Here is an 87,568-nt window from a genome sequence, read left to right as displayed (position 1 = left end):
GCGCGGGTGGGGGCGCGCCCGGCGGGCGGCCTCACCCGGCGGTTTGGGGGGTCGGGCGGCCCCGCGCGCCGCCCGCCACTACTTGCGCAAGCGGCTATGGCGATACCCGTAGCTGAAGTAGATCGCGAAACCACCCAGCGTCCAGAAGCCCATCAGCATCCAGTTGTGCGCCGTCATCGCCGTCAGCAGCGCGATGCAACTGAGCACGCCCAGACTGCAGATCAGCCACGCCATCGGCATCCGGAACGGACGCGGCAGGTCCGGCTGGGTGCGGCGCAGGATCAGCACGCCCGCGCAGACCGCCGCGAACGCGATCAGCGTGCCCATCGAAGTCAGCTCACCGAGGACGTCGAGCGGGAACACCGCCGCCAGCAACGCGATGCCGATGCCCGTGATCACCGTGTTGATGTGCGGCGTGCGGTACTTGGGATGGATCTTGGTGAACAGCGGCGGCAGCAGCCCGTCGCGACCCATGATCATGAAAATGCGCGGCTGCGCGATCACCATCACCAGCACCACCGAGGACAGCCCGATCAGCGCGCCGATCTCCACGACCACGCGCAGCCAGCCCAGCTGCGGATGCGCCGCCACCGCGGTCACCACCGGCTCGTCCGTGCCCAGCAGCTGGTACGGCACCAGCCCGGTCATCACCGCCGCCATGGCGATGTACAGCACCGTGCAGATCACCAGCGAGAGCATCATGCCGATCGGCATGTCGCGCTGCGGCTTGTGCGATTCCTGCGCGGCCACCGAGACCGCCTCGAAACCGATGTAGGCGAAGAACACCATCGCCGCGCCGCGCAGCACGCCATCGAAGCCGTACTTGCCCGGGCCTTCGTTCTCCGGAATGAACGGCGTCCAGTTGGCCGGATCCACATACTTCCAGCCCACCACGATCACCAGCAGGATCAGCGCGGTCTTGAGCACCACCATCGCCATGTTCATGGCCGAGGATTTGCTGATGCCCACGTAGCACAGCCAGGTCAGCAGCAGCACCAGCACGGCGGCCGGGATGTTGGCGATGGCGCCGGTCGGGCGCAGCTGGCCATCCAGTGGCGCACTGACCAGCGCGGCCGGCAGATGGATGTCGAAATGACTGAGCAGGCTCAGGAAGTAGCCGGTCCAGCTGACCGCCACCGCCGAGGCGGAAACGCCGTATTCGAGCACCAGCATCCAGCCGATGAACCAGGCCGAGAGCTCGCCGAACGTGGCATAGGTATAGGTGTAGGCACTGCCGGAGACCGGCACCATCGCCGCGAACTCGGCATAGGCCATCGCGCAGAACGCGCAGCAGATCGCGGCCAGTACGAACGACAGCATGATCGCCGGGCCGGCATGGTTGGCCGCGGCCTGGCCGGTGATCACGAAGATGCCGCCGCCGATGACGGCGCCGATGCCCAGCGCGGTCAGGCCCCAGGGGCCGAGGGTACGGCGCAGGCTCAGGCCGTTGGCGTCTTCATGGGCGGCGTGCGGATGCTTGGTGGCCCACAGTTGCTTGAACATGGTTTGGAATTCTTCTCAGGCGCGACGTATCAAACGACCGGGCCGGCACTGGGCCGGCCCGGCAGCATTCAGGCGTTCTTCTTGTTCAGCTTGCTGTGGCGGATGCCGTAGCCGAAGTAGATCAGGGTCCCCAGCAAGGTCCAGCCAACAAACAGATGCCAATGCTCACGGAATGCCATGCCGAACAGTGTCAGGCATGCCAGCGCCCCCAGTGGGCAGATCAGCCACACCGCCGGCACGCGGAACGGCCGCTCCAGTTCCGGACGGGTGTAGCGCAGCACCAGCACGCCCACGCAGACGGTGGCGAACGCGAGCAGCGTACCCATCGACACGAGTTCGCCCAGCACATTGAGGGGCATCAGGCCGGCCAGGGCCGCCGCGACGACGCCAACAATGATGGTGGCCACGTACGGGGTCTTGAACCGTGCATGCACCTTGCCGAACAGCTTGGGCAGCAGGCCGTCGCGCGAGATCGTGTAGGCGATGCGGGTCTGGCCCATCATCATCACCAGCACCACCGAGGACAGACCGGCGATGGCACCGACTTCGACGAACGTCTTCAGCCACGACAGCTGGGGGTGGGCTTCCAGCGCGGTCACCACCGGCTTGGCAGTGCCGAGCTGGGTGTAGGGCACCAGACCGGTCAGCACCAGGCACACGATCACGTAGATGATGGTGCAGATGGCCAGCGAACCGAGCAGGCCGATCGGCATGTTGCGCTGTGGATCCTTGGTTTCACCCGCGGCAGTGGACACCGCATCGAACCCGATGAAGGCGAAGAACACGATGGAGCCCGCCCGAAGGACGCCGCTCCAGCCGAATTCGCCGAAGGTGCCCGTGTTTTCCGGAACAAATGGGGTCCAGTTGACGGGATCGATGTACGCCACACCGACGCCGATGAACAGGCAGATCACCGCGACCTTGATCGCAACGATGATTGCGTTGATGAACGTCGACTGGGTGATGCCGACGTACAGCAGGCCGGTGACGGCCGCCACGATCAGAACGGCGGGGAGGTTGAACAGCTTCCCCGAGGACACGAACTGTCCTGCTTCCCACGCCACCGGCGCCGATGCCAATGCGTCCGGGAAGGGCAGATGGAGGGTGGTGGTGATGAAGCTGATCAGATACGCCGACCAAGCCACCGCGACAGATGCCGAGGCGAACAGATACTCCAGTACCAGGCACCAGCCGATGAACCAGGCCATGCCTTCGCCCAAGGTGGCGTACGAGTAGGAGTACGCGCTGCCGGAGACGGGCATCATTGCCGCGAACTCCGCGTAGCACAGGCCGGCAAGGGCACAAGCGAGGCCAGCCGCAATGAATGACAGGGTGACGGCAGGGCCGGCGTGGAAGGCCGCGGCTTGGCCCGTCATGACGAAGATGCCCGCACCGATCACCGCACCGATGCCCAGCAGGATGAGGTGTTTCGCTGTGAGGGTCCGTTTCAGTGTGGGCTCGCCGTCCAGGCTGCCTTCGATGGGCTCGCCGGCATCGACGTGCGGTGCCGGTGCGACCGGTTTGACCCTCAACAGAGACTTCAGCATGCAGTGCTTCCCTAAATGAACAAAGGTGAGGCGCGCGGTACATTGCCGCACGCCCTGATGGCGACTGGGCGCCCCAGCGGTGCGGGGCCCGCTGTACCTTAGCCAAAGCTGAAGCCGCTGTACAAGCACAAATGCAGCATGGCCGAGCGATAATCGGCCAAATCCGCACGATGCCCGCGCCTGCCATGTCGTTGAACCCCGAATCCATTGCCATTCCTGACGCTGCCCTGCGCAGTCAGCTTGACGTCTACGCCCGCCGACACCCGGGGGACGCGGCGCTCGCTGACGAATTCAGCACATTGCTGGACGATCCGGAAAACCCGTTCCTGCGCGAGCGCCTGGCCGGGCACTTCACCGGCAGCGCGTGGCTGGTCAGCGCCGACGGGCAGCGCGTGCTGCTGACCCACCACCGCAAGCTGGACCGCTGGCTGCAGCTGGGCGGCCATGCCGACGGCGAGCGCGATCTGGCCCAGGTCGCGCTGAAGGAGGCCGAGGAAGAGTCCGGGCTGACCGCGCTGGTGCTGGAGGATGGCGAACTGTTCGACATCGACAAGCACTGGATCCCCGAACGCAGGGACGTGCCCGGGCATTGGCATTACGACGCCCGCTACGTGGTGCGGGCGCTGGGCAGCGAGCAGTTCGCGGTCAGCGAAGAGTCGCTGGCGCTGGCTTGGCGCGATATCCGTGACGTGGCCAACGCGGCGATCGAGACCCCGGATGGCGACGATTCCCTCCCGCGCATGGCCAAGCGATGGCTGGCGCGGTGATTTAACAGGGACGGGGGTAGTTATTAACTACCTCCGTCCCTGTTAATAAAGCACACGGGTGCGCAGCGTGCCCGGGATCGCCGCCAGCTCGTCGCGCACGGCGCCGGCCTGGGCTTCGCTGGCGGTGATGTCGATCACCACGTAGCCGACCTTCGGATCGGTGCGCAGGAACTGGCCGTCGATGTTGACGTTGTGGCGCGAGAAGATCTCGTTGACCCTGGACAGCACGCCCGGCACGTTCTGGTGGATGTGCAGCAGGCGCAAGCTCTCGGCGTGCTCGGGCAGGGTCACTTCCGGGAAGTTGACCGCCGAGAGCGTGCTGCCGTTGTCGCTGTAGCGCACCAGCTTGGCCGCCACTTCCACGCCGATGTTGTCCTGCGCTTCCAGCGTGCTGCCGCCCACGTGCGGGGTCAGGATCACGTTGTCGTGGGCGGTCAGCGGGGAGACGAAGGCATCGCCGTTGCCTTTGGGCTCGACCGGGAACACGTCCAGCGCCGCGCCGCCGAGATGGCCCGAGCGCAGTGCCGCATCCAGTGCATCGATGTCGACCACCGTGCCGCGTGCCGCGTTGATCAGGTGCGCGCCGGGGCGCATCCGCGCCAGTTCATCGGCGCCGATCATCCACTGCGTGGCCGGGGTCTCGGGCACGTGCACGGTCACGATGTCGGCGCGCGCCAGCAGGTCGTCCAGGCTGATCGCCGCCCGGGCATTGCCAAGCGAAAGCTTGGTTTCCACATCGTGGAAGATCACCTGCATGCCCATCGCCTCGGCCATCACGCCGACCTGGGTGCCGATATGGCCATAGCCGATGATGCCCAGCGTCTTGCCGCGCACCTCATGGCTGCCTGCCGCTGATTTGGACCAGCCACCGCGATGGCACTCGGCGTTCTTCTGCGGGATGCCGCGGGTGAGCATGATCGCCTCGGCGATCACCAGCTCGGCCACGCTGCGGGTGTTGGAGTAGGGCGCGTTGAACACCGGGATGCCGGCCAGTTCCGCCGCCTCCAGGTCGACCTGGTTGGTGCCGATGCAGAAACAGCCGACCGCCATCAGGCGCTTGGCATGCACCAGCACATCCGCGCTCAGCTGGGTGCGCGAGCGGATGCCGACGATGTGGGCCTCGGCGATCCGGGCCTTGAGTTCGTCTTCGGGCAGCGCCTTGCTGTGCAGTTCGATCTGCGAATAGCCGGCCGCGGTGAACACGTCGATCGCGGTCTGGCTGACCCCCTCGAGCAACAGTACGCGGATATCCTGCTTCGGGAACGAGGTCTTTTTCGGCGACATGGGCGGCGTGCGACGTGTGGCGGCGGGAGCCCCCAACTATGCCAGAAGCCGGCGCCGATGGTGCGGTGCGCCAATCGACGCCCAGACAGTTTCAGATGCACCTATTTAGGTACGGCTGGCGAGGACGATCAACGCCCGGCGACTGGACGCGGCCGGTAGCGGCTGGCAGGCTTGCGGGCTCCCCCGGCACTGCCAGACGCCCCATGACCGATCCGCGCCTTGATTCGCTGTTGCACGATTGCCCCGGGCTGCGCCTGAAGACCGATCCGGCCGATCTGGAGCACTACGGCCGCGACTGGACCCGCCGCTGGACGCCGGCGCCACTGGCGATCGCGCTGCCGGGTACGGTCGAGGAGGTGCAGGCAATCCTGCGCTGGGCCAGTGCGCGGAACGTGGCGGTAGTGCCTTCCGGCGGCCGGACCGGCCTGTCCGGTGGCGCGGTGGCAGCCCATGGGGAACTGGTGCTCAGCCTGGAACGGATGAACAAGCCGCTGGCCTTCGATGCCGTCGACCGCACCCTGACCGTGCAGGCCGGCATGCCGCTGGAGGCGGTGCACAACACAGCGCTCGAGCACGGCCTGATCTACCCGGTGGATTTCGCCGCGCGCGGGTCGTGCTCGATCGGCGGCAACATCGCCACCAACGCCGGCGGCATCCGCGTGATCCGTTACGGCAATACCCGTGAGTGGATCGCCGGCCTGACGGTGGTGACCATGGCCGGGGAGCGGGTCGAGCTCAACAAGGGCCTGATCAAGAATTCCAGCGGCTACGACTTCCGCCAGCTGCTGATCGGCTCGGAAGGCACGCTGGGCGTCATCGTGGAAGCGACGCTGAAGCTCACCGACCCGCCGCCGGCGAGCAACGTGATGCTGCTGGCACTGCCCTCGTTCGAGGTGCTGATGCAGGTGTTTGCCGCATTCCGCGAACGGCTGCAGCTGCAGGCGTTCGAATTCTTCACCGACCGCGCGCTTGAGCACGTGCTGGCGCACGGTGCGCAGGCGCCGTTCGATGAGGTGCATCCGTATTACGTGGTGACCGAGTTCGCTGCGGGCGATGAGGCCCAGGAAGCCGCCGCGATGGCCGCCTTCGAAGACTGCATGACGCACGGCTGGGTCAGCGATGGCGTGGTCAGCCAGAGCGATGCGCAGGCCGCGCAGCTGTGGCGGTTGCGCGAAGGCATCACCGAGGCGGTGGCGCGCTACAAACCCTACAAGAACGACGTTTCGGTGCGGATCTCCGCGATGCCGGCGTTTCTCGCCGAAACCCAGGCGCTGATCGGGCAGGCGTACCCGCAGTTCGACGTGGTCTGGTTCGGACACATCGGCGACGGCAACCTGCACATCAACGTGCTCAAGCCGGACGATACCGCGGATGCCGAGTTCCTGACCCAGTGCGAGCATGTCACCAAGCTCCTCGCCGGCGTGCTGAGCCGGTTCGACGGCAGCATTTCGGCCGAGCACGGGATCGGCCTGGTCAAGAAGGGCTATCTGGACAGCACCCGCAGCGCGGCGGAAATCGCCTTGATGAAGGCGGTCAAACGCGCGTTTGATCCCCAAGCGCTGCTGAATCCCGGCAAGGTCTTCGACCTCTGAGACAAGACAGGATTTCACGCAGCCTATACGCTCTGTGCTTTCCACCACGAACGACACCCTGATGATGCGTCCGATCCTGCTTCTTGCCGTGCTTGCCCTGCCGCTGTCTGCGATGGCGTCCAGTTTTGCCGGCAGCTCCGCCGGCTCCGCATCCGGCGCGTCCTCGGCCGGTTCGTCCAGCTCGGGCGATGACAAGATCGTGCTCGATGCGCGTGATGACGCCGCGGCCTTCGTGGCCAGCGACGGCGCCATCCGTGGCGCACGCCTGGAAGCGGCGCTGCTGCACCTGCGCGAGCAGGGTGCCGCTCAGCAGGCCAGTGACATGACGCTGGCCAGGACTCTGCTGGCACGCTGATGCAACCCGCCGGTCAGGTCCGCCGCTGGCGCTGGGCGGTCCTGATCGCGTGGCTAGCCGCGCCTTGGGCGCACGCCTCGCTGCAGCTGGAACTGCAGCCGCAGGGATTGAACGCGGCGCAGATCGTCGCCGCCGAGCGCGCCCTGCAGCAGGTGCGCACGCGCCTTCCTTCCGGGTGGCAGGCACGGTTCCAGCAGCCGGTCCTGATCCGCTGGTCGGACGCGCTGCCGGCCCATGTGCACGGCCGTGCCCGCAACGGCACGATCACCCTGCAGCGCGCGCTGCTCGACAGCGTGCAGGAGGATCAACCATTGCCGCGCCCGCTCGAGGCGGCACTGATCCATGAACTGACCCACGTGCTGGACCGTTCGTCGCAGGGTGGCTGGTCACGCGACGTGCGGCTGCGCGATCTGGCCGGCTGGCAACGACGCCCGTGGAAACTCGGCCGCACCGGCAACGCCTTCAGCGGGCGCAGCCCCGATGATTACGAGCGTGCCAGCCCGGCCGAGTTCCTGGCGGTCAACGCCGAGCATCTGCTGCTCGATCCCGAGTACGCCTGCCGTCGACCGGCCGTCGCCGCGTGGTTCGCCGAGCACCTGGGGCCGATCGCGCACGCGGTCGACTGCGACACCCGTCTGCCGTTGATGCAGGCCGAAGAGGAGGCAGGCGCTGCGACGCTGCTCGAGCTGGATCCAGCGCGGGTTTACGGCGTCGACTACCTGCTCGCCGAGGGCAATGACCAGCTGATGAGCCGCTGGGGCCACAGCATGCTGCGGCTGGTGATCTGCGCGCCGGGGCGGCCACGCGGGCCGGCCTGCCGGATGGACCTGTCCCATCACCGCGTGCTGTCCTACCGCGCCTTCGTCGGCGATGTGCAGATCTCCAGCTGGCGCGGGCTGACCGGCGCCTATCCCTCGCGTCTGTTCGTGCTGCCGCTCAACCAGGTCATCAACGAATACACCCAGCTCGAGCTGCGGGGGCTGTCCTCGGTGCCCTTGGCGATGGATGAGCAGGACATCGCCAGCCTGCTCGAGCGTGTCGCGCAGGTGCACTGGAGCTACGACGGGCGCTATCTGTTCGTCAGCAACAACTGCGCGGTGGAAACCGGCAAGCTGCTGCAGGAAGGCGTGCCGCGCCTGGCGTCGCCCGGTTTGAACCGGCTCACCCCGCGCGGCCTGCTGACCCGTCTGGAGCGGCTGGGCGTGGCGGATGCCAGCGTGCTGAACGATCGGGGGCAGGCGACCCGGCAGGGCTATTACTTCGCGTCGGCGGAAGCGCATTACCAGCAGCTGTTCGATGTCGCCCGCCGGCAGCTGCCGCTGGGCACGGCGAACGTCGGCGACTGGTTGCGGCAGCCGGCCAGTGAGCGGGCACGCTGGGTGGAGCAGGGCGATCTGCGCGCCACGGCGGCCCTGTTGTTGCTGGAACAGGCGGCACTGCGCCGCGAGGAACTGCGTGCGCGCGATGTCCTGAAGCGGCTGCTCGGCGATCCGGACGCGGGGGATGCCGCGGCGCGCGACACGCTGCGCGCGTTGCTCGAGGACACCGGCCAACTGGTCAGCCCGGCGGCCCTGGTGAAGGGTGGGGGCTACGGTCTGCCCTCCGCCGGTGAGCGCGCGATGGCCGCCGAGGCCGCCGTGCAGCTGAGTGCGCAGGGCGCGCCGGCCTGGAAGGCGCTGCAACGGCAGTTGAAGCAACGCCTGCCGGTGCGGCAGCAACGCGAGCTGGCCACGATCGACAGCTCGCTGGCCCGGCTCGGCGCGCGGATGCGCGAACTGGCCCGGGAAGACGGTGTTACTGCCGCGGCAGCTCGATGACGAAGCGCGCGCCGCCCAGCGTGCTGGCTGTGCAGGCGACGTGGCCGCCATGCGCATCGGCGATTGCCTTGACCACCGCCAGCCCCAGCCCGCTGCCACCGCGCTGACGCGAGCGCGAGCCATCGCCGCGCAGGAACGGATCGAAGATCTGCTCACGCAGCCCCGCGTCGATGCCGGGACCTTCGTCGTCGATGGCGATCTGTACGTGGGTGGCGGTGTCGTGCACGGCGACGCGGACCCTGCCGGGCGTGGCGTAGCGCCGCGCATTCTCCAGCAGCGCCATCAGCGCCTGGCGGACCCGGGTCGGGTCGCAATGCGCCGGATGCTCCTCGCGCGAGGTTTCCAGCTCCAGCACGAAGCCACTGCTGCGGAAGCCCGGGTCGACCAGGGTCATCACCGACTGCACTTCCTGCACCACATCGTTGCGGGCACGGCGGACATCCAGGCGGGCGCTGTCGGCCAGGCTCAGCACGCGCAGGTCCTCGATCAGCCGCGACAGCCCTTCGACCTGGGCCAGCAGGCTGCGGAACTGCCCTTCATCCGGGGCGAACACCCCTTCGGCCAGGCCCTGCAGGCGGCCGCGCAGGATGGTGACCGGCGTGCGCAACTCGTGCGCGATCGCCGCGTGCCACATCACCCGGTCCGCCTCGATGTTCTGCAGCCGGCGCGCCATCGCGTTGAAGTCGTCCACCAGCAGCGCCACTTCGCCGAGCGAGCGATCACTGATTGCGGCGCGCGCGCCCAGGTCGCCATCGGCAAGCCGGCCGATGCTGTCCACCACCGCATTGAGCGGGGTCAGGATGCGCTGGGACAAACGCACCGAGGCAGCGACGGCCAGGGTCAGCCCGATCAGGGTCACGCCCACCATCCAGACCAGCTCGGGGCCGCTGGGCACCCAGCTGACCGGCTCCGCGGCGCCACCGGGGTAGAACGCCACCAGCACGGCATACAGCAGGTAGGAGCTGAGGATCACCATCACGATGACCGCCAGCACCATCATCGACATCGACAGCACGATGTGCCGGCTCAGGCCCGAGCGGCGCATCAATGGTCCGCCGCCAGCCGGTAACCGACGCCGCGCACGCTGGCCGGCACGTTGGCCAGGCCGACATCATCGAGTTTGCGCCGCAGCTTGCTGACGTGGCTGTCCACGGTGCGCTCCAGCGCTTCGCTTTCCGGCAGGCACGCGTGCATGAGTTCGCTGCGGCTGAAGATGCGCATGGGTGCCAGCGCCATGCAGTGCAGCAGTTTGTATTCGGTCAGGGTGAGCAGCAGTTCGTGACTGTAGCCATCGCCTTCGACATGCACGGCGTGGTGCTCCGGATCGATCACCAGGCTGCCCACGCGCAGGATCTCCGGTGCGCTCGGGCGCGGCGCATTCAAGGTGCGGCGCAGCACCGCACGCACCCGCGCGGCGACTTCGGCCGGGTTGAAGGGCTTGACCACGTAATCGTCCGCGCCCATCCGCAGCGCGGTGAGCTTGTCCAGGTCCTGGTCCAGCGCGGTCAACATGATCACCGGCGTATCGCCGCGCTGGCGCAGCGTGTTGAGCACGGTCCAGCCGTCCATGCCCGGCATCTGCACGTCGAGCAGGACCAGGTCCGGCCGCGCGCTGCGATGCAGGGCGAGGGCGCCGAGGCCGTCCTGCGCGCGCAGCGTGCGCAGGCCTTCGCGGGCTAGGTAGGCCTCGACGATGTCGGCGATCTCGGGTTCGTCCTCGACGATCAGGACCAGGGCGTTGAGCGAATGATCCCAACGCGCGGTGGGGGCGCCGGGTGAATCGGAGGCGGGCATGCAGGGCAGGGCCGGAAGGTGCTTGTGCTCCATCGTATCTCCACACTTCCTCCATCGAAACCCCACCGAGCCCACGCAGACTGCCGCCATCGTGATTTCAGCCGGTGTTCCGGCCCTGTGCTGCGGATGAAGAACTCCAGATGGTTGCCCGCCCTTGGGGCGGCGAACGAGACACGGCGCGTGCGCGGTGGGCGCATGACGCTGCGACGATGGCGGGTGCACACATGAACGCGCTCCTGCAACCGGCACACGTCGAGGCAGCCGAGGCGCGGCTCTGGGATGCGCTGGTCCAGTGGCAGCCGCAGCAGGTGCGTGCGCTGCTGTCGCCGGCGCTGTTCCTGACCGACCACGCTGGCCAGCGCCAAGATGCGTCCCCGCTGCTGGCCGGCTGGAACGCGCGGCGCATCCGCATCGCCGCGATCGAGCGGCAGCAGACCGAGCAGCTCGCCTGCGGCGCGATGGTGCTGGTCACCGGCGAGCTGCGCATCCACCTCGATGGCGAGCACGGCAGGCGCCTGCACACACTGCGCCTGCTGCGGGTCTGGACGCGCAGCAGCACCGCGCCCGGCGTGCAGCTGCTGTCGATGTGCGTGCTCCCCGCATCGCCACCGGTGCGCTGAACCGCGCGTTCAGCAGGGCGGGTGGGGTCAGCGCCGCTTCACCTGTTCTCACGGCGCGGCAGGTACGATCAAGTGTTGTCGACGTTATCGCAAGGAGTTCCTCATGCGCGCATCTCCCTGGTTGTTGAGCCTGGCCGTTACCGGCGTACTCGCCGCCTGCCAACCGGCCACCGAGAGCAGCCCCGCCGCCGACGGCAGCGAAGCGCCGCCCCCCCTCGATGCCTCCACGGCCGATGAGCGCAGCTACGCCTTCCGCTGTGGCGAGCTGGAAGTGCATGCCACCTACCGCGGCCAGGATTCGGCGACGGTGGTGGTGGGTGACCGTACCTTCGCAATGTCGTCGCAGCCGGCCGCGTCCGGTGCCAAGTATGGCGATGGGCAGGGCAACGAATTCTGGACCAAGGGCACCACTGACGGGATCCTGATCCTCAAGGGCGAACCGGATCGCACCTGCACAGGCACCGGCGAGCAGGGCGGCGAAGCACCGCCGGCCAACGCCACGGCCACTGCGGATGCCGATGCGGCGGGCGGGTTCCGCGCGACCGGGAACGAGCCCGGCTGGCTGGCCCAGGTCGGTGCGGGTGCGACGCCGGCGCTGCACATCGAGATGGATTACGGCGAGCGCAAGCTCGAGATTCCCAGCCCCACGCAGGGCCGTGATGGCTGGTCCGGTACCGCCGCCGATGGCACCCCGGTCAAGCTGACTTTCCAACGCACGGTGTGCCAGGACGATATGAGCGGCCAGGCCTTCGGGGCCACCGCGATGCTGACGGTCGGTGCGCGCCAGTACCATGGGTGTGGCGATTTTGCCGGTGCGCCGTCGCTGGCAGCCAAGCCCTGATCGATCCGTCGTCACCGGATGCGCGCGTGCGCGTCCGGTGAGGCATCAGATGCCGCGCGGGCAGGGATTGGGCAGCGCGCGGCTGCGCGTATCCAGGACCAGTTCGTTGCGGGTGCCGAGCAGCATCAGCTCGGTGTGCACCAGGCAATTGTCCGCATGGCGCTGCAGAAGCTGGTTGAACAGCCTGGCGCGGTCGTCGCAGTACTCGTGGATCGCATACGCCAGTTCGCGGGCGCGGTCCTCGTCGTAGGCTTCTTCGCCGGCGAAGTGCTGGCACGCGCTTTCGCGGCCCAGGAACGCCTGCACGTCGCCCGGCATCGCGCAGTACATGCGGATGTCTTCGGCCACGAACAGCTCGGCAGGCACGTCGCAGCGTGCATTGCCGGTGGTATCGACCGCTGCTGCGGCCGCCGTGGCTTCGGGGTCCAGCGTCTCGCTCTCCACTGCCCGCGGCGAGCACGCCGCGAGCAGCAGGAGCAGGACGGTCGGTGCGGACCGCTTAGTCGGCACGGCCGGCGAATTCACCGGTGGTGGTGTTGACCAGCACGCGTTCGCCGTTGGCGATGTACTCCGGCACCATGATCTCGATGCCGGTGCTGAGCTTGGCCGGCTTCGGGCGCTTGGTGGCGGTGCCGCCCTTGAGCTCCGGCGGGGTCTCGACCACTTCCAGCACCACGCTGGTCGGCAGCTGTACGCCCACCGGGGTCTCGTCGATCACCTGCACGTAGATGCCGGTCAGGCCATCGGTGATGTAGCCGGCGTCATCGCCGAGCACGTCCGCGTCGACCATGTACGGGGTGTAGTCCTCGTCGTCCAGGAAGACGAAGGCGTCGCCGTCCATGTACGAGTAAGTCGCCTGGCGGCGCAGCAGTTCGACTTCCGGCAGGTTGTCGTCGGCATCGAAGCTGGAATCGAGCTTGTTGCCGCCGGGCACGCTGTACATGATGAAACGGAAGCGGACATTGCCGCCGCGGCCCTGCGGGGAGCTGCGTTCGATGTCGCGGATCTGGTAGACGCCGTTGTTGAATTCGACGACGTTGCCTTTCTTGATGTCGCTGGCTTTCATGGGAATGAAGGTCGGTTCGTGGAGGTGGCGGGTGCCGGAACCGGGCACCCAGCGGGTTGCGTGCTCGCTTACTTCGGCGCCAGACGCACGGCGCCGTCAAGGCGGATGGTTTCGCCGTTGAGATAGGTGTTGCCCAGGATGTAGGCGACCAGGCCGGCGAAATCGTCCGGCTTGCCCAGGCGCGGCGGGAACGGGATGGAGGCGGCCAGCGATTCCTGCACGGCCGGCGGCATGCCGTCGACCATCGGAGTCCAGAAGATGCCCGGGGCGATGGTCATCACGCGGATGCCGAAGCGCGACAGCTCGCGGGCCATCGGCAGGGTCATGCTGACCACGCCGCCCTTGGAGGCGGCATAGGCGGCCTGGCCTATCTGGCCCTCATAGGCGGCCACGCTGGCGGTGTTGATGATCACGCCGCGCTCGCCGTCCTCGCCCGGGGTGTTGTGCTGCATGCGGTTGGCGGCGGCCTTGGCGACGTTGAAGCTGCCGACCAGGTTGACCATCACCGTGCCCTGGAAGTTGGCCAGCGGCATCGGCGCTTCCTTGCCGAGCACGCGGCCGGCGCCGAGGATGCCGGCGCAGTTGACCGCCACGTTCAGCCCGCCCAGGAAGTCGCACGCGGCCTCGATCTGCGCGGCCACGGCGGCTTCATCGCTGACGTTGGTGCTGTAGTAGCGCGCATTGGCCTGGCCCAGTTCGGCCACGGCCGCGGCGCCCTTGTCGTCATTGAGATCGAACAGGGCCACCTTGGCGCCGTGGGCGACCAGGTGCTGGGCCACGGACAAGCCTAGGCCGGAGACACCGCCGGTGATGACGGCGCGGACAGAAGACAGCTGCATTGCACGATCCCGCTGGTTCAAGAACCGCCGATTCTAACGGAAGCGGTCGCGATCACTGTTGTGCACTGCCCACGGCCACCCTCGCGCGCAGCGCCAGCCGCCGGGCGAACTCATCCGGTGCCAGTCCCGGCGCGAACAGGAAGCCCTGGCCGACCGAGACCCCCAGTGTCTGCAGGAACTGGCGCTGGGCCTCCGATTCGATGCCCTCGGCCACCAGTCCCAGCCCGAGGCTGCGGGCGATCCCGCACACGGCTTCGCAGACGGCGACATCCGAGCGGTTGCCCGGGACCCCCTCGACGAACAGCTGGCTCAGTTTGAGCCCGTGGATCGGCAGCCGGCGCAGGTAGTTCAGCGCGCTGTAGCCTTCGCCGAAGTCGTCGATGGTGAGCAGCACGCCCATCTCGCGCAGCTGCGCGAAGGTGCGCAGGGTGTCCGGCGCGTCCTCGATCAAGACCCGTTCGGTGAACTCCAGCTCCAGCGCGCTGCCGGGCAGGTGGAACTCATCCAGCACCGCGCGCACGTGCCGGGCCAGGTCTTCGCCGACGAACTGCCGGTAGGACACGTTGACCGCCACCCGTACGATGCCGAGCCCGTCATCCTGCCAGCGGCGTACCTGCCGGCAGGCCTCGCGCAGCACCCACAGGCCGATCCGGACGATGTCGCCGGTGTTCTCGGCATGGCCGATGAAGATATCCGGGCGCAGCTCGCCCAGCTGGGTGTTGCGCCAGCGGATCAGTGCCTCGGCGGCGATCAGCTGGCCGCTGTGCAGGTTGACCTGCGGCTGGTACACCAGATGGAACTCATCGTCGTCCAGCGCGCGGTGCAGGCGGCTCTCGATCTGCAGGCGATCGTGCTGGCGCTGGGCCAGCTCGGGCGAGAATACCTGCCAACCGTTGCGGCTGCGCCGCTTGCAGTCGTACATGGCGATGTCGGCGTTCTGGATGAGCTGCTGCGGGCGCAGTCCGTCCTGCGGCGCGCGCGCGATGCCGATGCTGGTGGTCACCGGAAACTCGTCGGCGCCGAAACGGAACGGCGTGCTGAAGGCGCGGGTGATGGCCTCGGCCAGCTGCTCGGGCTGGTCGGCCTGGTCGCGGGTATCGCAGACCACCAGGAACTCGTCGCCGCCGAACCGCGCCAGCAATCCTTCGGTACCGATCGCTGTGGCGATGCGGCGGGTGGCATCGATCAGCAGTTCATCGCCGGCGTTGTGGCCGAGCAGATCGTTGACGATCTTGAAGCGGTCCAGATCGATGTAGAGCACGGCGACCCGGCAGTGCGTCGGGTTGGCCATGCGCGTGGCCAGGTCATTGAGCACCGCGTCGCGGTTCATGATCCCGGTGAGGGGATCGGTGCGCGCCTGGATGCGCAGTGTCTCCTCGGCCTGCTTGCGCGCGGTGATGTCCTGCACGGTGCCGGCGATGCGCGCGGCATCCACATCCCCGGCCTCGGCCTCGCCGATCATGCGCACCCAGAACGAGTGGCCGTCGCTGCGCTGGCCCTGCAGTTCCAGCTCGAAGGAGACCTGTTTGTCGATCACGTCCAGCAGTGCCTGCTGCAGCTGCGAACGGTCATCCAGGCGCAGGCATTCAAGCAGCTCGGCCATGTCGCGCATCGGCAGCGCCTGGCCGAGGATGCGGGTCGCCTCGTCGGTCAGGTACAGGCGCTGCAGGCCACGGTCCCACTCCCAGCCGCCGATGTGCGCCAGTGACTGCGCGCGGTCGAACAGGGTGTTGTTCCGTTTGAGTTCGGTGATGTCACTGAACAGCGCGAACACATGGTCCGGTGCATCGCGCCCGTTGCCGTACACCGGCACGTTGGTGGTGGAGATCCAGATCATCCGCCCGCGCGGGCGGTGGTACAGGCCGACGATGGTGCTGCGCACGATGCGGCCGCTCTGCAGCGAAACGCTGGCCGGCCACTGCTCGCGGGTGAGCGGGTGCCCGTGCTCGTCCACGCTGATCCAGTCTTCAGGAGCAAGCATCGCCTGCAGGCTGCCGCCATTGCCGGCCGTGCCGAGAATGCGGTGCGCGGCCGGATTGGCGGACACCACGCGCAGCTGGCGGTCGAACAGGATCACGCCCTTGTCGATCGACTCCATCAGCAGCCGGTAGCGCGATTCGGCCTGCCAGCGGCTGCTCAGATCCCGGGCCACCGCCACGATGCAGTGCTCGCCCTGGTGTTCGAAGCCGGCCGAATGCACCTCGACGGGAAACCGGCTGCCGTCGCCGCGCATGTTGGTGACTTCGATGACATAGGTTTCGCCCCGGTGCAGGGCCTCCCAGACCGGGTCCAGATGGTCGCCGGGCAGGTCGGGGTTCAACAGCTCGATCGGCTGCCCGACGATCTCCTCGCGGGGGCGGCCGTAGGCGCGCACGCCGGCCTTGTTGAGGTCCAGCACCACGCCGCTTTCGCTGAGGATGCTGACCGGGTCCGGGACCGCATCGAACAGCGCGGCATAGCGACGCAGGGCCAGCTGGCGCTCGTCCATGGCTTCCTGCAGGGCCTGCTGGACATTCTCCAGCAGGCCGCGCAGCTCACCGGGCGAGCGGGCCAGTGCATGTTCCAGGGCGGCCAGCGCGTGGACGTGGGCGGTGAGGTGATCACCGACCGCAGCGTCCTTGCGCCGGCCGCCGCTTTTCATGTCGCCGCCAGCGCCTTGCCAGCCTTGCTGCCGGTCTCGCGCCCGAGGCGCGCGGCCAGCCAGCGCCCCGTGGCGGCCAGCGCCGGCAGATCGATGCCGGTGCGCATGCCGATGCCGTGCAGCATGTAGACCACATCCTCGCTGGCGACGTTGCCGCTGGCGCCCTTGGCATACGGGCAGCCGCCCGCACCGGAGACGGCCGAGTCGACCACGCGCACGCCTTCTTCCAGGCAGGCATCGATGTTGGCCAGCGCCTGGCCATAGGTGTCGTGGAAATGCACGGCCAGCGCGGCCATCGGCAGCTCGCTGGCGACGGCCTTGAGCATCGCGCGTGCCTTGCGCGGCGTGCCGACGCCGATCGTGTCGCCGAGCGAGATTTCGTAACAGCCCATGTCGTGCAGCGCACGGGCGACGCGCACCACCTCGCTCACCGCGACCTCGCCCTGGTACGGGCAACCGAGCACGGTGGACACGTAGCCACGCACCTTGACCCCGTCCGCCTTGGCCCGCTCCAGGATCGGCGCGAAGCGCGCCAGCGACTCTTCGATGCCGGCGTTGGTATTGGTCCGGTTGAACGTCTCCGAGGCGGCGGTGAACACCGCCACTTCCTGGACGCCCACCGCGCGGGCTCGGTCGTAGCCCTGTTCGTTGGGCACCAGCACCGGGTAGTCGATGCCGGGACGGCGGTCGATCCCGGTGTAGACCTCGGCGGCGTCGGCCAGCTGCGGCACCCAGCGCGGGCTGACGAAGCTGGTGGCCTCGATGGTGCGCAGCCCGGTAAGCGAGAGCTGGCGGATCAGCTCGATCTTGTCGGCGGTGGCGACCGGCTGGGCTTCATTCTGCAGCCCGTCGCGCGGGCCGACCTCGACGATGCGGACGAAATCATCCATGGGCCAGTCCTCCGCGAACGGAGCGACGGACGACCAGCAGGGGGCGGGGCGGGGTAGAGGTCACGGAGATTCCTGTCAGACGAAAGGCGGCCCACGGTCCCCGGCAGGCCACGAAAAGGGGATACGCGGGATGGGCGGCAAAGCGGCCATCCCGCCGGCGTGGGGCGGTCAGCCGGGGTGGTGGCAGACCGCTTCGATGTTGTTGCCGTCCGGGTCGAGCACGAACGCCCCGTAGTAATCGGGGTGGTAGTGCTCGCGGATGCCGGGGGCGCCATTGTCGGTGCCGCCGGCCGCCAGTGCGGCGCGGTGGAAGGCGTCCACGTCGGCGCGGCGGCCGGCGCTGAAGGCCACGTGCACGCCCCCGTGGGCACCGGGCGCGTTGCCGATCCAGAAGTCCGGCTTGCCCGTGCGGCCGAAGCCGGCATGGTCGTGATCGCCGGTCTGGGCGGCCGACACCTGCATTACTACCGAGATGCCCAGCGGGGCCAGGGCCTGCTGGAAGAACGCCAGGCTGCGCGCGAAATCGGCGCAGCGGATGCCAACGTGGTCGAGCATGACGCTTTCCTCAGTCCTGGGTGACCCAATGCGGGGCGCGTTTGTCGAGGAAGGCCCCAAGGCCCTCCTGGCCTTCGGCCGAGACCCGCAGGCGGGCGATCAGGGCCGCGTTGTCGCGGTCGGTGGCATCGCGGTCGCGGCCCAGCGCGACCCGGCGGACCAGGTCCTTGGCCGAGGACGAGGCCACCGGCCCGGCCTTGTCGAGCAGGCCAAGCTGGCGCTGGACGGCCTCGTCGATCCGTTCCGGCTCGATCAGCTGGTGGACCAGGCCGATGCGCAGGGCGGTCTCGGCATCGAAATGCTCGCCGGTGGCGAACCAGCGACGCGCCTGGCGGGGCCCGATCGCATCGATGACATAGGGCGAAATCACCGCGGGCAGCAGGCCCAGGCGGCTTTCGGTCAGCCCGAAGCGGGCGCTGGTGCTGGCGATGGCGATGTCGCAGCAGGCGACCAGGCCGACCCCGCCACCGAAGGCGGCGCCCTGGACGCGGGCAATGGTCGGCTTCGGCAGCTCGTCCAGGGTCCGCATCAGGCGGGCCAGGGCCAGCGAGTCCTGGCGGTTGTCTTCCTCGCTGGCGGCGGCCATGCCACGCATCCACTGCATGTCCGCGCCCGCCGAGAACGAGGCGCCGTCGCCGGCGAGCACCACCGCGCGGACGTGGTCGTCGCGGCCGGCGGCCTCCAGGGCGGCCGTCAGCTGGGCGATCAACGAGGCGTCGAAGGCGTTGTGCAGGGCCGGGCGGTTCAGCCACAGGGTCAGCACCGAGGCGCTGCGTTCAATCCGTAGTGCATCACTCATGGGTCGGCTTGCTCCGTTACATGTACAGATCATAGCGGGCCATGGGGCACGGGCAATGCCGCGGCGCGTCGATGGTAGAATTGATAACCATTCCTATCATCGAGAAGGCGCTCCGTGACGTTGTCCGATCTGGCGCTGTACAGCTCCGCCGTGGTGGAGTCCGTGCAGGAACTACACGCAAACGATGCGATCGCCCGCCGACTGAAGGAGCTTGGCTTCGTCAAAGGCGAAGAAGTGCGTCTGGTCGCCCGTGGTCCGGTCGGCGCCGAGCCGCTGCTGGTGCAGGTCGGGTTCACGCGCTTCGCGCTGCGCCGTAGTGAGGCCGCCCGTATCGTGGTCACCGCATTGCAGGCGCGGGAGGCCCACGCATGAGCGCCGCGACCAACGCCCTGCGCATCGCCCTGGTCGGCAACCCCAACAGTGGCAAGACCGCGCTGTTCAACCAGCTGACCGGCAGCCGCCAGAAAGTGGCCAACTACACCGGCGTGACCGTGGAGCGCAAGGAAGGCCGCCTGCGCGCGCCGTCAGGCCGCGAGTTCGCCGTGCTCGATCTGCCCGGCGCCTACAGCCTGCAGCCGGCCAGCCTGGACGAGGCGATCACCCGTGATCTGTGCCGGGGCTTCTACCCCGGCGAGGCTGCCCCGGACGTGCTGCTGTGCGTGATCGATGCGACCAACCTGCGCCTGCATCTGCGCTTCGCGCTGGAGCTGCGTGAGCTGGGCAAGCCGATGATCGTGGCGCTGAACATGGTGGATGCGGCCGAGCGCCGCGGCATCAAGATCGACGTGCAGGCGCTGGAACAGGCGCTGGGCGTGCCCGTGGTGGAGACCGTGGCGGTGCGTCGCAATGGCGCGGCCAGGCTGGTCGAGCGCCTGGATGCGATGGTGCCGCACCTGCAGGCGCCGGTGGCAGTGCCCGCGGCCGAGACCGATTACCACGCCCAGGTGCGCGACATCCTCTCCGCCTCGGTGAGCATGCCGACGCGCACGGCGAAGATCGACGACGCGCTGGACCGCTGGCTGCTGCACCCGGTGTTCGGGCTGCTGACCCTGGCGGTGGTGATGTTCCTGATCTTCCAGGCCGTCTACGCCTGGGCCACCCCGGTCATGGACCTCATCGAGGCCGGCACCGCCGCACTGGGTGGCTGGATCGGGGGCGCGCTGCCGGAAGGCCCGCTCAACAGCCTGCTCACCGACGGCATCATCGCCGGCGTGGGTGGCGTGATCGTGTTCCTGCCGCAGATCCTGATCCTGTTCGCCTTCATCCTGGCGCTGGAGGAGTCGGGCTACCTGCCGCGCGCGGCCTTCCTGCTGGACCGCATGATGGCCGCGGCCGGCCTGTCCGGGCGCTCGTTCATCCCGCTGCTGTCCAGCTTCGCCTGCGCGGTGCCGGGCATCATGTCCACCCGCAGCATCCAGGACCCGCGCGACCGGCTCGCCACGATCCTGGTCGCTCCGCTGATGACCTGTTCGGCGCGCCTGCCGGTGTATGCGCTGCTGATCGGCGCCTTCATCCCGCAGAAGCAGATCTGGGGCGTGTTCAACCAGCAGGGCCTGGTCCTGTTCGGGCTGTATGCGGCCGGCATCGTCAGCGCGCTGCTGATGTCCTGGACGATGAAGAAGTGGCGCCGCGACAAGAGCGAGCATCCGCTGATGCTGGAACTGCCGTCCTACCGCATCCCGCACCCGCGCGATCTGGCGGTCGGGCTGTACGAACGCGGCATGATCTTCCTCAAGCGCGTGGGCGGCATCATCCTGGCGCTGACCATCCTGCTGTGGGTCCTGCTGTCGTTCCCGGGGGCGCCGGAGAACGCCACGATGCCGGCGATCGACTACAGCTTCGCCGGCCAGATCGGTCACGCGATGGCGGTGTTCTTCGCGCCGCTGGGCTTCAACTGGCAGATCTGCATCGCGCTGATCCCGGGCCTGGCCGCGCGCGAAGTGGCGGTGGCTTCTCTGGCCACGGTGTACGCACTGTCGGCCGCTGATGACGATGCAGCCAGCCAGGCACTGACGCCCCTGATCAGCGATGGCTGGTCGCTGGCCACCGCGCTGTCGCTGCTGGTCTGGTACATCTACGCCCCGATGTGCATCTCCACGCTGGCCACGATCAAGCGCGAGACCAACTCGTGGAAGCAGATGGGCTTTGCCACGTTCTACCTGTTCGCGGCCGCCTACATCGCCTCGCTGATCACCTACCAGGTGACCGTGGCACTGGGCGGCGGCTGATGGAGACCGGCCTGCTGCTGCAGTACGCCGTCATCGCGCTGGCCGTGCTGGCCAGCGCGTGGGTGGTGATGAAGAAGCAGTTCCCGGGCACCGTGCGCCGGGCGCGCGGGGCGATCGCGCTGGGGCTGGTCAAGCCGCAGCGTGCCGCCTGGCTGCAGGCGCTGGGCCGCAGGATCGCGCCACCTGCCACGGGTGGCGGTGGTGCGTGTGGCGGCTGCGACAGTTGTGGGCCGACGCCGCCCAAGCAGCACTGAGGGGCGGGATCCACGCCTTGCGTGGATTCCCCTGCAGAACCACAGTCAGCGGCCCAGGTTGCCCAGTCGCTCCACCTGCCGCAACCAGGCCTCACGCTGCGCCAGCGTGGTGCTGCGCACCGGGCCGAATCCGCTGATCCTGACCGGCTTGATCCCGCAGAATTCCAGGATCGTGCGGCGGATCTGCTGATATCCCGGCATGCGGTACACCCAACGGTAGTACCAGGGCGGGGTGTCCAGGGTCGTGATCACCCGCGCGCTGCGCCCACCGAGCAGCCGGTCCCACCACACCGAATCCTTGCGATAGCGGAACGCGACGCCAGGCAGGAAGGCGCGGTCAAAGAAGCCCTTCAACAGCGCCGGCATGCCGCCCCACCAGGTCGGGTAGACCAGCACCAGGTGGTTGCATTCGGCAATGGCGGCCATGATTTCCTGCAGGTCGGGCTCCAGCGGCTGGATCTGGCGGTAACCATGGCGCAGGACAGGATCGAAATCGGCCTCGCCCAGGGCAAACAGGTGGACGCCGTGGCCGGCCGCCTGCGCGGCGTCCCGGTAGCGCTGTGCCATTGCGCCGCACAGGCTGTCACGGTCGGGGTGGCCAAGCAGGATGACGATGGAGCGGGACATGGACGTACTCGCAGGAGGGGAGCGCAAGCCTGCGGTCTGCCCCATGGGGCAGAGTCAAGCGGCCCGGCAGTCGCCCGCGGCCATGCAGCTTTCCAGTGCGCCGGTATCCCCGTGGACGACGAGTTCGGCCACCTCATCGCGTAGAACGGTGAGCGCCTGGTCCAGCTGGTGGAGGCGCTCCATGTCTGCGCGCACCGCCTGTTGGCGCGTCACCAGCAGTGTCTGCACGCGTGGCCAATCGATGCCGCCATCGGCGCGACGCAGGCAGGCCACGTCGGCGAGCCGGAACCCGAGCGTCAGCGCCTGGCGGATCAGCTGGACCAGATGGAGATCCTGTTCGCTGTAGTCGCGGTAGCGATTGACCCGCGGGACCGGCGCCAGCAGGCCGCGTGCTTCATACAGGCGGATGGCCTTCTGGCTGGCGCCGCTGCGTCGGGCGATGTCGGAGATGCGCATGGATCAATCCCGCATCGGCCCGCCATGCATCACCAGGTGATGGCCGAGGCCCGGTGCGCTGCGGGTGACGGGAAGGCGCGGTTGCGAACGCTGCATGGAGAGGCTGCCAGAGGGACCGGCCGGCCAGCGTAGCAAGCCGCGGGTGGTTTTCCTCTTGTACATCCTCGCCACCACCCGCTAGCCTGCGGGCATGACTACCACTCCCCTACGTTTGCTCATCCACGGTGCGTCCGGCCGCATGGGCCAGGCGCTGCTCCGCCTTGCCGCCGACACTCCCGCCCTGCAGGTCGTGGCCGCGGTCACCCGCCGCTCGCCGGCCCAGCGCGTGGTCGAGGGCGTGCCGCACTTCGCCAGCAGTGAGCTGGGCGGTGCCCCCCAGTTCGATGTCGCCATCGATTTCAGCCTGCCCGAGGGGTTCGATCCGGTGCTGGCGCTGTGCGTGGAGCGCGGCGCCGGCTTCGTCTCCGGTACCACGGGCATCAGCGAGGCGCAGCGCCAGGCGCTGATCCAGGCGGCCGGCCGGATTCCGCTGGTCTGGGCCTCCAACTTCAGCCTGGGCGTGGCGGTGCTGGACGAGCTGGTCGAGCGTGCAGCCGCCGCGCTGAAGGGTTGGGACTGCGACATCGTCGAATCCCACCACAGCCAGAAGAAGGACGCACCGTCCGGCACGGCCCTGACCCTGGGCGCGGCGGCGGAGAAGGGCGGGGCCGAGCCGCACTACGCCAGCCTGCGCGCCGGCGACATCGTCGGTGAGCACCTGGTCCAGTTCACCGGGCTGGGCGAGCGCATCGAACTGACCCACCGCGCGACCAACCGCGACATTTTCGCCCGAGGGGCGATGTTTGCCGCCCGCCAGCTGCCGGGCCGTGCGCCGGGCAGCTACCGCGTGCGCGACCTGCTGGATGGGGCGACGCCGCCGCCTGCCGTCTGAATGGGCCCCGCGGGGCCAGCGGGGCGCGCGCCTGAACCGGCGCTGCGCCCTTTATCGGCCTGAACAGGGCAATTGCACGCGGATACTGGCGTCGAACCCGGCTTCCCTTTACAATTCCCGCTCGCCGAATCACGACAGCCGGACCGGTCCAGAACCGCAGTCCGCGCTTTTTTGCAGCCGCTTTTTCGTGAAGCGCAGGCGTGACTTCGGCGACCCCTCGGTAGCCAAAGTGAGATTTCCGTGACCCAAGCCGCAATCCTCGTCCTCGAAGACGGCACCGTATTCGAGGGCGAATCCGTAGGCGCGCCCGGCCTGTCCGTCGGTGAGGTGGTGTTCAACACCGCCATGACCGGCTATCAGGAAGTGTTGACCGATCCTTCCTACGCCCGGCAGATGGTCACGCTGACCTACCCGCATATCGGCAACACCGGCATGACCGACCAGGACGATGAAGCGGCCAAGGTATGGTCGGCCGGCCTGATCGTGCGCGATGTCCCGCGCCGCCCGAGCAATTGGCGCAGCCAGGTGTCGCTGCAGGATTGGCTGCTCCAGCGCGGCGTGGTCGCCATCTCCGGCATCGATACCCGCAAGCTGACCCGCATCCTGCGCGAGCGCGGCGCGCAGAACGGCGCCCTGATGGCCGGTGACGACATCAATGTCGACATCGCTCTGGAAGCGGCGCGCAAGTTCCCGGGCCTGAAGGGCATGGACCTGGCCAAGGTGGTCAGCACCGACAAGAGCTACACCTGGACCGAGGGCCAGCTGGATCTGGACAGCAACGCCTTCGTCAACGCGGCGCCGCGCTTCAAGGTGGTGGCCTATGACTTCGGCGCCAAGCTGAACATCCTGCGCATGCTGGCCGAGCGCGGCTGCGAGCTCACCGTGGTGCCGGCGCAGACCCCGGCAGCCGAAGTGCTGGCGATGAATCCGGACGGCGTGTTCCTGTCCAACGGCCCGGGCGATCCGGAACCGTGCGATTACGCGATCGGCGCGATCAAGACCTTCCTGGAAAAGAAGGTGCCGACCTTCGGCATCTGCCTGGGCCACCAGCTGCTGGCGCTGGCCTCCGGCGCGAAGACGGTCAAGATGGGTCACGGCCATCACGGCGCCAACCACCCGGTCCAGGATCTGGACAGTGGTCGCGTCATGATCACCTCGCAGAACCACGGTTTCGCGGTCGATGAAGCCTCGCTGCCGGCGACCCTGCGCGTGACCCACCGCTCGCTGTTCGACGGCACCAACCAGGGCATCGCGCGCACCGACGTGCCGGCGTTCTCGTTCCAGGGCCATCCGGAAGCCTCGCCGGGCCCGCACGATGTCGGTCCGCTGTTCGACCGCTTCGTGGCACTGATGGCCGAGGCGAAAGCTTGATGCGCAGCCTCGCGCTGCTGCCGTTGCTGTGGTGTGTCACGGGTGTGGCGCAGGCTGCGCCCGCCGCCGATGCCGACGTGGCGGCGGTGGTGAAGACGCTGGGCCTCGGCACGCTGGGCGCCACCATGTCCAGTCTGGTGATCGACACCACGCCGGCGCTGAAGGCGCTGTCGGAGGCTGATCAGCAGTGCGCGCAGGTACCCGTGCGCGATCTGCTGGATGCGCAGTTCCGTGGTTCCATCATCACGGGTCTGGGCAGCGATGGCGACGCCGTGATCGCCGAGTGGGCGCGCTTCCTGGCTACGCCGGCGGGCGAGGCGCTGGCGGGCGGCTTCGCCAATTCCACGCCCGAGAACACCGAGGCCAAGGCCGCTGCCGGCCTGGCCGGGCCGGACCGCGCACAGCTTGCCGCCTTCATCGGCAGCCCGGCCTATCGCCGGCTGGTGGCGTCGTTCGAGAGCGGGCCGGCGATGCCGGACAATCTGGGCGCGCAGTTGGCCAAGCCGCTGCAGGACCAGTGCCGGATCGTGCTGAACCCCGACGATATTTCCTGATCGACAGCGTGCGATCACCCCCATCTGCCTCGCTGTCCAGACTTAGAGAAGACAATGCCCAAGCGCACTGACCTTAAAACCATCCTCATCATCGGTGCCGGCCCGATCGTCATCGGCCAGGCCTGTGAGTTCGACTACTCCGGCGCGCAGGCCTGCAAGGCGCTGCGCGACGAGGGTTACCGCGTGGTGCTGGTCAACAGCAATCCGGCCACGATCATGACCGACCCGGAGATGGCCGACGCCGTCTACATCGAGCCGATCAACTGGCAGACGGTCGAGAAGATCATCGCCAAGGAAAAGCCCGATGCGCTGCTGCCGACCATGGGTGGCCAGACCGCGCTGAACTGCGCGCTGGACCTGGCCGACAACGGCGTGCTGGAGAAGTACAACGTCGAGCTGATCGGCGCCAAGCGCGATGCCATCCGCATGGCCGAAGACCGCGAGCTGTTCCGCGTGGCCATGGGTGAGATCGGCCTGGAGTGCCCGTCCGCTGCGGTCGCGCACACGCTGGAAGAAGCGATCGATATCCAGACCCGCGTCGGCTACCCGACCATCATCCGCCCCAGCTTCACCCTGGGCGGCAGCGGTGGCGGCATCGCCTACAACCGCGAAGAGCTGGTCGATATCGTGACCCGTGGCCTGGAGCTGTCGCCGACCACCGAAGTGCTGGTGGAAGAGTCGGTGCTGGGCTGGAAGGAATTCGAGATGGAGGTGGTGCGCGACACCGCCGACAACTGCATCATCGTCTGCTCGATCGAGAACCTGGACCCGATGGGCGTGCACACCGGTGACTCGATCACCGTGGCCCCGGCCCAGACCCTGACCGACAAGGAATACCAGCGCCTGCGCGATGCCTCCATCGCCGTGCTGCGCAAGATCGGCGTGGATACCGGTGGCTCGAACGTGCAGTTCGGCATCAGCCCGACCACCGGCCGCGTGGTCGTGATCGAAATGAACCCGCGCGTGTCGCGTTCCTCGGCGCTGGCCTCCAAGGCCACCGGCTTCCCGATCGCCAAGGTCGCGGCCAAGCTGGCGGTGGGTTACACCCTGGACGAATTGAAGAACGAAATCACCGGCGGCCTGACCCCGGCCTCGTTCGAGCCCTCCATCGATTACGTCGTCACCAAGATCCCGCGCTTCGCCTTCGAGAAGTTCCCGGCCGCCGATGCGCGCCTGACCACCCAGATGAAGTCGGTGGGCGAGGTGATGGCGATGGGCCGCACCTTCCAGGAGTCGCTGCAGAAGGCGCTGCGTGGCCTGGAAACCGGCAAGGTCGGGCTGGACCCGACCGGCCTGGACCTGTCCAACGAAGACGACATCACCACGATCAAGCGCGAGCTCAAGGCCCCGGGCCCGGAGCGCCTGTTCTTCGTCGGTGATGCATTCCGCGCCGGTTTCAGCGTGGAAGACGTGTTCGCCCTGTCGCACATCGACCCGTGGTTCCTGGACCAGATCGAAGAGATCATCCAGGCCGAGGCCGGGGTGGCCGCTGATGGCATCGATGCGCTGGACGCCGCGCGCCTGCGCAAGCTCAAGCGCGCCGGTTTCTCCGATGCCCGTCTGGCCGAACTGACCGGTACCAACGAAGCGGCCGTGCGCGCGCTGCGTCGTGCCCACAAAGTGCGCCCGGTGTACAAGCGCGTGGATTCCTGTGCCGCCGAGTTCGCCACCAGCACCGCGTACCTGTACTCGACCTACGAGGACGAGTGCGAAGCGGCGCCGAGCAACCGCGACAAGATCATGATCCTGGGCGGCGGTCCGAACCGCATCGGCCAGGGCATCGAGTTCGACTACTGCTGCGTGCACGCGGCACTGGCGCTGCGCGATGATGGCTTCGAAACCATCATGGTCAACTGCAACCCGGAAACCGTCTCCACCGATTACGACACCTCCGACCGCCTGTACTTCGAGCCGCTGACGCTGGAAGACGTGCTGGAGATCGTCGAGCTGGAACAGCCGAAGGGCGTGATCGTCCAGTACGGCGGCCAGACCCCGCTGAAGCTGGCGCGCGCGCTGGAAGCCAACGGCGTGCCGGTGATCGGCACCTCGCCGGACTCCATCGATCTGGCCGAAGACCGTGAGCGTTTCCAGCAGCTGGTCGACAAGCTCGGCCTGAAGCAGCCGCCGAACCGCATCGCCCGCAACGACCAGGAAGCCCTGCTGCTGGCCCGCGAGATCGGCTACCCGCTGGTGGTGCGCCCGAGCTACGTGCTGGGCGGCCGTGCGATGGAGATCGTCTACGGTGAATCCGATCTGGCCCGCTACGTCCGCGACGCGGTGAAGGTCTCCAACGATTCGCCGGTGCTGCTGGACCGCTTCCTCGACAACGCCGTGGAAGTCGACGTGGACATCATTGCCGACAAGGACGGCAACGTGCTGATCGGCGGCGTCATGGAGCACATCGAAGAAGCCGGCGTGCATTCGGGCGATTCGTCCTGCTCGCTGCCGCCGTACTCGCTGTCCGCTGAAACCCAGGCCGAGCTGCGTCGCCAGGTCGTCGAGCTGGCCAAGGCCCTGAACGTGGTCGGCCTGATGAACACCCAGTTCGCGATCCAGGCGGGCGAGAACGGCGAAGACATCGTCTACCTGCTGGAAGTGAACCCGCGTGCCTCGCGCACCGTGCCGTTCGTCTCCAAGGCCACCGGCATGCCGCTGGCCAAGATCGCCGCCCGCTGCATGGCGGGCAAGACCCTGGCCGAGCAGGGCGCGACCAAGGAAATCGTGCCGGGCTACTACTCGGTCAAGGAAGCGATCTTCCCGTTCGCCAAGTTCCAGGGCGTCGATCCGATCCTCGGGCCGGAGATGCGCTCCACCGGTGAGGTGATGGGCGTGGGCCGCAGCTTCAGCGCCGCCTTCGCGCGTGCGCAGGAAGCAGGTGGCATCAAGGCGCCGCCGCTGGGCAAGGCCTTCGTTTCGGTGCGTGATCCGGACAAGAAGCGCGTGCTGCCGGTGGCCAAGGCCCTGCTCGAGCGCGGCTACACCCTGGTTGCCACCCGTGGCACCGGCGCGTGGCTGCAGGAGCACGGCATGGACTGCGAGATCGTCAACAAGGTTGTCGAAGGCCGTCCGCACATCGTCGATTCGATCAAGAACGGCGAGATCGTCTACATCGTCAACACGACCGAAGGTCGCGCGGCGATCAACGACTCGTTCTCGATCCGTCGCGAAGCCCTGCAGCATCGCGTGACCTATTCGACCACCATCGCCGGCGCCATGGCGCTGGTGCAATCACTGGAATTCCGCGGGACCGGCCCGGTCTGGTCGCTGCAGGAACTGCACAAGGAGTTGAACGCATGAGAGCACCGATCACCCTGAAGGGCGCGCAGCGTCTGCGCGAAGAGCTTGACCACCTGAAGTCGGTCAAGCGCCCGAAGGTCATCGCGGCGATCGCCGAGGCACGCGAGCACGGCGATCTCAAGGAGAACGCCGAGTACCACGCCGCGCGCGAGGAGCAGGGCTTCATCGAAGGCCGCATCAAGCAGCTGGAAGGCGAGCTTTCGCATGCCGAGATCATCGACATCACCAAGCTCAACGCCGGCAGCAAGGTGGTGTTCGGCGCCACCGTCGAGCTGTCGGACGTGGAAAGCGATGAAGAAAAGCGCTACCAGATCGTGGGTGACCTCGAAGCGGACATCAAGCTGGGCCTGATCGCGATCTCCTCGCCGCTGGCCCGCGCCTTGATCGGCAAGCTGGAAGGCGATGCGGTCACCATCGACGCACCGGCCGGCCAGCGCGAGTACGAAATCGTCAGCGTCCAGTACCTGGACTGACGGCGATGGCCACGGCGACGTTGTTGCTGCCGGCGCGCAGCCGGTTTCCGGCGGCGCCGCTGCCCGATGACGTCGCCAAGGCGCTGGGGCGTGCGGAACGCCGCAGCGCCGAGGTGGGCGAGCGCGCCCAGCTGCGTCGGCATTTCCAGACGCAGCCGGACGCGTGGTCGGCCGCAGCCCTGACCCGCCAGCTGGATGTCGGCGACGCCGACGGGGCGGTATGGCTGCGGGCCGATCCGGCCAACGTGGTGCCGGACATGCATGGCGCGCGCCTGATGGGGCACGGGGATACCCTGCGGCCCGATCTCGCCGATGTCATGCACCTGCTGCCTGCCTTGCAGCCGTTGTTTGCCGGCTACGGTTTCGTGCTGGATGCCCCGGTGCCGTCCCGCTGGTATCTGCGCCTCCCGCCCGGCACCACGCTGCCGGTATTCGCCGAGCCCGATGAAGTGCTCGGCGATGATCTGTTCGCCCATCTGCCCGAAGGCGATGCAGGCCGCCGCTGGCGTGCCCTGCTGACCGAGGCGCAGGTGGTGTTGCACCAGCACGCGTGGACCCAACAGCGCGTGGCCGACGGCAAGCGTGCGATCAACTCGTTGTGGTTCTGGGGCGGTGGTGAGCTGCCCGAACGCGTGACCACCGCGCATGCCCAGGTCCGCAGCCGCGATGCGCTGCTGCAGGCGCTGGCCAAGGCGGCAGGCCTGCAGGCCGATGGCGAGCAGACCGTGGATGCCCTGGTGGACCTGCGCCAGCTGCGTTCGCTGGAGCAGTTGGGCAATGAGGCGATACGGCCGCTGCTGGCGGCGATCGCGCGCGGGGAATTGACGCGGCTGGTCCTGGATTTCGAGGACGGCACGTGCGTGGAGATCGACAAAGGCCAGCGCTGGCGGTTCTGGAAGAAGCCGGTGCAGCTGCACGACACCTGAGTGCAGCGCCGACCGAGGGTCGGCGTTCCTGCCTCTGGCCAGCCCTGGGCTCAGCGCAGTTCCGTCTCGAACGTGGCCAGGTGCCAGAAGCCGCCCGGCATGGCCCGGCACAACCCGGTCACGTATTCGCGGCTCACCACGAACCGCGTGCCATCCCATACCCAGGACCGTCCTGATCCGCAGCGCCCCAGCAACCGTTCGTCCATTTCTTCTTCCAGCACTGCGTCAGGGTGTTTCAGGAAGACGCGTGCGCGGGTCACCAGGACCGGTTCGAACGGCGGTTGCGCGCGGATCACCCAGCTTGGGCCGGTCACGAAGCGGCCCGGGACATGGCAGGCCATCGAGACCAGCAGGTTTACCTGGTCCAGTCGCTCTACCTGCAGCGAGGTCGATTCAATTCGATCGTCATCCCACCCGCATACCACCTGCGCGTCGCGGCCGTCCAACAGCGCGTCTATCAGGTCCTGCCGCCCCTCGAGCAACGCGTCCGCCGGACGGGCCTCCGCCAGCCGTGGGGGACCGTTCAGCACCGGTCTCGGCAGCGCTGGCGGTACACTCGCCTCCGGGCGGGTGCCGCGCTGGATCAGCGCGCCGGGCGTGTCCAGCCGGTCCTGCACCGCATCCATCTTCAGCAGCGTTGACGTGGCACCGCGGTTGGAGATGGGCCAGGCGCTGCCGGCCGCATCAACGATCGCGATGGGCGCACCGCGTCGCAGCGCGACGAGCAGCGCATCGGCCTGTGCGCGGCTGAGCGTGGCCGGGCGGTCGTGCTGGGTGGGAACCACCGTGCCCAGCGGACGGCCATCCACGTGCAGCTGCAGTGCGCCATCGGGTTTGGGCGTCGGCGTCCCGTTTGCTGCACCGGCGTACTCCTCGCCGTCCACATAGCCCAGCATCGCGGTGACCCGGGTATCCGGCCCGCCGGCACGTTCGAACAGCAGGCTGAAGGCAATCGGTGCGTCGGCAGTGAACCCGGCGGCGCGGCAGGTACGGGTGTTGTCACAGGCCAGCAGCCAGTCGTGCTCGAAGAACGACGTACCCAGTGAAGAGGCCGCTGCGGCGGCGACCGGTGCCAGCGAGAGGGCCATGGCGAGGCGCAGCGGGAAAGCAGATGCACGCATGAAGGGACGGCGGTGGTGAGGTGGGCAGGGAGTATCGGTCATCAGCGCACGAACAGGAACGCACGCGGCGACGGATACGCGGGGCAGAGCAGCGGCCGGAGCCAGCCAGTATCATGGGGGCACTCTCTGCAACCCGGCGATGCCGATGTCTTCCACCGCCGCCGCTGCGCCGCTCGCCGCTTCCCCGACCACCACGCACGCCGTCACTCTGCACCGTCGCGACGCCGTGCCCGTGGCCGGCTGGCCCGAGGACATGCTGCCGCTGCTGCAGCGCCTGTATGCCGCGCGCGGGGTCACCGATGCCGCGCAGGCGCAGCCAAAGCTGGCGCAGCTGCACGCGCCGGAGCTGATGGGCAGCATGCAGGACGCGGTGGAACTGCTGGCCGGGGCGATTGCCAGCAACGCGCGCATCCTGGTGGTTGGCGATTTCGACTGCGACGGCGCCACAGCGTGCGCCGTGGGTGTGCGTGGGTTGCGCATGCTAGGGGCGCGCGACGTGGTGCACGCGGTGCCGAACCGCGTCCTGCACGGGTATGGATTGTCACCGTCGCTGGTGGCTGACCTGGCGCACCTGCAGCCCGGCCTGCTGGTCACGGTCGATCACGGGATCGCCTGCCACGCCGGCGTCAACGCGGCCAAGGCACTGGGCTGGAAAGTACTGGTCACCGATCACCATCTGCCCGGCGAACACCTGCCGCCCGCGGATGCGATCGTGGACCCCAACATCAGCGGCGATGCCTTCCCGAGCAAGGCGCTGGCCGGCGTCGGGGTGATCTTCTATGTGTTGATGGCGCTGCGCCGCCACCTGCGCGGGCAGGGCGCATTTGCCACGACGCCGGAACCGGACCTGCTGACCCTGCTGGATCTGGTCGCGGTGGGTACGGTCGCCGATCTGGTCGCGCTGGATGACAACAACCGCGCCCTGGTTTCGGCCGGCCTGCGCCGGCTGCGCAGCGGCAAAGGCTGCGTCGGGCTGCAGGCGCTGATCGAGGCCAGCGGGCGCGATCCGGCACGGCTGAGCGCCACGGACATCGGTTTCGCGCTCGGCCCACGCTTGAATGCGGCCGGCCGGCTGGAAGACATGGCGCTGGGCATCGAGCTGCTGCTCACCGAAGACCGCGCCCAGGCGCGTGAGATCGCCACGACGCTGGAGTCGATCAACACCGAGCGCCGTGCGGTCCAGCAGTTGATGACCGACGACGCGGAACTGGCGGTGTCCCGTGCGGTGCTCAGCGCCGAGGGTGTGCGTCCGGTCGCCGCCTGCCTGTTCGATGCCGAGTGGCATCCGGGTGTGGTCGGTCTGGTCGCCTCCAAGATGAAGGATCGCCTGCATCGCCCGGTGATCGCCTTCGCGCCGTCCGAGCCGGGCGGCGATTCGCTGCGTGGCTCGGCGCGCTCGATTCCCGGCTTCCACATCCGTGATGCGCTGGCGCTGGTCAACGCCGCGCACCCGGGCCTGATCGACAAGTTCGGTGGCCACGCCATGGCCGCCGGTCTGAGTCTGCCGCACGCGCAGCTGCCCGCGTTCGAGCAGGCCTTCGTGGACGTGGTGGAGCGCACGCTGGATCCGCTCTCGTTGCAGCAGCTGCTGCTCACCGACGGCGAGTTGCTGCCGCAGGAGCTGGATTTCGCCCATGCCGAGGCGCTGCGTCTGGCCGGGCCGTGGGGGCAGGGCTTCCCCGAGCCGCTGTTCGACGGTCACTTCCAGGTGGCGCGCTGGCAGGTGCTCAAAGAGAAGCACCTCAAGCTCAGCCTGCGCGTGCCGGGCCGCCCCGAGCCGGTCAGTGCGATCCACTTCAGTGGTTGGACCGGCAATGCGCCGGCCAACCACGTCCACATCGCCTATCGGCTGGTCAGTGATGACTACCGGGGAGGCGGCGCGATTCAGCTGATCATCGAGCACTGCGCGGATGCCTGACAGGCTCCCATCGCCCACCGAACGTTTCGACCTGCAGAGCCGCATCGTGCTGCAGGGTGACGAGACCGCACGCACCGAACTCTCCGCCCGCGAGGGCTTCGAATTCCCCGACCTGGAAGGCTCGCGCCAGAGCGTGGCGTGGCTGCTGCGGCACGAACTGGCCGCACGGATCGAGGGCGGAGACGGCGCGTCCACCGGTCCGATCACAGTCGACGACGCGGTTGCCGCAGTGATGGCGCGGCTGAACCGGACCCGCTGCGTGGCCACGGACTACCAGCCATCGGACGACCCGGACGATTACCGGGATGCAGACGATCAGACCGGCGCGCTGGCGTATACCTGCCAGCTGCCGGATCCGGCCACGCTGCGTCCCGTGCATGCAGCGCTGCGTGCGGCGCAGGAAGGGAAGGATCGCCAACAGGCCGCGCAACGCCTGCTGGCCGCCTACGTTGAGCACCTCTCCAGCGCACCGGACCAGCCGGTGCACGCACATCACGCCGTATTCTCGCGCCCGTACTCGGCCGACCACGCCGTCATGCAGAGCATGGCGATCATGGAGACGATCCTTCCCGCGCTGTTCCCCTTCGACGGCTGGGAGGACGACGACGGTTGAGCATCGCCGCGCGTGGCAGCGTAATGGCTTACTCCTGGACCTCGGTCACCAGCGTCGGCATTTCCCAGGCGCCACCGGCGGCCACCAGCCGGCACAGGCCGGTGCTGCTGTCCGCGGTCCTCACGAACTCCGTGCCGGTCCAGCCCCAGGTGGTGGAGTACCAGCAATCGCCGAGGCCACGGCCCTTGTGCGCCTCCTGGATGGTGCGCACCTCATCACCCACGGCTGCCGTGGTGACCAGCCGCGGCTGGTACGGCGCGCGGTCGTTGATCACCCAGTAGCCTTCACCGGTGTTGTACGCGGCGCGCCAGCAGCTCAGCGAGACCAGCAGTTTTTCGGCGCTGAGCCGCTGCACCGTCAGCGCTTCGGGTTCGCCATCCGGCGACAGGCTGCCGCTGGGTCCCAGCGCTTCGCAATCGTCGGCTGAGGTCACCGCGGCGAGAGCGGCGCGCAGCGCAGGTGATGCGGCCAGCGCCTCGTCTGCCGGCCGGGTCGCCACCGGCTTGCCCAGCCGCACGACCGGCACCGGCAGTGCGGGCGGCACCGAGGACTCGGCGATGGTGCCTTTGCGCATCAGGGCGCCCGGCGTGCCCAGGCGGCCCTGGAATGCATCCATCTTCAACAGCACGGCCGACGCCCCTTTATCGGACACCGTCCAGCGTGCGCCGTCGTCGCCGATCAGCTCGATCCGGCTGTTGCGTGCCAGCGAAGCGAGCAGGGCCGCGAGCTGCTTCGCGGAAAAAGTGGCGGTGCCCTCGGCGGCATCGAACTGCATCGGGCCGAGCGAGGCGCCATTGATCTGCAGGCTGAGCCGCTGGGTGGAGGTGTTGTCGTCGTACTGGCCAAGCATCAGTTCGGCGTGCACCGGCTGGTCCGGCCCGCCCGCGCGGGTCAGCAGGATCGAGACCGGGTCGCCACCATTCTCATCGGCCTGGTAACCGGCGGCGCGGCAGGTGCGGGTGTTGTCGCAGGCCAGCATCCAGTCGCGATGGCCGAACGTCACGCCCTCGACGGGGGCGGCGGCGTAGCCGGGCAGGGCAAGCCCCATCAACAGCGGGGCGGTCAACAACAGGCGCATGCGGCATCCTTGGTCCATCAATCCGTGGAGGGCGATCTTGGCCCAGCACGGATGAGGCGTCCATGACCGGAACGGGCGGTTGCCAGCGCTCAACCCCGTTGTGGATCGCCATGCGTTCAAGGAAGTGTCATCGGATCAGGAGCGTCACATGGGACTCGCACTGCGCAGTATCGGTCTGCTCGCTCTTCTGTGCTGGCAGCTGCCCAGCGTCCACGCCCAGGCGCGGCGTTTCCCGCCGCCATGGCCGCCGATCCTGCAGGTGGCGGGTGCCGAAGTGCCGGTCCGGCTGACCGAGGCCCGTATCGACAGCCGTGTCATGGCGGGACTGGGCGAAACCACCATCGAGATGACGTTCCACAATCCCAATGCCCGGGTGCTGGAAGGGCAGCTGGCGTTCCCATTGGCCGCGGGCCAACAGGTGGCCGGGTTCGCACTGGATATCGGTGGTGAGCTGCGCGACGCGGTGCCGGTCCCCAAGGCGCAGGGCCGCCAAGTGTTCGAGGCGATCGAGCGTCGCCAGGTGGATCCGGGGCTTCTGGAGCAGACCGCCGGTAATCAGTTCCGGCTGCGGCTCTATCCCATCCCGGCGCGTGGTGAGCGTCGCGTGCGCCTGGTGCTGCGCGACAGCCTGCCGACCGTGCCGCAGGGCCTGCAGTGGTCACTGCCCGTGCTCTTCGCACGGCAGGCGGAGCAGGTGACGGTCCGGCTGGAGGCCAGCGGGACGGGCACGCCGGTCGCCGTGGGCGTCAATCCCCTCGGGTTCACGTTGAAGACCGGCGCCTATGCGGCGCAGTGGCAAGGGCGCGGCGCGGATCTGCCTGCACACCTGCAGTGGAACCTTCCGCTCGCGCGCAGCACGGACGTGGTCACTGGCCTGCATGAGGGGCAGCGCTATCTGCTGGCCAGTGTGCCGGTTCGGACCTCCACCGCTGCGCGTGTCCTGCCTCGGCGCATCGGCCTGCTCTGGGATGCATCGGGCTCGGCCGGTACACGCAACGGTGCGGCAGAACGCGCTGTGCTGGATCGCTACTTCCAGGCCCTCGGCACCGGCCAGGTCCAGTTGACCGTGCTGCGTGACCGCAGCGAAACGCCGCGGGAGTTCACCATCAACAAGGGCGACTGGTCAGCACTGCGCGAGTACCTGCGGGCGCTGCCCAACGATGGCGCCAGTGCACTGGGCGACTGGACGCCGAACCCTGCCATCGGCGAGTACCTGCTGGTCAGCGATGGCCTGGCCAACTACGGCAGTCAGACGCTGCCCACGCTGTCGCCCGATCAACGCCTGTATGCGCTGAGCAGCGCCGGTGCGAAGACCGACACACCGCGCCTGCGCGCCTGGTCCAGCGCCCATCATGGCCAGCTGCTGCAGGTGAGCAGCGAGGCGGAGGTGCCAGGCGTGATGCCGCTGCTGCTCCAGCAGCCGGTCGAGGTTGCCGAGGTGCTGGCACGTGGCGTGGAGGACGTGAACGTGGATGCCTCCAGCGCAACGCAGGGCTGGATCCGGGTCACCGGCCGCGTGCTGCGTCCCGATGCGACGGTGCTGCTGTCTCTTCGCGGTGGCGGCAGCGATCCGCAGCCGATCACCCTCAGCGTCGCGAACGCACGTGGGGTGGAAGGCGGCCTGGTCGCCCACGCATGGGCGAATGCCCGGTTGGCCGCACTGGCGGCGGACCCGGCCGGGGCGCAGGCATCCAAGGCGTTGTCGCAGCAGTTCGGAGTGGTGACCGCCGATACCTCGCTGCTGGTTCTTGAAACGCTGGAGGACTACCTGCGTTACGGTATCCGTCCGCCTGCACCCTTGCGTGCGGCCTACGACCAGCGCCATGCAGTGACGGTGGCGGACCTGGCAAGCGAGCGGAAACGCCGCCTGGATGGCATCGCCCGCCAGTTCGCCGAACGCGAGCAGTGGTGGAATACCCGCTGGCCCAAGGATGCGCCACCGCGGCCCAAGCCGGACGTGCACGCCGTCGCCGCGCCAGTCGCCATGGCGATGGCCGCGCCACCGCCGGCACCTGCGGCGCCGATGGCGCTGGACCGTGTCGAGCTGACCGCCTCGGCGGTTGCCGATCAGGCAGAGGCCACCACTGAACGTCGCGCCAAGTCGGCACCCAAGGCCAACAGCGGCCAGATCACCCTGACGCTGGCGCCGTGGGCACCGGATTCGGCCTATGCACGCCGCCTGCGCGATGCCAAGCCGGCGCAGCTGTATCCGCTGTATCTGCAGGAGCGCGAACAGCACGCCGGCAGCAGCGCCTTCTATCTGGACGTGGCCGATCTGCTGCTGGCCAGCGGACAGCGTGATCTCGCGCTGCGCGTGCTCTCCAACCTCGCCGAGATGGACCTGGAAAACCGCCACGTGCTGCGCGTACTCGGTTATCGCCTGATGCAGGCCAAGGCGCCGGCGCTGGCGGTGCCGGTGTTCCGCCAGGTGCTGGCGATGGGCGAGGAGGAGCCGCAGAGTTTCCGTGACCTGGGTCTGGCGCTCGAAGCGGCGGGGGAGTACCAGGCGGCGGTGGCATCGCTGTATGAAGTGGTGGTGCGTCCGTGGGATGGCCGCTTCGACGGCATCTCGCTGATCGCGCTGGATGAACTGACCCGGCTGATCGCCCGCGAGCGCGTCGACGCCTCGGCCATCGACCCGCGCCTGCGCCGTGCGATGGCGCTGGACCTGCGCGTGGTGCTGAGCTGGGACAGCGACAACAGCGACATGGACCTGTGGGTCACCGATCCCAATGGCGAGCGCGCGTATTACGGCAACCGGCTGACCTACCAGGGCGGGCAGATGTCACAGGACTTCACCGGCGGCTATGGCCCGGAGCAGTTCTCGTTGCGTGATGCCAAGCCGGGCACCTACAAGATCGAAGCGAACTACTTCGGGAGCCGCGAGCAATTGGTTACTGGCGCGACCACGTTGATGCTGCGCCTGAGCACCAAGTGGGGCAGCCGCGACCAGCGCGACCAGCAGGTCACGCTGCGGTTGAAGGACCGGGCGGAGACGGTGCTGGTCGGGGAGTTCGAGGTGAAGTAGCTGCTCAGCTCGTTTCCAGTGATCCCGCCGCTGCGCCACCGGCGGCGGGACACATCGGCGGCGACCGCTGCCGGCGCAGTCCGAACAGCGGGCGCAGCCAACCAACGCGCCGGATCAGTCCTTCGTGCAGCAGCAGGCAACCCGCTACCGTCCCGGCCACGACCAGCAGCGGCTCGCACCACGGCCCCAGGCGCAGCGGCTTGAGCCAGAACAGCAGCGCGATGATCAGGCTCTGGTGCAGGATGTACCAGGGATACACCGCCTCGGTGCAGTACGGCAGCCAGCGGAACGGGCGATCCAGATACACCTTGGCCCAGCCGAGCAGGGTCAGAAGTACGGCCCACAGGTACAGCGACTGGCTGGCCATCACCTGCAGCGTCCAGACGCTCTCCGGCCATTGCCGCAGCAGCGAATCGGCAGGCAACACCCGCCCCAGGATACGGATGCCGAAGTACCAGCCCGCCGCGATGATCGCCACCCACAGGGTGATCCGGCGCAGTTCAACCACGCGTGCCCAGAACGGCGTGGCGCGGCCAAACAGGTAGCCCGCCAGGAACACCGTGCCGTACTTGGCGTGCTGGTACCAGTCGCCGAACAGCAGGTTGGTCGAGGGAAACCGGGGATCGAGCCAGGCCACCCAGCCGAAGGAGAGCAGCGTGGGCAGCCCGATCAGGATCGGCGCGGGTGCCCGGGCATAGCGCTCCACCGCGCGGCGCACCGCAGCGGCATCCAGCACCGGCATCAGCAGCGCCAGCACCAGTGTGTACACCCACAGGTAGGCCAGGTACCACAGGTGGTTCCAGGTGATGCGCAGCTGCCACCCGGCAAAGCTGTCCTGTGGCCAGGCCGGCATCTGCCAGTAGCGCAGCAGGAAGGCGCCGAAGCCGGGCTCGATCTGTCCGTTGGTCAGTGCCTCGGCGTAGGGCTGGATCGGCACCACGACGAACATTCCGAACAGCAGCGGCAGCAGCAACCGCCACGTGCGCAGCACGGCAAAGCGCGCGATGTGCGCCTCGGGCCGCATCAGGGCGATGGCGATCCCGGAGAGCAGGAACAGCAACTGCATCCGCCAGCGGTTCACCAGCAGCATCGGCCACTGCAGCCACTCGGCGGTGTAGTCGCTCTTGAGATGGAAGCCCCAGCCATCCACGTAGGCCATGGCGGTGTGATAGAGGATGAGCAGGGCGAAGGCGAGCACGCGCAGGGCGTCGATGTCGTGGCGGCGTGGCATGGACGGGGCAGGCAGGAAAGGAGGCTGCACGGTGCGCAGTCGCCGCGCGGTCCGCCATGGCGAAGGGGCCTGCCGCCGGGGGCAAGTGACGAATGGCGGTCGCCAAGGGACGGGTGGGGCGCACTACCATGGCGGGATGAGTCAGGCTGACGACCCTTTGCGAATGGACGATTCAATGGCGAACGGACGTGCCGCGCGGTGGCGGCCGGGTGCGCGGATGCTGGTGTGGTCGGTGATCCTGCTGACCACGGCGGTGGCGAATGCGCTGGTGGAAGTGATGGATGCGGGTCGCCGTGGCGAAGATCTGGGCCTGTGGCAGCCGATGATCTGGGAGCTGAGCAGCGTCACGATGATCCTGCTGACGCTGCCGGTCCTGTGGTGGGGCTGCCAGCGCTGGCCGCTGCACGCCGATACCTGGAAGCGGCGGCTGCCGCTGTACCTGCTGGCCAGCGTGGCGTGGTCGCTGGTGCATGTCACCGGGATGATGGGGCTGCGCCATCTCGCCTATGCCGCGCTCGGCTACCACTACCAGGACGATGCCACCTGGCCGGTACGGCTGATGTACGAGTACCTCAAGGATGTCCGTGCCTTCTTCACCTTCGTGGCGATCGAGCACTTCTTCAGCTGGTTCGGGCGGCGCCGGCAGGGCGAGGCGCATCTGCTGGCCGCGCCGGACGATGCTCCGCCGGTGGACGCCGTGGAGCGTCCAGAACGGTTCCTGGTGCGCAAGCTGGGCCGCGACTTCCTGGTCGCCACCGGTGATATCGAGTACGCCCAGGCGGCCGGCAACTACGTCAACCTGCGGGTGCGCGGGCACGACTACCCGCTGCGCAGCACCATGGCGGCGCTGGAAGAACGATTGGATCCGGCGCTGTTCGTGCGTGCCCACCGCAGCTGGCTGGTGAACGTGCGGCACCTGGTCTCGATCGAGCCGCTGGATGGGGGCGAGGCCCTGCTGCACATGGACGATGGAGGACGGGTGCCGTGCAGTCGCCGGCAGCTGCCCTCGTTCCGGCAGGCGCTGGCCGTGCAGGCACCGGCCTGATCCTGCCGGGCTGACCGGCACCCTGGCGGAGCAGGGTGCCGGCAGGGAACTCAGCGCTTGCTGTCTTTCTTGATCATCGCGTCGATGCGCCCGGCGCGGGCTTCCGAGCCCGGGTGCGAGGACATCAGGCCGCCTTCGCTGGACAGCTTGCGGAACATGCTGGCCAGTGCGGCCGGGTCGTACTGGTGGCGCTTCATGAAGCGGTAGCCGTACTCGTCGGCGGCGCCTTCTTCCTTCTGCGAGAACTGCGCGTTGACGAAGCCTTCGGCCAAGGCGCCGAGCTGGCCCTGGGTCAGGGTGGCGACGTTGGCATTGCCCGAGGCGGCCAGCGTGTCGCGACCGGCCGAGGCCAGCAGCGCGGTACGCATCTTGGTCTTGGAGTGGCCCAGCTTCACGTGGCCGATCTCGTGGCCGATCACGCCGCGCACTTCGTCGTCCGAGGCCATGTCCATCAGGCCGGAGTACACGCGCACGCAGCCGTTGGCCATGGCCCAGGCGTTGACGTCTTCGGTCAGGTAGACCTTGAAGCTCAGGCTCATGCCGTCTTCATTGGCCAGGCCCTGGGTGATCTTGGCCAGACGCTGGGCGTACGGATTGTTGGCGGGGGCGACCTTGTTCTGCTGGTCCATGTAGACGCAGGCTTCGTCGGCGGCCTTGGCCACGTCCTGGTCGGACAGGGTGAGCGCCTGGCCGGCTTTCAGGCCGGTGCTGGTCAGCTGCTTGAGGTCCAGGGCCGAGGCGGTGGTGGAAGCGGTCAGGCAGGCGAGAGCCAGCAGCAGGGCGGAGGATGACGTCCTCATCGGGGTGGTGCTCCATGTAGTGCGTTGGGGGAACCGCAGGGCAGGGGGCCGCGCGGCGGGGCGGAAGTCTACCGCCTGGCCGGCCGCCCGTGTTCAGTGATGTCGTTTTCCCCCACCCCCACGCGACGCCCGGCGCCCCGGCCACCGCCGGAAAGCCCCGGATAGGTTATGATGGACAGTCTTTTCGCACGCATTAATCGCCGACATGATCGAGCTCAATCCTGTCCGCCAGCGCATCACCGATCTCACCGATCGCGTGCTCTCGCTCAGGGGGTATCTTTGACTACGACGCCAAGAAAGAGCGTCTGGAAGAAGTAACCCGGGAACTGGAAAACCCGGATATCTGGAACAACGCCGAGTACGCCCAGAACCTTGGCCGCGAACGCGCCAATCTGGAGAAGACCGTCGGCGGTATCGCCACGATCCTCGACGGCCTGGCCGAGTCGGGCGAACTGCTGGAACTGGCGGAAAGCGAACAGGACGAAGAAACCGCCCTGGCCGTGGTCAGCGACCTGGACAAGTACCAGAAGCACGTCGAACAGCTGGAATTCCAGCGCATGTTCTCCGGGCAGATGGATACCGCGGCGGCCTTCGTCGACATCCAGGCGGGTGCCGGCGGTACCGAAGCCCAGGACTGGGCCGAAATCCTGCTGCGCATGTACCTGCGCTGGTGCGAATCGCGCGGCTGGAAGACCGAGCTGATGGAAGTCTCCGGCGGCGACGTCGCGGGCATCAAGTCGGCTACGCTGCGCGTGGAAGGCGATTACGCGTATGGCTGGCTGAAGACCGAAACCGGCGTGCACCGCCTGGTGCGCAAGTCGCCGTTCGATTCGGACAACCGCCGCCACACCAGCTTCACCTCGGTGTTCGTGTCGCCGGAAGTCGATGACAACATCGAAATCGACATCAACCCGGCCGACCTGCGTACCGACGTTTACCGCTCCTCCGGCGCGGGTGGCCAGCACGTCAACAAGACCGAATCGGCGGTGCGTATCACGCACATCCCGACCAACACGGTCGTGGCCTGCCAGACCGGCCGCAGCCAGCACCAGAACCGCGACAACGCGATGAAGATGTTGGCCGCCAAGCTGTACGAGCTGGAAATCCAGAAGCGCAACGCCGAGCGCGACGCGGTGGAAGCCACCAAGTCCGACATCGGCTGGGGCAGCCAGATCCGCAACTACGTGCTCGACCAGAGCCGTATCAAGGACCTGCGCACCGGCATCGAACGCTCCGATACGCAGAAGGTGCTGGACGGCGATCTCGACGAATTCGTCGAAGCCAGCCTGAAGTCCGGCCTGGCCGTGGGTGCCAAACGCACCGACGCCTGACCGTCGGGGCCGCCACGCGCGGCCCCGATCCGTTGTGCCCGGGCCACGCCCGGTTTCGCAATCCGCCCCGACCATCGGCATGATGGCGGGGACCGTACCTCCCCCCGACATACATAGACCCACGCCATGAACGATCAGACCGCCGCGCCGCAGCCCCCCGTCGACGAGAACAGCCTCATCGCCGAGCGCCGCGCGAAACTGACCGCCCTGCGCGGGCAGGGCATCGCTTACCCGAACGATTTCCGCCGCGAGCACTTCGCCGGCACCCTGCAGGCCGAGTTCGCCGACGCCGAACAGTGGACCGCCGAAGCGCTGGAAGCCAGTGACCGCCAGGTCAAAATGGCCGGCCGCCTGATGGCCAAGCGCGTGATGGGCAAGGCCAGCTTCGCCCAGATCCAGGACGAGTCCGGCCGCATCCAGCTGTTCCTGCAGGGCAGCACCCTGGGCGATGCCTATACCGCCTTCAAGGGCTGGGACGTGGGCGACATCATCGCCGTCGAGGGCGGGCTGACCCGGACCAAGACCGGCGAGCTGTCGGTCAAGGCCACCAGCCTGCGCCTGCTGACCAAGTCGCTGCGCCCGCTGCCGGACAAGTGGCACGGCCTGGCCGACGTGGAGCAGCGCTACCGCCAGCGCTATGTCGACCTGATCGTGACCCCGGAGTCGCGAGAGGTGTTCATCAAGCGCTCGCGGATCATCCGCGCCATGCGCGCCTGGCTGGACAACCGCGACTTCCTGGAAGTCGAAACGCCGATGATGCATTACATCCCGGGCGGCGCCACGGCCAAGCCGTTCACCACCCACCACAACGCGCTGGACCTGGACCTGTACCTGCGCGTGGCCCCGGAGCTGTACCTCAAGCGCCTGGTCGTGGGTGGGCTGGAGCGCGTGTACGAGATCAACCGCAACTTCCGCAATGAAGGCGTCAGCACCCGCCACAATCCGGAATTCACCATGATGGAGCTGTACGAGGCCTACGCCACGTACACCGAAGTGATGGACCTGACCGAAGGCGTGATCCGTGACGTGGCCAGCAAGGTGCTGGGCACCACCACGGTGGAGTGGGATGGCGCCACCATCGACCTGGCCCCGGCGTTCCGCCGCTGGCGCATGGACGAGGCGGTGCGCCACCACAACCCGGAGATCAGCGCGGCCGACTGCACCGACCGCGATGCGCTGGTCGCCCATTGCGAGCGCCTGAAGATCCGCATCAAGCCGTCCTACGGCTGGGGCAAGCTGCTGCTGGAGATCTTCGAGGCCACCGTCGAGCACACCCTGATCCAGCCGACCTTCATTACCGACCACCCGGTGGAAGTCTCGCCGCTGGCCCGTGCCAACGATGACCAGCCGGGCTATACCGACCGCTTCGAGCTGTTCATCAACGGCAAGGAGCTGGCCAACGGCTTCTCCGAGCTGAACGACCCGGAAGACCAGGCGGCCCGGTTCCAGGCCCAGGTCACGGCGAAGGAAGGCGGCGACGACGAGGCCATGCACTACGACGCTGATTACATCCGCGCGCTGGAATACGGCATGGCCCCGACCGGCGGCCTGGGCATCGGCATCGACCGTCTGGTGATGCTGCTGACCGGCAGCAGCTCGATCCGTGACGTGCTGCTGTTCCCGTATATGCGTCCCGAAAACTGAGACCTGCGTCCGGGCGTGCTTGGGGCACGTCCGGATGGGGGTTCCGCTCCCGTGGCCGCGCGAGTATGGTTTCTGCGTGGCCTTAACAGGCGCTATGGCGTGATGGCCACAGACCATGACGGGTCGCAGGGGGATGCCCACATCGGCATCACACTGTGACGACGATCATGAACTGGGGTGTTCATGACGGGAGGCGGACCCATGCAAGGTGCCAGTGTGCTGAGCGGCGGAGTATCCTCTCCGCAGCATGTTCCAGTGTGGTCAAGGAAGAAGGCAGAAGCAGCCTTGAATATTGTCATCGTTGACGACCAGACGTCCGCGCGAACCATGCTGCGCCATGTCATCGAGGACATCGCGCCGGAACTGTCCGTGCACGACTTCGGCGATCCACTGACGGCGCTGGCCTGGTGCGAGTCGCACGCGGTGGACCTGCTGCTGCTGGATTACCGCATGCCGGAGATGGACGGGCTGGAGTTCGCCCGCCGCTTCCGTCGCCTGCCCAAGCACCGCGACATCCCCGTGATCCTGATCACCGTGGTCGGCGACGAGCCGATCCGCCAGGCCGCGCTGGAAGCGGGGGTGATCGATTTCCTGGTCAAGCCGATCCGCCCGCGCGAACTGCGCGCGCGCTGCTACAACCTGTTGCAGCTGCGCCAGCAGTCGGAGAACGTCAAGCAGCGTGCGCTGTCGCTGGAGCAGCGGCTGCTGGCCAGCATGCACGAGGTCGAGGAACGCGAGCGCGAGACGCTGTCGCGGCTGGCACGGGCGATCGAGTTCCGTGATGCCGGCACCAGCGCCTACCTCGAGCGCATGGCGCATGTCGCCGGCCTGATCGCCGAGCAGCTCGGGCTGCCGGAGGAGGAGGTCAAGCTGATCGAGATGGCCGCGCCCCTGCACGACATGGGCAAGATCGCCATTCCCGATGCCGTGCTGCTCAAGCAGGGCAAGTTGAACGACGAGGAGCAGGCGATCATGCGCCGGCACCCGCGGATCGGCTATGAACTGCTGAGCGGCAGCCAGAACCGTTTCATCCAGGTCGGTGCGCTGATCGCGCTGCGCCATCACGAACGTTACGACGGCTGCGGCTACCCCGATGGCCTGGTCGGCGATGCCATTCCGCTGGAAGCGCGGATCGTGGCGGTGGCCGACGTGTTCGATGCCCTGATCTCACCCCGTCCGTACAAGGAAGCATGGACCATGGAAGCCACGCTGGCTTATCTGTACGCCCAGCGTGGTCGGTTGTTTGATCCGCGCTGCGTCGATGCCCTGCTGCGCGGCCGCCTCCAGCTTGACGAGATCTGCGCACAGCACTCCACTGCGTCATCCCGCCCGGGGATGTGATATGCGTCGTCTGTACCCGCGCCTGAAGCAACGTCTGGCGCAGCGCCCGGACACCGAGCACGGTCAGGCGATCGTGCGCATCATGCTGATCACCCTGATCCTGCTGTATGTCCTGATGCCAGGGCCGCGCCACGATCTGCCGCCGGAGCAGTACCACGGCGTGCTGGCCATCGTGCTGACCGGCCTGACGCTGTCGCTGGGGCTGTTCGGCTGGCTGCTGTGGCGGCCGGGGCGCTCGGATCCGCGCCGCGTGGCCGGCATGCTCGCCGACTACGGTCTCATTGCCGCCGGCATGGTGCAGATGGGCGAGCCGCTGGCCTGGGTCTACATCGTGGTGATGTGGGTGACCGTCGGCAACGGCATGCGCTACGGCAACAACTATCTGTACGTGGCCGTGGCGATGGCCATGGTCAGCTTCGGCAGCACCGCGCTGCTCACGCCGTACTGGGAGCAGAATGCCCGGCTGGCGTTCGGCCTGTGGCTGGGCCTGGCGGCGGTGCCGCTGTATTTCTCCACGCTGCTGCGCCAGTTGACCCGGGCGATGGCCGAGGCCCGTCGTGCGAGCGAGGCCAAGAGCCGCTTCCTGGCCAACATGAGCCATGAGTTCCGCACCCCTCTCAACGGTCTGTCGGGCATGACCGAGCTGCTGGCCACGACCAAGCTCGACGACGAGCAGCGTGAGTGCGTCAACACCATCCAGGCGTCCTCGCGCAGCCTGTTGGCGCTGGTCGAAGAAGTGCTCGACATCTCCGCGATCGAAGCCGGCAAGCTGCGCGTCAACGCCGAGGATTTCGCGCTGGCCGATGTGATCCAGGCGATCGGGCTGATCCTGCTGCCGCAGGCCAAGGCCAAGCGGTTGGACTACCGGGTCAAGGTCGCCGATACCGTGCCGCCGCTGTTGCGCGGCGATCTCGGTCACCTGCGCCAGATCCTGCTCAACATCGCCGGCAACGCGGTCAAGTTCACCGACCACGGCCGGGTCGAGATCCGCGTCGCGGTGCTGCATGCCGAATCCAACGGCGGGGTGCGCCTGCGCTTCGACATCCTCGATACCGGTATCGGCGTCGCGCCGGAGATGCGACCGCGACTGTTCGAGGCATTCGAGCAGGCCGACGTCAGCATGGCGCGCCGCCACGAAGGCACCGGCCTGGGCACGACCATCGCCAAGGGCCTGGTCGAGGCGATGGGCGGTGACATCGGCTACGAAGAGAATCCGCCGCAGGGCAGCCATTTCTGGTTCGAGCTGCCGTTCGCGCCGCCGCGCGTGCCGCTGGGCACGGTCACCCCGGCCCTGGTCGGCGACGGGCTGCCGGACCGCAATGGCAATGTCATCGCCTTCGCCGATCCCTTCCTGCGTCATCGCGCGCGCGTGCGCAGCATGCACATCCTGGTCGCCGATGATCACGAGGCCAACCGGATGGTGCTGCAGCGGCTGCTGCAGAAGGCCGGCCACAAGGTGCTGTGCGTCAACGGCGGCGAAGCGGTGCTGGATGCGATGGCCGAGAGCGATTTCGATGCGGCGATCGTCGATCTGCACATGCCCGGCATGAGCGGCCTGGACATGCTCAAGGAGCTGCGCGTGATGCAGGCCGGCGGCGGTCCGCGCACGCCGGTGCTGGTGCTCAGCGCCGATGTCACCCCCGAAGCGATCCAGCGCTGCACCCAGGCCGGCGCGCACACCTTCCTGGCCAAGCCCGTGGTCGCGGTGCGGCTGCTGGACGTGCTGGCCGACATCGCCTCCAATGGCCAGCTCAAGGCCAGTGCGCCGATCGTGCGCACTGCCACCGTGCTCGATGGCGTACTGGATCCGGGCGTGCTCGACGAGCTGGCCTCGCTCGGCATGGGCGATGGCTTCGAACGCGAGTTCATCCGCCAATGCCTGGCCGATGCCGAGCAGTGCGTCGGCGTGGCACTGGCCGATGGCGAGCGCAGCGACTGGGTGCATTTCCGTGAGCAGGCGCATGCGATCAAGGGCGTGGCCAGCAATCTCGGCCTGGTCCGCGTCGCCAATCGTGCCGGCGACCTGATGCGCATGGCCGACTGGCAGCTCAAGAGTGAATGGCGGCAGCGCGTGACCCTGCTGCAGGCGGGGATCAAGGAAGGCCGGCAGGCACTGGATGCGCGTGCGCAGCGCCGGACCCAGGGCCAGGCGGACGACGGCGGCGACATGCGCTGAAAAAAAGCCCGGCGGCCGCCGGGCTTGAACAACACAGGGGAGGGGGTGACTCAGGCGACGTCGAGGGTGGCGCGGCGGGTCTGGGCCTTGATCAGGCGATCCATGGTGCGCAGCGACTTGTCGCCCAGCGCGAGCGCGGAGTCCACCCACACCTTGGTGATTTCCAGAAGCTCGTCATAACGCACGGCCTGGGCCAGGTTGCGTGCGGCATTCATCGCCAGGTAGGAATGCGGAATGCGCTGGTGCTGGCGGATCAGGTCTTCGACCGCCTTGACGCCCTGGCCCTTCGGCACCAGCACGTCGACCACGCCCATCGCATGCATCTCCTCGGCGGAATACACCCGGCCGTCGAGGATGATCTTCTCGGCCAGCTGCGGGGCAACGCGCTTGCACAGGAACGAGTAGGCCCCCATGCCCGGGAACAGCCCGAACAGCACTTCCGGCAGGCCCATGCCGCAGCCTTCCTCGGCCACGATGGTGTGGCAGGCCAGCGCCATCTCCAGGCCGCCGCCCAGCGCGTCGCCCTGGATCAGCGCGATCGAACGCACGTCGCCACCGAAGCCGGTGTGCAGGTGGTGGACGCCTTCCACGCAGCGCTGCGCATAGGTCAGCAGGCGGTCGCGGTTGCCTTCGCGGATCAGGCGGGTGAACAGGTCCAGGTCACCGCCCAGGTTGTACGCGTTCGCATCGGAGGCGAGCACGAAATGGCGCAGCTTGCCGCTGTTGCGCTCGGCCGGGGTACGGGTGATGGCGCTCATGAAATTCCACATTTCATCGAGCATGTCCTTGCGGCAGCACGGGCGGATGCCACTGCCGGCATCGGCATGCATGTACAGCCAATGGGCGTCGTCGTTCCCCGTGGTCTCGGTGCGGATGGTGGCGTAGCGGCGGTTGACGGGCAGCTTTTCAATGGTGCTCATGGCGATTTCCTCGGAGGCTGGCCCGCTGGGAGGACGGTGGGCGGCGGGCCTGACGGGTCCACACGCCGCGATCCTACACCCCCGGCATCTCAGGCAATGCAAAAGGCCCCCGCCGTTGCCGGAAGGGGCCCTGTGAAGATGCCGCCGTTGGGGAACCGTTACGGCGCGGGCGTATCGCGCAGTTCGCGGCGCAGGATCTTGCCCACGTTGGTCTTCGGCAGCTCCTTGCGGAACTCCACGATCCGCGGGTGCTTGTAGCCGGTCAGGTTGGCACGCGCGTGCTCCTTGACCATCTCGGCGGTGAGGTTGGGGTCCTTCTTGACGATGACCACCTTGACCACTTCGCCGGACTTTTCATCGGGCACGCCGACCGCCGCGACCTCGAGCACGCCGGGCATCATCGCGATGACGTCTTCGACCTCATTGGGGTACACGTTGAAGCCGGACACCAGGATCATGTCCTTCTTGCGGTCCACGATGAAGAAGAAGCCCTGTTCGTCCATCCGCGCCATGTCGCCGGTGTGCAGCCAGCCCTCGGCATCGACCGCCTGGGCGGTGTCCTCCGGGCGCTGCCAGTAGCCCTTCATGACCTGCGGGCCCTTGATGCACAGCTCGCCGACTTCCCCGACGGCCAGGGTCTTGCCGGCGTCATCCTTCACGCAGGCATCGGTGGACGGAATCGGCAGGCCGATGGCGCCGTTGTACTCGGCCAGGTCGAGCGGGTTGATGCAGGCGGCCGGCGAAGTCTCGGTCAGGCCGTAGGCCTCGACGAGGGTGACGCCGGTGACCTTCTTCCAGCGCTCGGCGACGGCGCGCTGCACCGCCATGCCGCCACCCAGGGTGACCTTCAGCGAGGAGAAATCGATCTCGTCGAAGCCGGGGGTGTTGAGCAGGCCGTTGAACAGCGTGTTGACGCCGGTGATCGCGGTGAAGCGGGTCGCCTTGAGCTCCTTGACGAAGCCCTTCATGTCGCGCGGGTTGGTGATCAGGTAGTTGCAGCCACCGAACTTCATGAAGACCAGGCCGTTCGCCGTCAACGCGAAGATGTGGTACAGCGGCAGGGCGGTGATGATCACCTCCTTGCCCATCTCGATCCCCGAGGCGGAGATCCAGGCCGAGGCCTGCTGCATGTTGGCCACCAGGTTGCGGTTGGTCAGCATCGCGCCCTTGGCCACGCCCGTGGTGCCGCCGGTGTACTGCAGGAAGGCGACGTCGTCGTGGTCGATCTCGACCTTGGGCAGGGTGTGGCGGCTGCCCAGCTTGAGTGCCTGGTTGAAGCGGATCGCGCCACGCAGGCTGTAGTTGGGCACCATCTTCTTGATGTACTTCAGCACGAAGTTCACCACGATGCCCTTGGCGCCGAGCATGTCGCCCAGGCCGGTGGTCACCACCTGCTTGATCGGCGTATCGGCGATGACCTGCTGCACGGTATCGCAGAAGTTGTCGACCACCACCAGCACGGCCGCGCCGGAATCCACCAGCTGGTGCTTGAGCTCGCGGGCGGTGTACAGCGGATTGACGTTGACCACGGTCAGGCCGGCACGCAGCACGCCGAAGGTGGCGATCGGGTACTGCAGGCAGTTGGGCATCATCAGGGCGACGCGGTCGCCCTTCTTGAGCTGCAGCTCACCGAGCAGGTAGGCGGCGAACTGTTCAACCAGCGCGTCCGTTTCCCCGTAGGTGAGGACCTTGCCGAAACTGGAGTAGGCGGGGCGGTCGCGGAACTTGGCCACCGAGGTGTCGAAGACGGCCGAAACCGAATGGAACTCGTTGACGTCGATCTCGGCGGGTACGCCTTTGGGATAACTCTGCAGCCAGGGTCGTTCCAGACTCATATTCCCCCTCCAGGAAACGTGGATGATGTGATGCGATGACGGAGAGTATCCGTCGTTTCATGCCTCGGCAGCATACCGTCCCGAATGGAAAACGCGAAGGGTCGGTGAAGAAAGGCGGACGCGTGGCTTCGGGGCAGGGTGGCGCCGACGGTAAATGACGTTTGCAGCCGCATGCGCGCGCTCATCGCGGCGGCTCGCCAGCGCAGGTGTCGTGGCACTGCAGTGCAGCTTCCAGCACCGGCACGGCCCAGTCGGGTGTCTGCCGCAGTTGAGCGGCGTCATCGGCCGCGGGCCAGGTCAAACGGCCGCCGTCCATCTGCAGCACAAGCTGCGGGTCGGCAACCGGCTGGCCAGGACCGACCTCTACACTGTTGTCGTACACCTGCAGCTGTGCCAGTGCTGGCAACAGGGTGATCAGGTTCTGCAGCGCCAACGGATAGCGGCGGTGGATGTCCGCATCGCTGATGGCGTGGCCACCGGCCGCGACGCGTGCGCGCACCCGTGCGATGTGCTGCTCGGGAGAGGCCAGACCGCAGTACCAGACCAGTACGTCATGCGTGGCGCATGCCTCGGCCAGGGTCGCGGCGATGGATTGTCCGCCCAGGGTGGTTTCGAAGGCGTGGCTGCGGTGTTCGGCGATCGCGGCCTGCAGTCGGCCGAAGCCTTCCTTCCACGCCTGGCCATTGGCCTCGCGCTGGCTAATGCCCAGCTCGCGGCAGAGCTGCCCGGCCCAGTCGTCCGGATTGAACCAGTCCAGTCCCGCCTCGCGCAGCAGATGACCGCCGATAGAGCTTTTGCCCGCACCATTGACCCCTGCCAGCACGAGCAGGAAAGGCCGCGCCGCCATCAGTACCCGCTGCCCGCGACCACCTTGCCCTTGAGCCGTGCCGGTTTACGCAGCAGCGTTCGGGCCTTGTTGCCCGCTGCGGCACTGTCCAGCACGGCAAGGCGATCATCGAAGCGCTGCCGCAGGTGCTGGAGGGCCGGGGTCTGCTCGCGCAGGGAGGCAAGATCACGCTGCAGCGATACCACTTCGGCCTGCATGGCCTGGTATTGCTCGGCGGAGAGGATGACGGCCTGGGGCTCGTTGTGATTGGTCACCAGCACGGCCTGCTGTTCGCGGACGTCCTGCATGACCTTGCGCCAGTGCTCCTTCACCGTCGAGGCGGTGGTACGGGTCAGCTCGGTGATCGGGTCGAACTTGAGCGCATGCAGCATGGCGGCGGTTCCCTGGCGGATGCGGCCAGCTTAGCCCAGTGCGTACGAAATGGGCTAATTATGTGATTTATGAAATTTATGAAAATGAAGGGGCGGCGGCCGGGACGCCTATAGCGGGCACGCCCAGAGCGCCGAGTCGCTGGATGCCGGAAAGCAGCAAGGGGGCATTACGCCCCCTTGCTGCCGGTGCCATTCCCTGGACGGGGAGGGCGGTCTTGGCGAAAGCTCCTGATGCTTACTTCTTGCCCGCCAGCTGGCGCAGCACGTACTGCAGCAGGCCGCCGTGCTTGAAGTACTCCACTTCCTTCGGCGTCAGCAGCATCACATGGGCCTCGAAGGTCTTCTTCGTACCATCGGCCCGGGTCGCGGTGAGGGTCGCCGACTTGCTGGCGCCATCCTGCAGGCCGGTGATGTCCACCACTTCAGACCCGTCCAGGCCCAGGCTCTGCGCGTTGTCGCCATTCTTGAACTGCAGCGGCAGTACGCCCATGCCGACCAGGTTGGAACGGTGGATGCGCTCGAAGCTCTCGGCGATCACCGCCTTGACGCCCAGCAGGTTGGTGCCCTTGGCCGCCCAGTCGCGCGAGGAGCCGGTGCCGTATTCCTTGCCGGCGAACACGACCAGCGGGATGCCCTCGGCCTTGTACTTGACGGCCGCATCGTAGATCGCCAGCTTCTGCGGCTCGCCCCCGTCCTTCGGGAAGTACAGGGTGTTGCCGCCTTCTTCGCCGCCGAACATCAGGTTCTTGATGCGGATGTTGGCGAAGGTGCCGCGCACCATGACGTCATCGTTGCCGCGGCGGCTGCCGTAGCTGTTGAAGTCGGCCGGCTGCACGCCACGTTCCTGCAGGAAGCGGCCTGCCGGGGAATCCTTCTTGATGTTGCCGGCCGGGGAGATGTGGTCGGTGGTGATCGAGTCGCCGAACAGACCCATCACGCGCGCGCCATGCACGTCGTCGATGTGGCCGACGTCCATCGTCATGCCCTCGAAATAGGGCGGGTTCTTGATGTAGGTCGAACTGCCGTCCCACTCATACAGATCGCCGTCGGGCGACTTGATGGTGTTCCAGCGGGTGTCGCCCTTGAACACGTCGGCGTAGTTCTTCTTGAACATTTCCGGCCCGATGGTCGCGGCGATCACATCGCCGATTTCCTTGTTGCTCGGCCAGATGTCACGCAGGTACACCGGCTGGCCATCGCTGCCCGTGCCCAGCGGCTCGGTGGTCAGGTCGATGTCGGTGGTGCCGGCGATGGCGTAGGCGACGACCAGCGGCGGGCTGGCCAGGTAGTTCATTTTGACTTCCGGGTGTACGCGGCCTTCGAAGTTGCGGTTGCCCGACAGCACCGAGGCCACCACCAGGTCACCGGCGGCGATGCCGGCACTCACTTCGGTCGGCAGCGGGCCGGAGTTGCCGATGCAGGTGGTGCAGCCATAGCCGACCACGTAGAAACCGATCTTCTCCAGCTCGGTGAGCACACCGGCCTTTTCCAGGTAATCGGTGACCACGCGCGAGCCCGGGCCGAGCGAGGTCTTGACCCACGGCTTGCGGTCCAGGCCCTTGGCCGCCGCGTTGCGGGCGAGCAGGCCGGCACCGATCATCACCGCCGGGTTGGAGGTGTTGGTGCACGAGGTGATCGCGGCGATGACCACCGCGCCGTCCTTCAGGCGGAACTTCCTGCCCTCCAGCTCCACGTCGCTGTAACCCTTGGCCAGCTGTTCGTTGCCGACCGCCGCGCCGCCGCCTTCGTTGACGAACTTGGACACGTCATCGTTGCGCTTGTCGCGGTTGGTGGTCAGGCCGACCAGGTTCTCGCGGTAGTTCTGCTTGACGTCTTCGAGCAGCACGCGGTCCTGCGGGCGCTTCGGGCCGGCCAGCGACGGCTTGACCTGGCCCATGTCCAGTTCCAGCGTGGCGCTGTAGCTGGCATGTGCGGTGTTGGCGTCGTGCCACAGGCCCTGGGCCTTGGCATAGGCTTCGACCAGGTCGATCTGCGCTTCGCTGCGGCCGGACAGGCGCAGGTAGGTCAGCGACTCTTCATCGATCGGGAAGATGCCGCAGGTGGCGCCGTACTCCGGGGCCATGTTGCCGATCGTGGCCCGGTCGGCCAGCGGCAGGTGCTGCAGGCCTTCGCCGAAGAACTCGACGAACTTGCCGACCACGCCGTGCTTGCGCAGCATCTGGGTGACGGTCAGCACCAGGTCGGTGGCGGTGGCGCCTTCGGGCATGCGCCCGGTCAGCTTGAAGCCGACCACCTGCGGGATCAGCATCGACGACGGCTGGCCGAGCATGGCGGCCTCGGCTTCGATGCCGCCGACGCCCCAGCCCAGCACGCCGATGCCGTTGATCATGGTGGTGTGGCTGTCGGTGCCGAACACGGTGTCCGGATAGGCCACTGCCTTGCCGTCCTTGTCCGCAGTCATGACGACGCGGGCCAGGTTCTCCAGGTTCACCTGGTGGACGATGCCGGTATTGGGCGGCACCACCTTGAAATTATCGAAGGCCTTCTGGCCCCAGCGCAGGAAGCCATAGCGTTCCTGGTTGCGCTGGAATTCGATCTTGCCGTTGAGATCGAGCGCGTCCGGCGTGCCGAACACATCGACCTGCACCGAGTGGTCGATCACCAGCTCGGAGGGAATCTGCGGATTGATCTGCTCCGGCCGACCGCCGAGCTTGACCACCGCATCGCGCATCGCGGCCAGGTCGACCACGCAGGGCACGCCGGTGAAATCCTGCAGCACCACGCGGGCCGGCATGAAGGCGATCTCGATGTCCGGCTCGGCCTTGGGATCCCACTGTGCCACCGCCTGGATGTGGTCCTTGCCGACGGTGACACCGCCATCCTCATGCCGGAGCAGGTTCTCCAGCAGGATCTTCATCGAGTAGGGCAGGTGGGAGATGTCGAACGTCTGTCCGAGCTTGGGCAGGCTGAAGTAGTCGTAGGTGGTGCCGCCGACGTCCAGCTGGCTGCGGGTGGAGAACGAATCGCTCATTGCAGATGACTCCTTTGCTGATGGCTTGCAACGGCTGCGCCGGAACGCGCGCCTGCTTGCGGCTGCCGTCGGGCTCGCTGCGCCCGCCGATCCCTCGCAGTATGCGACAGCGGCAGGGGCGTGCCAGCCCTTGGGCTCAGGACGGAAGGTTACACAGGCATGTGTAGTGCCGATGTCATCGCCTGGGTACCGAATGCAGACGGGGCGCCATGGGCGCCCCGTCTGGAAGTGGCGCGTCCGCGGCCGATTACTTGCCGTTGGCGGCGTCGATCAGCGGGTTGCCGGTCTTGCCCACGGCATTGGTCTTGGACTTGGCCGACAGCACGCCGGTCTTGCCGAACTCGAACACGGTGGCTTCCTGGATGTTCTTGCCGAACGACTTGATCTTGACGAAGTCGTAGTACCAGACCTGCGTGTCGCCAAGTTGTTCGCGGCGGCTGGGGGCACCGAAGGCGCCACGCACATCATCCTGGGTGGTTTTGCCCACTTCGGCGGCATCCAGTTGCTGCTGGGTGATCTCGGTGCCGGTGGTGTAGGCGCCAAACGGGTTGGCATGCGCCGACGGGGCAGCCAGGGCAAGCGGGGCAGCAATCAGCAGGGCAAAAGCGAGGGTGGTGGCGCGCATCGTGGGATGTCCTTGTCTATCGATGGGTGTGCGGGTCGCCAGGGCGACGGCAAGCGTCCGGGTCCGGGCGGCAGCGGTTGCTGCCCGTTCAGTCTAGCCTGCCTGCGGTTCCCGGGACGCCTGCAAGGCAGGCGCCGCCTGGATTTGCCCCTGAACGCCAAAGTACGTACAATTCATACATACTTTTTGAGGCGTACCCCATGGAAGCCACCGTCGCAGAACGCGGACAGATCACACTGCCCAAGGCCGTGCGTGACGCCTTGGGGCTGACCAAGGGCACCCAGCTTACCGTCGAGCTGGAAGGCGGGCGCATCATCCTGCGCAAAAGCGTGGACGATGCGATCTCACGCGCCCGCGGCAAATTCGCGCTGGACGGCTTCGAGTCGTCCGAGGCTGCGGTGAAGGCCGTCCGTGACGAAGACTGAGCCTGCGATGATCGCCGTCGATTCGCCGGTGCTGATCGAACTGCTCAGCAACGGCCCGCAGGCCGACGCCGTGGAAGCCTGCCTGCGCCAGAACCTGGTCGGCGGCCGCGTGGTGGTCTGCGGGGCGACCCTGGCCGAACTGTGCGCCTCGTTGCGCGGCGGTGCCGAAGTGCTCGAGGCGCTGGAGGAAATGGGCGTCCATTTCAACGCGCTGGAAGCCAAATCCGCCCTGCGTGCGGGCGAGATGCAGCGCCGCCACCGGCAGCGCGGCGAAGGCCGCCGTAGCCTGGACGACTTCATGGTGGGCTCCCACGCACTGCTGCAGTGCGACGGCCTGATCACCTGGAACGACAAATTTTACCGCGACTACTTCAAGGGCCTGAAGCTGATCGTGCCGCACGCCTGAGCCCATACTTTTAAACCGCATTCTTTCAAAGAATCACCCGGGAGTTGTCATGTTGGAAGCCTACCGCCACCACGTAGCCGAGCGCGCCGCGCTTGGCATCCCGCCGCTGCCGCTGAGCGCCCAGCAGACGGCCGACGTCATCGAACTGCTGAAGAACCCGCCCGCCGGCGAGGCCGAGTTCCTGCTGGAACTGCTGACCCACCGCGTGCCGGCCGGCGTCGATGACGCTGCCAAGGTCAAGGCCTCGTACCTGGCCGCGATCGCCCTGGGCAGCGAAGTCAATCCGCTGATCACGCGCGAGCGCGCCACCGAACTGCTGGGCACCATGCTCGGTGGCTACAACGTCGCGCCGCTGGTCCAGCTGCTGGACGACGCCGCCGTCGGTGCGATCGCCGCCGATGCGCTGAAGAACACCCTGCTGGTGTTCGACGCCTTCCACGATGTGCAGGAAAAGGCCAAGGCCGGCAATGCGAACGCCCAGGGCGTGCTGCAGAGCTGGGCCGATGCGGAATGGTTCACCAGCCGTCCGCAGGTGCCGGAAAGCCTGACCATCACCGTGCTCAAGGTGACCGGCGAAACCAACACCGACGACCTGTCGCCGGCCCCGGACGCCACCACCCGCCCGGACATCCCGCTGCACGCCCTGGCGATGCTGAAGAACAAGCGTGATGGCATCGAGCCGGAAGAAGACGGCAAGCGCGGCCCGGTCACGTTCATCGAATCGCTGAAGGACAAGGGTCACCTGGTCGCCTACGTGGGCGACGTGGTCGGTACCGGTTCCAGCCGCAAGTCGGCCACCAACTCGGTGCTGTGGTTCACCGGTGAAGATATTCCGTTCATTCCGAACAAGCGCTTCGGCGGCGTGTGCCTGGGCTCGAAGATCGCCCCGATCTTCTACAACACGATGGAAGACGCCGGCGCGCTGCCGATCGAACTCGACGTGTCGCAGATGAACATGGGCGATGTGATCGAGCTGCGCCCGTACGACGGCAAGGCCCTGAAGGACGGCGCCGTCATCGCCGAGTTCAAGGTCAAGTCCGACGTGCTGTTCGACGAAGTGCGCGCCGGTGGCCGCATTCCGCTGATCATCGGCCGCGGCCTGACCGCCAAGGCGCGTGAAGCGCTGGGCCTGGCCCCGACCGATCTGTTCCGCCTGCCGATGGACCCGCCGGATACCGGCAAGGGCTTCTCGCTGGCGCAGAAGATGGTCGGCCGCGCCTGTGGCCTGCCGGAAGGCCAGGGCATGCGCCCGGGCACCTACTGCGAACCGAAGATGACCTCGGTGGGCTCGCAGGACACCACCGGTCCGATGACCCGTGACGAACTGAAGGATCTGGCCTGCCTGGGCTTCTCGGCCGACCTGGTGATGCAGTCGTTCTGCCACACCGCGGCGTACCCGAAGCCGGTGGACGTCAAGACCCACCACACCCTGCCGGAGTTCATCTCCACCCGTGGCGGCATCTCGCTGCGCCCGGGCGACGGCGTGATCCACAGCTGGCTCAACCGCATGCTGCTGCCCGACACCGTCGGTACCGGCGGCGACTCGCACACCCGTTTCCCGGTGGGCATTTCGTTCCCGGCCGGCTCGGGCCTGGTCGCCTTCGCGGCTGCCACCGGTGTGATGCCGCTGGACATGCCGGAGTCGGTGCTGGTCCGCTTCAAGGGCAAGATGCAGCCGGGCGTGACCCTGCGTGACCTGGTCAACGCGATCCCGCTGTACGCGATCAAGTCCGGTCTGCTGACCGTGGCCAAGGCCGGCAAGAAGAACATCTTCTCCGGCCGCATCCTGGAAATCGAAGGTCTGCCGGAGCTGAAGGTCGAGCAGGCGTTCGAACTGTCCGATGCCTCGGCCGAACGTTCGGCCGCCGGTTGCTCGGTGCACCTGAACAAAGAGCCGATCATCGAGTACCTCACCAGCAACATCACGCTGCTGAAGTGGATGATCGCCGAGGGTTACCAGGACGCCCGTTCGCTGGCGCGCCGCATCGAGAAGATGGAAGCCTGGCTGGCCAACCCGGAGCTGCTGCAGCCGGATGCCGACGCCGAGTACGCCGCCGTCATCGAGATCGACCTGGCCGACATCCACGAGCCGATCGTGGCGTGCCCGAACGACCCGGACGACGTCAAGACGCTGTCCGACGTGGCCGGTGCGGCCATCGACGAAGTGTTCATCGGTTCGTGCATGACCAACATCGGTCACTTCCGTGCGGCGGCCAAGCTGCTGGAAGGCAAGCGCGACATCCCGACCAAGCTGTGGGTGGCCCCGCCGACCAAGATGGATGCCTCGGAGCTGACCAAGGAAGGCCATTACGGCACCTTCGGCACCGCCGGCGCACGCATGGAAATGCCGGGCTGCTCGCTGTGCATGGGCAACCAGGCGCAGGTGCGTGAGGGCGCGACGGTGTTCTCGACCTCGACCCGCAACTTCCCGAACCGTCTGGGCCGCAACTCCAACGTGTATCTGGGTTCGGCCGAACTGGCCGCGATCTGCTCGCGCCTGGGTCGCATTCCGACCAAGGAAGAGTACATGGCCGACATCGGCGTGTTGGATGCCAGCAGCAAGGACATCTACCGCTACATGAACTTCGACCAGATCGAGGACTACCAGGAAGTGGCCGGTACGGTTGCTGCCTGATCCGATGCCGGGCGCTGCCCGGCGACCGGTAGCCATCGACCGTTGGTCGGTGGGCTGAAAAGCGAAAACCCCCGGCGCAGGCCGGGGGTTTTTTTTTGTGCGGACGTCGCGCGTTCGCGGTGGGCAGCGGGTAGTGCCGGCCGCTGGCCGGCAACGCGATCACGCCGAGTGCAACAGGCTGTGTGTTCGTGGATGCCGGGATGCCGGCCAGCGGCCGGCACTACCTAACCCCGCGCCAACGCCATCAACCGCTCGGCAATCCTCTCCAGCGGCACCATTTCCTCCGCCGCGCCGAGCTTGAATGCTGCACCGGGCATGCCCCAGACCACGCTGGTCGCTTCGTCCTGCACCAGGGTCGGGGCGCCGGCGTTGCGCAGATCGAGCAGGCCGCGGGCACCGTCGTCGCCCATGCCGGTCAGGATCGCGCCGATGGCGTTCGCCCCGGCGCTTTCGGCCACCGAACGGAACAGCACGTCCACTGCCGGCTTGTGCCGGTTGACCGCCGGGCCGTCGTCGACCCGACAGCGCCAGCGAGCGCCGTCGCGGATGATCCGGAGATGTTTGCCGCCCGGCGGCAGGTACGCGTGGCCGGGCAACACCGCTTCACCATCGCTGGCCTCGCGCACCGACATCGCCGAATGGCGGTCCAGGCGCTCGGCGAACGGGGTGCTGAAGGTGGCGGGCAGGTGCTGGGTCAACACGACGGCCGGGGCGTCGGCCGGCATGCCTTCGAGCACCACGCGCAGGGCCTCCGTGCCGCCGGCGGAGGCGCCGATGGCGATCAGGCGGTCGGTGGTGCGGAACTGGATGCTGCGCGGGGGCGCCTTCGGTGCCACCGCATCCAGGGTGATGCGCGGCGTGGGGGGACGGGCGAGCGTACGTACCCTCGAGCGGGCCGCCATCTTGACCTTGCCGATGATTTCTTCGGCGTAGACCTGCAGGCCACGGGCGACGTCGAACTTCGGTTTGGAGACGAAGTCCACCGCGCCCAGCGCCAGCGCCTGCAGGGTGGTGTCGGCGCCGCGCTCGGTCAGCGAGGAGATCATCACCACCGGCAGCGGATGCAGGCGCATCAGGTTTTCCAGGAAAGCCAGCCCGTCCATGCGCGGCATTTCCACGTCCAGCGTGATCACGTCCGGGGCAAGGCGCTTGATCTTCTCGCGCGCCAGCAGCGGATCGGCGGCGGTGCCGACCACTTCGATGCCGGGATCGCTGGCGAGGATCTCGCTGAGCATCTGGCGCACGACCGCGGAGTCGTCGACGATCAGGACTTTGCAGGGCACACCGTGGGTCATTCGAACAGCTCCACGCCACCGGTGACCGGGGCCTTGGACAGGCGGGCACGCACGGCCGATTCGGTCGCGGCCACTTCGGCTTCATGGGCATGCGGCAGGCGCTGCACCACGACGCGGCCGGTATCGGCGAAGAACCACACCTTGCGCGGATGGATGCCGCAGAGGTCCTCGGCGATGATCGGGATGTGCTCGGCCTGCAGGTACTGGCGCACGAACTCGGCATTGCGGGTGCCGACCGGGTTGCTGGTGAAGCCCTTGAGTACGTTGGCGCCGCCGAACACCTTGGCTTCCAGGCGCTTGCGGTGGGCGCCGCGCTTGAGCAGGTCGTTGATCAGCAGTTCCATCGCGTAGCTGCCGTAGCGCGCAGGCGCGCCATCGCCGACGTTGCCTTCGGGCAGCAGGAAGTGGTTCATTCCGCCGATCTTGAGCACCGGATCGCGCAGGCAAGCGGCCACGCAGGAGCCCAGCGTGGTGGTCAGCGCGGTGTTGTCGTCCACCGCCAGGTACTGGGTCGGCAGCAGCTTGGCGGCGGTGACCTGGAAGCGGCTGTCGAAATAGCGCATCACTTCGTCGTTGCGGATCGGCAGGCTCATGCCGGCGCTCCGGGCGCACGCTTGTACAGGGTCCGGCCGCAGGGCTGGATCAGGTCGGCGGCGTGCAGGTAGTTCTCCGAATGGCCGGTATAGAGCAGACCGTCATCGCCCATGTGCTGGATCAGCCGCGAGAGGATGCCGCGCTGGGTCGGTTTGTCGAAATAGATCATCACGTTGCGGCAGAACAGGGCATCGAACGGGCCGCCGACGTCGTAACGGTTGGCGAGCAGGTTGAGCGGGCGGAAGTCAATCAGGTCGCGCAGGGCCGGGTTGACCCGGCAATGGCCTTCGTTGGGTCCGCTGCCGCGCTGGAAATAGCGCTTCTTGATCGCAGGGTCCAGCCCGGACACGCGGTCGATGGCGTACACACCACGACTGGCGGTGGCCAGCACCTGGGTGTCGACATCGGTCGCCAGGATGCGCACCGGCGGTTTGAGCGTGCCGAAGGTCTCGCAGGCGGTGATCGCCATCGAGTAGGGTTCCTCGCCGGTCGAGGCCGCGCACGACCACAGCTGCAGGGTGCCGTGGCCGGCGCGCAGACGCAGTTCGTCGGCCAGCTTCTCGAAGTGGTGGGGCTCGCGGAAGAACGCGGTGAGGTTGGTGGTCAGCGCATTGGTGAACGCCTGCCATTCGTCGCCGCCATGGGACTCGAGCTGGTCCAGATAGTCGCTGAAGCTGCGCATGCCAAGCGCTCGCAGCCGGCGCGACAGCCGGCCGTAGACCATGTCGCGCTTGGCCGGCGCCAGCGAGATGCCGACGCGCTGGTAGATCAGCTCGCAGACGCGGCGGAAATCACGATCGGCGAACTCGAATTCGCGAGCATTCGGTGAAGCGGCGTTGGCTGGGGGCGTGGACACGGGCGGACTCGCAGGGAAAGGGGGTGCGGCGATCACGGATCGCCGCGGGGACTCAGAACTCTTGCCAGTTGCCTTCATCGGCCGGCGTGCTGCGCGGTGTGCGCACCGGGGCGGCGGCACGCAGGGCAGGGGATGCTGGCGGCACCGGGCGGCTGGCCGGGCGTACCGGCCCCATCGCGGCGACCGCGCGCGCGGTGACCGCGCTGACAGCCTGGGCGACCTGGTTGTCGAGGCGGAAGATCGCCACGGCGTCGGCCAGCTGGGTGGCCTGTTCCTCCATCGCGCGCGCGGCGGCGGTGGCTTCTTCCACCAGCGCAGCGTTCTGCTGGGTCGTCTCGTCCATCTGCACCACGGTCTGGTTGACCTGGTCGATGCCGGCGGACTGCTCCTGCGAGGCCGCGGAAATCTCGGCCATGATGTCGGTCACGCGCTGCACCGAGGCGACGATCTCGCCCATGGTGGCGCCGGCCTGGTTGACCAGCTGCGAGCCCTCGGCGACCTTGCCGACCGAGTCATCGATCAGCCCCTTGATCTCCTTGGCTGCAGCGGCCGAGCGTTGGGCCAGCGTGCGTACTTCGGAGGCCACGACCGCGAAGCCGCGGCCCTGCTCACCGGCGCGTGCGGCTTCCACCGCAGCGTTCAGTGCGAGGATGTTGGTCTGGAACGCGATGCCGTCGATGACCGAGATGATCTCAGCGATCTTCTTCGAGGAGGTCTGGATCGCGGCCATGGTGGTGACCACTTCGCTGACCACGTTGCCGCCTTGCGAGGCGACGGAGTGCGCGCCGATCGCGAGCTGGTTGGCCTGGCGTGCGTGCTCGGCGTTCTGGCGCACGGTGGAGGTCAGTTCCTCCATTGAGGCGGCGGTTTCTTCCAGGTTGGCGGCCTGCTGCTCGGTACGGCGCGACAGGTCGCTGTTGCCGGTGGCGATTTCGCCGGCGGCCAGGTTGATGCTGCCGGCGGCCTCCTGGATCTGGCCGACGATCTGGGTCAGCTGGGCGACGGTGGCATTGGCATCGTCACGCATGGTGGCGAACACGCCCTGGAAGTCGCCCTGCATGCGCGCGGTCAGATCGCCCTCGGCGATGGCCGACAGCAACTGCGAGAGCTTGCCCAGGTTCTCGTCGCTGATCTGCATCATTGCGTTGAGGTGGCCGATCATCCGGCGGAAATCGTGGTCGAAGCGGGTCGTGTCGCCGCGCTGGCTGAAATCGCCGGCGGCGGCGGCCGCGGCCAGGCGCTGGATTTCGCCGTTGATGCTGCCCAGGTTCTGCTTGACCGCATCGACCGTGCGGGTGATCTCGGCCTTCTCGCCCGGGTAGCGCGCGATGTCCGCGCCGAGGTCGCCCTGGGCATAGCGCTGCACCACGGCCAGCACATCGTCCATGGTCTGCACGTGCGCGCCGACCAGGGCATTGGTTTCATGCACCATCAGGCCGTACTCGCCGGGGAAGGCGGTCTCGTCCATGCGGTAGCCGGTATTGCCCGCGTCGTGGCGACTGGCCATCTCGCGCTGGCCACTGATCACGGCGTGCAGCTGTTCCTGCATGCGGGCCATGCTTTCCAGCAGGCGGCCGGGCTCATCGTGGGCCTGCTCGCCAATGCGGCTGTCCAGCTTGCCGCGGGCGATGCTCTCGGCCACGTGGGTAGCCTGGCGCAGCGGCAGGGTGATGCGGTTGCCGATCAGCCAGCTCAGCGCCAGCACGATCAGCACCAGTGCGCCACCACTGGCGGTCATGACGGCAGTGAAGGCCAGTGCATCGGACTGCACATCGTCCATGTAGACGCCACTGGTGATGACCCATTGCCACGGGGCATACAGGGCGGCATAGGTGACCTTCTCGATCAGTGCATCGTTGCCCGGCTTGGTGGTGCGGTAGTAGGTATAACCGCCACCGGTTTTCGCCATGTCCACCTGCTGCAGGTAGATCGGTACGCCATCCTTGGAGGTGTAGTCCTTCTGCACCTTGCCGACGCGGTCACGTGCGAACGGATGCATCAGCAGGGTGTAGTCGGTGCCGAGCACGTTGTAGTACGCGCTGTCATTGTCGGCGCGCATGACCTCGAGGGCCTGCAGTGCCGCAGCCTTGGCCGCTGCTTCGGTGAGTTCGCCGGACTCGGCCAGCCGGGTGTAGTGCGCCAGGATGCCGTAGCTGAGTTCGACCTGGGTCTTCAGCGCCTCCTTGCGGGTTTCGGCGAGATCCAGGTACTGCATGCGCGCGGCGATGATCGCCAGCGCGATCACGCCGACGGCGATGAGTGCGGTCAGCAGGTTGAGCTTGCGCCTGACGGACAGGTTGGAGAAGGACTGGTTCCAGCGGCTGAGTAGATTCATGGGCAGGGGTCTTTGATCGACAAACATGTCGCGGCAATGCTGTTATCGGCCGCAGGTCGCCACGATTGAGCCCGGGCGGCTGAGCGTATTCAGGTTTTGGTGGGCACAAACAAAAAGGCCCCGATGCAGGCGCATCGGGGCCTTTGAACGAAACGCCCAGCAGGGCTTAGAACTCCTGCCAGTCGCCGTCGGCCAGTTCGGTGGCCACCGGGCGCGAAGCCGGGCGACGCACGGCCGCCTGCGCCAGCGGCGCACGCGCGGCACGCGGCGGGGCGGCCACGACCGGAGCGGGTGCGAGCTCCTGCTCGTCCAGCTTGAAGATCGACACGGCATCGGTCAGCTGGCCGGCCTGTTCTTCCATCGCACGGGCGGCGGCGGTGGCTTCTTCCACCAGCGCGGCGTTCTGCTGGGTGGTTTCATCCATCTGCACGACGGTCTGGTTGACCTGCTCGATACCGGCCGACTGTTCCTGCGAGGCGGCGGAAATCTCGGCCATGATGTCGGTCACGCGCTGCACCGAGGCGACGATCTCGCCCATGGTGGCGCCGGCCTTCTGCACCAGCGCCGAGCCGTCGTTGACCTTGCCGACGGAGTCGTCGATCAGGCCCTTGATCTCCTTGGCTGCACCGGCCGAACGCTGGGCCAGGGTGCGCACTTCGGAGGCGACGACGGCAAAGCCGCGACCCTGCTCGCCGGCACGTGCCGCTTCGACCGCGGCATTCAGCGCCAGGATGTTGGTCTGGAACGCGATGCCGTCGATGACCGAGATGATCTCGGCGATCTTCTTCGACGAGGTCTGGATCGCGCTCATGGTCGTGACCACCTGGCCGACCACGTCACCGCCCTGCGAGGCGACGGTGTGCGCGCCGATCGCAAGCTGGTTGGCCTGGCGGGCATGCTCGGCGTTCTGGCGCACGGTGGAGGTCAGTTCCTCCATCGAGGCGGCGGTTTCTTCCAGGTTGGCGGCCTGCTGCTCGGTGCGGCGCGACAGGTCGCTGTTGCCGGTGGCGATCTCGCTGGCGGCCGAGTTGATCTGCTGGCTGGAGTGCTTGATCCGGGTGACGATGCCGCTGAGCTGCTCGGCGGTAGCGTTGGCGTCGTCGCGCATCCGGGCGAACACGCCCTGGAAGTCGCCGTGCATGCGCACCGTCAGGTCGCCCTGCGACAGCGCGGCCAGCAGGTTGGACACCTGTTCGATGCTGGCCGAGTTGGCGTCCAGCAGGCCGTTGAGCTGCTGGGCCAGCTGCAGGAAGAAGCCGTCCTTCCCTTCGCTGTCGATGCGGCCGGACAGATCGCCAGCGGCGGCCTGGGCGATCACGCGGGCCACTTCGGCTTCCACCAGCGCTTCGGGGGTGCGGTCGCGCCATTCGATGACGTGGCCGACGGTCTCACCCTGCTCGTTGGCGATCGAGGAGACGACCTGCGCGAACTGCGCTTCGCCGAACTGCATCGGGCGACGGCTGACGCCGTGCTGCTGCAGCTGGGCGAGGGTCTTGGCATCCATCTCGCTGCCGTGTTCAAGCGTGGCGGCCGACTTGCCGATCAGCGAGGCGGAGGCATCGAAGTCCGGCAGATCCTTGCGGATGTCGGCTTCGTACTGGCTCAGGGTCTGCTGCAGCGCGCGGTTGCTGTAGACGATGGTGTGCTGGGCATCGGTCAGGTAGACGCCGGTCGAGCTGTAGTCCAGCGCGGTCCGGATGCGCAGGTTCTCGCGGGCGATCGCCTGGTCGGTTTCGGTGCGTTCGCGCAGGTCGCGCTGCATGCGCTGCATGGCCTGCAGCAGGTCGCCGACTTCATCCTTGCGGCTGACGTCGATGTGGCCGTCCAGCTTGCCGCTGGCGACATCATTGGCGACCGATACGGCGCCGCGCATGCTGCCCACCAGCGAGCGGGCGAACAGATACACCAGCACCAGGCCCAGGGCGGCGCCGGCGAGCAGGGTGATGACGGTCAGCGTGGCCGAGGCGGCATAGGTGGACTCGGCTTCTTCGCGCGAGGCGCGCGACAGGCGGTTGTCTTCGGCGATCAGCGCCTCGAGGGCGGAGGAGGCCTTGCGATGCTTGGCGCGGGTTTCACCCACGAAGGTGTCCACGGCATCGTCGGGCAGGTCCAGTTCGAGCATTTCGGTGACGGCGTCGTAGGACGCCAGCGAGTCGGTCCAATCCTTGGCGAAGGTGTCGAACAGCTTCTTCTGCTGGGGATTGTCGATCAGCGCGGGGTATTTCTTGATCGAGGCGTCGATCTGGGTGCGAAGCTCCGCAGCGCGGGACTTGGCTTCGGCCTTGACGTCATCGCTGGCGCGGATGAGGCCCTGGTAGGCGGAGTTGCGGTACTCGCCGACCATGCCACGCAGTTCGCCGGCCATGCGGATGCTGTCCATCCGGGGCCCGGCCAATTCGGTGGTGACGTTGTTGAGTGAGTGCAGGCCACGATAGGCCACGATGCCCTGCAGCAGCATTACCAGCAGGAGGACGCCGAAAGTCAGCATCAACTTGGGCATCAGTTTGAGGTTGTTGATCCACGGCATGGCAGGTGCGGTCTCCAGTGGCAAACGCGTCCGGCCGTCGGGGCCGGTTGCAGCGACCACGCCGGCCAACGCCGGCGTGGCAGGGCGTACGGGGATTACTTGATGTTGGCGAGCTTGAGGCCGGCCGGCGAGCTGACTTCGATTTCAGCGCGCGAGGCATCGCGGGCGATCTTGCCGATCACGCAGACGGTCTTGCCTTCCAGCGATTCCAGCGGGAAGCTGAACTTGTCGCGGTTGGCGCCGGCGATGCGGGCCGAGAAGGTGTGGCGCGGGAACGCGCCGCCCATGTACAGGAAGGTCGGCTGACCTTCGGAGCCTTCGGCGTAGCGGGCCTTCTCGACCTTGCCACAGACCATGCCGTCCTTGCCGACCGAGCGCGGGGCCAGTTCCGGCGGAATCATTTCACCGGACTGGGCGAATGCGGTGGAAGCGGAGGCGGCGATCACGGCGACCGAGAACAGGGCAAGCAGGGACTTCATCGGGAACATTCTCCGGGGATAAGGGCAGTTGGCCCGGCCATGGGCGATCCAGTGCAGCCGGGTTCTGAAACCAGCTATCGGCCGGACCGGGCGGAACTGAAGCGTGTTTTTTCTTCAGTGGCTGTCACGGTGCGTACCGGGCGCAGTCCACGGGTTGTTCTGTGACGGATGTCTCAGGCTGCGACGTCGTCGATGACCGGGGCCTGGCCCATGTCGGCGCTGTCGAGGAGGGTTTCGATATCCAGCAGGATGAGCATGCGATCGTCCTGGGTGCCGATGCCGGAGATGAAGCGGGTATCGACGGCGGCGCCGAATTCGGGCGTCGGGCGGATCTGGTCGGCGGCCAGCGGGATGACGTCGGAGACGCTGTCGACGACGATGCCGACGACGCGGTCTTCGACGTTGAGCACGATCATGACGGTGAAGGCGTCATAGGTGGCATTTTCCAGGCGCAGTTTGAGGCGCAGGTCGATGACGGGGACGATGGTGCCGCGCAGGTTGATGACGCCCTTGATGTAGTCAGGGGCATCGGGGACGCGGGTGACGGAGTCGTAGCCGCGGATTTCCTGGACTTTGAGGATGTCCACGCCGTAGTGCTCGGCGCCGAGGGTGAAGCTGAGGTATTCGCCGCCGTCGCTGGCGGCGTTGCTGTTCTTGTCGTTCATCGAGGGGTCCTGGATCGGGCGTGGCGGTCGAATAACCGGGGGTCACGCTGGATATCGGCCTGGCCGGGGGCGACTTTAGGGGTGCTTGGCGAGAGCAACGGCGTTGGCGGTGCTGTGTTCGGCGGCTGGGCTGGTGTGGATGGGTTGGCGGGACACGCCGTGAATCCGTCCATGGAGGCTCATGTCGCGCCATCCATGGCGCTCATGGTCCCGCCAACCCACCCACAACAGCCCTTCGACCGTGCGTCGGTGTGTCAGTAGCAGCAATGGCAACAGCGAGAACGACAACAAGGCCAACAGCCGCTGCCTTCAACTCGGGCCCAGCCAACTTTCGATGGGGCGGCGCGGGTAGGTTGGCGGGACCATGAGCCGCATGGATGCGGCGACATGAGCCTACAGGGACGTACTTGCGGCGGGTCCCGCCGGCCTACCCGCGCCGACCCAGTCACGCAGCATCAAACCGCCACGCAGTTGAAGCAGCCATCAACTCTCCCCGTTCTTCCTCGCGCTCCGCTGCCGGTCGATGCGGAAGATGTAGCGCTGGATCGCGCTGTCGCCGCCGCGCGGGAGGTCGTCGAAGCGCATGCCGATGCGCTTCATTTCGATCCCGTTGGGCAGCTTGACCGCCAACTGGTTGCAGACGATCAGCGAGACATGCAGTGGGCTGCCATCGGGCAGGTCCAGCTGGGCCGCGTAGCGTTTCTGCAGGGAGAACACGTTGCAGTCCACCGGCACCGTGACGGCCAGGCCGCCGCCGCTGATGTCCACCACGCGCAGCTGCAGGATCTCGCTGCGGTCTTCGTTGACCGGGAACTGCAGGTGCGGTGAATCGGTGATCGGCGTTTCCAGCCGATACAGCTCGCGGCGCTGCAGGTGCACCAGCTCCTCGGGGAACGGCACGCGGAAGGCGACGTGGCCTTCGTTGCGCACGCGCTCCAGGCCGTCCAGGCGGAAGCGCACCATCACCCGGTCCAGCTGCGCGAAGCAGAGCAGATGGCCGGCCTCTTCGGCAGCGCGGTTGGAGGTCTCGGAGGGGCTGCCGTCCAGCAACAGCCAATCCTCGTCGTCGTCCAGTTCCAGCACCGCGGTGGGGAAGGACTGGTCGCGGCCGCCCAGATGGGCGTTGATCAACGAACGCTGGTCGATCAGCGCCTGCAGCAACTGCCGGATCTGGCGGGGGTTGCGGACCAGGTACCGGTCATCCGTGCCATCGTCGTGGGTGGCATGGGGTCGGTCGTGTGCGTCGTGGCTGCCTTCGGACATGGAATCTGCTGGGTTGGGCGGGTGCCGGCACGCGTAGATACCGGGGCTCTGTCCGTTTATCGGCAGTAGTTCACATTTATGTAGGGGGAATTGTGTCGCCCCGCGAAGAAGACGGGCCGCGGTTCCGGTGTGCGGTTCTGGCGGCAGGCCGGTGAAACGACGACACCCCGCCAGGGCGGGGTGTCTTCAGGGTCAGTTGATCATGCGACGCGCGCGATCAGAACTCCTGCCACTCGGCGTCGTTGGCCAGTGCCGGTTCCCGGGTCATTGCCCGGCGCGGAGCGGCGACAACACTGCGCGGTTTGGCCGGGGCGGCGGCTCGCGCTGCGGCAGGCGAACGCACCACGGCGGCGGGTGCGGCCGCCGGGGCCGCGTAGGCCTGCCCGTCCAGCTTGAACAGCGAGACAGCGTCGGTGAGGTGGCCGGCCTGCTCCTCCATGGCGCGCGCGGCGGCAGTGGCTTCTTCCACCAGCGCGGCATTCTGCTGGGTGGTTTCGTCCATCTGCACCACGGTGGTGTTGACCTGCTCGATGCCGGCCGACTGTTCCTGCGATGCGGCGGAAATCTCGGCCATGATGTCGGTCACGCGCTGCACCGAGGCGACGATCTCGCCCATCGTGGCACCGGCCTGGTTGACCAGCTGCGAGCCCTCGGCGACCTTGCCGACGGACTCATCGATGAGCCCCTTGATCTCCTTGGCGGCGCCCGCCGAGCGCTGGGCCAGGGTGCGCACTTCGGAGGCGACGACGGCAAAGCCGCGCCCCTGTTCGCCAGCACGTGCCGCCTCGACCGCGGCGTTCAGCGCCAGGATGTTGGTCTGGAACGCGATGCCGTCGATGACCGTGATGATGTCGGCGATGCGGCGCGAGGAGGCGTCGATTTCGTGCATGGTGCTGACCACGCGGCCGACCACTTCGCCGCCCTGCGAGGCCACCGAGTGCGCGCCGATGGCGAGCTGGTTGGCCTGGCGGGCATGCTCGGCGTTCTGGCGCACGGTGGAGGTCAGTTCCTCCATCGAGGCCGCGGTTTCTTCCAGGTTGGCGGCTTGCTGCTCGGTGCGGCGCGACAGGTCGTTGTTGCCCGAGGCGATCTCGCCGGCCGCGGTGCTGATGCTGGAGGAGGCCTGCTGGATGCGGCCGACGATCTGGGTCAGCTGGGCGACCGTGGTGTTGGCATCGTCGCGCATCGCGGCGAAGACACCGTGGAATTCGCCCTGCATGCGCGCGGTCAGGTCGCCGGCGGCGATCGACTGCAGCAGGTGCGAGAGCTGGGACAGGTTGCCGTCGGCGACCTGCATCATGGTGTTGAGGTTCTCGATCATGAGCCGGAAGTCGTGCTCGAACCGCAGCGCATCGCCGCGCTGGGTGAAGTCACCGGCCGCCGCCGCCTGGGCCAGCGACTGGATCTGGGTGTTGATCGCCAGCAGGCTGGCCTTGGCCGCATCCATCGATTCGTGCAGGATCGCGCGGGTGCCGGGCAGGCGGCGGGCGTTCGGCGAGAGGTCGCCGGCGGCGTACTGGTTCAGGACGTTGATCGCGTCCTTGATCGAATCCAGGTGCTCGAAGATCACCGTGTTCACGCCGACGGCCAGCTGGCCGTACACGCCCGGGAAATCTTCCGGGATGCGGTGGCTGATGTCCGGGCCGGCATGCATCTCGACCATCTGCTGGGTCTGCTCGGAGAAGCGACGCAGCATCACCGTCATGTCGCGGGTCGCGGCCAGCATCTTGCCGGCTTCATCCTTGCTGGTGGCCTGGATGTTGACCGACAGATCGCCACGCGCCACCGACTGGATGGCGTGCACGGCCTGGCCCAGCGGGCGGGTGATGGCGCGCGAGATCACCACGCCCATCACGGCGGCCAGCAGCGAGAGCAGCACGATGCAGCCGATGATCGCGTAGACGCTGTTGCGGTGGGTGGCGTTGGCGCTCTCGATGCGGCTGGCCATTACGCCGTTGCTGAACTCGCCCAGCTCCTTCAGCGCGGCGAACAGTGCGCGGCGTGCCGGGCGCGACTGCTCATCGGAGATCTGCTGGGCAGTGACGCCATCGCCGGCGGCGATCGCGGCCTTGATCAGGCCGTTGGCCTTGAAGTAGTCGGCGGTGCGGGCGGCGACCACCTCGTAGAGCTGGCGCTCCTTGTCGCCGGCCGGCAGGGCGGCGTAGGCGGCCAGCTCTGCATTGACGATCTTGCCGGTGTCGGCCATGCGCTTGTCGTAGTCGGCGACCGACTCCGGCTTGTCGAGCACGGTCAGCTGCGCCATCTCGTAGGTACGGAATTCGCCGAGCTGCGCGCGCACCTCGCCCAGGTGCTGGACCGAAGGAATGTCGTTGGTGCTCATCGCGCGCAGCTGGTCGTTGGCTTGGCCCAGACGGACCAGCGCGAAGCTGCCGAGGGCCAGCGTCATCAGCGTGGTGAGGGTGAAGCCTACCGCCAGCTTGCGGGCGATGGGCAGGTCGTGGAACCACTTCATGATTGGAACTCCGGGCAGGGCAGTGGCGCACAGCCGTGGGGTGCTGGGCGGAATCAGCGGGATGGGGAGAGACGGGAGCGGAGGAGCGCGCGACGGTTGCCGTGGTCGCTACTTCGGATAGCGGCGTTGATCGGCCGCAACTTGATAGTGCGGCGTCACATTTTTTTCACGGACGTGGCCAACGTTCAGCGGGCCGGGATGGTTGCTGCTGCAAGGGTTTGCCGGGCGTTGACCGTACGCAGGCGGAGGGTGGAGGCCGGTGCTTTGCGCCGCGGCCCTCGATGGAGTTCACAGTTCGGTCTGTGCCGCCTGCCGTCGTCCACCCACGAACGAACGCCGCCGCTCCCGGGGGAGCGGCGGCGTCGGGGACAGCGTGAGGGCGGTCGCGTTACGCGGCCTGCGGCACCTTGAGCGAGCGCACCAGGCCGCCGATGTCGACGATCAGCGCGACCCGGCCATCGCCGAGGATGGTGGCGCCGGAGACACCGCTGATGCGGCGGTAGTTGTTCTCGATGTTCTTGACCACGACCTGCTGCTGTCCGACCAGTTCGTCCACTTCCAGCGCGATCTTCTGGCCATCGCCTTCCACGACCACCACCAGCGGATCGTCCAGCGCACGCCCGCCGTAGCCGTAGTACTCGCTGAGCGAGAGGATCGGCAGGTACTCGCCACGCACCCGCAGCACGCGGCCTTCGCCGGCCATGGTGCGCACATCGTCGGCCTGCGGCTGCAGCGCCTCCAGCACGTAGGCCAGCGGCAGGATCAGCGTTTCGCCGGCCACCGAGACGGTCATGCCGTCCAGGATCGCCAGGGTCAGCGGCAGGCGGATCAGCACGCGGGTGCCGTTGCCGGCCTGGCTTTCCAGCTGGACTTCGCCACCCAGCGCCTGGATGTTGCGGCGGACCACGTCCATGCCGACGCCACGCCCCGACAGATCCGTGACGGCATCGGCGGTGGAGAAGCCGGGCTGGAAGATCAGGTCCCACACCTGCGAATCGGTGGGGTTGTCCGGCACGCTCAGGCCACGCTCGAGCGCCTTGGACAGGATCTTGTCGCGGTTCAGGCCGCGACCGTCGTCGCTGACTTCGATCACGATGTGGCCGCCCTGATGCGAGGCGGCCAGCGTGATCGTGCCGGTTTCGTCCTTGCCCGCCTCGCGACGCACGTCCGGCATTTCCAGGCCGTGGTCGATCGAATTGCGGACCAGGTGCACGAGCGGATCGGCGATCTTCTCGATCAGGCCCTTGTCCAGCTCGGTGCCTTCGCCGATGGTGCGCAGGCGCACGTGCTTGCCCAGGCGTGAGGACAGATCGCGGACCAGGCGCGGGAAGCGGCGGAACACGGCGTCCACCGGCAGCATGCGCACGCCGATGACCGCTTCCTGCAGATCGCGGGTGTTGCGTTCCAGCAGGTCCAGGCCGGTCAGCAGCTGCTCGGCCTGCGCCGGGTCCAGAGCGTGCGAGACCTGCTTGAGCATGGCCTGGGTGATGACCAGTTCGCCGACCAGGTTGATCAACGCATCGACCTTGTCGACGCTGACGCGGATCGAGGTCTCGGCTTCATGTGCAGCGGCGGCCGGTGCGGCAGCGGCCGGTGCAGCGGCGACGGCGGCGGCCGGCTTGGCCTCGACCGGCGTGCTGGTGGCCAGGCTCGGCGGTGCGGCCGGACGGATGTCCAGTTCGCAGTCGTCCACGACCCAGGCGAAGGTGTCTTCGATCTTGCTGCGCGGCACCTTGCCGACCAGGCCAAGGTCCCACGCCAGGTGAGCCTCGAGCGGATCGAGCTGATCGAAACCGGGCAGGCGATCCAGACGTGCGGCGACCTGCAGCGAGCCCAGATGCTCGAGCTCGCGGATGATGCGCAGCGGATCGTTGCCGCTCATGAACAGCGACGGTGCCGGCACGAAGCCGATCTGCCACGCCTCGGGGGTGTCATCGACCTTGGCGGCGACGACCGGCGCCGCGGCGGCGGCCTGGCCGGACAGCACCGCTTCCAGCCGCGCCTTGACCTCGGCGACCGCCTGCGGATCGGCTGCCTGGCCGTGTTCGGCTTCACGCAGCAGGGCACGCAGCACGTCCACCGAGGCCAGCATCGCGTCGACCGCGGCCGGCTCCAGCGCCCGCTTGCCAGCGCGCAGTTCGTCCAGCAGCGTTTCCAGCACGTGGGTCAGGGCGGCGATCGCGTCGAAGCCGAACGTGCCGGCGCCGCCCTTGATCGAGTGCGCGGCGCGGAAGACCGAGTTGATGATTTCCGGGTCCTGCTGGCCCGATTCGAGCGCCAGCAGGCCAGCTTCCATCGCATCCAGCCCCTCGCGGCTTTCTTCGAAGAAGGTGGCGTGGAAACGTTGCAGATCCATGCTCATGGTGCGGGGTGTCCAGTTGCGAGGGGAGGGAAGGGTGAAGCGGGATCAGCCCAGGACTTTCTGGACGGTGGCGACCAGCTGTTCCGGATTGAACGGCTTGACCAGCCAGCCGGTCGCGCCGGCGGCCTTGCCTTCGGACTTCTTGTCGGCGGCCGATTCGGTGGTCAGCATCAGCATCGGCGTGAACTTGTAGTCCGGCAGCTGGCGCAGCTCACGGATCAGCGCGATGCCATCCATGTTGGGCATGTTGACGTCGGTGACCACCGCGTTGAAGCGTTGGCCCTTGGCACGACCGAGGGCGACTGCGCCGTCTTCGGCTTCCTCGACGGAAAAGCCGGCCGAGGTGAGGGCGAAAGAGACCATCTGGCGCATCGACGCCGAATCGTCCACCACCAAGATACGTGCGCTCATGCAGCGTTCTCCACAGATTTCAGGTTGTCATGGGGTGCATCCAGGCCGAGGGCCTGGGTGACGCCGAGCAGACGCGCGGCATCACGGAAGGTTGCGGTGCAACCGTGGAATCCGGTGGGATGCCCGGCCTTGCGGCGGGCCTCGACGAATGCGCACAGCACCTGCACCGAGGCGGTATGGATACGGCCGATCTGGCTGGCATCCAGCGTCAGATCGCCGGCCTGATCCACCAGGGGGGCCAAACGGGTTTTCAGCTCGGTGCTGGTCTCGATTCCGAGATCATCACCCAAGGCCACAGTGCTCATCATTGCTCCGGACAAACGGTTCCGAGGTCTATAACGGCCCAAACCAACAAAGCTTTAGCGGAGACCGCGCGCAGCGCGGCACCGGCCTCCGCCACTACGTCAGTTCAGCAGCTGCGTCGCGTCCAGCAGGATCATCGGCTGCGCGCCGCCGCGGGCCACGCCGCGGAACAGGTCATTGGAGATCTGGCAGATCCGGGCGGTGTCCGGCGGCTCGATCTGGGAGTCGGTGAGGTTGGCGACATCCTCGACCGCCGACACGCGCAGGCCCATCGTCTCGCCATTCTCTTCCAGGACCACGATGCGGGTATTGGCATCGTTGCCGGCCGCGCTGCTGCCCAGGTGGATGCCGAGGTCCATCACCGGCACCACCTGGCCACGCAGGTTCATGATGCCCAGCATCGCCGGCGAGGTGCCGCGCAGCGGCAGCAGCGGGACCGGCAGGACCACTTCCTGGACCTTGAGCAGCTCCAGCGCGTAGGCCTGGGCGCCACACCGCAGGCGCAGCCAACGCGAGGTCCGTTCGGCGGCGCGGCGGTTCTCGCGTGGGCTGGAGGCCGGGTCGCGTGCCTGCCGCTGCAGCTCCTCCCAGCTGCCGGGTCGGCTCTGTGCCAGCGAGGGAGCGTTGGCACGGGCGCTTGTGGCGGCCAGCATGGGTGCCATGGCCGGCATCGAGCGCGTTGTCGGTGCACGTGCGGCCGGTGCAACGGGGACGGCTGCAGGGGCTGGGGCAGGCGTGGGCGCGACGACCGGTGCGGGGGGCGCAACCGGTGGGGCGACGGCAGCCACGGGACCGGTTTCGTAGACGACCTCGGGTGGCAGGTCGTCCCAGCTCGGGCGGGCCTCGTCCGCGGGCGCGGGCATGGCGCCGCTGAGGAGCGGGTCGTTGCGGAGTTCGTCGAGCAGGTCGTCGAAGCCAGGGGCCGGCGCCGTGCCGGACGCGGACAACGCCGCTGTGTCCGGCGCCGCCGTCTCTGCGGGCAGCGTCATCGATCCACTGAGGAGGGGGTCATTGCGCAGTTCGTCGAGCAGATGATCGAAGCCAGGTGCTGCGACGGGTGCCGCCGCGATCGCAGCATCCGTTTCAACCGCCGCCTCGACCACCGCAGGAGCGGCGGACAAGGTCATCGCACCGCTCAGCAGCGGATCGTTGCGCAGTTCGTCCAGCAGATCATCGAAGCCCGGGGCGATGACCTCTTCAGTCGCGGGGACCGCTGCAGTGACGGTGACTTCGACGGGGTCCGCCGCTGCAACGGGCAGCGGTGCCTGCGCCTCCACCTCCGCCGGCGACGGCATCGCGTCGCCCAGCAACTGCTCCAGGTAGTCGTCGAGTACGCCGGCGGTGTTCATGCCGCGCGCTCCATCTGCTGCGCGTCGTCGGCCAGGATCCATTCCAGCGCGCGGCGATAGGCGGCCAGGCCGCGGCCGGGGTAATCCCCGGACTGCGCCGGCACGGTCAGGCTGGCGGCGTTGCAGATGCGGGTATCGACCGGGATCGCATCTTCCCAGACGCGGTGGCTGTGCTTGTCCTGCATCTGCTTGACGGTTTCGTGGCCGGCGCGCGTGCGGCGGTCGAACAAGGTGGGCAGGATCGACATCGGCAGGGGGCGGCGGCGCGAGCGCTCGACCATCTCGCCGGTACGGACCATGCCGTCCAGTCCGTGCAGTGCCAGCGGCTCGGCCTGGGTCGGGATGATCAGGCGGTCGGCCGCGGCCAGTGCGTTGATCATCAACAGGCCCAGGGTGGGCGCGCAGTCGAGCAGGATGTAGTCATGCTGGCCCTGGTGGCGGCCGAGCGCATTCTGCAGGGCCAGGCCGAGACCGGGCTGGTTGGCGCTGCGGCGTTCCAGGGTGGCCAGGGCCGCCTGTGCGCACACGTAGTCCAGGCCCGGGATGTCGCTGGGGTGGGCGAGGGTGGAGAGCTCGGCCGGCGGCGCGCCGAACAGTTCCAGCACGCCCTGCGGCGGCGGATCCAGCGCGACGCCGAAGGCGCGGGTCAGCGACGAATGCGGATCCAGATCGATCAACAGCACGCGGTGGCCCTGCGCGGCCAGGCCGCGGCCGAGCGCGAGCGTCGTGGTGGTCTTGCCCACGCCGCCTTTCTGATTGGCAACAGCCCAGATACGCATGCGGTTCACTCCTTCATTGCGGGCGGAACGGCGGCGCCAACGCGGCTGCCGGCCGGCACCGGTGGCAACTGCACCGGTGCGATGGGGGTAACAGGGGTGCCAGTGGCAGGTGCCTTGGCGGCATCGGTCGCGTCGGCGTCGGCACTGAGCCGGTCGGTGATCGGGTCGATGCCCTGCGCGGTATCGGCCAGGATGATCACCATCACCCGCCGGTTGCGGTTGCGGCCTTCGGCGCTGGCGTTGTCTTCGCGGGGGCGGAACTGGCCATAGCCGACCATCGCCAGCCGTGCCGGCTGCAGGCCCTGGTCGGCGAACAGATGCACCACGCTGGCCGCGCGCCCGGCCGAGAGTTCCCAGTTGGACGGGAACAGCGAGGTGGCGATCGGGATGTTGTCGGTGTGGCCTTCCACGCGCACGCCATTGGGCGCATCGCGCAGCACTTCGGCCAGTTTGGAGAGGGTGTCGCGCGCATGCACGTCCAGCGTGGCCGAACCGGTCGGGAACAGGATGTCGCTGTTGATCTCGACCTCGATCCACAGCTCGGTGCGGCGCACGGTGATCATCCCGCGCTCGATCAGCGGCGCCAGCGTGGCGGTGAGCTTGTCGGCGATGCCGTTGAGCTGGCGCTCGGCACGCTGCAGCTGTTCCTGGTTGCGGATCGAGACCGGCATGCGCATCTGCGAGGCCATCGCCGGCAGCAGGGTCGGGTCGTTGGTCGGCGCCGGTGCGGAAGGGCCGATCTTGGTGCCGGCCCTGATCACCGAGGGGCTGTCCCAGCCGCCGCCCTGGACCTGCTGGTTGCCGACCTGGACCGGGTTGATCGTGCGCGGCGCGCCGCCGAACGCGGTGGTCAGCGCATCGGCCATGATCCGGTACTTGCCTTCGTTGAGCGAGGAGATGGCGTACATCACCACGAAGAAGGCGAGCAGCAGCGTCATGAGGTCGGCATAGGGGATCGCCCAGGCCTCGTGGTTGGCATGTTCTTCGTGGTGCTTGCGACGGGCCATGTCAGTGCAGGAACCCGGACAGGTTGGTTTCGATGTTGCGCGGGTTCTCACCCTGGGCGATCGAGATCAGGCCTTCGATGATCATTTCGCGGTCGCGGCTGTTGTGGTGGATCACGCTCTTGAGCTTGGCCGACACCGGCAGGAACAGCAGGTTGGCCGAGGCGATGCCGTAGATGGTGGCGGTGAACGCCGCCGCGATGCCGTGGCCGAGCTTGCTCGGGTCGGCGAGGTTCTTCATCACCGCGATCAGGCCGAGCACGGCGCCGATGATGCCCAGGGTCGGCGCATAGATGCCCATGCCCTCGAACACCTTGGAGGCGGCCAGATCCTGGCTCTCCTGGCTGCTCAGCTCGATTTCCATCATGTGCCGGATGGTCTCCGGCTCCACGCCGTCGACCAGCAGCTGCAGGCCTTTGCGCAGGAACGGATCGTCCTGGGCGTCGACCTGGGCTTCCAGGCCGAGCAGGCCCTGGCGGCGGGCGATGTTGCTCCACTCCACGATCTGCTGGATCAGCTCGCGGCGGTCGCTGCTCGGCGGCAGGATCACCCAGCGCACGATCTTGAAGGCGTGCTTGAACACGGCCGGCGAGGTATGCAGCAGGATCGAGGCGATGGTGCCGACGATGACGATCACGAAGGCGGCCGGCGACCACAGCGACGCCAGACCGGCCCCCTTGAGGATGCTGCCGCCGACCAGTGAGGCCAAGGCGAGGAAAAGTCCAATGAGGCTGAGTCTGTCCATGGGTCCGTTATCGGCTTGTGTGAATGGGACTTGAGACGCCGAAGGAATCCAGTGATGCGGCGGTCACACTTTCACGGGATCAATCGTGGTGGGTGCGCAGCCCGTCCACGTCCAGGATCAGTGCCATCCGACCGTCGCCGATCAGGGTGGCGCCGGCATAGCCGCGCAGCCCGCGCAGGGCCTTGGGCAGTGGCTTGATCACCACTTCCTCGCGGCCACGCACCTGATCTACCACCAGGCCGAAGCGGGCTTCACCGGCCTGCAGCACCACGATGGTCAACAGCGAGGACGGCATCGGCTCCACATCGAGCCAATGGCGCAGGTCGACCAGGGCCAGCGTGTGCGACTTGCGGTCCAGCACGGCACGGCCGTCGAACCAGCCCAGCGAGGTGTTGGGGGCATGCAGCACCTCCATCACGCGGGCCAGGGGCAGGGCGTAGACGTCCTCGCCGGCCTGCACCAGCAGGGTCGGCAGGATCGCCAGGGTGAGTGGCACGCGGATCATGAAGCGGCTGCCACGGCCGAGCTCGGACTGGATCTGGATCTGGCCGCTCAGCTCGCGGATGCGCGACTGGACCACGTCCATGCCCACGCCGCGGCCGGAGATGTCGGTGACTTGCTGCTTGGTCGAGAAGCCGGGCAGGAACACCAGGTGCAGGCACTCCTCGCTGCTGAGGCGGGCGGCGGCTTCGGGGTCGATCAAGCCCTTCTCGCGCGCCTTCTGGCGCAGGCGTTCGGGATCGATGCCGGCGCCGTCGTCCTGCACTTCAATGCTGACGTAGTCGCCTTCCTGCTGGGCCGAGAGCCGCACATGGCCGCTGCGCGGCTTGCCCTGTGCCTCGCGCAGGTCCGGCATCTCCACGCCGTGGTCGATCGCGTTGCGGACCAGGTGCACCAGCGGATCGGCCAGCGCTTCGACCAGGTTGCGGTCGAGTTCGGTTTCCGCGCCGATCAGCTCCAGCTCGACTTCCTTCTTGAGCGAACGCGCGACATCGCGGGCCACCTTGGGGAAGCGCGAGAACACCTTGCCGACCGGCTGCATGCGAGTGCGCATGACCGCCGACTGCAGGCGCGCGGTGGCGATGTCCAGGGTGGATACGGCGCGGTCGAGTTCTTCATCGTGCAGGCGCGCGCGCAGGGTCTTGAGCCGGTTGCGCGACAGCACGAGCTCGCCGATCAGGTTGACGATGGCATCCAGGCGCTTGGTATCCACGCGCACGGTGTGCTCGGCTTCGGCCACCGGTTTGGCCGGGACCGGCTTGGCCATCGGCGCCGCCGGGGCGGCCACGGCACGCGGAGCCGGTGCGGCGGCGACGGCCTTGGCACCGGGAACGGCGCCACCGTGGAGCTGGTCGAGCAGGGCTTCGAACTCGTCCTCGCCGATCAGGCCGTCATCCTTCTTCGGGGCCGCGATGGCGGTCGGTGCGGCACCGCCATGCAGCTGGTCGAGCAACGCTTCGAACTCATCATCGGTGATCATCTCGCCGCCGCTGCTCGCCGTGGCGGCGGCCGCAGGCGCCGGCGTGGCCGGCCCGTTGACGTCGAACTGGGCGATCAGCTCCGGCGGGGCGTAGCCCGGCTCGGTGCCGGCCGAGACCGAATCGAGCATCGACTGCAGGTAATCCAGTGACTGCTGGGCTGCATCGAAGTGGTGGGCCTGCAGCGTGGCCTGGCCGGAGCGTGCCATGCCGAGGGTTTCCTCGGCGGCGTGGCACAGCTCGACCATCGCCTGGATGCCGAGGAAGCCGGCGCCGCCCTTGAGCGTGTGGAAGCCCCGGAACACGGCGTTGAGCTGGTCGGTGTCCTGGGGCGCCTGCTCCAGCGACACCAGCTGTTCGCCGAGGCGGTCCAGAATTTCCTGGGCCTCGAGGATGAAGTCGGCAGCGATATCGTCTGGAACAGCACTCATGAGCGTTACAGTCCCAGGTCCGAAAGCAGGTCGTCGGCGTCGTTCTGTGACACCGCGTGGCGATCCAGGCCGTTCACGGCCGGGCCGGCCAGGCCGTTGTTGTCGCGCTTCTTTTCGTCGTCCTGCGGCGGCAGGCCGAGCGCGCCGAAGCCCTCGTGCACGCGACGCACGATCCCGACCACGCGGCGGATGATCTGCCCGGTGAGGTCCTGATAGCTCTGCGTCAGCGCGATTTCGGTGAGGTTGTGGCGGATCCGGTCCAGCTGCTGGCCCTGGTCGGGCGTCAACCCGTTGGCGCGCAGCTGCTCGGTGAGCGAGCGGCATTCCTCGGCCAGGTCCAGGGTGCGGTGGGTGGCCTGTTCGGTCATCGCCACCACGTGGTCCAGGCGCGCGCAGGCGTCATCCAGCTCGCCGGCTTCGCTGGGCAGGCTGGGCAGCTCGCCCAGGGCCTGGCCGAGCTCGCGGGCCAGGCGGTTCAGGCCGGCCATCATCGGCTGCGTGCGCAGCGCGGCGAGGGCGTCGATTTCCCGGCGCCAACCGGCTTCGTCACCACTTTCCAGTGCGGCCAGGGCGTCCTGCAGGCGCTGCACCAGCGCGGATTTGTCGCTCAGGGTTTCCATCAGGCGCTCGCCGCCAGGCGTTCGAAGATCTTGCCTAGCTTTTCTTCCAGGGTCTGGGCGGTGAACGGCTTGATGATGTAGCCGTTGACGCCGGCCTGTGCCGCTTCGATGATCTGCTCGCGCTTGGCTTCAGCGGTCACCATCAGCACCGGCAGGGTCTTGAGCTTGGCGTCGGCACGCACGGCCTTGAGCAGGTCGATGCCGGTCATCACCGGCATGTTCCAGTCGGTGACCACGAAATCGAACGGCTGGCTCTGCAACATCGCCAGCGCGGCATGCCCGTCCTCGGCTTCGGCCGTATTGGTGAAGCCCAGATCGCCCAGCAGGTTCTTGACGATACGACGCATGGTCGAGAAGTCGTCGACGATCAGGATACGCATGTTCTTGTTCAAAGCACTTTCCTCGATTTCAATGGTTCTCGAGGCCGGCGTCTGCCGCCTCGAAGATCTTCAGCCGGCCCCTCAGGCGCAGCACGGCCTGGCCATGGATCTGGCACACGCGCGATTCGCTGACACCCAACACGGCACCGATCTCTTTCAGGTTCAGTTCCTGCTCGTAGTACAGCGAGAGCACCAGCTGTTCGCGCTCGGGCAGCAGACCGATCGCGTTGCCCAGCTCGCGCCCGAACTCACCGCGCTCCAGTACCTGCTGCGGGGTCGGGCCGCCCTGGGCGACGGTATCCAGCTCGCCTTGATCTTCGATCCGCGATTCCAGGCTCAGCACCTGGCCGCGCGAGGCGTCCTCCATCAGGCGCAGGTAGTCGGGCAACGGCATGTCCATCGCGGCCGCCACTTCGGTGGCGCTGGCGGCGCGGCCGGTGCTCTGCTCCAGCCGGCGGATGGTCGCGGCGGCATCGCGGGCACGGCGGTGCACCGAGCGCGGCACCCAGTCGCCGCGGCGGATCTCGTCGATCATCGAGCCGCGGATGCGGATCGAGGCATAGGTCTCGAACGAGGCGCCCTGGTCGGCGTCGTAGCTGCGCGAGGCCTCGATCAGGCCCATCATGCCGGCCTGGATCAGGTCATCGACCTCCACGCTGGCCGGCAGGCGCGCCGCCAGGTGGTGGGCGATGCGGCGGACCAGGTCGGAGTGCTGGGCAATGCACTCGTTGGCCGCGGTCCGCTGGACTTCTTTGTATTGTGCTGCGCCCTTCATACCGTCACCCCGCGTTGCTTGAGGATGCGTTCCAGGAAGAACTCGACCCCGCCACGCGGCTCGGTCGGAGCCTGCCAGCGGGCGGTGCGGCGCGCGATCTCGGTCAATGCCAGCGCCGACGGGCTGGACGGATAGGCCTTCACCACCGGCTGCTGGCGCTGCACGGACAGGCGCAGCCAGTCGTCCTGCGGCACGCAGCCCAGGTAGTTCAGCGAGACATCGGCGAGGAACTTGTCGCAGACGCGGGTCAGCTTTTCGTAGAGCACGCGACCTTCGTTCGGGTCGCGGACCATGTTGGCCACGACCTGGATGCGATCCACGCCGCGTTCGCGCGAGAGCACCTTGATCAGCGCGTAGGCATCGGTGATCGAGGCCGGCTCATCGCAGACCACCACCACGGTGTCCTGCGCGGCCTGGCAGAAGGTCAGCACGCCATCGGTGATGCCGGCGGCGGTGTCCACGATCATGATGTCCAGCTCGCGTTCGAGCTCGGAGAACACGTTGACCAGGCCGACGTGCTCGGCCGGCTGCAGTTCGGCCATGTGGCGGCGGCCGGACGCGGCCGGGACCACCAGCACGCCCCCGGGGCCTTCCATGATCACTTCTTCCAGGGTGCAGCGCCCGGCGACGAGGTCGGCCAGGGTCACCTTCGGCTGCAGGCCCAGGATCACGTCGATGTTGGCCAGGCCGAGGTCGGCGTCCAGCAGCAGCGTGCGTTTGCCCATGTCCGCCAGCGCCACGGCCAGATTGGCCGAAACGTTCGTTTTGCCCACGCCGCCCTTGCCGCCGGTGACGGCGATGGTGCGGACCGGGCCCAGCGGCTGGCTTCGGGTAGCCGACAACGGGAAGGTCTTGGTCAGCTTGGCGTACTCACGCGACGGCATGGTTCAACTCCGGGTTGCAGGGCATATCGGCCGCGCGGCGCAAATCTTCAAGGCGAAGTACAAGATTGGCCGCACTGGCACGGTGCAGGTCTTCGGGAACGTCCTGGCCATCGGTGACCCAGGTGATCGGCAGGCGGTGATCCACGGCCACCGACAGGGCGGTGCCGAAGCGGCCGGTCTCGTCCAGCTTGCTCAGCACAACGCCCTGCGGGTTGGCGGCGCTGAAGCGGCGGACGACCTCGTCCATGTCACCGAAACTGGTGTTGGCCGGCAGCACCAGCAGGGTGCGGATCTGCTCGGCAGCGCGCAGCCACTGCAGCTGGGCGGCCAGGGCGCGGTCGCGCGGGCCCAGCCCGGCGGTGTCGATCAGGACCAGCTTGTAGTCCTTCAGGCGCTCCAGCAGCTGGTTCAGATCGCTGCCGCTGCTGGCCTCATGGACCGCGATGCCGAGCTGGCGGCCGAAGCCGTACAGCTGCTCGCGGGCGCCGATGCGGCCGGTATCCGTGGTGACCAGGGCGACGTCGCGGGCGGCATGCGCTTCGGCGAAGCGCGAGGCCAGCTTGGCGATGGTGGTGGTCTTGCCGGCGCCGGTGGGGCCGACCAGGGCGATCACGCCGCCGGCTTCGAGCGGGTCGACCGGGGCGATCGGCAGCTTCTTGGAGAGCAGGCCGAGCATCAGGCCACGGCCGCGATGGGCTTCGGTATCCAGCGGAATCTGCATGGCCACGTCGCGGCTGATGCCGGCGTCGAAGCCGTACTCGTCCATCAGGTCCAGCGCGGCGGCACGGACCGGCGAGCCACGCAGGCGTTCGTCGGTGAAGCGGTGCATCTCGCGCTCGATGACGTGGCGCATGCCGGCCACTTCGTGGCGCAGCTGGCGGATTTCTTCGTCGTCGCGCGGGACCACGATCAGTTCCGGCACGCTGGCCACGACCGGTGCCGCTTCATTGGCGGCGGTGGCGACGGTCACGGCGATCGGCAGCGCCGGCGGCAGGCCCGCGGCCACGACCGGCAGCGGCGCGAGGGCGGCGGCGGCCGGCACGGCGGTCTCGTCCATCTCCTCCAGCGGCGGATCGATGACGAAGCGGGCGCGGTTGATCGGGGCCGGTGCGGCGACCTCGTGCGGCAGGGCCGGCGAAGCGGCGGCGGCCTGTTCGACATTGAACGGCGCGAAGATCTGCTCCGGCAGCGACGGTTCGTTGACGGCAGGGCTGACGCTGGCGCGGGCCAGGGTGGCGGCGAAGCCATCGCTGCCGCGCTGCGGGACGCTTTCGTTGGCGGTATCGAGCGTACGGCCGGTCGCGCCGACGGCGGCGCGCGCCAGCGCGGCCACGGCCGAGGTGGTGGCGGCCACCGGTTCCGGCGTGGCGACCGGGGCCTTGCGGCGGGTCACGGCGGCGATCACGGCATCGGCGGCGCTGCGGGGGCGCGGTGCCGGCGCCGGGGCGACGTCCTTGCGGGCCGCTTCCAGTGCACGCTGCACGGCGCTCTCGTCGTAGTTGGCCGCTGCCACGATCTCGACGCCTTCCTCGATCCGGCGGTTGGACAGGATCACTGCGTCCGGACCGTGTTCCTTGCGCACCAGGTTCATGGCCGAGCGCATATCGGAGGCGACGAAGCGTTTGATTTTCATGCTGTGGTACCGGGACTGGGGCGGCGGAGTGGTGGAAGGGAAACGCTGGTTGTCGGTGGTCTGCACGGTCAGGGAGTCCCTTTATTTCCTGCTGCGGTGAAATCGAATGAAGTGTCTGTTTTCTGTCGCGGTGCCGTCGGAGGTCCGGCTCAACTGATCGTGCCGACCAGCTTCAACCGTTTGTCCTCGGGCACCTCGCTGTAGGCGAGTACGGACAGCGAGGGGACGCTGTGGCGTACCAGCCGTGCCAGCGCGGCACGTACCGGGCCGGGCACCAGCACGACCGCGGGCTCGTTCTTCGCTTCCTGCTTGCCGACACATTCGGCCAGGCTTTGATGCAGTCGCTCGGCGAGTCCGGGTTCCAGCGCGGCGCCGTTGCCCTGTGTGGACTCCTGCAAGACGCGTTCCAGTTGCGGGTTGAGGGTGAAGACCGGCAGCTCGGGCGACATCCCGGCGATCTCCTGCACGATGAAACGGCCCAGCGCGTTGCGCACGGCGGCGGTCAGCACGGCCGGGTCCTGGCTGGTCGGCGCGCTTTCCACCAGCGATTCGACGATCTTGCGCAGCTGGCGGATCGGAATGCGCTCGATCAGCAGGTTCTGCAGCACCCGCACCACCGCCGACAGCGGCAGCGACTTCGGCGTCAGGTCCTCGACCAGCTTCGGTGCACTCTTGGCCAGGTTGGCCAGCAGCTGCTGCACTTCCTCATGGCCGAGCAGTTCCGGGGCGTGCTCGCGGATCAGGTGCGACAGATGGGTGGCGACCACGGTGGCCGGGTCGACCACGGTGTAGCCCATCGATTCGGCATTGGCACGCTGGTGCGGCTGGATCCAGGTGGCATCCAGGCCGAAGGCGGGATCCTTGCCGGCGATGCCTTCCAGCGTGCCCAGGGCACTGCCCGGGTCCAGCGCGAGTTCGCGGTCCGGATGGATCTCGGCGGTGGCCACCGGCACGCCGTGGATCAGCAGGCGATACGCGCTCGCCGGCAGTTCCAGGTTGTCGCGGATGTGGACGGAGGGAATCAGGAAGCCGATGTCGTGGGTGAGCTTGCGGCGCACGCCCTTGATCCGGGCCATCAGTTCGCCGCCCTGGTTCTTGTCGACCAGCGGGATCAACCGGTAGCCGACTTCCAGGCCCAGCGGATCGACCGGGCGCAGTTCGTCCCAGGTCAGCTCGGCGGTGGGCGAGGGCGCGGCACCGGGCAGGCCGAGGGTGTCGGGGCGGTTGGCGGCCGGCGATTCGGCGGCACGGGCTTCGGCCGTGCTCTTCTTCCAGGCCTTCCAGGCGATGAAGCCGAGGATGGCGGCCAGCGTCAAGAAGGCGACGTTGGGCATGCCCGGCACCAGACCGACCACCGCCAGAATCGCGGCGGCGATGGTCAACGCGCGGTACTGGCCGAAGACCTGGCCCATCATGGCCTGGGCCATGTCCTGCGAGCGCGAGGCGCGGGTGACCAGCATGGCCACTGCCGAGGACACCAGCAGCGCCGGCAGCTGGGCGACCAGGCCGTCACCGATGGAGAGCAGGGTATAGGTCGCCGCGGCATCGCCGAACGGCATGCCGTGCTGGAGCACGCCGACCGCCAGGCCGCCGACCAGGTTGATGAACAGGATCAGGATGCCGGCGATCGCATCGCCACGGATGAACTTGCTGGCACCGTCCATCGCGCCGTAGAAGTCGGCTTCCTCGCGGACCTCCTCGCGGCGCGCCTTGGCCTCTTCACGCGTCAGCAAACCGGCGTTGAGATCGGCGTCGATCGCCATCTGCTTGCCGGGCATGGCGTCCAGGATGAAGCGGGCGGTCACTTCGGAGACACGGCCGGCACCCTTGGTGATCACCACGAAGTTGATGATGGTCAGGATCGCGAAGACCACGATGCCGACCGCGTAGTTGCCGCCGATCACGAACTCGCCGAACGAGGCGATCACCTTGCCGGCCGCCTCGTGGCCGTTCTGGCCGTTGAGCAGGATCACGCGGGTGGAGGCCACGTTCAGCGCCAGCCGCAGCATCGTGGTGATCAGCAGCACGATCGGGAAGATGGTGAAGTCCAGCGGGCGCTTCACGTACACCACCGCCAGCAGCACCATCAGCGAGATGGCGATGTTGAAGGTGAACAGCGCATCGAGCACCGCCGGCGCCAGCGGCACCACCACCATGGCCAGCAGCGCCAGCACGATCAGCGGGGCACCGAGCCCGTGGCGGATCATGTCCAGTGCGCGGCGCACATTCATTCCGGCAGGCTGGGCGCTCATGGGCGGCCTCCCTTGCTGAACTCATCGATATCGATGCTGGGCGAGGCCGGCATCGGGCCGGTCCGCCAGCTGCGCAGCTGGTAGACGTAGGAGAGCACCTGGGCCACGGCCGAATACAGTCTCACGGGAATTTCCTTTCCAAGTTGACCTTCCCGATACAAGGCGCGTGCCAATGGCGGGGCGGAGACGATGGCGACCTTGTTGCCGTCGGCCACTTCACGGATGCGCAGGGCGGTTTCGTCCACGCCCAGGGCGACCACGGTGGGCGCGCCCATCTTTCCGCCCTCGTACTTCAGGGCGACCGCGTAGTGGGTCGGGTTGACCACCACGACGTCGGCGGTGGGCACCGCTTCCATCATCCGGCGGTTGGACATCTGCTGCTGCAGCTGGCGGATGCGGCCCTTGACCTCGGGGCTGCCCTCGCTCTCCTTCATCTCCCGGCGCAGTTCTTCACGGGTCATCTTCAGCTTGCGCATCCAGTTCCAGCGCTGGTACGGCGCATCGATGGCGGCCAGCAGCATCATCGCGCCGCCGGTGGCCAGCATCAGCTTCAGGGTGAAGCCCAGGCCGTGGACCATGGCGGCCTCCAGCGGCTGGTTGAGCAGGTCGCGCAGCGGGCGGATGCCGTGCCAGACCACCAGCCCGGCCGCGGTGCCGACGAAGGCGATGCGCAGCAGGGATTTGGTGAACTCGGCGATGGCCTCCGGGCCGTACAGCCGCTTCATGCCCGCCATCGGGCTCATGCGCTTGAAGTCCGGCATCATCGCCTTGCCCGACCAGCGCAGCCCGCCCATCACCACCGGCGACAGGAAGCTGGCCAGCAGGCAGATCACGATCAGCGGCCACATGCCCAGCAGCAGCCGCAGCAGCAGCTCGCCGAAGTGGCCGAACAGCGCCTGCGGGTGCAGGCGCAGGCCCGGCTCTGGGCTCAGCGCGAACTGCATCCAGGTCTTGGCGTTGCGCGCGATGGTGCCGGAGAACGCCATCAGCGCCAGCACACCGGCACCGAACACGGCCGCCGTCGCCAGCTCCCGCGAGCGCGGGATGTTGCCCTGTTCCCGGGCATCGCGCAGGCGTTTTTCGGTGGGTAGTTCGGTTTTTTCGCCGGCTTGTTCGTTCTCGGACATCGGGGCGCGATACGGGAGGAGATACCCGGGTCCGTGCAAGAACCATTCCGTGAGCCGCGAGCCAAGGTAGTGCCGGCCGCGGGGCCGCGGGGCGAGACACCAATTGGGGTTTCTGGAGGGCCGCGCCCCCGCCCCCCAC

At 67.6% G+C, this 87,568-nt stretch carries 73 protein-coding genes and 1 pseudogene; 26 read left to right on the top strand and 48 right to left on the bottom strand.

Annotation, left to right across the window (positions count from 1 at the left end; genetic code table 11):
- Positions 1 to 78: 78 nt before the first annotated feature.
- Both ABE434_RS15335 and ABE434_RS15330 read right to left on the bottom strand, forming a co-directional pair.
- Positions 79 to 1,503 carry an amino acid permease gene (locus ABE434_RS15335; RefSeq protein ID WP_313211775.1) on the bottom strand — a complete coding sequence of 475 codons (1,425 nt, stop codon included), beginning with the start codon at positions 1,501 to 1,503 and terminating at the stop codon, positions 79 to 81.
- A gap of 68 nt (positions 1,504 to 1,571) precedes the next feature.
- On the bottom strand, positions 1,572 to 3,050 hold the full coding sequence (locus tag ABE434_RS15330; RefSeq protein ID WP_346479438.1) for an amino acid permease: 1,479 nt from the start codon (positions 3,048 to 3,050) through the stop codon (positions 1,572 to 1,574).
- A gap of 185 nt (positions 3,051 to 3,235) precedes the next feature.
- Between ABE434_RS15330 and ABE434_RS15325 the strand changes: the two genes are divergently transcribed.
- Positions 3,236 to 3,817, top strand: coding sequence for an NUDIX hydrolase (locus tag ABE434_RS15325; protein WP_346479435.1), 582 nt, complete (start codon positions 3,236 to 3,238; stop codon positions 3,815 to 3,817).
- 42 nt (positions 3,818 to 3,859) lie between these two features.
- On the opposite strand, the gene serA is transcribed toward ABE434_RS15325, so the two are convergent.
- Positions 3,860 to 5,101 (bottom strand): phosphoglycerate dehydrogenase, encoded by a 1,242-nt coding sequence (gene serA, locus ABE434_RS15320; protein WP_179459060.1) that lies wholly within the window; start codon positions 5,099 to 5,101, stop codon positions 3,860 to 3,862.
- A gap of 203 nt (positions 5,102 to 5,304) precedes the next feature.
- Between serA and ABE434_RS15315 the strand changes: the two genes are divergently transcribed.
- The 3 genes from ABE434_RS15315 (at position 5,305) to ABE434_RS15305 (ending at position 8,865) form a co-directional block, all read left to right on the top strand.
- Entirely contained in the window at positions 5,305 to 6,693 is a 1,389-nt protein-coding gene (locus ABE434_RS15315) for an FAD-binding oxidoreductase (RefSeq protein ID WP_346479434.1), read from the top strand.
- A 61-nt stretch (positions 6,694 to 6,754) separates the two neighbouring features.
- The gene (locus tag ABE434_RS15310; protein ID WP_346479433.1) at positions 6,755 to 7,048 is read left to right on the top strand and encodes a DUF2388 domain-containing protein; all 294 of its coding nucleotides are present in this window, start codon (positions 6,755 to 6,757) and stop codon (positions 7,046 to 7,048) included.
- Positions 7,048 to 8,865, top strand: coding sequence for a DUF4105 domain-containing protein (locus ABE434_RS15305; protein WP_346479432.1), 1,818 nt, complete (start codon positions 7,048 to 7,050; stop codon positions 8,863 to 8,865). Before ABE434_RS15310 ends, ABE434_RS15305 begins: the two co-directional genes overlap by 1 nt.
- Here the strand turns inward: ABE434_RS15305 and ABE434_RS15300 are convergent.
- Positions 8,843 to 9,910 (bottom strand): ATP-binding protein, encoded by a 1,068-nt coding sequence (locus ABE434_RS15300; RefSeq protein WP_346479431.1) that lies wholly within the window; start codon positions 9,908 to 9,910, stop codon positions 8,843 to 8,845. The genes ABE434_RS15305 and ABE434_RS15300 overlap by 23 nt on opposite strands.
- Positions 9,910 to 10,659 (bottom strand): response regulator, encoded by a 750-nt coding sequence (locus ABE434_RS15295; protein WP_346479437.1) that lies wholly within the window; start codon positions 10,657 to 10,659, stop codon positions 9,910 to 9,912. Before ABE434_RS15295 ends, ABE434_RS15300 begins: the two co-directional genes overlap by 1 nt.
- A 224-nt stretch (positions 10,660 to 10,883) precedes the next feature.
- Here ABE434_RS15295 and ABE434_RS15290 point away from each other — a divergent pair, with 224 nt between their 5' ends.
- Together ABE434_RS15290 and ABE434_RS15285 are read left to right on the top strand one after the other, a co-directional pair.
- Positions 10,884 to 11,279 carry a nuclear transport factor 2 family protein gene (locus tag ABE434_RS15290; protein ID WP_346479430.1) on the top strand — a complete coding sequence of 132 codons (396 nt, stop codon included), beginning with the start codon at positions 10,884 to 10,886 and terminating at the stop codon, positions 11,277 to 11,279.
- Positions 11,280 to 11,382: 103 nt separating this feature from the next.
- Positions 11,383 to 12,120 carry an MliC family protein gene (locus ABE434_RS15285; protein ID WP_346479429.1) on the top strand — a complete coding sequence of 246 codons (738 nt, stop codon included), beginning with the start codon at positions 11,383 to 11,385 and terminating at the stop codon, positions 12,118 to 12,120.
- Between the two features lie 45 nt (positions 12,121 to 12,165).
- On the opposite strand, the gene ABE434_RS15280 is transcribed toward ABE434_RS15285, so the two are convergent.
- The 7 genes from ABE434_RS15280 to ABE434_RS15250 all read right to left on the bottom strand — a co-directional run bounded on the left by ABE434_RS15280 (position 12,166) and on the right by ABE434_RS15250 (position 18,910).
- Positions 12,166 to 12,630, bottom strand: coding sequence for a hypothetical protein (locus ABE434_RS15280; protein ID WP_346479428.1), 465 nt, complete (start codon positions 12,628 to 12,630; stop codon positions 12,166 to 12,168).
- The gene (yeiP, locus tag ABE434_RS15275; RefSeq protein WP_121036675.1) at positions 12,620 to 13,186 is read right to left on the bottom strand and encodes an elongation factor P-like protein YeiP; all 567 of its coding nucleotides are present in this window, start codon (positions 13,184 to 13,186) and stop codon (positions 12,620 to 12,622) included. Before yeiP ends, ABE434_RS15280 begins: the two co-directional genes overlap by 11 nt.
- A 68-nt stretch (positions 13,187 to 13,254) precedes the next feature.
- Complete coding sequence (locus tag ABE434_RS15270; RefSeq protein ID WP_346479427.1) at positions 13,255 to 14,025, bottom strand: SDR family NAD(P)-dependent oxidoreductase; 771 nt, start codon at positions 14,023 to 14,025, stop codon at positions 13,255 to 13,257.
- 52 nt (positions 14,026 to 14,077) lie between these two features.
- Complete coding sequence (locus ABE434_RS15265) at positions 14,078 to 16,666, bottom strand: EAL domain-containing protein (protein ID WP_346479426.1); 2,589 nt, start codon at positions 16,664 to 16,666, stop codon at positions 14,078 to 14,080.
- Complete coding sequence (locus ABE434_RS15260) at positions 16,663 to 17,556, bottom strand: hydroxymethylglutaryl-CoA lyase (RefSeq protein ID WP_346479425.1); 894 nt, start codon at positions 17,554 to 17,556, stop codon at positions 16,663 to 16,665. The genes ABE434_RS15265 and ABE434_RS15260 overlap by 4 nt, the downstream gene beginning before the upstream one ends.
- A 168-nt stretch (positions 17,557 to 17,724) precedes the next feature.
- Positions 17,725 to 18,111 carry a VOC family protein gene (locus ABE434_RS15255; protein ID WP_319208086.1) on the bottom strand — a complete coding sequence of 129 codons (387 nt, stop codon included), beginning with the start codon at positions 18,109 to 18,111 and terminating at the stop codon, positions 17,725 to 17,727.
- Positions 18,112 to 18,121: 10 nt separating this feature from the next.
- Positions 18,122 to 18,910: an enoyl-CoA hydratase-related protein gene (locus ABE434_RS15250; RefSeq protein WP_346479424.1), complete on the bottom strand. Its 789-nt coding sequence runs from the start codon at positions 18,908 to 18,910 to the stop codon at positions 18,122 to 18,124.
- Positions 18,911 to 19,024: 114 nt separating this feature from the next.
- Between ABE434_RS15250 and ABE434_RS15245 the strand changes: the two genes are divergently transcribed.
- The 3 genes from ABE434_RS15245 to ABE434_RS15235 are packed head-to-tail and all read left to right on the top strand — an operon-like array spanning position 19,025 to position 21,392.
- Entirely contained in the window at positions 19,025 to 19,282 is a 258-nt protein-coding gene (locus ABE434_RS15245; RefSeq protein WP_346479423.1) for a FeoA family protein, read from the top strand.
- On the top strand, positions 19,279 to 21,138 hold the full coding sequence (locus tag ABE434_RS15240) for a ferrous iron transporter B (RefSeq protein WP_179459049.1): 1,860 nt from the start codon (positions 19,279 to 19,281) through the stop codon (positions 21,136 to 21,138). The genes ABE434_RS15245 and ABE434_RS15240 overlap by 4 nt, the downstream gene beginning before the upstream one ends.
- On the top strand, positions 21,138 to 21,392 hold the full coding sequence (locus tag ABE434_RS15235) for a DUF6587 family protein (protein ID WP_346479422.1): 255 nt from the start codon (positions 21,138 to 21,140) through the stop codon (positions 21,390 to 21,392). The genes ABE434_RS15240 and ABE434_RS15235 overlap by 1 nt, the downstream gene beginning before the upstream one ends.
- A 45-nt stretch (positions 21,393 to 21,437) precedes the next feature.
- Here the strand turns inward: ABE434_RS15235 and ABE434_RS15230 are convergent, their stop codons facing one another.
- Positions 21,438 to 22,019, bottom strand: a complete 582-nt coding sequence (locus tag ABE434_RS15230) for an NAD(P)H-dependent oxidoreductase (RefSeq protein ID WP_346479421.1) — start codon at positions 22,017 to 22,019, stop codon at positions 21,438 to 21,440.
- Between the two features lie 54 nt (positions 22,020 to 22,073).
- Positions 22,074 to 22,475 (bottom strand): MerR family transcriptional regulator, encoded by a 402-nt coding sequence (locus ABE434_RS15225; protein WP_346479420.1) that lies wholly within the window; start codon positions 22,473 to 22,475, stop codon positions 22,074 to 22,076.
- Between the two features lie 190 nt (positions 22,476 to 22,665).
- Here ABE434_RS15225 and dapB point away from each other — a divergent pair, with 190 nt between their 5' ends.
- The 6 genes from dapB (at position 22,666) to ABE434_RS15195 (ending at position 30,027) form a co-directional block, all read left to right on the top strand.
- The gene (gene dapB, locus ABE434_RS15220) at positions 22,666 to 23,406 is read left to right on the top strand and encodes a 4-hydroxy-tetrahydrodipicolinate reductase (RefSeq protein ID WP_346479419.1); all 741 of its coding nucleotides are present in this window, start codon (positions 22,666 to 22,668) and stop codon (positions 23,404 to 23,406) included.
- A 240-nt stretch (positions 23,407 to 23,646) separates the two neighbouring features.
- Positions 23,647 to 24,777, top strand: a complete 1,131-nt coding sequence (carA, locus tag ABE434_RS15215; protein ID WP_346479418.1) for a glutamine-hydrolyzing carbamoyl-phosphate synthase small subunit — start codon at positions 23,647 to 23,649, stop codon at positions 24,775 to 24,777.
- Positions 24,777 to 25,331 (top strand): hypothetical protein, encoded by a 555-nt coding sequence (locus tag ABE434_RS15210; protein ID WP_346479417.1) that lies wholly within the window; start codon positions 24,777 to 24,779, stop codon positions 25,329 to 25,331. Before carA ends, ABE434_RS15210 begins: the two co-directional genes overlap by 1 nt.
- A gap of 54 nt (positions 25,332 to 25,385) precedes the next feature.
- On the top strand, positions 25,386 to 28,628 hold the full coding sequence (gene carB, locus ABE434_RS15205; protein ID WP_346479416.1) for a carbamoyl-phosphate synthase large subunit: 3,243 nt from the start codon (positions 25,386 to 25,388) through the stop codon (positions 28,626 to 28,628).
- Between the two features lie 8 nt (positions 28,629 to 28,636).
- A complete protein-coding gene (gene greA, locus ABE434_RS15200) occupies positions 28,637 to 29,101 on the top strand; it encodes a transcription elongation factor GreA (protein ID WP_026069738.1) in 465 nt (154 codons plus the stop codon).
- A gap of 5 nt (positions 29,102 to 29,106) precedes the next feature.
- Positions 29,107 to 30,027 carry a phosphoglycerate mutase gene (locus ABE434_RS15195; RefSeq protein ID WP_346479415.1) on the top strand — a complete coding sequence of 307 codons (921 nt, stop codon included), beginning with the start codon at positions 29,107 to 29,109 and terminating at the stop codon, positions 30,025 to 30,027.
- A 50-nt stretch (positions 30,028 to 30,077) separates the two neighbouring features.
- Here ABE434_RS15195 and ABE434_RS15190 read toward each other — a convergent pair whose 3' ends face one another.
- Complete coding sequence (locus tag ABE434_RS15190; protein WP_346479414.1) at positions 30,078 to 31,148, bottom strand: DUF1176 domain-containing protein; 1,071 nt, start codon at positions 31,146 to 31,148, stop codon at positions 30,078 to 30,080.
- A 145-nt stretch (positions 31,149 to 31,293) separates the two neighbouring features.
- Here ABE434_RS15190 and recJ point away from each other — a divergent pair, with 145 nt between their 5' ends.
- On the top strand, positions 31,294 to 33,066 hold the full coding sequence (gene recJ, locus ABE434_RS15185; protein ID WP_346479413.1) for a single-stranded-DNA-specific exonuclease RecJ: 1,773 nt from the start codon (positions 31,294 to 31,296) through the stop codon (positions 33,064 to 33,066).
- Positions 33,059 to 33,679, top strand: a complete 621-nt coding sequence (locus ABE434_RS15180) for a hypothetical protein (RefSeq protein WP_346479412.1) — start codon at positions 33,059 to 33,061, stop codon at positions 33,677 to 33,679. Before recJ ends, ABE434_RS15180 begins: the two co-directional genes overlap by 8 nt.
- Before the next feature lie 28 nt (positions 33,680 to 33,707).
- Here the strand turns inward: ABE434_RS15180 and ABE434_RS15175 are convergent, their stop codons facing one another.
- Positions 33,708 to 34,757, bottom strand: coding sequence for a DUF1176 domain-containing protein (locus tag ABE434_RS15175; protein WP_346479411.1), 1,050 nt, complete (start codon positions 34,755 to 34,757; stop codon positions 33,708 to 33,710).
- 148 nt (positions 34,758 to 34,905) lie between these two features.
- On the opposite strand from ABE434_RS15175, the gene ABE434_RS15170 reads away from it, so the two are divergent.
- Positions 34,906 to 37,785, top strand: coding sequence for a VIT domain-containing protein (locus ABE434_RS15170; RefSeq protein ID WP_346479410.1), 2,880 nt, complete (start codon positions 34,906 to 34,908; stop codon positions 37,783 to 37,785).
- 4 nt (positions 37,786 to 37,789) lie between these two features.
- Here the strand turns inward: ABE434_RS15170 and ABE434_RS15165 are convergent, their stop codons facing one another.
- Positions 37,790 to 39,016, bottom strand: a complete 1,227-nt coding sequence (locus ABE434_RS15165; RefSeq protein WP_346479409.1) for an acyltransferase — start codon at positions 39,014 to 39,016, stop codon at positions 37,790 to 37,792.
- Between the two features lie 175 nt (positions 39,017 to 39,191).
- Here ABE434_RS15165 and ABE434_RS15160 point away from each other — a divergent pair, with 175 nt between their 5' ends.
- Positions 39,192 to 40,061: a LytTR family DNA-binding domain-containing protein gene (locus tag ABE434_RS15160; protein WP_346479408.1), complete on the top strand. Its 870-nt coding sequence runs from the start codon at positions 39,192 to 39,194 to the stop codon at positions 40,059 to 40,061.
- A gap of 50 nt (positions 40,062 to 40,111) precedes the next feature.
- On the opposite strand, the gene ABE434_RS15155 is transcribed toward ABE434_RS15160, so the two are convergent.
- Positions 40,112 to 40,861 carry a M48 family metallopeptidase gene (locus tag ABE434_RS15155; RefSeq protein WP_346479407.1) on the bottom strand — a complete coding sequence of 250 codons (750 nt, stop codon included), beginning with the start codon at positions 40,859 to 40,861 and terminating at the stop codon, positions 40,112 to 40,114.
- A gap of 205 nt (positions 40,862 to 41,066) precedes the next feature.
- On the opposite strand from ABE434_RS15155, the gene prfB reads away from it, so the two are divergent.
- The 4 genes from prfB (at position 41,067) to ABE434_RS15135 (ending at position 47,353) form a co-directional block, all read left to right on the top strand.
- Positions 41,067 to 42,192, top strand: a protein-coding gene (gene prfB, locus ABE434_RS15150) for a peptide chain release factor 2 (RefSeq protein WP_121036696.1) whose coding sequence is annotated in 2 segments (ribosomal slippage) — positions 41,067 to 41,141 and positions 41,143 to 42,192 — 1,125 coding nt in all. Because the reading frame shifts where the segments join, the coding sequence is not laid out codon by codon here.
- 126 nt (positions 42,193 to 42,318) lie between these two features.
- Positions 42,319 to 43,836 carry a lysine--tRNA ligase gene (gene lysS, locus ABE434_RS15145; protein WP_176989075.1) on the top strand — a complete coding sequence of 506 codons (1,518 nt, stop codon included), beginning with the start codon at positions 42,319 to 42,321 and terminating at the stop codon, positions 43,834 to 43,836.
- Between the two features lie 201 nt (positions 43,837 to 44,037).
- Positions 44,038 to 45,177 carry a two-component system response regulator gene (locus tag ABE434_RS15140; protein WP_346479406.1) on the top strand — a complete coding sequence of 380 codons (1,140 nt, stop codon included), beginning with the start codon at positions 44,038 to 44,040 and terminating at the stop codon, positions 45,175 to 45,177.
- A 1-nt stretch (position 45,178) separates the two neighbouring features.
- Positions 45,179 to 47,353 carry an ATP-binding protein gene (locus tag ABE434_RS15135; RefSeq protein ID WP_346479405.1) on the top strand — a complete coding sequence of 725 codons (2,175 nt, stop codon included), beginning with the start codon at positions 45,179 to 45,181 and terminating at the stop codon, positions 47,351 to 47,353.
- Between the two features lie 50 nt (positions 47,354 to 47,403).
- On the opposite strand, the gene ABE434_RS15130 is transcribed toward ABE434_RS15135, so the two are convergent.
- The 6 genes from ABE434_RS15130 to bamE form a co-directional block, all read right to left on the bottom strand.
- A complete protein-coding gene (locus ABE434_RS15130; protein WP_346479404.1) occupies positions 47,404 to 48,273 on the bottom strand; it encodes a crotonase/enoyl-CoA hydratase family protein in 870 nt (289 codons plus the stop codon).
- A 158-nt stretch (positions 48,274 to 48,431) separates the two neighbouring features.
- On the bottom strand, positions 48,432 to 50,108 hold the full coding sequence (locus ABE434_RS15125; protein ID WP_346479403.1) for a long-chain fatty acid--CoA ligase: 1,677 nt from the start codon (positions 50,106 to 50,108) through the stop codon (positions 48,432 to 48,434).
- A 181-nt stretch (positions 50,109 to 50,289) separates the two neighbouring features.
- Positions 50,290 to 50,955 carry an AAA family ATPase gene (locus ABE434_RS15120; RefSeq protein WP_346479402.1) on the bottom strand — a complete coding sequence of 222 codons (666 nt, stop codon included), beginning with the start codon at positions 50,953 to 50,955 and terminating at the stop codon, positions 50,290 to 50,292.
- Positions 50,955 to 51,326, bottom strand: a complete 372-nt coding sequence (locus ABE434_RS15115) for a type II toxin-antitoxin system prevent-host-death family antitoxin (RefSeq protein WP_176989069.1) — start codon at positions 51,324 to 51,326, stop codon at positions 50,955 to 50,957. The genes ABE434_RS15120 and ABE434_RS15115 overlap by 1 nt, the downstream gene beginning before the upstream one ends.
- A gap of 235 nt (positions 51,327 to 51,561) precedes the next feature.
- Entirely contained in the window at positions 51,562 to 54,318 is a 2,757-nt protein-coding gene (gene acnA, locus ABE434_RS15110; protein ID WP_346479401.1) for an aconitate hydratase AcnA, read from the bottom strand.
- A gap of 247 nt (positions 54,319 to 54,565) precedes the next feature.
- Positions 54,566 to 54,943: an outer membrane protein assembly factor BamE gene (gene bamE / locus ABE434_RS15105; protein WP_346462216.1), complete on the bottom strand. Its 378-nt coding sequence runs from the start codon at positions 54,941 to 54,943 to the stop codon at positions 54,566 to 54,568.
- Positions 54,944 to 55,143: 200 nt separating this feature from the next.
- On the opposite strand from bamE, the gene ABE434_RS15100 reads away from it, so the two are divergent.
- The 3 genes from ABE434_RS15100 to acnB are packed head-to-tail and all read left to right on the top strand — an operon-like array spanning position 55,144 to position 58,409.
- Positions 55,144 to 55,368, top strand: coding sequence for an AbrB/MazE/SpoVT family DNA-binding domain-containing protein (locus tag ABE434_RS15100; RefSeq protein ID WP_123729167.1), 225 nt, complete (start codon positions 55,144 to 55,146; stop codon positions 55,366 to 55,368).
- Between the two features lie 7 nt (positions 55,369 to 55,375).
- Entirely contained in the window at positions 55,376 to 55,774 is a 399-nt protein-coding gene (locus tag ABE434_RS15095; RefSeq protein ID WP_123729168.1) for a type II toxin-antitoxin system VapC family toxin, read from the top strand.
- Positions 55,775 to 55,823: 49 nt separating this feature from the next.
- Positions 55,824 to 58,409, top strand: coding sequence for a bifunctional aconitate hydratase 2/2-methylisocitrate dehydratase (gene acnB / locus ABE434_RS15090; protein WP_346479400.1), 2,586 nt, complete (start codon positions 55,824 to 55,826; stop codon positions 58,407 to 58,409).
- 224 nt (positions 58,410 to 58,633) lie between these two features.
- Here acnB and ABE434_RS15085 read toward each other — a convergent pair whose 3' ends face one another.
- From ABE434_RS15085 to flhB, 24 genes and pseudogenes are all read right to left on the bottom strand, one after another.
- Positions 58,634 to 59,704, bottom strand: a complete 1,071-nt coding sequence (locus ABE434_RS15085; RefSeq protein ID WP_176989058.1) for a chemotaxis response regulator protein-glutamate methylesterase — start codon at positions 59,702 to 59,704, stop codon at positions 58,634 to 58,636.
- Positions 59,701 to 60,297 carry a chemoreceptor glutamine deamidase CheD gene (cheD, locus tag ABE434_RS15080; RefSeq protein WP_121036713.1) on the bottom strand — a complete coding sequence of 199 codons (597 nt, stop codon included), beginning with the start codon at positions 60,295 to 60,297 and terminating at the stop codon, positions 59,701 to 59,703. Before cheD ends, ABE434_RS15085 begins: the two co-directional genes overlap by 4 nt.
- Positions 60,294 to 61,154 carry a CheR family methyltransferase gene (locus ABE434_RS15075; RefSeq protein ID WP_179459021.1) on the bottom strand — a complete coding sequence of 287 codons (861 nt, stop codon included), beginning with the start codon at positions 61,152 to 61,154 and terminating at the stop codon, positions 60,294 to 60,296. Before ABE434_RS15075 ends, cheD begins: the two co-directional genes overlap by 4 nt.
- Positions 61,155 to 61,206: 52 nt before the next feature.
- On the bottom strand, positions 61,207 to 63,489 hold the full coding sequence (locus ABE434_RS15070) for a methyl-accepting chemotaxis protein (RefSeq protein WP_346479399.1): 2,283 nt from the start codon (positions 63,487 to 63,489) through the stop codon (positions 61,207 to 61,209).
- 166 nt (positions 63,490 to 63,655) lie between these two features.
- On the bottom strand, positions 63,656 to 66,016 hold the full coding sequence (locus ABE434_RS15065) for a methyl-accepting chemotaxis protein (protein WP_346479398.1): 2,361 nt from the start codon (positions 66,014 to 66,016) through the stop codon (positions 63,656 to 63,658).
- A gap of 95 nt (positions 66,017 to 66,111) precedes the next feature.
- Positions 66,112 to 66,495 (bottom strand): hypothetical protein, encoded by a 384-nt coding sequence (locus ABE434_RS15060; protein ID WP_319209492.1) that lies wholly within the window; start codon positions 66,493 to 66,495, stop codon positions 66,112 to 66,114.
- A 173-nt stretch (positions 66,496 to 66,668) separates the two neighbouring features.
- Positions 66,669 to 67,160 (bottom strand): chemotaxis protein CheW, encoded by a 492-nt coding sequence (locus ABE434_RS15055; RefSeq protein WP_346462226.1) that lies wholly within the window; start codon positions 67,158 to 67,160, stop codon positions 66,669 to 66,671.
- 483 nt (positions 67,161 to 67,643) lie between these two features.
- Positions 67,644 to 68,423, bottom strand: coding sequence for a flagellar regulator YcgR PilZN domain-containing protein (locus ABE434_RS15050; RefSeq protein WP_346479397.1), 780 nt, complete (start codon positions 68,421 to 68,423; stop codon positions 67,644 to 67,646).
- 217 nt (positions 68,424 to 68,640) lie between these two features.
- Complete coding sequence (locus ABE434_RS15045; protein ID WP_346479396.1) at positions 68,641 to 70,896, bottom strand: methyl-accepting chemotaxis protein; 2,256 nt, start codon at positions 70,894 to 70,896, stop codon at positions 68,641 to 68,643.
- A 388-nt stretch (positions 70,897 to 71,284) separates the two neighbouring features.
- Positions 71,285 to 73,258, bottom strand: coding sequence for a chemotaxis protein CheA (locus ABE434_RS15040; protein WP_346479395.1), 1,974 nt, complete (start codon positions 73,256 to 73,258; stop codon positions 71,285 to 71,287).
- 45 nt (positions 73,259 to 73,303) lie between these two features.
- Entirely contained in the window at positions 73,304 to 73,669 is a 366-nt protein-coding gene (locus ABE434_RS15035) for a response regulator (protein ID WP_088435039.1), read from the bottom strand.
- On the bottom strand, positions 73,666 to 73,974 hold the full coding sequence (locus tag ABE434_RS15030) for an STAS domain-containing protein (RefSeq protein WP_019182915.1): 309 nt from the start codon (positions 73,972 to 73,974) through the stop codon (positions 73,666 to 73,668). The genes ABE434_RS15035 and ABE434_RS15030 overlap by 4 nt, the downstream gene beginning before the upstream one ends.
- A gap of 99 nt (positions 73,975 to 74,073) precedes the next feature.
- Positions 74,074 to 75,321, bottom strand: coding sequence for a chemotaxis protein CheW (locus ABE434_RS15025; RefSeq protein ID WP_346479394.1), 1,248 nt, complete (start codon positions 75,319 to 75,321; stop codon positions 74,074 to 74,076).
- On the bottom strand, positions 75,318 to 76,100 hold the full coding sequence (locus ABE434_RS15020; RefSeq protein ID WP_346479393.1) for a ParA family protein: 783 nt from the start codon (positions 76,098 to 76,100) through the stop codon (positions 75,318 to 75,320). Before ABE434_RS15020 ends, ABE434_RS15025 begins: the two co-directional genes overlap by 4 nt.
- Before the next feature lie 176 nt (positions 76,101 to 76,276).
- Positions 76,277 to 77,107 (bottom strand): annotated as a pseudogene (gene motD / locus ABE434_RS15015) (flagellar motor protein MotD); the annotation flags it as partial.
- 1 nt (position 77,108) lies between these two features.
- Entirely contained in the window at positions 77,109 to 77,849 is a 741-nt protein-coding gene (locus ABE434_RS15010) for a flagellar motor protein (protein ID WP_176989046.1), read from the bottom strand.
- 79 nt (positions 77,850 to 77,928) lie between these two features.
- Positions 77,929 to 79,758 (bottom strand): chemotaxis protein CheA, encoded by a 1,830-nt coding sequence (locus tag ABE434_RS15005; RefSeq protein WP_346479392.1) that lies wholly within the window; start codon positions 79,756 to 79,758, stop codon positions 77,929 to 77,931.
- A gap of 5 nt (positions 79,759 to 79,763) precedes the next feature.
- Complete coding sequence (locus ABE434_RS15000) at positions 79,764 to 80,378, bottom strand: protein phosphatase CheZ (RefSeq protein WP_346479391.1); 615 nt, start codon at positions 80,376 to 80,378, stop codon at positions 79,764 to 79,766.
- Positions 80,378 to 80,770: a chemotaxis response regulator CheY gene (gene cheY, locus ABE434_RS14995; RefSeq protein ID WP_019182908.1), complete on the bottom strand. Its 393-nt coding sequence runs from the start codon at positions 80,768 to 80,770 to the stop codon at positions 80,378 to 80,380. The genes ABE434_RS15000 and cheY overlap by 1 nt, the downstream gene beginning before the upstream one ends.
- Before the next feature lie 16 nt (positions 80,771 to 80,786).
- The gene (locus ABE434_RS14990; RefSeq protein ID WP_019182907.1) at positions 80,787 to 81,533 is read right to left on the bottom strand and encodes an RNA polymerase sigma factor FliA; all 747 of its coding nucleotides are present in this window, start codon (positions 81,531 to 81,533) and stop codon (positions 80,787 to 80,789) included.
- Positions 81,530 to 82,417 carry a MinD/ParA family protein gene (locus tag ABE434_RS14985; protein WP_346479390.1) on the bottom strand — a complete coding sequence of 296 codons (888 nt, stop codon included), beginning with the start codon at positions 82,415 to 82,417 and terminating at the stop codon, positions 81,530 to 81,532. Before ABE434_RS14985 ends, ABE434_RS14990 begins: the two co-directional genes overlap by 4 nt.
- Complete coding sequence (gene flhF, locus ABE434_RS14980; protein WP_346479389.1) at positions 82,404 to 84,050, bottom strand: flagellar biosynthesis protein FlhF; 1,647 nt, start codon at positions 84,048 to 84,050, stop codon at positions 82,404 to 82,406. Before flhF ends, ABE434_RS14985 begins: the two co-directional genes overlap by 14 nt.
- A gap of 149 nt (positions 84,051 to 84,199) precedes the next feature.
- A complete protein-coding gene (gene flhA / locus ABE434_RS14975) occupies positions 84,200 to 86,281 on the bottom strand; it encodes a flagellar biosynthesis protein FlhA (RefSeq protein WP_346479436.1) in 2,082 nt (693 codons plus the stop codon).
- A 17-nt stretch (positions 86,282 to 86,298) separates the two neighbouring features.
- Positions 86,299 to 87,429: a flagellar biosynthesis protein FlhB gene (flhB, locus tag ABE434_RS14970; protein WP_346479388.1), complete on the bottom strand. Its 1,131-nt coding sequence runs from the start codon at positions 87,427 to 87,429 to the stop codon at positions 86,299 to 86,301.
- Positions 87,430 to 87,568: the final 139 nt, after the last annotated feature.

Source organism: Stenotrophomonas sp. TWI1183, from assembly GCF_039673115.1.
GTDB lineage: Bacteria > Pseudomonadota > Gammaproteobacteria > Xanthomonadales > Xanthomonadaceae > Stenotrophomonas > Stenotrophomonas maltophilia_AA.
The sequence above is the reverse complement of the archived record's forward strand: the minus strand, read 5'-3'. Positions and strand labels throughout refer to the sequence as shown.

Excerpts from the sequence above, each read along its gene's own strand:
- ABE434_RS15000 (WP_346479391.1), bottom strand. The coding sequence starts at position 80,378 with ATGGAAACCCTGAGCGACAAATCCGCGCTGGTGCAGCGCCTGCAGGAC.
- flhF (WP_346479389.1), bottom strand. The coding sequence starts at position 84,050 with ATGAAAATCAAACGCTTCGTCGCCTCCGATATGCGCTCGGCCATGAAC.
- ABE434_RS15230 (WP_346479421.1), bottom strand. The coding sequence starts at position 22,019 with ATGTCCCGCTCCATCGTCATCCTGCTTGGCCACCCCGACCGTGACAGC.
- ABE434_RS15300 (WP_346479431.1), bottom strand. The coding sequence starts at position 9,910 with ATGCGCCGCTCGGGCCTGAGCCGGCACATCGTGCTGTCGATGTCGATG.
- ABE434_RS15085 (WP_176989058.1), bottom strand. The coding sequence starts at position 59,704 with ATGACCCACGGTGTGCCCTGCAAAGTCCTGATCGTCGACGACTCCGCG.
- ABE434_RS15025 (WP_346479394.1), bottom strand. The coding sequence starts at position 75,321 with ATGAACACCGCCGGCGTACTCGACGACTACCTGGAGCAGTTGCTGGGC.
- ABE434_RS15135 (WP_346479405.1), top strand. The coding sequence starts at position 45,179 with ATGCGTCGTCTGTACCCGCGCCTGAAGCAACGTCTGGCGCAGCGCCCG.
- ABE434_RS15260 (WP_346479425.1), bottom strand. The coding sequence starts at position 17,556 with ATGGATGATTTCGTCCGCATCGTCGAGGTCGGCCCGCGCGACGGGCTG.
- ABE434_RS15125 (WP_346479403.1), bottom strand. The coding sequence starts at position 50,108 with ATGAGTCTGGAACGACCCTGGCTGCAGAGTTATCCCAAAGGCGTACCC.
- recJ (WP_346479413.1), top strand. The coding sequence starts at position 31,294 with ATGTCTTCCACCGCCGCCGCTGCGCCGCTCGCCGCTTCCCCGACCACC.
- ABE434_RS15060 (WP_319209492.1), bottom strand. The coding sequence starts at position 66,495 with ATGAAGTCCCTGCTTGCCCTGTTCTCGGTCGCCGTGATCGCCGCCTCC.
- ABE434_RS15175 (WP_346479411.1), bottom strand. The coding sequence starts at position 34,757 with ATGCGCCTGTTGTTGACCGCCCCGCTGTTGATGGGGCTTGCCCTGCCC.
- ABE434_RS15155 (WP_346479407.1), bottom strand. The coding sequence starts at position 40,861 with ATGAGGACGTCATCCTCCGCCCTGCTGCTGGCTCTCGCCTGCCTGACC.
- ABE434_RS15255 (WP_319208086.1), bottom strand. The coding sequence starts at position 18,111 with ATGCTCGACCACGTTGGCATCCGCTGCGCCGATTTCGCGCGCAGCCTG.
- ABE434_RS15095 (WP_123729168.1), top strand. The coding sequence starts at position 55,376 with ATGATCGCCGTCGATTCGCCGGTGCTGATCGAACTGCTCAGCAACGGC.
- ABE434_RS15005 (WP_346479392.1), bottom strand. The coding sequence starts at position 79,758 with ATGAGTGCTGTTCCAGACGATATCGCTGCCGACTTCATCCTCGAGGCC.
- ABE434_RS15195 (WP_346479415.1), top strand. The coding sequence starts at position 29,107 with ATGGCCACGGCGACGTTGTTGCTGCCGGCGCGCAGCCGGTTTCCGGCG.
- ABE434_RS15235 (WP_346479422.1), top strand. The coding sequence starts at position 21,138 with ATGGAGACCGGCCTGCTGCTGCAGTACGCCGTCATCGCGCTGGCCGTG.
- ABE434_RS15225 (WP_346479420.1), bottom strand. The coding sequence starts at position 22,475 with ATGCGCATCTCCGACATCGCCCGACGCAGCGGCGCCAGCCAGAAGGCC.
- ABE434_RS15330 (WP_346479438.1), bottom strand. The coding sequence starts at position 3,050 with ATGCTGAAGTCTCTGTTGAGGGTCAAACCGGTCGCACCGGCACCGCAC.
- ABE434_RS15040 (WP_346479395.1), bottom strand. The coding sequence starts at position 73,258 with ATGAGCATGGATCTGCAACGTTTCCACGCCACCTTCTTCGAAGAAAGC.
- ABE434_RS15045 (WP_346479396.1), bottom strand. The coding sequence starts at position 70,896 with ATGAAGTGGTTCCACGACCTGCCCATCGCCCGCAAGCTGGCGGTAGGC.
- ABE434_RS15115 (WP_176989069.1), bottom strand. The coding sequence starts at position 51,326 with ATGCTGCATGCGCTCAAGTTCGACCCGATCACCGAGCTGACCCGTACC.
- ABE434_RS15160 (WP_346479408.1), top strand. The coding sequence starts at position 39,192 with ATGGCGAACGGACGTGCCGCGCGGTGGCGGCCGGGTGCGCGGATGCTG.
- ABE434_RS15050 (WP_346479397.1), bottom strand. The coding sequence starts at position 68,423 with ATGTCCGAAGGCAGCCACGACGCACACGACCGACCCCATGCCACCCAC.
- ABE434_RS15305 (WP_346479432.1), top strand. The coding sequence starts at position 7,048 with ATGCAACCCGCCGGTCAGGTCCGCCGCTGGCGCTGGGCGGTCCTGATC.
- flhA (WP_346479436.1), bottom strand. The coding sequence starts at position 86,281 with ATGAATGTGCGCCGCGCACTGGACATGATCCGCCACGGGCTCGGTGCC.
- ABE434_RS15240 (WP_179459049.1), top strand. The coding sequence starts at position 19,279 with ATGAGCGCCGCGACCAACGCCCTGCGCATCGCCCTGGTCGGCAACCCC.
- ABE434_RS15295 (WP_346479437.1), bottom strand. The coding sequence starts at position 10,659 with ATGCCCGCCTCCGATTCACCCGGCGCCCCCACCGCGCGTTGGGATCAT.
- yeiP (WP_121036675.1), bottom strand. The coding sequence starts at position 13,186 with ATGAAAGCCAGCGACATCAAGAAAGGCAACGTCGTCGAATTCAACAAC.
- ABE434_RS14985 (WP_346479390.1), bottom strand. The coding sequence starts at position 82,417 with ATGCCGTCGCGTGAGTACGCCAAGCTGACCAAGACCTTCCCGTTGTCG.
- acnA (WP_346479401.1), bottom strand. The coding sequence starts at position 54,318 with ATGAGCGATTCGTTCTCCACCCGCAGCCAGCTGGACGTCGGCGGCACC.
- ABE434_RS15165 (WP_346479409.1), bottom strand. The coding sequence starts at position 39,016 with ATGCCACGCCGCCACGACATCGACGCCCTGCGCGTGCTCGCCTTCGCC.
- carB (WP_346479416.1), top strand. The coding sequence starts at position 25,386 with ATGCCCAAGCGCACTGACCTTAAAACCATCCTCATCATCGGTGCCGGC.
- ABE434_RS15100 (WP_123729167.1), top strand. The coding sequence starts at position 55,144 with ATGGAAGCCACCGTCGCAGAACGCGGACAGATCACACTGCCCAAGGCC.
- lysS (WP_176989075.1), top strand. The coding sequence starts at position 42,319 with ATGAACGATCAGACCGCCGCGCCGCAGCCCCCCGTCGACGAGAACAGC.
- ABE434_RS15035 (WP_088435039.1), bottom strand. The coding sequence starts at position 73,669 with ATGAGCGCACGTATCTTGGTGGTGGACGATTCGGCGTCGATGCGCCAG.
- ABE434_RS15030 (WP_019182915.1), bottom strand. The coding sequence starts at position 73,974 with ATGAGCACTGTGGCCTTGGGTGATGATCTCGGAATCGAGACCAGCACC.
- ABE434_RS15290 (WP_346479430.1), top strand. The coding sequence starts at position 10,884 with ATGAACGCGCTCCTGCAACCGGCACACGTCGAGGCAGCCGAGGCGCGG.
- ABE434_RS15265 (WP_346479426.1), bottom strand. The coding sequence starts at position 16,666 with ATGAAAAGCGGCGGCCGGCGCAAGGACGCTGCGGTCGGTGATCACCTC.
- ABE434_RS15140 (WP_346479406.1), top strand. The coding sequence starts at position 44,038 with ATGCAAGGTGCCAGTGTGCTGAGCGGCGGAGTATCCTCTCCGCAGCAT.
- ABE434_RS15335 (WP_313211775.1), bottom strand. The coding sequence starts at position 1,503 with ATGTTCAAGCAACTGTGGGCCACCAAGCATCCGCACGCCGCCCATGAA.
- ABE434_RS15310 (WP_346479433.1), top strand. The coding sequence starts at position 6,755 with ATGATGCGTCCGATCCTGCTTCTTGCCGTGCTTGCCCTGCCGCTGTCT.
- ABE434_RS15055 (WP_346462226.1), bottom strand. The coding sequence starts at position 67,160 with ATGAACGACAAGAACAGCAACGCCGCCAGCGACGGCGGCGAATACCTC.
- ABE434_RS15065 (WP_346479398.1), bottom strand. The coding sequence starts at position 66,016 with ATGCCGTGGATCAACAACCTCAAACTGATGCCCAAGTTGATGCTGACT.
- acnB (WP_346479400.1), top strand. The coding sequence starts at position 55,824 with ATGTTGGAAGCCTACCGCCACCACGTAGCCGAGCGCGCCGCGCTTGGC.
- ABE434_RS15325 (WP_346479435.1), top strand. The coding sequence starts at position 3,236 with ATGTCGTTGAACCCCGAATCCATTGCCATTCCTGACGCTGCCCTGCGC.
- ABE434_RS15270 (WP_346479427.1), bottom strand. The coding sequence starts at position 14,025 with ATGCAGCTGTCTTCTGTCCGCGCCGTCATCACCGGCGGTGTCTCCGGC.
- ABE434_RS15170 (WP_346479410.1), top strand. The coding sequence starts at position 34,906 with ATGGGACTCGCACTGCGCAGTATCGGTCTGCTCGCTCTTCTGTGCTGG.
- ABE434_RS15210 (WP_346479417.1), top strand. The coding sequence starts at position 24,777 with ATGCGCAGCCTCGCGCTGCTGCCGTTGCTGTGGTGTGTCACGGGTGTG.
- ABE434_RS15010 (WP_176989046.1), bottom strand. The coding sequence starts at position 77,849 with ATGGACAGACTCAGCCTCATTGGACTTTTCCTCGCCTTGGCCTCACTG.
- ABE434_RS15070 (WP_346479399.1), bottom strand. The coding sequence starts at position 63,489 with ATGAATCTACTCAGCCGCTGGAACCAGTCCTTCTCCAACCTGTCCGTC.
- bamE (WP_346462216.1), bottom strand. The coding sequence starts at position 54,943 with ATGCGCGCCACCACCCTCGCTTTTGCCCTGCTGATTGCTGCCCCGCTT.
- ABE434_RS15315 (WP_346479434.1), top strand. The coding sequence starts at position 5,305 with ATGACCGATCCGCGCCTTGATTCGCTGTTGCACGATTGCCCCGGGCTG.
- flhB (WP_346479388.1), bottom strand. The coding sequence starts at position 87,429 with ATGTCCGAGAACGAACAAGCCGGCGAAAAAACCGAACTACCCACCGAA.
- ABE434_RS14990 (WP_019182907.1), bottom strand. The coding sequence starts at position 81,533 with ATGAAGGGCGCAGCACAATACAAAGAAGTCCAGCGGACCGCGGCCAAC.
- ABE434_RS15285 (WP_346479429.1), top strand. The coding sequence starts at position 11,383 with ATGCGCGCATCTCCCTGGTTGTTGAGCCTGGCCGTTACCGGCGTACTC.
- ABE434_RS15130 (WP_346479404.1), bottom strand. The coding sequence starts at position 48,273 with ATGAGCACCATTGAAAAGCTGCCCGTCAACCGCCGCTACGCCACCATC.
- cheD (WP_121036713.1), bottom strand. The coding sequence starts at position 60,297 with ATGAGCCTGCCGATCCGCAACGACGAAGTGATGCGCTATTTCGACAGC.
- ABE434_RS15190 (WP_346479414.1), bottom strand. The coding sequence starts at position 31,148 with ATGCGTGCATCTGCTTTCCCGCTGCGCCTCGCCATGGCCCTCTCGCTG.
- ABE434_RS15020 (WP_346479393.1), bottom strand. The coding sequence starts at position 76,100 with ATGCGTATCTGGGCTGTTGCCAATCAGAAAGGCGGCGTGGGCAAGACC.
- ABE434_RS15180 (WP_346479412.1), top strand. The coding sequence starts at position 33,059 with ATGCCTGACAGGCTCCCATCGCCCACCGAACGTTTCGACCTGCAGAGC.
- serA (WP_179459060.1), bottom strand. The coding sequence starts at position 5,101 with ATGTCGCCGAAAAAGACCTCGTTCCCGAAGCAGGATATCCGCGTACTG.
- dapB (WP_346479419.1), top strand. The coding sequence starts at position 22,666 with ATGACTACCACTCCCCTACGTTTGCTCATCCACGGTGCGTCCGGCCGC.
- ABE434_RS15250 (WP_346479424.1), bottom strand. The coding sequence starts at position 18,910 with ATGAGTGATGCACTACGGATTGAACGCAGCGCCTCGGTGCTGACCCTG.
- ABE434_RS15120 (WP_346479402.1), bottom strand. The coding sequence starts at position 50,955 with ATGGCGGCGCGGCCTTTCCTGCTCGTGCTGGCAGGGGTCAATGGTGCG.